At 72.0% G+C, this 115,343-nt stretch carries 87 protein-coding genes and 2 tRNA genes (1 of these 89 only partly in view); 32 read left to right on the top strand and 57 right to left on the bottom strand.

All coding sequences use genetic code 11. The annotated features are described in order from the left end of the window. Positions 1–423, top strand: partial view of a class I SAM-dependent methyltransferase gene (locus RBJ77_RS11210; RefSeq protein WP_372344857.1) — the 3' end only. Its footprint begins 663 nt before the window's first position; 423 of the gene's 1,086 nt are visible here — the last part of the coding sequence; its start codon lies off the left edge, out of view; its stop codon occupies positions 421–423. 12 nt (positions 424–435) lie between these two features. Here RBJ77_RS11210 and RBJ77_RS11205 read toward each other — a convergent pair whose 3' ends face one another. Both RBJ77_RS11205 and RBJ77_RS11200 read right to left on the bottom strand, forming a co-directional pair. Further along, positions 436–960 carry a hypothetical protein gene (locus RBJ77_RS11205; RefSeq protein ID WP_372344856.1) on the bottom strand — a complete coding sequence of 175 codons (525 nt, stop codon included), beginning with the start codon at positions 958–960 and terminating at the stop codon, positions 436–438. Positions 961–1,040: 80 nt separating this feature from the next. Beyond that, positions 1,041–1,637 carry an MBL fold metallo-hydrolase gene (locus tag RBJ77_RS11200; protein WP_372344855.1) on the bottom strand — a complete coding sequence of 199 codons (597 nt, stop codon included), beginning with the start codon at positions 1,635–1,637 and terminating at the stop codon, positions 1,041–1,043. 137 nt (positions 1,638–1,774) lie between these two features. On the opposite strand from RBJ77_RS11200, the gene RBJ77_RS11195 reads away from it, so the two are divergent. Then, a complete protein-coding gene (locus RBJ77_RS11195) occupies positions 1,775–3,802 on the top strand; it encodes an ATP-binding protein (RefSeq protein WP_372344854.1) in 2,028 nt (675 codons plus the stop codon). Further along, complete coding sequence (locus RBJ77_RS11190) at positions 3,793–5,340, top strand: hypothetical protein (protein ID WP_372344853.1); 1,548 nt, start codon at positions 3,793–3,795, stop codon at positions 5,338–5,340. The genes RBJ77_RS11195 and RBJ77_RS11190 overlap by 10 nt, the downstream gene beginning before the upstream one ends. A 56-nt stretch (positions 5,341–5,396) precedes the next feature. On the opposite strand, the gene RBJ77_RS11185 is transcribed toward RBJ77_RS11190, so the two are convergent. Then, a complete protein-coding gene (locus tag RBJ77_RS11185) occupies positions 5,397–6,146 on the bottom strand; it encodes a Mut7-C RNAse domain-containing protein (protein WP_372344852.1) in 750 nt (249 codons plus the stop codon). A gap of 136 nt (positions 6,147–6,282) precedes the next feature. Here RBJ77_RS11185 and prcB point away from each other — a divergent pair, with 136 nt between their 5' ends. Further along, positions 6,283–7,116 (top strand): proteasome subunit beta, encoded by an 834-nt coding sequence (gene prcB, locus RBJ77_RS11180; RefSeq protein WP_372344851.1) that lies wholly within the window; start codon positions 6,283–6,285, stop codon positions 7,114–7,116. 171 nt (positions 7,117–7,287) lie between these two features. Next, on the top strand, positions 7,288–9,513 hold the full coding sequence (locus RBJ77_RS11175; RefSeq protein ID WP_372344850.1) for a family 43 glycosylhydrolase: 2,226 nt from the start codon (positions 7,288–7,290) through the stop codon (positions 9,511–9,513). 61 nt (positions 9,514–9,574) lie between these two features. Here the strand turns inward: RBJ77_RS11175 and RBJ77_RS11170 are convergent, their stop codons facing one another. Together RBJ77_RS11170 and RBJ77_RS11165 are read right to left on the bottom strand one after the other, a co-directional pair. Further along, complete coding sequence (locus RBJ77_RS11170) at positions 9,575–12,391, bottom strand: beta-L-arabinofuranosidase domain-containing protein (RefSeq protein ID WP_372344849.1); 2,817 nt, start codon at positions 12,389–12,391, stop codon at positions 9,575–9,577. Between the two features lie 99 nt (positions 12,392–12,490). Continuing rightward, positions 12,491–14,596, bottom strand: coding sequence for a pectinesterase family protein (locus RBJ77_RS11165; protein ID WP_372344848.1), 2,106 nt, complete (start codon positions 14,594–14,596; stop codon positions 12,491–12,493). 142 nt (positions 14,597–14,738) lie between these two features. On the opposite strand from RBJ77_RS11165, the gene RBJ77_RS11160 reads away from it, so the two are divergent. Next, complete coding sequence (locus tag RBJ77_RS11160) at positions 14,739–16,964, top strand: DEAD/DEAH box helicase (RefSeq protein WP_372344847.1); 2,226 nt, start codon at positions 14,739–14,741, stop codon at positions 16,962–16,964. Between the two features lie 174 nt (positions 16,965–17,138). Continuing rightward, positions 17,139–17,918, top strand: coding sequence for a helix-turn-helix domain-containing protein (locus RBJ77_RS11155; RefSeq protein WP_372344846.1), 780 nt, complete (start codon positions 17,139–17,141; stop codon positions 17,916–17,918). Positions 17,919–17,942: 24 nt separating this feature from the next. Here RBJ77_RS11155 and RBJ77_RS11150 read toward each other — a convergent pair whose 3' ends face one another. The 7 genes from RBJ77_RS11150 to RBJ77_RS11120 all read right to left on the bottom strand — a co-directional run bounded on the left by RBJ77_RS11150 (position 17,943) and on the right by RBJ77_RS11120 (position 26,975). Continuing rightward, positions 17,943–19,043, bottom strand: coding sequence for an endo-1,4-beta-xylanase (locus tag RBJ77_RS11150; RefSeq protein WP_372344845.1), 1,101 nt, complete (start codon positions 19,041–19,043; stop codon positions 17,943–17,945). A 164-nt stretch (positions 19,044–19,207) separates the two neighbouring features. After that, positions 19,208–21,436 (bottom strand): glycoside hydrolase family 3 N-terminal domain-containing protein, encoded by a 2,229-nt coding sequence (locus tag RBJ77_RS11145; protein WP_372344844.1) that lies wholly within the window; start codon positions 21,434–21,436, stop codon positions 19,208–19,210. A gap of 56 nt (positions 21,437–21,492) precedes the next feature. Further along, entirely contained in the window at positions 21,493–22,257 is a 765-nt protein-coding gene (locus RBJ77_RS11140) for a carbohydrate ABC transporter permease (RefSeq protein WP_372344935.1), read from the bottom strand. Positions 22,258–22,334: 77 nt separating this feature from the next. Beyond that, positions 22,335–23,324 (bottom strand): carbohydrate ABC transporter permease, encoded by a 990-nt coding sequence (locus tag RBJ77_RS11135; protein ID WP_372344843.1) that lies wholly within the window; start codon positions 23,322–23,324, stop codon positions 22,335–22,337. Positions 23,325–23,330: 6 nt separating this feature from the next. Then, the gene (locus tag RBJ77_RS11130) at positions 23,331–24,638 is read right to left on the bottom strand and encodes an extracellular solute-binding protein (RefSeq protein ID WP_372344842.1); all 1,308 of its coding nucleotides are present in this window, start codon (positions 24,636–24,638) and stop codon (positions 23,331–23,333) included. A 147-nt stretch (positions 24,639–24,785) separates the two neighbouring features. Further along, positions 24,786–25,844, bottom strand: a complete 1,059-nt coding sequence (locus tag RBJ77_RS11125) for a LacI family DNA-binding transcriptional regulator (protein ID WP_255970147.1) — start codon at positions 25,842–25,844, stop codon at positions 24,786–24,788. A 132-nt stretch (positions 25,845–25,976) separates the two neighbouring features. Further along, a complete protein-coding gene (locus RBJ77_RS11120) occupies positions 25,977–26,975 on the bottom strand; it encodes an acetylxylan esterase (protein ID WP_372344841.1) in 999 nt (332 codons plus the stop codon). Positions 26,976–27,159: 184 nt separating this feature from the next. Here RBJ77_RS11120 and RBJ77_RS11115 point away from each other — a divergent pair, with 184 nt between their 5' ends. The 6 genes from RBJ77_RS11115 to RBJ77_RS11090 all read left to right on the top strand — a co-directional run bounded on the left by RBJ77_RS11115 (position 27,160) and on the right by RBJ77_RS11090 (position 35,022). After that, a complete protein-coding gene (locus tag RBJ77_RS11115; RefSeq protein WP_372344840.1) occupies positions 27,160–28,146 on the top strand; it encodes an ABC transporter permease in 987 nt (328 codons plus the stop codon). Between the two features lie 44 nt (positions 28,147–28,190). Further along, complete coding sequence (locus tag RBJ77_RS11110) at positions 28,191–29,063, top strand: carbohydrate ABC transporter permease (RefSeq protein ID WP_372344839.1); 873 nt, start codon at positions 28,191–28,193, stop codon at positions 29,061–29,063. Positions 29,064–29,136: 73 nt separating this feature from the next. Next, on the top strand, positions 29,137–30,792 hold the full coding sequence (locus tag RBJ77_RS11105; RefSeq protein WP_372344838.1) for an extracellular solute-binding protein: 1,656 nt from the start codon (positions 29,137–29,139) through the stop codon (positions 30,790–30,792). Between the two features lie 17 nt (positions 30,793–30,809). Then, positions 30,810–32,300 carry a xylan 1,4-beta-xylosidase gene (locus RBJ77_RS11100; RefSeq protein ID WP_372344934.1) on the top strand — a complete coding sequence of 497 codons (1,491 nt, stop codon included), beginning with the start codon at positions 30,810–30,812 and terminating at the stop codon, positions 32,298–32,300. Beyond that, positions 32,297–32,983 carry a hypothetical protein gene (locus RBJ77_RS11095; protein ID WP_372344837.1) on the top strand — a complete coding sequence of 229 codons (687 nt, stop codon included), beginning with the start codon at positions 32,297–32,299 and terminating at the stop codon, positions 32,981–32,983. The genes RBJ77_RS11100 and RBJ77_RS11095 overlap by 4 nt, the downstream gene beginning before the upstream one ends. Continuing rightward, positions 32,980–35,022: a beta-galactosidase gene (locus tag RBJ77_RS11090; protein WP_372344836.1), complete on the top strand. Its 2,043-nt coding sequence runs from the start codon at positions 32,980–32,982 to the stop codon at positions 35,020–35,022. The genes RBJ77_RS11095 and RBJ77_RS11090 overlap by 4 nt, the downstream gene beginning before the upstream one ends. Before the next feature lie 24 nt (positions 35,023–35,046). Here RBJ77_RS11090 and RBJ77_RS11085 read toward each other — a convergent pair whose 3' ends face one another. Both RBJ77_RS11085 and RBJ77_RS11080 read right to left on the bottom strand, forming a co-directional pair. Further along, the gene (locus RBJ77_RS11085; RefSeq protein ID WP_372344835.1) at positions 35,047–37,014 is read right to left on the bottom strand and encodes an alpha-glucuronidase; all 1,968 of its coding nucleotides are present in this window, start codon (positions 37,012–37,014) and stop codon (positions 35,047–35,049) included. Beyond that, the gene (locus RBJ77_RS11080) at positions 37,011–40,127 is read right to left on the bottom strand and encodes a glycoside hydrolase family 2 TIM barrel-domain containing protein (RefSeq protein WP_372344834.1); all 3,117 of its coding nucleotides are present in this window, start codon (positions 40,125–40,127) and stop codon (positions 37,011–37,013) included. Before RBJ77_RS11080 ends, RBJ77_RS11085 begins: the two co-directional genes overlap by 4 nt. Before the next feature lie 265 nt (positions 40,128–40,392). On the opposite strand from RBJ77_RS11080, the gene RBJ77_RS11075 reads away from it, so the two are divergent. Next, positions 40,393–41,448: a biotin/lipoate A/B protein ligase family protein gene (locus tag RBJ77_RS11075; protein ID WP_372344833.1), complete on the top strand. Its 1,056-nt coding sequence runs from the start codon at positions 40,393–40,395 to the stop codon at positions 41,446–41,448. A gap of 129 nt (positions 41,449–41,577) precedes the next feature. Here the strand turns inward: RBJ77_RS11075 and RBJ77_RS11070 are convergent, their stop codons facing one another. From RBJ77_RS11070 to RBJ77_RS11040, 7 genes are all read right to left on the bottom strand, one after another. Continuing rightward, positions 41,578–42,261, bottom strand: a complete 684-nt coding sequence (locus RBJ77_RS11070; RefSeq protein ID WP_372344832.1) for a GntR family transcriptional regulator — start codon at positions 42,259–42,261, stop codon at positions 41,578–41,580. 86 nt (positions 42,262–42,347) lie between these two features. Beyond that, complete coding sequence (locus tag RBJ77_RS11065; protein ID WP_372344831.1) at positions 42,348–43,349, bottom strand: proline racemase family protein; 1,002 nt, start codon at positions 43,347–43,349, stop codon at positions 42,348–42,350. A gap of 89 nt (positions 43,350–43,438) precedes the next feature. Then, positions 43,439–44,344 (bottom strand): dihydrodipicolinate synthase family protein, encoded by a 906-nt coding sequence (locus RBJ77_RS11060; protein ID WP_372344830.1) that lies wholly within the window; start codon positions 44,342–44,344, stop codon positions 43,439–43,441. Next, entirely contained in the window at positions 44,341–45,849 is a 1,509-nt protein-coding gene (locus tag RBJ77_RS11055; protein WP_372344829.1) for an FAD-dependent oxidoreductase, read from the bottom strand. Before RBJ77_RS11055 ends, RBJ77_RS11060 begins: the two co-directional genes overlap by 4 nt. Next, complete coding sequence (locus tag RBJ77_RS11050; protein ID WP_372344828.1) at positions 45,833–46,147, bottom strand: (2Fe-2S)-binding protein; 315 nt, start codon at positions 46,145–46,147, stop codon at positions 45,833–45,835. Before RBJ77_RS11050 ends, RBJ77_RS11055 begins: the two co-directional genes overlap by 17 nt. Beyond that, a complete protein-coding gene (locus tag RBJ77_RS11045; RefSeq protein ID WP_372344827.1) occupies positions 46,144–47,319 on the bottom strand; it encodes an NAD(P)/FAD-dependent oxidoreductase in 1,176 nt (391 codons plus the stop codon). Before RBJ77_RS11045 ends, RBJ77_RS11050 begins: the two co-directional genes overlap by 4 nt. Before the next feature lie 76 nt (positions 47,320–47,395). Beyond that, the gene (locus RBJ77_RS11040; protein WP_372344826.1) at positions 47,396–48,277 is read right to left on the bottom strand and encodes a hypothetical protein; all 882 of its coding nucleotides are present in this window, start codon (positions 48,275–48,277) and stop codon (positions 47,396–47,398) included. Positions 48,278–48,941: 664 nt separating this feature from the next. On the opposite strand from RBJ77_RS11040, the gene RBJ77_RS11035 reads away from it, so the two are divergent. From RBJ77_RS11035 to RBJ77_RS11025, 3 genes are all read left to right on the top strand, one after another. Further along, positions 48,942–49,445: a hypothetical protein gene (locus RBJ77_RS11035; RefSeq protein ID WP_372344825.1), complete on the top strand. Its 504-nt coding sequence runs from the start codon at positions 48,942–48,944 to the stop codon at positions 49,443–49,445. A 66-nt stretch (positions 49,446–49,511) separates the two neighbouring features. Then, positions 49,512–50,846, top strand: coding sequence for a beta-xylosidase (locus RBJ77_RS11030; RefSeq protein ID WP_372344824.1), 1,335 nt, complete (start codon positions 49,512–49,514; stop codon positions 50,844–50,846). 129 nt (positions 50,847–50,975) lie between these two features. Beyond that, the gene (locus RBJ77_RS11025; RefSeq protein ID WP_372344823.1) at positions 50,976–51,977 is read left to right on the top strand and encodes a DUF916 domain-containing protein; all 1,002 of its coding nucleotides are present in this window, start codon (positions 50,976–50,978) and stop codon (positions 51,975–51,977) included. Here the strand turns inward: RBJ77_RS11025 and RBJ77_RS11020 are convergent. Next, a complete protein-coding gene (locus RBJ77_RS11020) occupies positions 51,958–52,809 on the bottom strand; it encodes a YwqG family protein (RefSeq protein WP_372344822.1) in 852 nt (283 codons plus the stop codon). The genes RBJ77_RS11025 and RBJ77_RS11020 overlap by 20 nt on opposite strands. 203 nt (positions 52,810–53,012) lie before the next feature. On the opposite strand from RBJ77_RS11020, the gene RBJ77_RS11015 reads away from it, so the two are divergent. Further along, entirely contained in the window at positions 53,013–54,473 is a 1,461-nt protein-coding gene (locus RBJ77_RS11015; RefSeq protein WP_372344821.1) for a glycoside hydrolase, read from the top strand. Positions 54,474–54,583: 110 nt separating this feature from the next. Beyond that, positions 54,584–55,450 (top strand): SIS domain-containing protein, encoded by an 867-nt coding sequence (locus RBJ77_RS11010; RefSeq protein WP_372344820.1) that lies wholly within the window; start codon positions 54,584–54,586, stop codon positions 55,448–55,450. 79 nt (positions 55,451–55,529) lie between these two features. Here the strand turns inward: RBJ77_RS11010 and RBJ77_RS11005 are convergent. From RBJ77_RS11005 to oxc, 3 genes are all read right to left on the bottom strand, one after another. Then, positions 55,530–55,617, bottom strand: a tRNA-Leu gene (locus RBJ77_RS11005). Between the two features lie 157 nt (positions 55,618–55,774). Next, a tRNA-Leu gene (locus RBJ77_RS11000) sits at positions 55,775–55,859 on the bottom strand. Between the two features lie 99 nt (positions 55,860–55,958). Beyond that, a complete protein-coding gene (gene oxc, locus RBJ77_RS10995; RefSeq protein ID WP_372344819.1) occupies positions 55,959–57,677 on the bottom strand; it encodes an oxalyl-CoA decarboxylase in 1,719 nt (572 codons plus the stop codon). Between the two features lie 254 nt (positions 57,678–57,931). Between oxc and RBJ77_RS10990 the strand changes: the two genes are divergently transcribed. Continuing rightward, on the top strand, positions 57,932–59,482 hold the full coding sequence (locus RBJ77_RS10990) for a FadD7 family fatty acid--CoA ligase (protein ID WP_372344818.1): 1,551 nt from the start codon (positions 57,932–57,934) through the stop codon (positions 59,480–59,482). A gap of 2 nt (positions 59,483–59,484) precedes the next feature. Here the strand turns inward: RBJ77_RS10990 and RBJ77_RS10985 are convergent, their stop codons facing one another. From RBJ77_RS10985 to RBJ77_RS10955, 7 genes are all read right to left on the bottom strand, one after another. After that, on the bottom strand, positions 59,485–60,420 hold the full coding sequence (locus RBJ77_RS10985; RefSeq protein ID WP_255970075.1) for a LysR family transcriptional regulator: 936 nt from the start codon (positions 60,418–60,420) through the stop codon (positions 59,485–59,487). Between the two features lie 73 nt (positions 60,421–60,493). Beyond that, a complete protein-coding gene (locus RBJ77_RS10980) occupies positions 60,494–61,465 on the bottom strand; it encodes a 2-dehydropantoate 2-reductase (RefSeq protein WP_372344817.1) in 972 nt (323 codons plus the stop codon). 124 nt (positions 61,466–61,589) lie between these two features. Continuing rightward, a complete protein-coding gene (locus tag RBJ77_RS10975) occupies positions 61,590–61,832 on the bottom strand; it encodes a formate dehydrogenase subunit delta (protein WP_372344816.1) in 243 nt (80 codons plus the stop codon). Between the two features lies 1 nt (position 61,833). Continuing rightward, positions 61,834–64,608, bottom strand: a complete 2,775-nt coding sequence (fdhF, locus tag RBJ77_RS10970) for a formate dehydrogenase subunit alpha (RefSeq protein ID WP_372344815.1) — start codon at positions 64,606–64,608, stop codon at positions 61,834–61,836. Then, positions 64,605–66,218: a formate dehydrogenase beta subunit gene (locus RBJ77_RS10965; RefSeq protein ID WP_372344814.1), complete on the bottom strand. Its 1,614-nt coding sequence runs from the start codon at positions 66,216–66,218 to the stop codon at positions 64,605–64,607. Before RBJ77_RS10965 ends, fdhF begins: the two co-directional genes overlap by 4 nt. Before the next feature lie 2 nt (positions 66,219–66,220). Beyond that, positions 66,221–66,694: an NAD(P)H-dependent oxidoreductase subunit E gene (locus RBJ77_RS10960; RefSeq protein WP_372344813.1), complete on the bottom strand. Its 474-nt coding sequence runs from the start codon at positions 66,692–66,694 to the stop codon at positions 66,221–66,223. Between the two features lie 145 nt (positions 66,695–66,839). Then, positions 66,840–67,625 (bottom strand): acyl-CoA dehydrogenase family protein, encoded by a 786-nt coding sequence (locus RBJ77_RS10955; protein WP_372344812.1) that lies wholly within the window; start codon positions 67,623–67,625, stop codon positions 66,840–66,842. 244 nt (positions 67,626–67,869) lie between these two features. On the opposite strand from RBJ77_RS10955, the gene RBJ77_RS10950 reads away from it, so the two are divergent. Next, entirely contained in the window at positions 67,870–68,565 is a 696-nt protein-coding gene (locus RBJ77_RS10950; RefSeq protein ID WP_305127514.1) for a GntR family transcriptional regulator, read from the top strand. Positions 68,566–68,788: 223 nt separating this feature from the next. On the opposite strand, the gene RBJ77_RS10945 is transcribed toward RBJ77_RS10950, so the two are convergent. From RBJ77_RS10945 to sucC, 3 genes are all read right to left on the bottom strand, one after another. After that, positions 68,789–70,330 carry an aldehyde dehydrogenase family protein gene (locus RBJ77_RS10945; RefSeq protein ID WP_372344811.1) on the bottom strand — a complete coding sequence of 514 codons (1,542 nt, stop codon included), beginning with the start codon at positions 70,328–70,330 and terminating at the stop codon, positions 68,789–68,791. 134 nt (positions 70,331–70,464) lie between these two features. Then, complete coding sequence (gene sucD / locus RBJ77_RS10940) at positions 70,465–71,349, bottom strand: succinate--CoA ligase subunit alpha (RefSeq protein ID WP_372344810.1); 885 nt, start codon at positions 71,347–71,349, stop codon at positions 70,465–70,467. 11 nt (positions 71,350–71,360) lie between these two features. Further along, positions 71,361–72,494, bottom strand: coding sequence for an ADP-forming succinate--CoA ligase subunit beta (sucC, locus tag RBJ77_RS10935; RefSeq protein WP_372344809.1), 1,134 nt, complete (start codon positions 72,492–72,494; stop codon positions 71,361–71,363). Between the two features lie 199 nt (positions 72,495–72,693). Here sucC and frc point away from each other — a divergent pair, with 199 nt between their 5' ends. The 4 genes from frc to RBJ77_RS10915 all read left to right on the top strand — a co-directional run bounded on the left by frc (position 72,694) and on the right by RBJ77_RS10915 (position 78,963). Next, complete coding sequence (gene frc, locus RBJ77_RS10930; RefSeq protein ID WP_255970045.1) at positions 72,694–73,923, top strand: formyl-CoA transferase; 1,230 nt, start codon at positions 72,694–72,696, stop codon at positions 73,921–73,923. Between the two features lie 3 nt (positions 73,924–73,926). Beyond that, positions 73,927–76,080: an acetate--CoA ligase family protein gene (locus RBJ77_RS10925; RefSeq protein WP_372344808.1), complete on the top strand. Its 2,154-nt coding sequence runs from the start codon at positions 73,927–73,929 to the stop codon at positions 76,078–76,080. Positions 76,081–76,202: 122 nt separating this feature from the next. After that, positions 76,203–77,588 carry an OFA family MFS transporter gene (locus RBJ77_RS10920; RefSeq protein ID WP_372344807.1) on the top strand — a complete coding sequence of 462 codons (1,386 nt, stop codon included), beginning with the start codon at positions 76,203–76,205 and terminating at the stop codon, positions 77,586–77,588. Position 77,589: 1 nt separating this feature from the next. Continuing rightward, positions 77,590–78,963: an OFA family MFS transporter gene (locus tag RBJ77_RS10915; RefSeq protein WP_372344806.1), complete on the top strand. Its 1,374-nt coding sequence runs from the start codon at positions 77,590–77,592 to the stop codon at positions 78,961–78,963. Positions 78,964–79,093: 130 nt separating this feature from the next. Here RBJ77_RS10915 and RBJ77_RS10910 read toward each other — a convergent pair whose 3' ends face one another. The 15 genes from RBJ77_RS10910 to RBJ77_RS10840 form a co-directional block, all read right to left on the bottom strand. Next, on the bottom strand, positions 79,094–80,263 hold the full coding sequence (locus RBJ77_RS10910; RefSeq protein ID WP_372344805.1) for a sugar phosphate isomerase/epimerase family protein: 1,170 nt from the start codon (positions 80,261–80,263) through the stop codon (positions 79,094–79,096). 120 nt (positions 80,264–80,383) lie between these two features. Continuing rightward, complete coding sequence (locus RBJ77_RS10905; protein WP_372344804.1) at positions 80,384–81,778, bottom strand: alkaline phosphatase family protein; 1,395 nt, start codon at positions 81,776–81,778, stop codon at positions 80,384–80,386. Further along, positions 81,775–82,947: a metabolite traffic protein EboE gene (eboE, locus tag RBJ77_RS10900; protein ID WP_372344803.1), complete on the bottom strand. Its 1,173-nt coding sequence runs from the start codon at positions 82,945–82,947 to the stop codon at positions 81,775–81,777. The genes RBJ77_RS10905 and eboE overlap by 4 nt, the downstream gene beginning before the upstream one ends. A gap of 3 nt (positions 82,948–82,950) precedes the next feature. Next, positions 82,951–83,802, bottom strand: a complete 852-nt coding sequence (locus RBJ77_RS10895; RefSeq protein WP_372344802.1) for a TatD family hydrolase — start codon at positions 83,800–83,802, stop codon at positions 82,951–82,953. Further along, complete coding sequence (locus RBJ77_RS10890; RefSeq protein WP_372344801.1) at positions 83,802–84,440, bottom strand: EboA domain-containing protein; 639 nt, start codon at positions 84,438–84,440, stop codon at positions 83,802–83,804. The genes RBJ77_RS10895 and RBJ77_RS10890 overlap by 1 nt, the downstream gene beginning before the upstream one ends. Next, positions 84,437–85,321: a sugar phosphate isomerase/epimerase family protein gene (locus RBJ77_RS10885; RefSeq protein ID WP_372344800.1), complete on the bottom strand. Its 885-nt coding sequence runs from the start codon at positions 85,319–85,321 to the stop codon at positions 84,437–84,439. Before RBJ77_RS10885 ends, RBJ77_RS10890 begins: the two co-directional genes overlap by 4 nt. After that, positions 85,318–86,274, bottom strand: a complete 957-nt coding sequence (locus RBJ77_RS10880) for an SCO3242 family prenyltransferase (RefSeq protein WP_372344799.1) — start codon at positions 86,272–86,274, stop codon at positions 85,318–85,320. The genes RBJ77_RS10885 and RBJ77_RS10880 overlap by 4 nt, the downstream gene beginning before the upstream one ends. Next, positions 86,271–87,416: an inositol-3-phosphate synthase gene (locus tag RBJ77_RS10875; RefSeq protein WP_372344798.1), complete on the bottom strand. Its 1,146-nt coding sequence runs from the start codon at positions 87,414–87,416 to the stop codon at positions 86,271–86,273. The genes RBJ77_RS10880 and RBJ77_RS10875 overlap by 4 nt, the downstream gene beginning before the upstream one ends. 124 nt (positions 87,417–87,540) lie before the next feature. Beyond that, positions 87,541–91,260 (bottom strand): ThuA domain-containing protein, encoded by a 3,720-nt coding sequence (locus tag RBJ77_RS10870; RefSeq protein ID WP_372344797.1) that lies wholly within the window; start codon positions 91,258–91,260, stop codon positions 87,541–87,543. Positions 91,261–91,522: 262 nt separating this feature from the next. Next, positions 91,523–92,521: a sugar phosphate isomerase/epimerase family protein gene (locus tag RBJ77_RS10865; protein WP_372344796.1), complete on the bottom strand. Its 999-nt coding sequence runs from the start codon at positions 92,519–92,521 to the stop codon at positions 91,523–91,525. Positions 92,522–92,534: 13 nt separating this feature from the next. After that, positions 92,535–93,785, bottom strand: a complete 1,251-nt coding sequence (locus tag RBJ77_RS10860; RefSeq protein ID WP_372344795.1) for a Gfo/Idh/MocA family protein — start codon at positions 93,783–93,785, stop codon at positions 92,535–92,537. Between the two features lie 58 nt (positions 93,786–93,843). Then, on the bottom strand, positions 93,844–94,905 hold the full coding sequence (locus RBJ77_RS10855) for a substrate-binding domain-containing protein (protein ID WP_255972436.1): 1,062 nt from the start codon (positions 94,903–94,905) through the stop codon (positions 93,844–93,846). Between the two features lie 20 nt (positions 94,906–94,925). Beyond that, positions 94,926–95,942 (bottom strand): ABC transporter permease, encoded by a 1,017-nt coding sequence (locus tag RBJ77_RS10850; protein ID WP_255972438.1) that lies wholly within the window; start codon positions 95,940–95,942, stop codon positions 94,926–94,928. A 337-nt stretch (positions 95,943–96,279) separates the two neighbouring features. After that, on the bottom strand, positions 96,280–97,767 hold the full coding sequence (locus RBJ77_RS10845; RefSeq protein WP_372344794.1) for a sugar ABC transporter ATP-binding protein: 1,488 nt from the start codon (positions 97,765–97,767) through the stop codon (positions 96,280–96,282). Positions 97,768–98,040: 273 nt separating this feature from the next. Then, positions 98,041–99,222, bottom strand: coding sequence for an ROK family protein (locus RBJ77_RS10840; RefSeq protein ID WP_372344933.1), 1,182 nt, complete (start codon positions 99,220–99,222; stop codon positions 98,041–98,043). Between the two features lie 264 nt (positions 99,223–99,486). Between RBJ77_RS10840 and RBJ77_RS10835 the strand changes: the two genes are divergently transcribed. Next, positions 99,487–100,725, top strand: coding sequence for a low temperature requirement protein A (locus tag RBJ77_RS10835; RefSeq protein WP_372344793.1), 1,239 nt, complete (start codon positions 99,487–99,489; stop codon positions 100,723–100,725). Further along, complete coding sequence (locus tag RBJ77_RS10830; RefSeq protein WP_372344792.1) at positions 100,722–101,561, top strand: NAD(P)H-binding protein; 840 nt, start codon at positions 100,722–100,724, stop codon at positions 101,559–101,561. The genes RBJ77_RS10835 and RBJ77_RS10830 overlap by 4 nt, the downstream gene beginning before the upstream one ends. Positions 101,562–101,830: 269 nt before the next feature. On the opposite strand, the gene RBJ77_RS10825 is transcribed toward RBJ77_RS10830, so the two are convergent. The 3 genes from RBJ77_RS10825 to RBJ77_RS10815 all read right to left on the bottom strand — a co-directional run bounded on the left by RBJ77_RS10825 (position 101,831) and on the right by RBJ77_RS10815 (position 105,233). Next, entirely contained in the window at positions 101,831–102,514 is a 684-nt protein-coding gene (locus RBJ77_RS10825) for a GntR family transcriptional regulator (RefSeq protein ID WP_255972448.1), read from the bottom strand. Between the two features lie 177 nt (positions 102,515–102,691). Further along, positions 102,692–103,639, bottom strand: a complete 948-nt coding sequence (locus tag RBJ77_RS10820; RefSeq protein ID WP_372344791.1) for a beta-ketoacyl-ACP synthase III — start codon at positions 103,637–103,639, stop codon at positions 102,692–102,694. A gap of 244 nt (positions 103,640–103,883) precedes the next feature. Beyond that, on the bottom strand, positions 103,884–105,233 hold the full coding sequence (locus RBJ77_RS10815) for an OFA family MFS transporter (protein ID WP_372344790.1): 1,350 nt from the start codon (positions 105,231–105,233) through the stop codon (positions 103,884–103,886). Positions 105,234–105,550: 317 nt separating this feature from the next. On the opposite strand from RBJ77_RS10815, the gene fdhD reads away from it, so the two are divergent. Continuing rightward, positions 105,551–106,399 carry a formate dehydrogenase accessory sulfurtransferase FdhD gene (fdhD, locus tag RBJ77_RS10810; RefSeq protein WP_372344789.1) on the top strand — a complete coding sequence of 283 codons (849 nt, stop codon included), beginning with the start codon at positions 105,551–105,553 and terminating at the stop codon, positions 106,397–106,399. Between the two features lie 119 nt (positions 106,400–106,518). Here the strand turns inward: fdhD and RBJ77_RS10805 are convergent, their stop codons facing one another. Both RBJ77_RS10805 and RBJ77_RS10800 read right to left on the bottom strand, forming a co-directional pair. Next, the gene (locus tag RBJ77_RS10805) at positions 106,519–107,415 is read right to left on the bottom strand and encodes a sulfotransferase (RefSeq protein ID WP_372344788.1); all 897 of its coding nucleotides are present in this window, start codon (positions 107,413–107,415) and stop codon (positions 106,519–106,521) included. A gap of 134 nt (positions 107,416–107,549) precedes the next feature. Continuing rightward, positions 107,550–108,023, bottom strand: coding sequence for a MarR family winged helix-turn-helix transcriptional regulator (locus RBJ77_RS10800; protein ID WP_372344787.1), 474 nt, complete (start codon positions 108,021–108,023; stop codon positions 107,550–107,552). Positions 108,024–108,148: 125 nt separating this feature from the next. On the opposite strand from RBJ77_RS10800, the gene RBJ77_RS10795 reads away from it, so the two are divergent. From RBJ77_RS10795 to RBJ77_RS10785, 3 genes are all read left to right on the top strand, one after another. Next, a complete protein-coding gene (locus tag RBJ77_RS10795; protein WP_372344786.1) occupies positions 108,149–109,072 on the top strand; it encodes a zinc-binding alcohol dehydrogenase family protein in 924 nt (307 codons plus the stop codon). Positions 109,073–109,186: 114 nt separating this feature from the next. Continuing rightward, positions 109,187–111,022: an exo-alpha-sialidase gene (locus RBJ77_RS10790; RefSeq protein ID WP_372344785.1), complete on the top strand. Its 1,836-nt coding sequence runs from the start codon at positions 109,187–109,189 to the stop codon at positions 111,020–111,022. 11 nt (positions 111,023–111,033) lie between these two features. Then, positions 111,034–112,290 (top strand): DUF4185 domain-containing protein, encoded by a 1,257-nt coding sequence (locus RBJ77_RS10785; protein WP_372344784.1) that lies wholly within the window; start codon positions 111,034–111,036, stop codon positions 112,288–112,290. Here RBJ77_RS10785 and RBJ77_RS10780 read toward each other — a convergent pair. Continuing rightward, a complete protein-coding gene (locus RBJ77_RS10780) occupies positions 112,226–113,278 on the bottom strand; it encodes a bile acid:sodium symporter family protein (protein WP_372344783.1) in 1,053 nt (350 codons plus the stop codon). The two genes, RBJ77_RS10785 and RBJ77_RS10780, sit on opposite strands and share 65 nt — an antisense overlap. A gap of 190 nt (positions 113,279–113,468) precedes the next feature. Between RBJ77_RS10780 and RBJ77_RS10775 the strand changes: the two genes are divergently transcribed. Further along, positions 113,469–114,323, top strand: coding sequence for a LysR substrate-binding domain-containing protein (locus RBJ77_RS10775; protein ID WP_372344782.1), 855 nt, complete (start codon positions 113,469–113,471; stop codon positions 114,321–114,323). 9 nt (positions 114,324–114,332) lie between these two features. Here RBJ77_RS10775 and RBJ77_RS10770 read toward each other — a convergent pair whose 3' ends face one another. Beyond that, on the bottom strand, positions 114,333–115,304 hold the full coding sequence (locus tag RBJ77_RS10770; protein ID WP_372344932.1) for an Lrp/AsnC family transcriptional regulator: 972 nt from the start codon (positions 115,302–115,304) through the stop codon (positions 114,333–114,335). Positions 115,305–115,343: the final 39 nt, after the last annotated feature.

Below are 115,343 nucleotides of genomic sequence, written 5' to 3'. Positions count from 1 at the left end.
TGGCACCACGTCAGGGACCGGCCGCGGGCCGTCCGGGAGCTGGCCAGGGTGCTCAAGCCCGGCGGGCGGCTGCTCCTGCGCACGAACTTCAGCGACCACCACCCGCGGCCGTGGTGGCTGGAGCACTTCCCGCGCGGCTACGAGGCGGACGCGGCGATCTTCCAGCCGCTGCACGAGGTCATCGAGGGGTTCACGTCGGCCGGCTGGCGGGTCGCCGGCTTCGGCACGGTCACCGAGCCGTCGGCGGGCACCCGCGCCGCCATGCTGGAGCGGCTGCGGCTGCGCACCCTCTCGTTCTTCGCGCAGCTCGACCCGGCGGAGCTGGAGACCGGGTTCGAGCGCCTGGAGAAGGCGGTCGCACAGGACCCCGACGCGCCGGCCCCGGTCTTCGCCGAGCCGCTGCTCACGCTCGAACTGCCCTGAGCCGGTCCGGGCTCAGCAGCCCTTGGAGATCGGCTCGAACGTCACGCGGGCCCGGTCGTCCGCCCCGTTGACCTTGCTGTAGACCGCGGGTGCGACGCGGAACCAGACGTCGTCCCTGGCCTTCTTGCCGTTGAGGTCGTCGAGGCGGACGCACCAGCGTTCCTGGCGGACGACACGGGTGTACGTCTCGGTGCCCTTGCGCACCTTGTCGCAGTCCCGGTACCGGTCGGTGGTGTACCAGGTCCTGGTGCGGCCCTTCTTGCGCTGGGTGTGCTTGACCTTGCGGGTCTCGGTCCCGCACTTCTTCACGTAGTGCGGGCGGGTGCCCTTGGCGGTCTTCCGGGTGGTGTGCCGGACGGCGTCGCGCACCCCGCTGACCTCGTCGTCCCTGTCCTGCCCGTCCTGGTGCTGTCCGGCGTAGGAGCTGCCGGCCTTGCCGCCGTGCGACGACGACGCCTTGTCCGTGCCGCCGCCGCACGCCGCGAGCGCGGCCACGAGCATCATCGTCAGTCCGGCGAGTGCCGGGCGCCGCTTCACGGGCATAGCTCCTCTTGGTGTACATGCCATCAGGGACGGGAAGCGTAGCCGATCATGAGCGGTCGCCCGGTGGGCGGGGGTCACAGCGACTCGCCTGGCCGCACGTAGCGGTAGCGCGTCCCGGACTCCTCGGCCAGCCACCCGTTGACGCTCGCCAGGCCCCGCTCGTTGAGCTGCCCGTCGTGGATGGCGAAGGCCCGCTCGGGGCGGACCGCCCGGACGAAGTCGATCGCCTCGCCCGTCTTCAGCCAGGAGCCCTGGGCCGGGACGAGGAGCGTCTCGACCGGTCCCTCGGGGACGTGCAGCGCGTCGCCCGGGTGGTAGAGCGCGCCGTCGACGAGGTAGCCGAGGTTCGGGCAGTCCGGCAGCCCGCCGTGGATCGGGGCGTGCCGGCCGCCGACCGCGCGTACCCGGAAGCCCGCGGCGTCGAACTCCTCGCCCGGCGCCACCCGGCGCACCGCGAGCCGGGGCACGTCCGCGCCCGCCGGGGCGAAGACGGGCACGCCCAGGGCGGCGAGCCGCAGCACGTCGACGTGGTCGGCGTGCTCGTGCGTCACCAGCACGGCGTCGGCGCCGTCGAGGGCGGCCGGTTCGCTCCAGACGCCCGGGTCGACGACCAGGGTGCGGCCGTCGTGCTCGATCCGAACGCACGCGTGGGTGTACTTGGTGATCCGCATGGCGCCCCACCGTACGCACCACCCGCCGCGCGCATTGCGAAACTCGCCTTACAGCCCACGGATCGTCCGAATACCCTTACGAGGAACGGGAATTGATACGGTCCCGGGATTCCGGTGCGCCCAGTGGGGGGAGTGGGGTGGCTGCCGTCACCGACGACAGAGCCGGCCGAACGGAGCGGGACGCCGCGGTGCGCCGCCGCATGGCCGAGGGCCTGAACCGGCCGCAGGGACCGCTGCGCCCGCTGCCCGCCGTGGTGGTCCTGGGCGGGCGCGGCAGCGGCAAGTCGACGCTCACCGCACACCTGCGCACCTGGGCCGAGCGCATTCCGCTCGCCGCCCTCGATCTGGAGCCGATCAGCGAGCGCGGCGGCACCCGGATCGACGTGCTCACCGAGCTGGCCTTCCAACTCAGCGCACACCACGACGAGTTGCCGCAGTTGTCGTTCCCCGCGCTCGGTTCACTGCTGGCCGCCGTCGGTACCGCCGTGGACGCCCGCAGCCGGGAGCGGGCCGTGCGCGAGATGGCCGAGGCGCTGCGCCAGGGGCGGGCCCGCGAGCACAGCTACGAGGAACTGCTCGGCATCGCCGACACCGCGGCGCAGGCGGCCGGGCTGCCCGGCTGGGCGTCCGCGGTCGTGCCGCTGGTGCAGGGCGGGCTGCGGTCCTGGCGCGGACTGCGGCTGCGCCGCCGGTTCGCCGAGACGTCCGCGGCGGGCCCGGGCAGGGGCGCCACCGCGGACTTCCTGGTCGGCGTGAACCGGCTGTACCACGGCTATCCCGCGCAGCGCGAGGAGGCCGAGCGGGTGCTGCTCGACGCGTTCCTGGCGGACCTGCGCGGCGCGTACGCCTCGGCCCACGCGGACCGCAAGCGGACCACGAACTGTCTGGCGCTGCTCGACAACGCCGACTCTCCGGTCGGCGAGGCCTTCCTGCACCTGCTGCTCGACTCCCGCGAGCGGTCCGGGCGCCCTGATCCGCTGCTCGTCGTCGCGACGGCCCGGCGCCGCCCGGAGGCGCTGGTGCGCGCGGAGACGGGCAGCGGCCGGCGTCCCGACTACCGCGAGAGCTGGCCGCAGCAGGGCGAGTTCGTCCCGCTGGCCGCGGGGCCGCTGCGGGCGGGCCGGCTGCGCGACCTGAACCGCCGCGAGGTCGAGGAGCAGGCCGCGGCCGCCGTGGACGCGCTGCCGGTCGGCTCGGTGCTGCCGAAGGCGGACAACGCGGTGCAGTGGCTCGGCTGGATCGTCTACGAGATCACGCGCGGCCATCCGGCCGGTACCGCCCAGGTCCTGGAGGTGCTGCGCCGGATGCCGGCCGACCTGCCGTGGGACCAGCGGGTGCGGCAGTGCCTCGCGCCGGTCGACGGCAGCGTCCGGCCCGCGCCCGTCCTGACGGCGGCCCCCGCCCTGACGGAGTGGCTGCTGCGGGACTGCTCGGCGCAGCTGGCCCGCGTCCTGCCGCGGGCCGCCGCCCCGCTCACCCTGGGCCGCGCCGAGACCTGTGACGCGCTGTGGGAGGGGCAGGAGTCGGTCCTGCGCGAGTTCGTGAACCTCAGCGCCGACGACCTGCGCTCGGTGTCCGAGCCCGACGAGGGGCTGCCCGCGCTGCCCCGGCTCAGCCGCTTCCTGCTGCTGCGGCTGCTCGACGGCGCGCCCGGCTCCCCCGACCACGCCGGGACGTGGACGGGCGCGCACCGGGCGCTGCGGGCGGCTGCCCGGGCCCGCGGCGATCTGCGCGCGGCCGCCTACCACGATCTGGCGCTCGGTGAACTCCCGGCCGCCGTCGACTACTTGAGGGAGCGCTTCGACGAGGTGGGCGCCGACACGTGGTGCGCGGACCTGGCCTGGATCCAGCGCGCCCCGGCCCGCTGGAGCGGCGCCCTGCCCGAGCCCGCCCGGGACCGGTACGAGCGGCTGGTCGGGGTGGCCGAGGGCGACGCGACCCGGCAGGCCGTCACCCGGCTCCTGACGGCGGGCTGGATCACGGCGCACCCGCGTGCGGACGGGGCGCCGCTGCCCTACGCGGATCCGCTGGGCGACCCGTACGCGGAGCTGTACCCGGACATCGCCGAGGAGTTCCTCACCCTGCGCCGCCCCATCGGCAACGAGCACGACCGCCATGTGCTGCTGCGCATGGCCCAGCGGTACGAGAGGAAACCGTGGTGGTAGACCCTGACGGCGGCCTGCGGTTCCAGCCGCGCCGGCCGCGGCGCCTGAAGTGGCCCTGGCAGGTCGCGGGCATCCTGGCGATCGCGGCGCTGACGTGGGCCGTGATCGGCCCGCTCACACCGGCCGACGACGGCAAGGGCGCGCAGTGCGCGCCGGGCATCCACCAGACGGGACCGCGCAAGGAGTGCATCGGCGTCTCCGACGGCTCGTTCGTCTTCGACGACTCGCTCAAGGACGTGATGGGCAAGATCGCGACGGAGAACGGGCGGGTCGAGACGTCCGGCAAGAAGTACGTCTCCGTCGTCTACGCGGAGCCGCTGACGACGGTGCCGGGCGAGGAGGAGGCCAAGTACGGGCTGCGCGGCGAGCTGATGGGCGCGTATCTCGCCCAGCGCGAGCTCAACGACCCGGAGCTCGGCGCGGGCCGCGGGGACCTGCCCCAGATCCGGCTCCTGGTCGGCAACCTGGGCCTGCGCTCCGAGCAGTGGAAGGAGCTGACCGACGATCTGATCGACCGCTCCGAGGGCAAGGACAAGGTCGTCGCCGTCGCCGGGTTCGGGCAGAGCAGGGGCGGCACCCGGCACGCGGTCGACGCGCTGCGCGAGGCGGGCATCCCGATGATGGGGGCCACGGTCACCGCGGACGGGCTCGCGGACGCGGCGCACACCGGCTTCTTCCGGGTCTCCGCGCCCAACCGCGACCAGGCCGCGGGCGCCGTCAACTACCTCAAGGAGCAGCAGCGCAAGCACCCGGGCTACAAGGTCGCCGTCATCCGGGACCGGAACACGGACGACATCTACAACACGTCGCTGTCCACGTCCTTCGAGAAGGCGGCGAAGGCGAAGGGGCTCCGGCTGGAGGGCGCGCCGCTGGAGTACCTGTCGGGCGTGGACGGGGTGACGAACGCGTTCTCGTCGGTCGCGGACAAGGTGTGCGACGTAGCTCCCGACGCGGTGTTCTTCGCGGGCCGCGGTCTGAACATCCGCAACTTCATCAACTCCATGTCGGCGCCCGACCGCCGCTGCACCGTGACGCTGGTGACGGGTGACGACGCGCTCGGCGCGTACTACGGCACGAAGGAGAGCGAGCAGCGCCGCGAGAAGCTGCGCACGGAGTGGCGGGACAGCCGGGTGACCGTCCTCTACACGGCGCTCGGCCATCCCGCGCTCGCGGGCGCCCTGTACGAGAAGCCGAACGATCCGCTGCCCGACTTCGTCGACCTGTACAGCGGCGAGTTCGGCGGCAGTGACGACGCGGTCGCCAAGGCCCTGGAGGACGGCCAGTCGATCCTCGGCCACGACGCGGTGTGGACGCTGGGCGTCGCGGTGCGCAACGCGGCGGGCCCCGACGGCAAGGGCCCGGTCAATCCGGGCGCGACGCTGCAGATGCTGCTCCAGCTCGGCGGCAGCAAGGCCGTGGCGGGGCTCAGCGGCCCGATCGCGTTCGCCTCGGACGGCAATCCGGACGGCAAGCCGATGGCCCTGGTCCGGATGGAGCCGAGCGGCACCTACACGTTCCGGCAGGTGCTGCGCCCCTAGGGCCGGTCCGGCCAGGGCCGGTCCGGCTAGGTCCGGTCCGGCTAGGTCCGCTCCGGCTAGGTCCGGTCCGGCGCGGGTGCCGGGCCGAACTCCTCCATCGCCGCGCCCACCATCGCCTCCAGGCGGTCGTGGTGGGCGCCGCGCCAGTACACGCGGGCGCAGTCCGTGCACTGGGCGAACACGTCGTAGGTGGCGCGGGTGCCGCCCTCGACGCGGTCGGCGACGTCCTCCTTGCGGGCCTCGGCGAGCGGGCCGTTGCACGCCGTGCAGCGGGTCCAGGGGGCCAGGGCGGGGGCGAACCGGCCGAGGACGTCGCGGAGCTGGTCGTCCGGCTTGTCGCTGTAGACGTAGCCGCCCGCCCACAGTTCGCGGCGCCGCAGCAGCCCCCGGTCCCGGCTGAGCAGGACGCGCCGTTCGGTGGCGGAGCGGGTGGCGAGCGCCGGGTCGCCGATGTCGGTCGACTCGTAGGCGGTGTCGACGCCGAGGAGCCTGAGGCGGCGGGCGAGGGTGCCGAGGTGGACGTCGAGGAGGAAGCGCAGGGGTGCGCCGGGGACGGCCTGGGGGCGGGTGACCGGGCGCACCTCGACGTGTTCGCCGGCGGCGGGGACGTGCCCGGTGGGCACGGCCGCGCCGTCCACGACGAGTTCACCGACCTCCGTCAGCGGCACCCCGAGCGACTCGACGGCATGGCCGAGCGTGGACACGCCGTCGGTGACGAGCGGGGCGGCGGCGCCCGAGCGCCAGGACTGCGGGACGAACAGCCCCAGTTCGGGGGCTACTTGGACGAGGATCTCCGGACCGTTCATCGGGCCAGAATGCCACGATGCGGCGGCCGGACGGTTCCGCGCGGCACGGACGGGACAGGAAGCCGTACGGGGGACCACCACCCGGGCACCGAAGGACCCGAGGCACCCGAGGACCACCGACAGAAGGCGAGAGCACATGACCGAGCACACCCGGGGGCTGCCGCCCGTGTTCCTGGACAGCGCCACCTCGTCGTTCACCCACCTCGTCGAGCGGGTCGCCCCGCACGCCCTGCCGTGGCACCGGGCCGCCGGTGCGGGACCGGCGCCCGGGCTGCCGCACGGCACGACGGTGCTCGCGCTCACCTTCGACGGGGGCGTCCTGATGGCCGGTGACCGCCGCGCCACCCTGGGGAACGTGATCGCGCAGCGCGACCTGGAGAAGGTGAACTACGCGGACGGGCACACGGCGGTGGCGTTCGCGGGGACCGTGGGGCTCGCCAAGGAGCTCGTGCGCCTCTACCAGCTGGAGCTGGAGCACTACGAGAAGGTGGAGCGCCGGACGCTCTCCCTCAACGGCAAGGCGCAGCGGCTCGCCGCGATGATCCGCGACCATCTGGCGCAGGCGATGCAGGGGCTCGCCGTCGTGCCGCTGCTCGCCGGGTTCGACACCGCGCGCGGCGTCGGCCGGATCTTCAGCTTCGACGTCACCGGGGGCCCGTACGAGGCGGTGGGCTTCCACGCCGACGGGTCCGGATCGCCGTACGCGCGGGGGGCGTTGAAGAAGCTGTACCGGCCGGGGATGCCGGCGGCGGACGCGACGACGGTGGCCGTGCAGGCGCTGTACGACGCGGCCGACGACGACTCGGCGACGGGCGGTCCCGACCTCGCCCGGCGGATCTACCCGTCCGTCGCGCTGGTCACCGCGGACGGCTACCGGCAGGTCCCGGAGGACGAGGTGCGGGCGGTCGCGGAGTCGGTGGTGTCGGCGCGGCGGTCCTCCCCGGAGGGGCCCACGGCGCCGCTCCTGTAGGACGCGGACGCCGCGGCGGGCGCATACCCGCGGGACCGAAAGTTTCGGTCCCGCGGGTATGCGCCCGTTTCTGTTGACACTCCGTTCCCTACTGATGACACTCCGAGGGCAGTTCAGCAGACTCCGACAGAAAGCACCATCACAACCACACTCACTGCCACAGGATGTGTCATGCGACGCCGCACCGTACGCAGGCTCCTGCTCCCCCTGATCACCCTGGTCCTGCTCGCCCTCGGTGCCCCGCCCGGCACCGCGCAGGCCCCGCACGCGAAGGCCCCCGTGAAGCACTCCCCGTACGCCGGCTACCTGTTCGCCTACTTCACCGGTGAGGGGACGGCGGACGGCGAGCAGATCCGCTACGCCCTCAGCAGGGGCAACGACCCTTTGCACTGGCGGGAGTTGAACGCCGGGAAGCCGGTGCTCACCTCCACGCTCGGCGAGCAGGGGCTGCGCGATCCGTTCGTGATCCGCTCCCCGAAGGGCGACAGGTTCTACATGATCGCGACCGATCTGCGGATGTACCGCAACAGCAGCGGGAGCTGGGACGACGTGCAGCGGCACGGCAGCCGGTCGATCATGATCTGGGAGTCGACCGACCTGGTGCACTGGACCGACCAGCGGCTGGCCGAGGTCGCCCCGGAGAACGCGGGCAACACCTGGGCGCCCGAGGCCTATTGGGACGACGCCCGGGGCGAGTACGTCGTCTTCTGGGCGTCGAAGCTGTACGCGGACGACGACCCGGACCACACGGGATCGACGTACAACAAGATGCTGTACGCGACGACGAAGGACTTCCGCTCGTTCAGCGAGCCGAAGGTCTGGGACGACCCGGGTTACTCCGTGATCGACTCGACCGTCATCAAGGACGGGGGCACCTACCACCGCTTCACGAAGGACGAGCGCGACCCGTCCTCGTCGTCGCCGTGCTCGAAGTTCATCACCGCGGAGAAGTCCACGGACCTCACCGACACCTCGTACGACTTCGTGTCCGACTGCATCGGCAGCGGGGAGCTGACCCGCGGCGAGGGGCCGACGGTGTTCAGGTCCAACACCGAGAAGAAGTGGTACCTGTTCATCGACGAGTACGGCGGCCGGGGCTACGTCCCCTTCGAGACGACCGATCTCGACTCCGGGACGTGGACGCCGTCCACGGACTACCAGCTTCCGGCGAGTCCGCGGCACGGCACGGTGATGCCGGTGACCCGGGCGGAGTACGACCGGCTGCTCCGGGCGTTCCCGGAGACCGGGGCCTCCCTGACCGATGTCACCGCGGCCGGCCAGAAGGGGTACGCGATCGTCACGGAGTCGGCGGGCAAGGTCGTGCTGCCGATGCGGCCGAAGGCACACCTCGCCGCCCTGGCACCGGAGTTGTGGGCGTCGGAGGGCGCCGAGGTGAGCCCGCCGTCCGGGACGCGCCGTGACTTCCGCACCCCGCAGAAGTACCGCGTGACGGCCGCCGACGGCACCGTGCGCACCTGGACCGTGGAGGCGGTGCCCACCCGCAGCCCGGTCCTGCCGGGTCTCAACGCCGACCCGGACGTGGAGTACTTCGACGGCCGGTACTGGATCTATCCGACGACCGACGGCTTCAAGAACTGGGGCGGCACCCGGTTCGGCGCCTGGTCGTCCGAGGACCTCGCGCACTGGACGCCGCACGGCGTCGCGCTCGACCTCGGCCCGGACGTGAGCTGGGCGGACGCCAACGCGTGGGCGCCCGCGGCGACCGAGAAGGACGGCAAGTACTACCTGTACTTCTGCGCGGAGCAGCAGATCGGCGTCGCCGTGGCCGACAGCCCGGCAGGCCCGTTCAAGGACGCCCTCGGCAAACCCCTCGTCGCCAAGGGCCAGTTCACGGGCCAGATGATCGACCCGGCCGTGTTCACCGACACCGACGGGCAGAAGTACCTGTACTGGGGCAACGGCCACGCGTACGTGGTACCGCTCGGCGACGACATGGTGTCCTTCGACCCGGCGCGGGTGCGGGACATCACCCAACCCGGCTTCCGCGAGGGCTCGTTCGTCGTCGAACGCGCGGGCACGTACTACTTCATGTGGTCCGAGGACGACACCCGCTCGCCGGACTACCAGGTGGCCTACGCCACCGGTCCGTCGCCGACCGGGCCGTGGACGAAGCGCGGCACGATCCTGTCGAAGCGCCCCGAGTACGGCATCAAGGGCACCGGTCACCACTCGGTGGTGCGGGCGCCGGGCACCGACGACTGGTACGTCGTGTACCACCGGTTCGCGCTCGACGGGCCCGGCAGGCCGGGCGGTGACGGCACGCACCGGGAGACCACCGTCGACCGCATGAGGTTCGCGGCCGACGGCACGATCGAGCCGGTGGTGCCGACGCTGGAGTCGGTCGCCCCGGTGCGCCGGAGCGCCGCGGGCGGCTGATGCGACGGCGGGCGCGTGCCCGATCGGGGGGCCGGGCGTCCGACGACGCCCGGCCCGCCGTTCACTTCTCGTACGAGGCCCCCCGCGCCACCCGCACGATCTCGGCCGCCTGCGCCGCCGTGAGCAGTCCGTCGGCGGCCCACGCGGCGGCGGTCTCGCGGACGTGGGCGACCAGCGCGTTCCTGCCGGGGAACGGGGCGGCGGCCCAGACCGCGTCGAGGAACGAACTCCCGTCCTCCCGCACGGGGTTGGCGACGCCCGAGTCGGTGCCGCCGAACACGACGGCCGGTTCGGAGCGGTGGAAGTACGCGTGGGTGGGGTCCTGCGTGCCCTCCAGGAACGGGGCGAACTCGACGCCGTCGAGCGTGAAGTGCAGCGGTTTCCCGGCGACGGGGGTGAGGGCGGGGCGCAGGTCGCCGGAGAGCGCGGCGCCGCCGTACAGGCCGAACTCCAGGGCGGTGGTGCGGGCGTCGCGGGCGACCAGGTTCACCGGGCCGTAGAAGAGGGCCTGGGTGCGGTGCGGGTCGTCGGGGGTCCGCTCCACCCGGACCCGGAACGGCATGGCGATCCGCACGGTGTCGCCGTCCCGCCAGGTGCGCGACACCGTGGTGTACGTGCCCGGCTTCGCCGAACCGCCCTGCACCGCGCGCCCGTTGACCGTGACGCGGAAGCCGTCGACGGCCCAGGCCGGCACGCGCAGCCGGAGCGCGAAGGCGGCCGTGCGGCCGTGGACGGTGAGCGTGCTGCCCTGCTCGCGCGGGAAGTCCGTGGTCTGGGTGACGGTGACGCCCCGCCCGGCCCAGGTCAGCGTCGAGGCGGTGTAGAGGTTCACGTAGAGGGCGCTGTCGTCGGCCGCCCTGAAGTACACGGTGTCCTGGTACTTGGTGGCGCTCTCCATCCCGGTGCCCTCGCAGCAGGTGGTGCCCGCCTTCGGCGTGTAGTCGCGGACGTGGCCGGGCTGGAGTCCGATGAAGTAGGTGACGAGCGGCTTCTCCGCGTCGGCCGCGTCCTGCTTGGAGCCGAGCACCTGGTTGAGCAGGGCCCGTTCGTAGAAGTCCAGGTACTTGGGGTCCTGGTCGTGCAGGAACAGCAGCCTGCTGAGCTTGAGCATGTTGTACGCGCAGCAGGTCTCGGCGTTGACGTCGCCGAGCGTCGAGGCGATGACGCCGGGGTCGCCCCAGAACTCGCGGTTGCTGGTGCCGCCGATGGCGTACGTCCGGGACGGCACGACCATGTCCCAGAACCTGCGGGCGGCGTCCAGGTAGCGGTCCTCGCCGGTCGCGTCGTGGAGGCGGAGCACCCCGGTGAGGACGGGGATGTGCTGGTTGGCGTGGAGGCCGCTCAGCGTGTCCTGTCCCGCGGCGCACGAGTCGATGAGCCTGTCGAGGTCGAAGAGGCGGGCCAGGGCGAGGTGGCGGGGGTCGCCGCTGATCGCGTACAGGTCGACGATCGCCTCGACGATGCCGCCGAACTCGCCGCTGGAGAAGATGCCCCACATGCGCTGGAGGGTGGCCGCGGGCAGCACGGAGAGCCGGGAGTGCATCCAGTCGCACAGGCCCTCCGCGAGGTCGAGGGCCTTGGCGTCGTCGGTGGCGAGGTGGGCGTCGACGAGACCGCGCAGGATCTTGTGGGCCGTGTAGTAGGGCGCCCAGACCTTGGTGTAGTCGCCGCTGGTCATGGACTCCAGGGCGATGAACTGGGTCTCGGGGTAGGCGGCGAGGAATCCCGGGTGGCTCGGGCCGCCCCACGTGCGGCGCAGGGTCGCGGTGCGGGCGTTGCCCGAGGCGTCGGCGAAGGTGGAGCCGCCGGTCTCGTCGAAGCCGTACGCGGCCAGGTCGCCGGCGCCCCGGTACGTGCCGTCGTGCAGAGCCGCGATGTCGTCCGCGCCCAACACCCGTGAGAACAGGTGGACTTCGTCGAGGGCGCCGGCGAACACGGGGTCGCCCGCGTAGTGGGAGCGGCCGAGCCAGTGGTCCTTCAGCGTGCCGAGCGCGGCGGGGGTGAGGGTGAGGGCGGGGTTGCGCGCGACCTCGCGGCCGTCGACGTACAGGATGCCGGTGCCGCCGCCGAGCGCGACGGCGACGTGGCTCCACTCGCCGACGGGCAGCGGCGCCGTGCCGTCGATGCCCTGCTCGCCGCCCGCGCCCGACGTGGTGACGGCGAACCGGGGGTGGCCCTGGGCGTTCCGCGCGGCCAGGTACAGGTACCGGCCGGTGTCGTCGCCGAAGTCGGCGATGCGGGCCCAGGCGTCGGCGTGCTCGGGCCGCACCCGGGCGGCGAGCGTCAGCGCGTCGCCCGCACCGTCGAGGACGCTTCCGGGCAGGTCGACGTACTGGTAGGAGCCGCGGATGTTCGAGACGGCGCGACCGCCGGAGCGGCCCTCGACGCTGAGCACGGTGGGGTCGGCGCGCAGCGCGGCCCGCACCCCGTACAACTCCCCCACGACCCTGCGGATCTTGTCGGCGTACACCTGCTCGCCCGTGCTCGCCCACGCCTGCGCCAGCATGGTCAGGAAGTGGCCGGTGGTGTGCCCGCGGAGGTTCCCGTTGGCCTCGCCGTCCAGCCCCTCCCAGCCGCCGGGCGCGACGGCCCCCGGGGTCGGCAGCCCCACGTTCGCGCGGAAGACCTGCACGAGCCGCATCTCGTCGTAGCCGCGCCCGAAGTCCAGCATCAGTCGCCGCTTGTCCGCGAACACGCCCTTGCCGAGCGCGACTTCACCCAGTTCGAAGGGGTGCACGCCCCATGCGGCGGGCGCGGCCGCCCCTGCGGGCGTGGCGGCGCGGGGTGCGGCGGCCGCGCGGCCGGGAGTGAGGGAGAGCGCCGCCGCACCGAGTGCGGCGGCGCCCATGAGGGATCTTCTGGTGGGGCCGGGTGCCATGTCCGTACGACCTCTCCTGTTCGAAATACCGACAGCGGTTCGGTAAGCCGAGCAGAAGCTAGACGCCCCGCCCCTACCCGTCAATGCCCTCTCGGCGCCTCACCGGGCGGCCGGCGTCCAGCCGCCCAGCCAGTCCGCGACCTCCTGGTCCGCGGCCTGCGCATCGGTCAGCTGTGGCCGGTCCCCGCTCGCCGCGCCCGCTCCGGCGCCGGTGTTCCGGTACTCGGCGAAGCGGTCGTCCTTCCACGAGAAGCCGCCCATGTCGGTCCAGGGCGTCGGCTTGATCGCGGCGCTCAGCGTCGAGTCGCGGACGGTGGTCTGCGGGTCGAGGGCGGCGTTGCCGCCCGCGTGCCAGTTGCGGCCCAGATAGAAGCTCCCGGCGGTGACGTCGCCGCTCACGGTCGAGCGGCTGACGAGGATCCCCTTGTTGCCCGCCGCGGTGCTCGGCGCCGTGACGTACCCGGCCGAGGTGCCGTTCCACCGCTTCTTCAGGGTGATCACCGACTTGTCGACGACGGCGGTGGCTCCGCCGAAGATGAAGTCGACGTTGCCGACGACGTACGAATTGGCCAGGTAGACCCGCTTGCCCGCGCCGTCGAGCAGCAGGGTGTCCTGGTCACCGCTGACGATGATGCCGTCCAGGAACACCTTGTCGGCGCCGGTGCGCAGGGCGACGGCCTGCGCGGCGACGGACTGGTCCTTGCTCTCGTCGAAGTCGTTGCTGACGCTGAGGTTGCGCAGCTGGGTGTCGTCGGCGAGCACGGCGACGGTGGCGCTGCCCGAGGTGCCGTACGTCGACCCGTCCGGCCTGGTCGACCCCGCCGCGTGCCCCTCGACGATGACGGTGTCCTTGCGGCTGCCGCCGGTGCCCTGGATCGTGACGTGCGGTTTGTTCGCGGGCACGGTCACGGTCTCCCGGTAGGTGCCGGGGGCGACGGTGATGACGACGCGCTGGGAGTTGTTCGCCGGCACGGCGTCGACGGCGGCCTGCACCGTGGTGTAGCTGCCGGTGCCGTCCTTGGCCACGGTGGGCGCGGCGGCGGCCGCCTTCGTGGTGGCGCCCGCGGTGGCCGCGGTGGTGCCGATCGAACTCCTCGGCCCCGCACCGGACTTGAGGAGCGCCGGGACGTCGGCGGCCGTGTCGAGCGTGTAGGCGTAGAAGTCCTTCGGTTCGAAGGCGGTGCCGCCGCTCTGGTTCTTGCCGGTGGTGCCGGAGAAGATGCTGCCGCGCTGCACGAGCGAGGCGGTGTCGTCCTTGGTGACCGGGTTGTTCATGCCCTGGAAGTAGCTGTTCTCCAGGACCATCTTCGTCCGGCCGCGCGCGTAGTTGCCGTACGACGAGGTGATGTCGGTGCCCGGGTCGTCCTGGAGGTAGTTGTTGTAGAGGTGGGCGTGGGCGGCGTTGTCGGTGGACGGGTTGCGCTGTTCCGTCTCGCGGATCCAGTTGTGGTGGATGGTGATGTCGGTGACGACGTTCTCGGTCCAGCCGATGCCGAAGGCCTTGTTGTCCTGGCTGAGCCTGTTCCAGGAGACGGTGACGTCCGTGGAGTCCTTGCGGACGTCGATCAGGCCGTCGGCCATGTGCCGCAGGTCGTTGTGGTCGATCCAGACGTGGTGCGCGCCGTCCATCTGGACGGCGTCGAAGTCGTGTTCCTTGTCGTTCCACGTGCCCTGGTAGGCGTCGCGGATCGTCAGGTTGCGGATGATGACGTTGTGCACGCCGGTGCCGAGGAAGAAGCCGCCGCCGACGATGTGTCCCGAGGTGCCGGAACCGACGATGGTCTTGTCGGAGGCGACCTTGATCTCCTTGCCGACGGGGTCCATCTGGATCGCCGCGCCGACGACGATGACGTACGGCTCACTGGCGGTGGCGTACTTCTCCAGGTCGGCGAGGGTCTTCACGGTGACCGTCCGGCCGCCGCGGCCGCCGTACGTGCCGTTCTGGCCCTGCGCGTTCACCGACGCGAAGCCGTCGGCGACGTCGTCGGCCCAGGCGGCACCGGCCGTGGCGGCCTCGGCGGTCGCCGGGGCAGCCGAGCTCGCCGGGGTCGCGGCGGCGGGCCGGTCGCCGTCGGCGCCGAGCAGGCCGCCGCCGTACGCGAGGGCGGCCGCGGCGGCCACCGCGAGCGGCGCCCCCGCGACGAGGACGGTGCTGCGCCTGCGGTGCCGGGCCGTGCCGGGGGTCTCTTGGGGTGTGTCGCTCATCTGCGCCTGCACTCCGTAGGAGGTGGGGGTGTCCCCGTGCCGGACGGCACGGGCCGATGAGCGGTCGTCGCCGGGAGGCCGGAAGGTTGCCGCCTTACGGTGGGAAGATGCCGGGCCGGGATCCGGGGACGCGGGAGGACGGATGGGACGCAGCGAACGGGAGGCGGTCGCCCGGGGTGCCCGGCTGCACACGGCGGCGCGGTCGCTGCTGTCGGACCACGAGCGGGCCGTGCGGGCGGCGCGCGACGCGCTCGCGCCGATCCTCGACGAGGCGGTGGCCGGGACGCTCGACGTGATGCCGGTGGCCCGGCTCCAGGAGGCCACCGAGGGGCGGCTCCGGCTCGACGCCGTGGAGCGCGCCGGGCTCACGACCGTGCGCCAGGTGCTGGAGGCCGGGCCGGGACGGCTGCAGCAGATCCCGGGCGTCGGACGCGTGACATCGACCCAACTCCTGGGCGCCGCACGGCGGTTGGCGGACGCCGTGCACGACAGCGTCGCCGTGCACATCGACGTGGACCGGCCCGAACCGCGCACGACGGAGCTGGTGCGGGCGCTGCACGTCCTGGTGGAGGCGGGCCCGGACGCGCGGCGGGCCGTGGAGGCGGCGGGCGCGCTCGACCGGCGGCTCGGGCCGCTCCTCGGCGCGGCCGGGCCGGCCGCCGGGCGGCTGCGGATGCTGGTGACCGGGCGAGCGGGGCGGGCGCGGGCGCTGGCCGCCGTCGACGGGGTGCGCGAGGTCGTCGGGGAGGCCGAGCGGGCCGGCACCGAGGGGCTGCTCGCCCAGGCGTCCGTGGACCTGCTGCGCGGGCCGGCGCCGGACGTCGCCGCGTGGGTGGACTTCGAGCTGCGTTCGGCCGAGTACTACGGCCTGCTCGGCGAGATCAGCGGGCGGGCGCCCGACACGGCGGCCGTCGAGGGGTTCCTGCCCGAGGGGATCGCCGGGCAGGTCCACGGCCAGCACCTGGTGGACGACCGGCTGAAGGTGTCGCTGCGCGGCTACCAGGCGTTCGGGGCACGGTTCGCGCTCGCCCGGCGGCGGGTCGTCCTCGGCGACGAGATGGGCCTCGGCAAGACGGTGCAGGCGATCGCCGTGCTGACGCACCTGGTGGCCGAGGGGCAGAGCCACTTCATGGTCGTCTGCCCGGCGAGCGTCCTCGTCAACTGGACCCGGGAGATCGAGGCGCGCAGCGCCCTGCGCGCCGTCCCGCTGCACGGGCCCGGCCGGGCGGACGCGTTCGCCGACTGGAAGGGGCGGGGCGGGGTCGCCGTCACGACGTTCGACGCGCTGCGCGGGTTCCCGGTGCCGGGGGGCGGCGAGCTGGGGATGCTCGTCGTCGACGAGGCGCACTCCGTGAAGAACCCGCTGACCCTGCGCGCCCGGGCCGTCGCCGAGTGGGCGGCGCGCTGCGAGCGGGTGCTCCTCATGACGGGTACGCCGATGGAGAACCGGGTCGCCGAGTTCCGCAGCCTGGTCCGGCTCCTGGACCCCGGTCTCGCGGACCGGCTCGACGGCGACGCGGGGCTCGCGGGCTCGGTGGCCTTCCGCAAGGCGGTCGCGCCGGTCTATCTGCGGCGCAACCAGGAGGACGTGCTGACCGAGCTGCCCAGCCTCCAGCACACCGACGAGTGGGAGGAGCCGAGCGAGCGGGACGAGTCGGCGTACCGGGACGCGGTGCGCGCGGGGAACTTCATGGCGATGCGCCGCGCCGCGTACGCGCACCCGGAGGGGTCGGCGAAGCTGCGGCGGCTGCGCGACCTGGTCAGGGAGGCCGCCGAGAACGGGCTGAAGGTGGTGGTGTTCTCGTATTTCCGGGACGTCCTCGACGCGGTGCACGGGGCTCTCGGAGCCGGCGCGGACGGCCCGGTGTTCGGCCCGCTCACCGGCGCGGTGCCGCCCGCCCGCCGGCAGGCGCTCGTCGACGCGTTCTCCGCGGCGGCCGGGCCCGCGGTCCTGGTGGCCCAGATCCAGGCGGCCGGGCTCGGCCTCAACATCCAGGCGGCGTCCGTCGTGATCCTGTGCGAGCCGCAGATCAAGCCGACCCTGGAGCACCAGGCCGTGGCCCGGGCCCACCGCATCGGCCAGCTCCGCCCGGTGCGCGTGCACCGGCTGCTCGCCCCCGGGGGCGTGGACGAGCGCATGGTCCGGATCCTGACGGACAAGGCCCGCCTCTTCGACGCGTACGCCCGCCGCAGCGCCGTGGCCGAGGCGACCCCGGACGCCCTCGACGTCTCCGACACGGACCTGGCCCGCCGCATCGTCGAGGAGGAACAGGCCCGCCTGGGCCTGGCCGACGGACCGCCCGGCCCGGCCACCGGACACGCTCCGCAGTCACCGCCCGCCCCGGCGCACGAACAGCCGCCCTCGTAGCCGCAGTTCACACCCCCGGACTCGAACGCCCGCGCAAGGAAAGCCACTTACGGGTGATAACCACCCGTGACGGTGAACCGTTCCCCCGCCGCTCCGCATCATCACCCATGTCCGCATCCGCACCAGCCGCCCGCACCATCCGCCCGTACGGGCAGCGCAGACGAGGGGGAACCCATGACGGCCGACGACCTCGACGGTGACGACGGGCGTCGGTGGGCGCTGATGGAGCTGATGGCCGAGCGGCGGCTGGCCCTCGGGCTGAGCGTGGCGCAGGCCGCCCGCGCCGTGGGCCTCGCGCCGCGCCCGTACGCCGACCTGGAGCGCGGCGTCCCGCCCGGTCTGGGGCTCGACCGGCTCAAGACGGTGGCGGACGTCCTGGGCCTGACGGGTGCGCCGCGCGAGACGTTCCTGCTGCTCGCGGCGGAGCCGGGCGTGACCCCGTACGACCTGGTCGAGCGGCGCGCGCCGACCGTCGAGGAGGTCGCGCACATCGACCTGATGGACCCGAACTCGGCCCTGATCACGGACCACGCGTGGAACGTGCTGGCGGCGAACGCCGCGGTGGCCCGGCTCTTCACCGACCCCGCGCGGACGCCGCGCAGCGACCGCAACCTGGTCCTGTGGCTGTTCACCCGGGACGCGGCGGAACGGTTCACCGACATCGACGAGGTGCGCGCCGACGCCGTCGCCCGGGTCCGTGCGGCCCTCGGTCACCTCCCGGCCGACCCGGCGCTGCGCACCCTGGCCGGCCGGCTCACCGCGGACCCGGCCGGCGCCCGGCTGTGGCGCCGGCGCGCGCCGCGGCTGCCCGCGGAGGCGTACCCGCGCAGGCTGCGGCACCCGCTGTACGGCGAGGCGTCGATCCTGGTGACGACGTCCCGGCTGCCCGGCGGACTGCAGCTGGTCGTGCACCACGCCGCCCATCTGATCGGCGGCACGGCGCACGCCCACTGACGCCGCCCTTCGGGTGCCGCGCGGTCAGTGCTTCTTCGCGCCGGCGACGAGGGCGGCCCGGATCGCGTCGTAGGCGGGCTTGTGCCGCAGGTCCTCGTCCCAGGGCAGGGCGGCGCCCTCGCCGTCGAAGACGGCGGGGATCCACGAGTGCCGGTCGGAGTAGCCCCACACCGTGATGCCGACGCACCGCTGCACGGCGAGGCAGGCGCTCGTGACCTGGCCGTACCAGTCGGCCTGCTGGGCCAGCTTCGCCTCGTCCGCGGGCAGGATCATGCGGATGTCGAGCTCGGTGAAGGCGACGTCGACGCCGAGGTCGGCGAAGCGCCGGAGGTTCTCCTCGATGCCGCCGGGCAGCCCGTACTGGAGCGCCAGGTGGCCTTGCAGGCCGAAGCCGTCGATCGGGACGCGGTCCGCCTTGAGCTGCTTGATCAGCGCGTAGTACGCGTCCGACTTCGCGCCGAGCCCGTCGACGTTGTAGTCGTTGAGGTACAGCTTGACCTTGGGGTCGGCGGCGCGGGCCCAGCGCAGCGCGTCGGCGATGTAGCCGGGGCCGATGGTCTTGTAGAAGATGTTCTCGCGGTAGGTGCCGTCCTCGTTCATGATCTCGTTGGCGACGTCCCAGGCGAAGACCTTGCCGCGGTAGTGCTTGACCACCTGGGTGATGTGGTTCTTCAGGATCGAGCGCAGTTCGTCGGCGGTCCAGGTGCCCTGGGACAGCCAGTCCGGCAGCTGGCTGTGCCACAGCAGGGTGTGACCGCGCACCTTCAGTCCGTTGGCGCGGGCGTAGTCGACGATCTCGTCGCCCGGGGCGAAGTCGAAGACGCCGCGCTGGGGTTCGGTGGCGTACCACTTCATGGCGTTGCCGGGGGTGGTGGCGCCGAACTCGCGGCCGAGCAGATCGGCGTACGCGGTGTCGGCGAGCTCCGGGTTGTCGACGGCGGAGCCGAAGTAGCGACCGCTCTCCCTGGCCAGGTCGTCGAGCGTCCGTGCCGGGCGCTTCGCGTCGGCGTCCGCCTGGGCGGACGGTGCCGCGGCGAGACCGAGCAGCAGTGCCGTCGCCGCGAGGGCGGCGCCGGCGGCGGATCTGGTGCGGGTGCTGCGGGCGGATCGGGTGGACGTGCGCATGGTGCGGCTCCTCAGCTCGATGAGATCCCGGCTCGCGGGGAGGGGCGGGTCGTTGTCCTTGCGCGGCACGGCGCACCGCACCGGTGCGCCGTGCGTTCGTGAGCCGGGCGCCACAGGGACGTCGTGACGCCCGGCGGTTCGGGGTCCCTCAGGGAGGGGGCGGGCTACTTGACGCGCAGTTCGCAGCGCAGCCGCCGCTCGTGCCCGACCTCCCGCTCCGCCCCGGTGAGGGTGAGGGGGACGGTGTGGTGGACGCGTTCGCTGGACGCGGCGACCCGCAGTTCCAGGGCGCCCGGTTCGACGACCCGGCGGCCGTCGGCGCCGGTGTACGCGGCGAGGTCCGCCGGGAACGTGGCGTGCACCTCGGCGCTCGCCCCCGCGTCGAGCGGGACGCGGGCGTAGCCGACGAGCCGGACTTCGGGCCGGGCGACGGTGCCGACCGGGTCGTGGAGGTAGAGCTGGACGACCTCGGTGCCGGGGCGGTCGCCGGTGTTGCGGACGGTGAGGCGCACGGTGGTCTCGCCGTCGGTGGGCAGTTCGGGGGTGTCGCACTGCGGCGCGTCCCAGGCGAACGTGGTGTACGACAGGCCGTGGCCGAACGGGTAGAGGGCGGTCGGGTCGACGTTGCTGGGGTCGCCGCGGCGGCCGAGCGGCGGCGCGAGGTACGGCGCGGGCTGGCCGCCGGGAGTGCGCGGCACACCGATCGGCAGCCGCCCGGAGGGCTCGACGCGTCCGGACAGGACTCCGGCGACGGCGGGGCCGCCCTCCTGTCCCGGGAAGAACGCCTGGACGACGGCGGCGGCGCGGTCGGCCCAGCGGCCGAGCGCGTAGGGCCGCCCGCTGAGGACGACCAGGACCACGGGTACGCCCGAGCGGAACACTTGGTCCAGCATCTCGGCCTGCCCGTACGGCAGTTGGAGGTCCTCGGCGTCGCAGCCCTCGCCGGAGGAGCCGCGCCCGAACAGGCCCGAGCGGTCACCGACGACGGCCAGGCACACGTCGGCGTCCGCCACGTCGTCGAGGAGGACGGCGCCGGGCAGCTCCGCGCGGAGCGCCTCGGCGAACGTCGGCACCTCGACCCCGGCGGGGAGCTCGGGGTGGTTGACGCCGACGTGCCGCGGGAACGTGTAGCAGCCGAGCATCGCGGCCTGTTCGTCGGCGAGCGGCCCGGCCACGGCGATGCGCGCCCCGTCGGCCAGCGGCAGCACGCCGCCGTCGTTCGCGAGCAGCACGACGGACTCCTGCGCCACCGCCCGGGCCAGTTCGCGCATCTGCGGCGGGTTCAGGTCGACGGGCGTCTCTCCGGCGACCGGCTCCCAGCCCGGGTCGAGCAGGCCGAGTTCGCACTTCTGCGTGAGGACGCGCAGCGCCGCGCGGTCGAGCAGGTCCTCGGGGATGCGGTCGGCGGCGGGCAGGCAGCGTGCGGCGGGCAGTTCGACGTCGACGCCGGCGGCGAGGGCGAGCCGGGCGGCGTCCCCCTCGGAGGCGGCGATCTTGTGGGCGGATTCCAGGAACGCGATGCCGAAGTAGTCGGCGACGACCGTGCCGGTGAACCCCCAGTCGTCCCGCAGGAGTTGGGTGAGGTGGCCGGTGTGGGCGTGGCCGGGAAGACCGTCGATGTCGTTGTAGGCGGCCATCACGGAACGGGCCCCGCCCTCGCGCAGCGCCATCTCGAACGGGGGCAGGATGACGTCGGCGAGCTCGCGCGGGCCGAGCGAGGCGGGCGCGTGGTTGCGGGCGCCGCGCGAGGCCGAGTACCCGGCGAAGTGCTTGAGCGTGGCGACGATGCCGGCGGCCTCCAGACCGCGCACGTAGGCGGTGCCGACGGTGCCGACCAGGTACGGGTCCTCGCCGATGGACTCCTCCGTGCGGCCCCAGCGCGGGTCCCGTACGACGTCGAGGACGGGGGCGAGACCCTGGTGGATGCCGACCGCGCGCATGGACGTGCCGATGGCCTCGGCCATCTCGGTGATCAGGGCCGGGTCGAAGGTGGCGCCCCAGGCGAGCGGTGTCGGGAAGACGGTGGCCTGCCAGGCGGCGAAGCCGGTGAGGCACTCCTCGTGGGCGAGCGCGGGCACGGCGAACCGGTTGCCCTCGCGGATCCGGTGCTGCAGTTCGGCGAGCCGGGCCGCGCCTTCGGCCGGTTCGACGGGGACGGTGCCGAAGGGCCGGGTCAGCTGGCCGAGGCCGTGCGGGAGCAGGGCGTCGAGGACCGCGCTCTCGGCGACGTACGCGTGCTGTCCTGGCGCCACGGCGGCGGTGTCGGTGTCGATGTCGGCGCCCAGCCACACACTGCAGAGCTGGGCCTTCTTCTCCTCGCTGGTCATCCGGGCGAGCAGGTCGGCCGCCCGGGCCTTCGCGGGCAGGCTGGTGTCCTGCCAGGGCTGGACCATGGAACTCCTCAAGTGCGGTACGTGCAGGGGTGGTGGCGAATCCGCGACGCTGCGGCTCAGCCCTTGGTGGCGCCCATCGTGATGCCGCCGATGAGCTGCCGTTCGGCCACCGCGTAGAACGCGAGGGCGGGCACCATGGCGAGGACGAGGTAGGCGAAGACACGGGCGATGTCGGCGGCGTACTGCCCCTGGAACTGCTGGACGCCGACCGGGATCGTCCACCAGGTCTCGTTGCTGAACACCAGGAGTGGCAGCAGGAAGTTGTTCCAGCTGCTCACCACGGCGAGGACAGACACGGTGCCGAGCGCCGGGCGGGCCATCGGCAGCAGGATCCGCCAGAAGAAGCCGAACGGGGAGCAGCCGTCGAGGGTGGCCGCCTCCTCCAGTTCGCCGGGGATCTGCCGGAAGAAGCCGCGCAGGATGACGATGGTGATGGGAAGGCCGAACGCGGCCTGCGGCAGGATCACCCCCCACGGATTGTCGAGGAGCCCGAAGGTGCGCAGCAGGATGAACAGCGGCAGGATCGCCACCGCGAACGGGAACATCAGGCCCATGGTGAAGAGCGTGAACAGCAGCTCGCGCCCCCGGTAGGCGAACCGGGCCAGGGAGAAGGCGGCGAGGGCCGCCGCCCCCACGGTGAGGACGGTCGTGCCGATGGCGACGAGGGTGGACGAGCCGAGCATCCGCCAGAAGGAGCCGGAGGCGAGGATGTCGGTGTAGTTCGACGTCACCCAGGGCGAGGGCAGGCCGAAGGGGTTGCTGGAGAGCTGGTCGGTGGACTTGAAGCCGGACACGAGGGCGTAGAGCAGCGGGGTCACCATGACGATGCCGACCAGCCACACGATCAGGTACAGGGGCACCTTGCCGAAGCGCCGGCGGCCCACCGTGTCGGGGGCGCTCATCGGGTGGCTCGCATGTTCGTGAGGGCTCCTTCGGTGTCGCGACGCAGCACGAAGCGCTGGTAGGCGATGGCGAAGACGAGGCTGATGAGGAACAGCGCGATGCTGAGCGCGCTGGCATAGCCGATCTGGTAGCGCTTGAACCCGTACTGGAACAGGGTGATGGCCATCGTCTCGGACGCGTGGTCGGGGCCGCCCGCCGAGGTCACCCACACCAGGTCGAAGAGCTGGATGGCGCCGATGACCGAGAGGAACGCGCTGATCCGCACGGTCGGTCCGAGCAGCGGCAGGGTGATGTACCGGAAGCGCTCCCAGGCGTTCGCGCCGTCGATGCGGGCGGCTTCGTGCAGTTCGGCCGGGATGCCCTGGAGCCCGGCCAGGTAGAGCATCATGTGGAAGCCGAAGTACTTCCAGGTCATGACGAGGAACAGGGTCGGCATGACGGTCGACTGGTCGGCGAACCAGAGGCCGCCGAGCCCGTCGAGGCCGACGGCGCCGAGCACCTTGTCGGCGAGCCCGTCGTCCGGCGCGAAGATCATGGAGAACAGGACGCCGGTGATCACCTCGGACAGCACGTACGGGGCGAAGAACAGCATTCGGTAGACGGCACGCCCGCGCAGCTTCTGGTTGAGCAGGACCGCCATGGCGAGCGCGAAGGGCAGCTGGACCAGAACCGAGAAGCCGACCAGGAGCAGACCGCGCCACAGGTCGCCGAGGAAGACCGGGTCCTTGATCAGACGGCTGTAGTTGTCGAGTCCCGTGTAGTCCGTGGGAGACCCGAATCCGCCCCAGTTGAAGAGGCTGACGTACAGCGCGTACATGATCGGGGCGAGGACCAGCGCGCCGAACAGGATCAGGGCGGGCAGGGTGAAGGAGACGGCGGTCAGCCAGTCGGTGACGCGCCGGACGAGCGGGCGCCGGTTGCCGGGGTCGCCGGCCGGCGCCTCGACGGTGGCGTCCCGCGCGTCCTTTACGTAGGTCGAAGTCATCGTCTCTTACTGGCTCTTGGCGACCTGGGTGACCGAACGGGCCACCTGCTCGGGCGACTTGGATCCGGCGATGAGGGCGGCGGTGGAGTCGTTGATCTCCTGGCCGACGGCCGGCGGGTACGCCTGGTCGAGGTAGAGCTGGAAGCCGGTGGACTTGCCGAGCATGTCCGAGACGGCCGTGAGGTTCGGGTCGGTCAGGGCGCTGGTGGCGTCCTTGACGACCGGGATCATGTTGGCCTTGGAGACGAGGATGCGGTCGGACTCGGCCGTCATGAAGAAGTTCAGGAAGTCGACGGCGGCCTTCGGCGCGCCCTTGCGGACCGCGTAGCCGCCGCCCCCGCCGAACACGTCCGTGACGGCGCCCTGCCCGCCGGCCACCGAGGGGAAGGAGAAGAAGCCGAGGTCCTTGCCGATGCCCTTGCCCGCGTCGGCCTGCACGACGGGCGCCCACTGGCCCATCAGCTCCATGGCGGCCTTGCCGTTGCCCATGGTGGCGGCCTCGCCGTTCGGGGTGGAGTAGGCGGCGCCGAGGAACCCCTTCTGGAACGGCTTGAGCGCGACGAGCTCCTTGAGGTGCTCGCCCGCCTTGACGAAGTCGTCGCCGGTGAAGTCCTTGGCGTCGGCGGCCTTCTGCATGCCGTCGACCCCGGCGATCCGCATCGACAGGTACGACCAGAAGTACATGCCGGGCCACTTCTCCTTGCCCGCGAGGGCGATCGGGGTGATGCCCGCGGACTTCAGCTTCTTGACCGTGTCGAGGTAGTCGTCCCAGGTGGTCGGCGGCGCGCTGATGCCGGCCTTCTTGAAGAGCGCCTTGTTGTACCAGAAGCCGACGGCGCCGATGTCGAAGGGCATCGCGTACGTCTTGCCGTCGAACTGGTAGGGCTTGACCGAGGCGGGCACCATCGTGTCCAGCGTGGTCTTGACGGGCTCGCTGAGGTCCTCGACGAGGCCCGCGTCGATCTGCTGCTTGAGGACTCCGCCGCCCCAGGTGTGGTAGATGTCCGGAAGCTTCCCCGAGCTGGTCAGCGCCGTCATCTTCGACTTGTAGGCGTCGTTCTCCAGCGTGACGAGCTTGATGCGCACCTTGGGATTCTTGGCCTCGAACGCCTTCGCACGCTCGGGCCAGATGCTCTTCGACGGCTCCGTGGTCTGGATGTTCCACCATTCGACGACGGTCCGGCCCGAACTGTCCTTCCCGCCGTCGGAGTCGGAGCCGCCGCACGCGGTGAGCGCGGCGGCCCCGAGACCGGCCGCCGAGGCGGTACCGAGGAAACGACGGCGGGAGAACGTGGACGGAGCAGTGGCTCGCATGGCGCACCTTCCGGAAGCGATCCGATAATTATCGGGAGACGGCCACGGAAGCTACGGAAATGCCAACGGGGTGTCAACGCCCTTGACAAAAAAGGCAGTTGACACCCCGAGACGGAATTCCTGGTTCTGCTCGGATCACCGTCGGCGCTACACCTCGCGCGGCGCCGCCGTACTGGCCCTGACCACCAGTTCCGTCGCCAGTTCGACGCGCGGCGATGCGGGCGCGACGGACCGGGCGAGGTCGAGGACGGAGCGGGCCGCCAACTTGCCCATTTCCGCGAGTGGTTGGCGGACCGTGGTGAGCGGCGGCGCCGACCAGCGCACCTCGGGCAGGTCGTCGAAGCCGACGACGCTCATGTCCTCGGGCACCCGCAGACCCCGCCGGCGCAGCGCCTCGATCGCGCCCAGGGCCATCTGGTCGCTGGAGGCGAAGACGGCGGTGGGCGGCGCGGCCAGGTCCAACAGCGCGTTGCAGCCGGTGAATCCGGACTCGTGGTAGAAGTCGCCGGGCACGATCAGCCCGTCCTCGACCGGCACGCCCGCCACGTCGAGCGCGGCCCGGTAGCCGTCGAGCCTGGCCCGCGAGCACAGCAGCCGGGGCGGGCCCTCGATGAACCCGATCCGGCGATGGCCGAGCCCGAGGAGGTGCTCCGTCGCCGCCATCCCGCCCGCCCAGTTGGTGGCGCCCACGGTCGCCGCGTCCGTCGCGGGCGACCCCGCGGGATCGATCACCACCAACGGCACGCCGAGGCGCCGCAGTTCCTCGTGCAGACCCGGTTCGAGCACCGACGTCACCAGGATCACGCCGTCGGACGCACGGGCCCGCAGATTGGTCATCCACTGCCGCGCGGCACCCGCCCGGTCGTGGATCGCGGAGACCACGGTGCCTACGCCCGCCTCGTGCGCGACCTCCTCGACACCGCGGATGATCTCCACGGCCCAGGGGCTGTCCAGATCGTTGAAGACCAGGTCGAGCAGGGCCGCCCGGTCGCCGGGCGCGGGCGGGCGCCGTCGGTATCCGTGCCGGTTCAGCAGGTCCTCCACCCGGGCCCGGGTGGCCGGTGACACGTCGGAGCGTCCGTTCACGACCCGGGAGACCGTCGGGACCGAGACACCGGCCTCCCGCGCGATCTCGGTGATCGTCACCTTGCCCGGCCCGTCCGCGCTCTGCGTGGCTGCCTTGCCCTTGCCGCCGTCGCGGGCCACGTACCCCACCTCCATCACGCCGTGCGCCCGAAAGATCTCCGGACGCCTTCCGGAAAACCGTAGGTCATGCCGTCAACCGCACGCCGGACGCGTCGGCACTCTGTCCGACCCGCCGAACGTCCGGCCTCGAACTTACGCGCTCCGCGCCGCCAGCACCCCACGCAGCCAGGCGAGTTGACGTCGTACGTGCACGGCGTCGCCGCCCTCGTGGCCGTTGAACGGGTAGGCGTGGATCTCCCGCTCGGGGGCCTGGCCGGTCAGCTCGCCGTAGCGGTGGTACGCGGCATACGCGCCGCTCGGCGGGCACACCGTGTCGCGCAGGCCGACGCCGAGGTGCAGCGGCGGGCGGGCACGGCGGGCGAACGAGACGCCCTCGACGTACGAGAGCGTCCGGTAGGCGGCCTCCTCCGCGCCGCGGTGCACGGCGAGGTAGGCGGCGATCTCTCCGTAGGGCCCGTCGTCCGTGAGGTCGAGGGCGCGCCGGATGCCGCACAGCAACGGCGCCGTGACCAGCGCGGCCGCGAGATCCGGGACGAGTCCGGCGACCGCGAGGGCCACTCCCCCGCCCTGGCTGTTGCCGACGGCGGCGACCCGCTCCGGGTCGGCACCGGGCAGGGCGCGCAGCGCGGCGACCGCGCCCACCGCGTCGGCGATCAGGCGCCGGTAGTGGTAGTCGTGCGGGTCGAGCAGCCCGCGCACGGCGGGCCCGGGGCCGCCGGCGGCGTGCGCGTGCGGGTCGGGGGTCGCGCCGCCGTTGCCGTACTGGTCGCCCTGCCCGCGATTGTCCATGAGCAGATGCGCATATCCGGCGTTCACCCAGGTGAGGCGCTCGTGCGGCAGGCCGCGGCCGCGCCCGTACCCGGCGAACTCCACTATGCCCGGCAGGAGTTCGGCTGTGTCCGCGGGCCGGGTGTACCAGGCGTGGACGGGGTCGCCGCCGAAGCCGCGGAAGGTGACGTCCCAGCTCTCGACGAGGGTCAGGCCGGTGTCGATCCGCTCGGCGCGGATCAGTGGTTCGGGATGCACCGCGGACTTCAGCGTCGCCTGCCAGAAGGCGTCGAAGTCGGCGGGTTCGTCCGGCTCGGGGCGGTGGCGTTCCAGCTGGTCGAGCGGCAGGTCGAAGGCGGGCACGGGCACCTCACAGCGCGTCGGGGGTCCAACTCCCGTAGCGGCAGCCCCCATTGACAGGGGTCGGGAGCGGCTTTAGGTTGCGGCGACGTTACCGGAAGATTCCTGAAAGTTCTCGGTTCGCCTTTCCCTGCCCTTGAGCGCCACAGCGCGCTCCCGAGCATGCCCGTGTGACGAAAGGCCCTGCATGAGTACGTCCGCCATGACGGGCAGCCCGCCCCGTACCGAACCCGCCCAGGACCCGCCACCGCCGCGCCGCACCCCCTCGGGAAAGCGCACCTGGCGCCAAGCAGTGCGCCGCGACTGGCAGTTGTACTCCCTGGCGGTCCTGCCGCTCCTGTTCTTCCTGGTGTTCCGCTATCTGCCGATGATCGGCAACGTCATCGCCTTCCGCCGTTTCGAGCCGGGCGGCTCGATCCTCGGCGAGGACTGGGTGGGCCTGCGCTACGTGGACATGTTCCTCAGCGACCCCGCCTTCTGGCAGGTCTTCCGGAACACGCTCTGGATGGGGCTGCTGACCCTGCTGTTCTGCTTCCCCGTGCCGATCGTCCTGGCGCTGCTGCTCAACGAGGTCCGCCGTACCGCGTTGAAACGTTTCGTTCAGTCGGTCTCGTACCTGCCGCACTTCCTGTCGATCGTGATCGTCGCCGGCATCACGATGCAGATGCTGGCCACGGACGGCCCGGTCAACCACGCCCTGACGACGTTCGGGCACGACCCGATCCGGTTCATCCAGGAACCCGACTGGTTCCGGACGATCTACGTCGGTTCCGAGGTCTGGCAGACGGCCGGCTGGGGCACGATCCTCTATCTCGCCGCGCTGAGCACCATCGACGACGACCTGTACGAGGCCGCCCGCATCGACGGCGCGAACCGCTGGCAGCAGACCTGGCACGTGACGCTGCCCGGCATCCGCCCGACCATGATGACGCTGCTGATCCTGAACACCGGCACGTTCATGGCGGTCGGCTTCGAGAAGATCATGCTGCTCTACAACCCGCTGACGTACCCGACGGCCGACGTCATCTCGACGTATCTGTACCGCACGGGCATCGAGTCGAACTCCTTCAGCTACGCCGCGGCGATCGGCCTGTTCGAGGCGGTCATCGGCCTCGTCCTGATCACGTCGGCGAACCAGATGTCGCGCAAGACGGTGGGGACGAGCCTGTGGTGAACGCACGCGTACCGGCGAACCGTGCCTCCGTGAACCATTCCTCGGTGAACCGGCCGACCCGCGGCTACCGCGTCTTCCAGGGCGTCAACGGCATCGTCCTGACCCTGGTCGTGGTCGTCACCCTGTATCCCTTCCTCAACATCATCGCCCGCTCCTTCAGCGGCGAGCGGCAGATCAGGGCGGGCGAGGTCACGCTGTGGCCGAAGGGCGTCAACCTCACCACGTACCGGATCGTCTTCGGTGACGGCACGTTCTGGCGCTCGTACGGGAACACCGTTCTCTACACGGTCGTCTCCACCGTCGTCGCCATGACGCTCACGACGGTCTACGCGTACGTCCTGTCGAAGAAGGACCTGCGCGGGCGCGGGGCGCTCATCGGGATCGCCGTGTTCACGATGTTCTTCTCCGGCGGCCTGATCCCCAACTACGTGCTGATCACCAGCCTCGGCCTGAAGAACTCGATCTGGGCGATCGCCCTGCCGAACGCGATCAGCGTCTTCAACCTCCTCGTGATGAAGGCGTTCTTCGAGAACATGCCGGGCGAGCTGGAGGAGGCCGCCCAGATCGACGGCCTGAGCACGTACGGGATCCTGTGGCGGATCGTGCTGCCGCTGTCGAAGGCCGTCATCGCGACGATGCTGCTCTTCTACACGGTGTCGTTCTGGAACTCCTGGTTCTCGGCGTTCCTCTACATGGACCGGACCGAGCTGATGCCGGCCACCGTCTATCTGCGCAACCTCATCGCGGGCGCCACGACCGGCGGCAACGCGGGGGCCGGGACCGATCAGCTGTCGCAGGCCGCCGCGAACATCCAGTCGGTGACCATCGTGCTGACGGCGCTGCCGATCCTCGCGGTCTACCCGTTCGTGCAGCGGTACTTCGTCTCCGGCGTGATGCTCGGCGCGGTCAAGGGCTGACCCCTCGCACACCTCCTTTCCCCCACCTCACCCTCCCCCACCACCACCGGGCTTACCCACCAAGGGAGTTCACGTGACGAACCATGGTCAGCTGTCCAGAAGGTCGCTCCTGGCCGCGGCCGGCTTCGCGGGTCTCGCGGCCCTCACCGGCTGCGGCAGCGGCGACGACGGCGGCGACTCCAAGGACCTGTCGAAGAAGCAGGACGGAGCGATGAAGAACTACCGCGCCGGTGAGCAGTTCAAGGCCACCAAGGCGCTGTCGATCTCCCTGCTGCACAACAACAACCCGGTGTACCCGACGAAGCAGGACTGGCTCTTCTGGCAGGAGCTCACCAAGCGCACCGGTGTCACGCTGAAGCCCGTCGACGTGCCCCTGAGCGACTACGAGAAGAAGCGCAGCCTGCTGATCGGTTCGGGTGACGCGCCGTTCCTGATCCCCAAGACGTACCACCCCTCCGAGGTCGCGTTCGTGTCGTCGGGCGCGATCCTGCCCGTCAGCGAGTACGTGCACCTGATGCCGAACTTCCGCGACAAGGTCAAGAGGTGGAAGCTGGAGCCGGAGCTGGACTCCATCCGCCAGTCCGACGGCAAGTACTACCTGCTGCCGGGACTGCACGAGAAGCCGAAGTCCGGCTACTCGATGGCCTTCCGCACGGACGTCCTGGAGAAGATCGGCGTCTCCCTGCCGACCTCCTGGGACGAGGTGTACGACACCTTGAAGGCGCTGAAGGACGAGTACCCCGACCGCTATCCGCTCACGGACCGCTGGAGCACGAACACGGTCTACCCCGCGGCCGCGCTGGTCAGTTATCTCGGCCAGGCCCACGGCATTCACGCCGGCTGGACCTACGAGAACGTCACCTTCGACCGGAAGGCGAAGAAGTTCGTCTACACCGGCACGACGGACCAGTTCCGCCAGGTCGTCGAGTACCTGCGCAAGCTGGTCGCCGAGAAGCTCATGGACCCGGAGAGCTTCACGCAGACCGATGACGACGCGGTGAAGAAGCTCCTCGGCGAGAAGTCGTTCGCGATCAGCGCGAATCCGCAGGAGCTCGTGCAGAACTACCGCTTCAACCTGGAGAAGCAGGTCAAGGGCGCGAAGATCGAGATGATCCCGGTGCCGGTGGGCCCCGCGGGTCCGGTGGTCCTGGACGGGATCCGCCTGGAGAACGGGGTGATGGTCTCCAGCAAGGCGCTCAAGAGCGACAACTTCGTCGCGATGATGCAGTTCCTTGACTGGCTCTGGTACTCGGACGCGGGACAGGCCTTCTGCAAGTGGGGCGTCGAAGGCGTCACGTACACCAAGTCCGGCGACTCGTACGCGCTGAAGTCCGGCATCTCCCTGATGGGTTCCGACCCCAAGGCGCCGAAGGACCTGCAGAAGGACTTCGGCTTCTTCAACGGCGTGTTCACGTACGGCGGCAGCTGGGAGCTGGTGTCGTCGTCGTTCAGCCCGGACGAGAAGAAGTTCCAGGACGCCATGGCCGAGCGGAAGCAGCTGCCGATCGCTCCACCGCACCCGCTGGGATCGGCGGAGCAGGAGCAGGTGACGCTCTGGGAGACGCCGCTCAAGGACCACATGAACCAGAACATGCTGAAGTTCGTGCTCGGCAAGCGCCCGATGTCCCAGTGGGAGGCGTACGTCGCCGAGGCGAAGGCGAAGAACAGCGACCGCCTCGCCGATCTGCACACCAAGGCCTACGAGCGCTACCGGAAGGACAACGGGTGACCTCCCCCTCCTCCGCGGTGATCCGCGTCCCGGCCGAGCCGGTCGGCCGCCTCGGCGACGCCTGGCGCGCCTGCGTGGGCACGGGCCGCTTCGACCTGGCCCTGCGCCGCGACTACCAGGACTCCCTCGCCCTGGTCCGGCGTGACATCGGGTTCCGGCACATCCGCGGGCACGGCCTGCTGAGCGACAACGTGGGCGTGTACCGGCCGTACGAGTGGCAGGGCGAGCGACGCGTGCACCACTCGTTCACGTACGTCGACCAGATCGTGGACGCGTATCTGGAGATCGGCATCCGCCCCTTCCTCGAACTCGGCTTCATGCCAAGTGAGTTGGCGTCGGGCGAGCAGACCGTCTTCTGGTGGGGCGGCAATGTGACGCCGCCGTCCTCGCACCGGGAGTGGGCGGACCTGGTGCGGGCGACCGTGGCGCACCTGGTCGACCGGTACGGCCTGGACGAGGTGCGGACCTGGCCGATCGAGGTGTGGAACGAACCGGATCTGCCGATCTTCTGGCAGGACGCGGACCAGGCGGCCTACCACCGTCTGTACGAGACGACGGCCCTCGCCGTGAAGGACGTCGACGCCTCGCTCCAGGTGGGCGGGCCCGGGGTCTCGCCGGGTGCGGACGACGGATGGCTGGCGCGGTTCGCCGACTTCGTGGCGGAGCGGGACCTGCCGGTCGACTTCGTGTCCCGGCACGCGTACACCTCGGGCCCCGCTCAGCACGTGCCGTTCGGCTCCCACCAGACGCTCGCGCCGGCCGAACGGCTCCTGGAGCAGTTCGCGGCGCCGCGACAGGAGCTGAAGGGCACGGGCCTCGGCGAACTCCCGGTGCACATCACGGAGTTCAACTCGTCGTACTGCCCGGACAACCTCATCCACGACACGGCGTACAACGCGGCCTACCTGGCACCGGTCCTGGCCGCGGGCGGCGATCTCGTGGACTCCTTCTCGTACTGGACGTTCAGCGACGTGTTCGAGGAGGCCGGGGTGCCGACGGCGCTGTTCCACGGCGGCTTCGGGCTGCTGACGCACCGGCAGGTCAAGAAGCCGACGTACCACCTGTACGCGTTCATGGCCCGCCTCGGCGACGAGGTGCTCGCGCGCGGCGACGACCACCTCGTCACGCGGCACCCGGACGGCCGGATCGCGGTCCTGGCGTGGGCGGCGGCCGGCGCGGACGGTCACACGGTGCGCCTGTCGGTGCCGGCCGACGGGGACGAGGTCTTCGTGCACCGCTCGCACGTGGACGAGGAGCGCGGCAACGCGTACACGGCATGGCGTCGGATGGGCAGCCCGCGCTCGCCCCGCCCGCGCCAGCTGGACCTGCTGCACGAGGCCGCCGAACCCGGCCGCTCCCACCTCCGGCTCCCCGTACGGGAGTCGCGGGCGACCCTCGACATCAGCCTGCGGCGCGACGAGGTGACGCTGGTGGAGGTCGAGCCGGTCGTGGAGGAGGCGCCGCCCTGGTGGGACGAGGGGCGCCTGCTCGGCGGCGGACCCCGGTGAGCACCGGCACCGCCGCCGCGCACTTCGGCGCGGGCCCGCTGTCGCGGGCCTGCGCCCTGGTCCACACCCTCCTGACGGTCGAGGTGCTGCTCCTCGTGACGGTGGCGCCCGGCGGTCTCGGCCTGCTGCTGCTCGGTGGCGCCCCGGGCACGCTGCCGCTGGCGGCGCTGTGCCTGGTCCCGCTCGGCCCCGCCCTCGCCGCCGCGCTGTACGCGCTGCACCATCGCAGTCACGACCTGACGGAGCTGCGCCCGGCCCGCGCGTACCTGCGCGGGCTGCGTCTCAACTCCGCTGCGGCGCTGCGCCTCTGGGTACCGCTGCTGGGCTGGCTGACGGTCATCGCCTACACCCTCACCCACTTCGCGGCCACGGGACTACCCGGCTGGTGGGCGGGCCTGCTCGCACTGACCGGGGTGGGCGCCGTGCTGTGGGGCGCCAACTGCCTGGTGCTGCTCGCCCTCTTCCGCTTCCGTACGGCGGACACGGCGCGCCTCGCCGCGTACTTCATGCTGCGCCGGGGCGGGGCGACGGTCGGGGCGCTGAGCGCCCTGGTCGTCGCGGGCGCGGCGACGCTCTGGTTCACGGAGGTCCTCGCCCTGCTGCTCGTCCCGCTGCTGCTCCTGTCCCTGCTGCGCACCAGCCGCCCGATGATCACCGAGACCGCGGAGGAGTTCACCGCATGAGCGGCGCACCCGGCACCCCGAAGATCCCGTACGGCGGGGACTACAACCCGGAGCAGTGGCCCGCGGAGGTGGCGGACGCGGACCACCGGCTGTTCACGAAGGCCGGGGTCGACACGCTCACGGTGGGCGTGTTCGCGTGGTCGCTGCTCCAACCCGCCGAGGACGTCTACGACTTCGAGGTCCTGGACCGGATCCTGGACCGGGCGGCGGCGGAGGGCCGCCGGGTCGTCCTCGCCACCGGCACGGCCGCCGTGCCGCCCTGGCTGGCACGCCGGTACCCGGAGGTGAACCGCACCGACTTCGAGGGCAGGCGGCACGGCTACGGCCAGCGCCACAACTTCTGCCCCGGCTCACCCGCGTACCGCCGGCTCTCCACCGCGCTCGCGGACCGCGTCGCGGAACGCTACGCCGGTCACCCGGCACTGCTCGCCTGGCACATCAACAACGAGTACGGCGGCGCCTGTTACTGCGGGCTGTGCGCGGACGCGTTCCGGGACTGGCTGCGCGACAAGTACGGCACGCTCGACGCCCTCAACGACGCCTGGTGGACGACGTTCTGGTCGCACCGCTACACGGACTGGGCCGAGATCGAGCCGCCGAGCGCGCTCACCGAGCACTGGCGCGGCCCCGACCACACCGCGTTCCAGGGCATCACGCTCGACTACCACCGGTTCATGACGGACGCGCTCCTCGGCTGCTTCCTCGCCGAGAAGGAAGCGATCCGCGCCCACAGCGCGAGCACTCCGGTGACCACCAACTTCATGGGCCTGTTCCGGCCGCTGGACTACCACCGCTGGGCGCCGCACCTCGACTTCGCGTCGTGGGACAGCTATCCGCCGCTGGACGCGCCGCCGACCGTGCCCGCGCTCGCGCACGACCTGATGCGCGGCCTCAAGGACGGCGCGCCGTTCTGGCTGATGGAGCAGACGCCGTCGACGACCGCGTGCCGCGACGTCAACCCGCTGCGCAGGCCGGGCGAGCTGCGGCTGGCGAGCTGGCAGGCGGTGGCGCACGGCGCGGACGCCGTCCTCTACTTCCAGATGCGGGCGTCGCGGGGCGCGTGCGAGAAGTACCACGGGGCGGTCATCGGCCATGCGGGCCGCGACGACACCCGGGTCTTCCGCGAAGTGGCCGCACTGGGGCGGGAGTTGGCGGAGCTCGGTCCCGCCACGCTGGGCGCCCGCACCCCGGCCCGCACCGCGCTGCTCTTCGACTGGGACAGCTGGTGGGCGCTGGAGATCTCGGACGGCCCGTCGCGGCTCGTGAAGTACCCGGACGTCGTGCACGCCTACTACCGCGCCGCGCGGGCGGCGGGCGCGGACGTCGACGTCGTCCCGGTGACCGCGGACCTGTCGGCGTACGACGTGGTGCTCGCGCCGGTGCTGCATCTGGTGAAGGGTGACCTCGCGGAGCGCCTGGAGGCGGTGGCGGAGCGCGGCGGCACCGTCGTGACGAGTTTCCTGTCGGGGCGTGGCGACGAGCACGACCGGGCGTTCCTCACGGACGTCCCCGGCCCGCTCGGCGCGCTGACCGGCGTCCGCGTCGACGAGTGGGACTCCCGCCCGGCGGACGTCACCAACCCGGTCCGGCTCGGTGAAGGGGAGTCGGGCCTGGAAGCCGCGGGCCGCCTCGTCTTCGAGATCGTCACGCCCCTGGGCGTCGCGGAACCGGTCGGCACCTACACGTCCGACTTCTACGCGGGCTCCCCCGCCGTCACCCGCAACCGGTTCGGCAGGCGCGGCGGCGAGGGCTGGTACGTGGCGACCCGGCTGGACGACGCGGGCACCGAGTGGGTGGTGCGCCGGGTCCTGGACCGGCACGGCCTGGTCGGCCCGTACGCGGAGCACGCCGGCGTCGAGACCGCGCACCGGGTCGCCCCGGACGGCCGGACCCTCCTCTTCCTCCTCAACCACACCACGGATCCGGTGGAGTTGACGGCGCACGCCACCGGCACGGACCTGCTCACCGGCAAACGGACCGGCCGCGGCGACCCGCTCGCGCTCGATCCGCTCGGAGTGGCGGTGCTGCGCCTGGAGTGACGGGCACCAGCCCCCGGACAGGCCCTAGTGGATGCGGCGCCCGTGCGCGTCCGGCACCCCGGACGCGCGCAGGAAGTAGCTGTTGATCTGGTCGCGCCACTCGCGCGCGCAGCGTTCCTGCTCCGCGTACCGCTCGCTGACGCGTTCGTGCACGTCGGGGCGGACCAGTCCGGCGAGCGACGCCCACACCTCGCGGGCCGCCGCCACCTCCGCCACGCCCTCGAAGTGGGTGTCGTAGATGTGCTGGATCACGGTCGTGCCGCTGTGCAGCACGTGCCCGTACGGCACGTGGTGGAAGAAGAGCAGCAGGTCGTCGGGGCAGGTGTCGGCGCTCTCGTACGTCTCCCGCCAGGGCTTGGCGTACTGCGCCGCGTAGCCGGTGCCGGTGGCCGCGCTGCGGTCGACGCCGACGCCGTCGCGGTCCGCGAAGTGGTACGTCCCCCAGGGGCTGTACTCGTAGCCGTCGACGCTCGGCCCGTAGTGGTGTCCCGGTTGCACCATGAAGCCGACGCCGAGGGGCGCGGTGTACTTCTCGTACGTCGCCCACGACCCGGCAAGCACCGCGCGCAGTCCGGCGCGGAGCCGCTCGGGTTCGGCGGACCGGTCCGGGGTGAACGTCAACTCCAGCCATTCGGTGAGAAGTTGGTCGGGGTCCGCGTCGGGGTTCCAGGCCAGGCGGCCGAACGCGTACAGGTTGAACTGGGCGAGCGGGTGGCCGGTCCAGTAGGGGTCGTCGCCGACGTTCGACACGGCGACGAGGCTGTCCGCGATGGTGCCGACGGTCGGCCCTTCGGCGCCCTCCGGCCGGAAGCGCAGCACCTGCGACCACAGGGGGGCGAGCGCGCACACGTGCCGCTGCTGCCCGGTGTACTCCTGGGTGACCTGCAGTTCGACGGCGACCTCGGTGTGCGGCAGGGCGCCGATGACCGGGGAGACGGGCTCGCGGACCTGGAAGTCCATCGGCCCGTGCTTGACCTGGAGGACGGCGTTGTCGGCGAACTGCCCGTCGAGCGGGGCGAAGTGGTCGTACGCGGCGCGGGCCCGGTCCGTGGTCCGGTCGCGCCAGTCCTGGGTGTGGTCGTAGACGAAGGCCCGCCAGTGGACGGTGCCGCCGTGCGGGGCGAGGGCGCCGGCGAGCAGCCCGGCGCCGTCGGCGTGGCTGCGGCCGTACGCGAACGGGCCCGGCTGCCCCTCGGAGTCGGCCTTGACGACGAAGCCGCCGAAGTCGGGGATGTGCGCGTACACGTGGTCGGCGGCCGCCCGCCACCACTGCCGGACGTCCTCGTCGAGCGGGTCGGCGGTGTCGAGGCCGCCGAGGAGGACGGGTGCGGCGAAGCTGACGGAGAGGTGGGTGCGGATGCCGTAGGCCCGCAACTCGTCGGCGATGGCGGCGACTTCGGTGATGCGGTCGGTGAGGAGGCGGGCCTCGGCCGGGTGCACGTTGACGTTGTTGACGCTGAGCGCGTTGATTCCGCAGGCCGCGAGGAGCCGCCCGTAGGCGCGCACCCGGGCCAGGTCGCCGCGGGCCTGTCCGTCCTGCCAGAAGAGGGAGCCGCCCGCGTAGCCGCGCTCGACCTGGCCCATCACGGGGTGGACGTCGACGTTGTCCCAGTGGTTCAGCATGCGTTCGGCGACGGCGGGGCGGTGGGTGCGCGCGGGCGCCTCGACGAAGGCGTCCTCGCCGAGCCTGACCACCTCGAAGAAGCCGTACAGCAGGCCGGCGGGGGCGGCGGCCGTGACGGTGGTCCGCCCGGCCGTCCGCTCCAGGGTGAAGCCCTCGGGCCCTTCGTCGCCGCTGCCGTCGAGGCACAGCACCAGGTCGGCGGGCCCGTCCGCCGCGCCGCCGAACCGCGCGCGGGCCCGGGCGGCCTCGGCCCGGACGGTGTCGACGAGCGGACCCTCGCCCCGCACCTGGACGCGCCGGGAGCCGACCGCGCGGAACGCCTCGTCGGGGAGCCAGGCCGGGTCGGTCCCGGCCGGTGGGCCGCTCACGACTCCGCCACGTCGAGCGCGCTGATGCCGAACGCGCCCTGGACGTCGCCGGGCCGGGCGCTGGTCAGGGTCAGGCGCAGGCGGCTGCCGCGTACGGCGTCGAAGGTGAGGACGGTGGGCTCGCCGGACGCGGCGGCCCAGTCGATGGCGACGTCCGGCACGGGGACGTACCGTGCGCCGTCCCAGACCGCGACGTCCACGGACCGCGGCAGGGAGTGCTTGGCGTCGACGGTGAAGGACGCCTCGACGCGGCCGAGTGGCCGCTCGTCCGCCCACTCCACGGAGATCCAGTCGCCGGGCCGTGCGCCGTTGAAGGCGGGCAGCAGGGCGGTGGCGGACTTCTGGAAGGCGTTCGACCACTGGGTGGCCGGGTCGCCGTCGAGCATCGCGGCGGGCAGGGTGGTCGGCGCGCCCGAGTAACTGGCGTCCGCCGACGGGTACTTCGGGGCCCCGGGGCCGGGGTCGGGTGCGAAGGGCTCGGTGGGCGTGACGGGCGCGCCCGCGGGGCCGGTCACCCGTACGGACACCTTGCCCTGCTTCAGGCCGGCCGAGCGGGCGGTGACGGTGAGCGTGCCGGGTTTCGTGCCCGCGCGGACGATCGCGAGGGCGAGTCCGTGGAACGCGGTGCGGGTGGCGGCCTGATAGCGCTCGGCGCTCTCCTGCCGCCCGTTGTCCACGCCGGCCAACTGCCCGCCGGTCACGTCGAATTCCAGGAGGTGCTCGGCGTCGGGCACGACGACGCCCTTCGCGTCGACGACCTCGGCCGTCACGAACACGAGGGACCGCCCGTCCGCGCCGGCCGACCTGCGGTCGGCGGTCAGCCGCACCGCGTGCGGCCGGCCCGCCGTGCGCAGCACGTCCGTGGCCACGACCTTGCCGCCGCGCCGGGCCACGGCCTTCAGCTCACCGGCGGCGAACGGCACCTTCCACGTCAGGTGCAGCTTGCCGGCGCTGCCGTTCGGCGAGGTGTAGCTGCCCGGGTAGGGGCCGCCGGTGACGGTCTTGTCGTCGTGCGTGGCCTCCGTGGTCTCCAGGTAGGTCCGTCCGTCGACGGTCTTCTTCTCGTCGAAGGACCGCACGCCCAGGGAACGGCCGTCGAGGAACAGTTCGACGTCGGCGACGTTCGCGTACGCCCACACCTCGACCTCCGCCCCGTCCTCGTGCGTCGTCCAGTCCATGGGCAGCAGGTGCACCATCGGCTCGTCCGACCACTGGCTGCGGAAGAGGTGGTACATGTCCTTCGGGAACCCGGCCGTGTCGACCGCGCCGAAGAACGACGCCTTCACCGGGAACACGTCGTAGGGCGTCGGCTCGCCGATGTAGTCGATGCCGGACCAGAGGAACTCGCCGGTGAAGAAGCGCCGGTCGCGGTCCTTCTTCAGGCCGTACTCGCCGCTCATCGTCCAGGAGGCGAGGTTGTTGTCGTACGAGGAGGTGGCCCGCCTGCCGGGGGTGTGGTTCTCGCCGGTGTTGAGGTGCTCGGGCTCCTGGTAGGTGCCGCGGGACGACGTCTCGGACGACGACTCGGACTCGAAGAGGAACAGGTGCGGGTAGCGGGCGTGCAGGGCGTCGACGGAGGCCGCGGTGTTGTAGTTGAGGCCGAGGCCGTCGAGTCCCGCGAGGATCTGGTCGGCGGGCGAGCCGGCGGCGGGCAGCGAGCGGTACTTGTCGGAGCCGATGACGACGGGCCGGGTCGGGTCGAGCGCCTTGACGTCGCCGATGAGGCGCTGCGCCATGGCGATGCCCTCGGTGCGGGTGGAGTCGGGGATCTCGTTGCCGATCGACCACATGAGGACGGCGGGCGAGTTGCGGGCGGCGCGCACCATCTCGGCGATGTCCGCGTCGGAGTGGGCGTCGAAGAAGCGCCCGTAGTCGTAGCGGTTCTTGCCGGTGCGCCAGCAGTCGAAGGCCTCCACCAGCATGACGATGCCGAGGTCCTCGCACGCCTCGATCACCTCGGGCGCGGGCGGGTTGTGGGAGGTGCGCAGCGCGTTGACGCCCATGCTCTTCATGATGGTCAGCTGGCGGCGCACGGCGTCGGGCTGGACGGCGGCGCCGAGCGCGCCGAGGTCGTGGTGCAGGTCGACGCCCTTGAGCTTGGCGTAGCGGCCGTTGAGGGTGAATCCGGTGTCCGGGTCGAAGGCGGCGTACCGGATGCCGAAGCGGGTGCGGTACGTGTCGACGGTGCGGCCGTCCACGCGCAGGTCGGTGATGAGCGTGTAGCGATGACCGGGAGTCTGGATGGACCACAACTGCGGGTCCCGTACGGTCAGTTGGTCGTGGGCGGTCTTCGACTCGGCGCCGACTCCCGTGAGGACGGACTCGGTGCGGGCGACGCGGCGCCCCTTGGGGTCGCGGACGGTGGAGACGACGGTGACGTCCCGCGCGGCCCCCGACGCGTTCGCGACGGCGGTGCGGACGTCGACCGTGGCGTACCCCCGGTCGACGGTGGCCGCGAGGTCGGGCGTGGTCACGAAGGTGCCCCAGCGCTCGACGTGCACCGGTTCGGTGACGACGAGGCGGACGTTGCGGTAGATGCCGCTGCCCGAGTACCAGCGGCTGCTGGGCAGCCGGTTGCGGACCTCGACCGCGAGGACGTCGGCGGTGCGGCCGTCGCTGTGCACCAGGTCGGTGACGTCGAGGGCGAAGCCCGTGTAGCCGTAGGGGTGGTTGCCGACGAGTTCGCCGTTGAGGTAGACGTTCGCGTCCATGTACACGCCGTCGAACTCGACGGAGATCCGCTTGCCCGCGTACGCGCTCGGCACCGTGAACGTCGTGCGGTACCAGCCGAGTCCGCCCGGCAGGAAGCCGGTGCCGCTCGTGGTGTTGTGCTCGGGGGTGGGGGTCTGCTCGATGCTCCAGTCGTGCGGCACGGCGACCCGGCGCCAGTCCCCGTCGTCGTACCCGGGCCGCTCGGCGCCGGCGTACGCGCCGGTCGGGTCGGCGATGCCGTCGGGGCTGACCAGTGCGAAGCGCCAGCCGTCGGTGAGGGGGACGGTGTGCCGGCCGGTGCTCCCGGCGCGGTCGGCGGCGCGGGCCGCGGGCGCGGCGAGCGCTCCGGCCACGGGGGTGGCCGCGCCCGCGGCCAGCACGGATCTGCGGGTGACGGACATGGGCGGTCCCCTCGGAGCGGCGCGGCAGGGTCAACACGTTCCACCAGAAGGCAACTTGACGGAACAGGAGGATTCTTCCGGTCCGCCACCGGCATTCGTCAAGGGCCTTACTGAATTCGACTCGTGGGGCGCCCGGTCCCCCTGAGGCGTTCCGTCGTCGCGTGGGTGATCAGGGCGTGCCGGGACGCCACCGGCACCCGGAATGTCCGGCTTCCGGTTAGCGTTGTCGGAGGATACGGACAACAGCGGTGGAAGGCGGCACACGGTGCACGGCGAGTACAAGATTCCCGGCGGCAAGCTGGTCGTCGTCGATGTGGACGTGGTGGACGGGGTCCTGCGGGACGTGCGGGTCGCGGGCGACTTCTTCCTCGAACCGGACGACGCGCTCCCGGCGATCAACGCCGCGCTCGAAGGCGCCCCGGCCGACGCGGACACGGCCGACCTGACCGCCCGGATCGACGCCGCGCTGCCGGCCGGCACCACCATGCTCGGCCTCACCACCGAGGGCGTCGCCACGGCGGTGCGCCGCGCCCTCGCCCAGGCCACGGACTGGCGCGACTACGACTGGCAGCTCATCCACGACGCGCCCCAGTCCCCCGTGCTGCACATGGCGCTCGACGAGGTGATGACGGAGCAGGTCGCGCTCGGGCACCGGCCGCCGACGCTGCGCGTGTGGGAGTGGGACCGGCCCGCGGTGATCATCGGCAGCTTCCAGTCGCTGCGCAACGAGGTCGACCCCGAGGGCGTCGAACGGCACGGCGTCACCGTCGTGCGCCGGATCTCGGGCGGCGGCGCGATGTTCGCGGAGCCGAGGTCCACGATCACGTACTCCCTCGCGGTCCCCGAGTCGCTGGTCTCCGGCCTCTCCTTCCAGGACTCGTACGCCTATCTCGACGACTGGGTGCTCGACGCCCTCGGCGACATGGGGATCAAGGCGTGGTACCAGCCGCTGAACGACATCGCCACCGACGTCGGCAAGGTCGCGGGCGCCGCGCAGAAGCGGGTCGCGGCCGGGCAGGGCGCGGTGCTGCACCACGTGACGATGTCGTACGACATCGACGCCGACAAGATGGTGGAAGTGCTCCGCATCGGTCGCGAGAAGCTCTCCGACAAGGGCACCAAGAGCGCCAAGAAGCGCGTGGACCCACTGCGCCGGCAGACCGGGCTGCCCCGCGAGGAGGTCATCGCCCGCATGATCGAATCGTTCCGGGGGCGGTACGGGCTGAGCGAGGACAAGGTGACCGAGGCGGAGATGGCTGCCGCCGAGGAGCTGGTGCGGACGAAGTTCGGGACCGATGCGTGGACGGCTCGGGTGCCGTGAGCCGTCCGGCGCGCTTGGCCGTGCGAGGGTGGCGCGGGGGCGTCTGCCGGGTTTCTGTGGGGCGCGACTGTCGGTTGTGGTGGGTTGCTCGCGCAGTTCCCCGCGCCCCTTTCGGGGCGGCTGCGCGAGCTACGGGTGGGTGGGGGACGCCCAGAGGCCTCTTACGTGGGAGAGGTGGCGGGTCATGACCGTGTGGGTGGCCTGCGCGTCGCGGGACAGCAGGGCGTCGAGCAGTTCCAGGTGTTCCTCCGCGGACGCGGCCAGGCGGTCCGCGCGGACCAGGGCGTCGAGGCCGTAGAGGCGGGCGCGTTTGCGCAGGTCGCCGACGACCGCGACGAGGTGGTCGTTCCCGGCGAGGGCGAGCAGTCCCAGGTGGAAGCGGCTGTCCGCCTCGACGTACGCGATGAGGTCGCCGGCCGCCGCCGCGTCGACGATCTCCCGGGCGACGGGGCGCAGCGCCGCCAGGTCCGCCGGGTCCGCGGTGGTCGCGAGGCCGACGGTGGTGGGGATCTCGATGAGGGCGCGGACGTGCGTGTACTCGTCGAGCTGTTTCGCCGAGACCGCGGTGACCCGGAACCCCTTGTTGGGCACGACGTCGACCAGACCCTCCTTGGCGAGGTCGAGCATCGCCTCGCGCACCGGGGTGGCCGAGACCCCGAACCGGCCGGCGAGACCGGGGGCGGAGTAGACCTCGCCCTCCCGCAGCTCCCCCGCGATCAGCGCGGCCCGCAGCGCGTCGGCGACCCGCTCGCGGTGGCTCCGTTTCTCGGCGCCGACGCGGGGCAGGGCGGGAGCGGGGCGGTGGGCGGTCATCGGAACTCCCGGGTGTGTCTCATCGGTTCTCATCGGTTCTCGGCGGTCTTGACGGTTCTCGGCGGCCCTATCGGTTATCGGCGGTCTCAGAGGACGAATCCCGCGGGGAACGGGTCCGTGGGGTCGAGCAGGTACTGGGCGGTGCCGGTGATCCAGGCGCGGCCGGTGAAGCTGGGCAGCACGGCGGGGGTCCCGGCGACGTCGGTGGTGCCGAGGAGGCGTCCGGCGAACCGGGTGCCGATGAACGACTCGTTCACGAACTCGGTGTGCAGCGGGAGTTCGCCGCGCGCGTGCAGCTGCGCCATCCGTGCGCTGGTGCCCGTGCCGCAGGGCGAGCGGTCGAACCAGCCGGGATGGATCGCCATGGCGTGCCGCGAGTGCCGGGCGTCGGATCCCGGCGCGTACAGGTGGACGTGGTGGCAGCCGCGGATCGACGGGTCCTCCGGGTGGACCGGCTCCGCCTCGGCGTTGACGGCGTCCATGAGGGCCAGCCCGGCCTTGAGGATGTCTTCCTTGCGGGCCCGGTCGAAGGGCAGCTCGAACTGGTCGAGCGGCAGGATCGCGTAGAAGTTGCCGCCGTAGGCCAGGTCGTACGTGACCGTGCGGCCGTCGGCGAGGGTGGCCTTGCGGTCGAGGGCGACGGAGAACGACGGCACGTTCCGCAGCGTGACGTGGCGTGCGGCGCCCTCCGTGACGGCGACCTCGGCGACGACGAGTCCGGCCGGGGTGTCGAGGCGGATCGTGGTGACCGGCTCGACGACCTCGACCATGCCGGTCTCGACGAGGACGGTGGCGACGCCGATGGTGCCGTGCCCGCACATCGGCAGGTAGCCGGAGACCTCGATGAAGACGACGCCCCAGTCGCAGTCGGGGCGGGTCGGCGGCTGCAGGATCGCACCGCTCATCGCGGCGTGTCCGCGCGGCTCGTTCATCAGCAACTGCTTGATGTCGTCCCGGTGTTCACGGAGGTACAGGCGTCGCTCGTTCATCGTCGCGCCGGGCAGGGTGCCGACGCCTCCGGTGACGACGCGGGTCGGCATGCCCTCGGTGTGCGAGTCGACGGCGTGCAGGACGAGGGTGCTGCGCATGGCCGGGCCTTCCTTGGGTGACGGGCGGCGTCGGTGGCGGGCGGAGTCAATGGCGTAGGTCGGGGTGGCGGATGGCGGAGTGGCGGAGGTCAGGCGAGGCCTTCGGCGACGGCCTTCTGGGTCGCTGCGCGGACGGCCGCCGCCTGCTCGGGCAGGAGCGGGACGCGCGGCGGGCGGCAGGGGCCGCCGTACCGTCCGACGACGTCCATGGACTCCTTGATGGCCTGGACGAACTCGACCTTGGAGTCCCAGCGGTAGAGCGCGTGCAGGGTGCGGTAGAGCGGCATCGCGCTGGTCAGGTCGCCCCGGGCGGCCGCGCGGTACAGGGTGACACCGGCCTTCGGCAGGGCGTTGGGGAATCCGGCGATCCAGCCCTTCGCCCCGGCCGCGGCGAGTTCGAGCACGACGTCGTCGGCGCCCACCAACAGGTCGAGTTCCGGGGCGAGTTCGGCGATGCGGTAGGCGCGGCGGACGTCTCCGGAGAACTCCTTGACGGCCCGGACGAACCCTTCGCCGTGCAGTTTCGCGAGGAGCTCGGGGACGAGGTCGACCTTGGTGTCGATCGGGTTGTTGTACGCCACGACCGGCAGACCGGCCCGGGCGACCTCCTCGTAGTGGGCGAGGACGGAACGCTCGTCGGCGCGATAGGAGTTGGGCGGCAGCAGCATCACCGCGCGGCAGCCGGCGTCCTTGGCCTGCTCGGCCCAGCGCCGGGACTCCGCGGAGCCGTACGCGGCGACGCCCGGCATCACCCGGTCCCCGCCGACCGCGGCGACGGCGGTCTCGACGACCGCGGTCCGCTCGTCCGGGGTGAGCACCTGGTACTCGCCGAGCGAGCCGTTGGGCACGACGCCGTCGCAGCCGTTCTCGACGAGCCATGCGCAGTGCTCGGCGTACCGGGCGAGGTCGACGGTCAGGTCGGCGCGGAACGGCAGCGCGGTGGCGACCAGGACGCCGTGCCAGGGTTGGCGGGGGCCGGGCTCGGGGTGCGTCATGCGTTCTCCTCCTCGGGTCGTGCGGGCTGCGGATCTTCGGTGGGATCTTCGGTGGGGTCTTCCGTGCGGTCCTCCGTGGGGCCGGCACGGCCCTCCGTGGCGCCGGCGAGGACGCCGAGCGGTACGGGGCGGGCGAACGGTCGCCGGGACACCGGGAGTTCGCGCCCTAGGAGTCCGGCTACCGCCGGTCCGCACATACGGCCCTGGCACCAGCCCATGCCGGCGCGCGTGAGCAGCTTCACGGTGCGCAGGTCACCGGCACCGAGTCCGCCGACGGCCGCGCGGACGTCGGCCGCGGGCACCTCCTCGCAGCGGCACACGACGGTGTCGTCGGTGACCTGGTCGGTCCAGTGCGCGGGCGGCCGGTACACGGCGTCGACGGCGGAGGCGAAGCGCCGGAGCCGGGACCGCGCCGCGGCGGCGGACCGCCACGAACTCCGTTCAGGCGTACGAAAGTTGAGGCGTGCTGCGGCGGACAGCCCGGCGATCCGCCCCTCGGCGAGGGCGAGGTCGGCGCCGCCGATGCCGGTCGTCTCGCCCGCCGCCCAGACACCGGGCACATCGGTGCGCTGCTCGTCGTCGACCCGGACCCGGCGTCCGTCGACGGCGCAGCCGAGGGTCTCGGCGAGGTCGGTGTGCGGCAGCATGCCGTGGCCGACGGCGAGGGTGTCGCAGGGGACGCGGTGCTCGGTGCCCGTCCTGACCCGCCCGTCGGGGTCGAGCGCGGCGACGGTGACGGCGTCGAGGCGGTCGGTGCCGTGGGCGGCGACGACGGCGTGCCGGCTCCTGACGGGTACGCGATGGCGCAGCAGCTCCGCGGCGTACCGGGCGCCTTCCGCGAGTTTGCCGGGGTGGGCGGCGAGGGCGGGGGCGCTGCGCGCGACGTCCCGGACCCCCGCCGCCTCCACGAGCGCGGCGACGCGCGCCCCGGCCGCCGCGAGTCCGGCGGCGACGGGCATCAGGAGCGGTCCGGTGCCGGCGACGACGGCGGTGCGGCCCGGCAGTACGAGGCCGCCCTTGAGCATGGCCTGGGCGCCGCCCGCCGTGACCACGCCGGGCAGGGTCCAGCCGGGGAACGGCAGCACCGTCTCGTAGCCACCGGTGGCGATGACCAGTCCGTCGGCGCGCACGGTGGCGGGCTCCTCCTGCGCGGGTCCGCGCAGGGCGTGCACGACGAGGGTCCCGTCCGAATCCCGTCCCGCGCCCTTCTCCCGCTCCACGCACCACACATGATGGTCGGTCAGATGGGTGACGCGGCCTGCCGCGACGTGCCGTGCGAGGCCGTCGCGCAGCCGTTCCCAGGTGCGCCACCGGTGGTGCAGTGCCCGCGCCCGGCGCGCCCCGAGCCCTTCGGCGGGCTGCCGGTGGAACTGGCCGCCGGCCTGCGGTGCCGCGTCGACGAGGGTGACGGCCAGGCCCTGCCGTGCGGCGGCGAGGGCGGCGGCGAGTCCGGCCGGGCCCGCGCCGACGACGGCGAGCCGGGGACGCTCACCGTGCGCCGTCATGGCCGGTGCCCTCCTGGGTGGTGATCACGTCGCCGGGTTCGGCGCGGACGAGGCAGGCGCGTTGGTTCGGGCGGCCGTTGACGGTGACCAGGCAGTCGAAGCAGACGCCGATGCCGCAGAAGACGCCGCGTGCCGTGCCGCCGTGCCGGGTGGTGCGCCAGGAGGTGATGCCCGCCGCCCAGAGCGCGGCGGCGACGGTGCGGCCGGGCAGCACGTCGAGGTCCCGGCCGTCGAAGGTGACGGTGAAGGCGGGTTCGGGCCGGGCCCGCGTCAGCCGCAGGGGCGTTCGGTCTCTCACGCGGTGTCCTCCTGGCGGCGCTCGAAGCGGTCGGGGCGGAACGGTGCGAGGTCGAGGTCCGGGGTCCGTCCGGCGAGCGCCTGGGCGACGAGGTGTCCGGTCCCGGTGGACAGGCCGATGCCCGCGCCCTCGTGGCCGCAGGCGTGGAAGAGGCCGGGGACCCGGGCGTCGGGACCGATGGCGGGCAGGTGGTCCGGCATGTAGGGGCGGAATCCCAAGTAGCCGCGGATGGCGCGCACGTGGGCCAGGAAGGGGAAGAGCCGGGTCGCGCCGACGGCGAGGGCGCGGGCCACCGGGAGCGAGAACTCCCGGTCGAACCTGACCCGCTCGCGGCTCGCTCCGATCAGGACAGGACCGGCCGCCGTCCCCTCCACCACGGGTGAGGTCTGCAGGGCCGCCGAGTCGCTGGCCACGTCGGCGACGTAGTCCGCCGCGTACACCTTGTGGTGGACCATGCGGGGCAGTGGTTCGGTGACCAGGACGAAACCGCGGCGCGGCAGGACGGGGAGCTCCACCCCGGCCAGCGCGGCCAGTTCGCCGCCCCAGGTACCTGCCGCGTTCACCACGGCCGGGGCGTGGATCTCCGCCCCGTCCGTGCGGACGCCGCGCACGGCACCGGCCGCCGTGCGCAGGATGCCGGTGACGGTCGAGCCGGTGCGCAGCCGGGCGCCCCCGGTGCGGGCCAGCCGGATCAGGTGGGCGGCGGCGAGCGTCGGCATGACCTGCGCGTCCTGCGGGTAGTGGACGCCGCCCGGCAGGCCGGGGGCGAGGTGGGGCTCCAGGTCGTACAGGGCGTGGGCGTCGACCGGGTCGGCGGTGACGCCCGCGGCCCGCTGGCCGACGGCGAGGTCCGCCAGGCCGGTGAGACCGTCCGGCGTCGAGGCGACGACGACGCCGCCCTTCGCCTCGTACTCGATGGAGGCGGCGACTCCGGGTTCGGCGGCGAGCGCCGACCACAACCGGCCGGACAGCAGAGCGAGTTCGAGCTCGGGTCCGGGTTCCTTGTCGGAGACCAGGAGGTTGCCCTCACCGGATCCGGTCGTGCCGCCGGCCACCGGACCACGGTCCACCAGCACGACGTCCAGACCCTCCCGGGTGGCGTAGAGGGCGCTCGCCGCCCCCACCATCCCGGCCCCGACTACCACGACATCACAGGTCAGCGGCTTGGCCACGCCAGTACTATGTCACACGCCACCGTACGGGCCAAGGGGTCGTGCACCGCTTAACTCCCGTACGGCCTAAGGGACTTCAGGCACAGGCAACGGGCTCCGTAACCCCTGGCCAGCGCTCCACCCGGCCGTCGGTGCGCACGTACGCCGCCGCACCGTCGGCCGCCAGCCACAGCTCCCTGCCGTGGTGGCGGTAGCCCGTGTCGACGGCGTCGGCCGGCATCGGCACGTCCTCGGCGTACGACGAGCGCAGCGTCTTCAGGCCGGTCAACTGCCCCTCAGGGTCGCGGAGATACTGGCGTCCCTGGCCGCGCCGGTCCTTCGCGCTGTCGAGGTGCAGGAACTCGACCGTCTGCCAGTCGCAGTGCTCGGGCCCCATCGAACTGTCGATCTTCGTCGTGGACACGGGGCGGCCCCGCCGGTCCTCCCACACCTTGATGTCGAGCCGCTCGCGGTCCGCCCGCCGGAACTCCGACGGATCGCAGCTCGCCCGCGTCTCGCCACGCCAACCGGCCTTGTCCGCACGGCCCTTGGCGACGATCACGGCGGCCCGGGTGCGGCCCCCGACGTCGTAGGAGAACAGCACCCGGGACCCGGTGCGGCGCTCCACGCGATAGTCGCGGTCCGGCATGTCGTGCCAGAACTGGTCGCCGACCTGTGCGGCCAGCGCCTCCTCCGGCGAGTCCGCCGGGTCGTCGTCGTAGTCGGAGCCCGATCCGCCGCTGCCGGGCTTCCCCTCGCACTCCAGCGTCAGCAGGGCGGCGCCACCGCCCTCCAGCGGGCTGTCCTCGCCGACCCAGGACGGCGTCTTCGCCTTGAGCGGCCCCGCGTACGGGGACGCGGGCGCCCCGGCCCCCTTCGACTCCTTGAGGACGAGCCCCTCGGGCACCTCGCTCCCGCAGCCGGCCACCGCCAGCAAGGCCACGAGCCCTGCCACGACCCGCCCCGCACCGATCCGCATACCCGCACCACCCTCCGCGCGCAGCCGCTGCGCGCTCCGTCCCCTGGACGCCGGGTGGCCCGGAAACGTTCGGCAGGCCGTCCGCCCGGCGGGCGCTTTCCTCGGAAGTTCCTCCGAATATCTCTTGCGCCTCCACGCTTCCTGCGCATCAATGGACGGCGCACCACAGTTTGACGGGCCGTCAGAAACTCTCCGCGCCGCGTGCCGCACCCCGCTCGCGAACGGTCCGCCGCACCTCCCCCACTCGCGCCACAGGCAACCCTGCGGCGTGCCCGCACGAGCAGGCCCGCGCCCACCCGGCGCGCGCGGCACCACGGGAACAGCACGGGAAGGGACTTCGATGAGACCCACGGGCTCCACGAGACGCGCGAGACCCAAGAGATCCGAGAGATCCGAGAGATCCGGGAGATCCGAGAGGGCCGAGAGGGCCGAGAGGGCCGAGAGATCCGCGGCATCCGCGGCATCCGCGAGACACACGACATCCGCGAGACCCGCGAGATCCGCAAGCGCCGAGAGATCCGCGAAATCCGAGAGGGCTGAGAGATCCACAAGGGCCGCGAGGGCCGCGAGGTTCACGGGATCCATGAGGTCCACGGGATCCACAGTGCCCATGAGATCCACGGGCCCCACGGTGCCCATGAGATCCACGGGCCCCACGGTGCCCATGAGATCCGCGGGATCCGCGGGATCCGCGCCGCGCCGACGCGCCATGACGTGCGCGGCGCTGGCCGCGGGCACCCTTGCCGCCGCGGGCCTGGCGTTCGCCCCGTCCGCCGCGGCCGTCACTCCGCAGTCGGCCACCGTCATCGCGGACTGCGGTCTCTACGGCGGCGGCGAGGCCACGCTCACCGCCGCCCAGGCCGGCACCGCCGCGACCATGACCCTCAGCTCCTCGGAGATCACCACACCGGTCGGCGTGGCCGCGGACACCATCGCCTCCACCCTCACCCTGACGAAGGCGGGCGGCGGCACCACCGTCTTCAGCGGCACCAGGAACCCGGCCATGAGCGCGGGCAGCGGCGTCCAGGTCGGCCCGCTCGACGGCGTCGTGGCACCCGGCGACACCCTGGAGGCGTACGGCGGTTCGCTGCGCATGGTGATCTTCGGCATCGCCGTCACCTGCACCTTCGAGGGTCCGCAGGCGCCCGGCCCGTTCGTCTTCGACTGACGGCTCACCTCCCCCCACACGCACTGCCCGGAACCCGCACACGTATGAGGAGAGGACAGGACACGCATGGATTCCACCGGACGAAGACGGCGTCGCCACTGGGCGGCCCTGCTCGGGGCGGCCGCGCTCGTGGCCACCGGGGCGAGCGCCACCACCGCGGCGGCGACCGCTGCGGCGGCCGACGCCGTGGACTTCGCCACGCACTGCATCCCACCCGCCATCGCGGGCATCCCGCCGATCGACGGCACCACCACCGCGCAGATCGCGGTGGACAACGCCGCCCCGAAGGTCGGGGACACGGTCACCGTCACGTACACCGTGGTCAAACCGGCCGCGAGCAACCCCGTCGACCTGGCGCTGCCCGCCGACATCATGACGCCCACCGGAAAGGTCACGCTGTCCGGTGCGCAGAGCGGGGAACTGACGGTCGCCGGGCCCAAGAAGAACGACCCGGTGCCCGGCAAGGGCGCCTTCCCGTCGTTCTCCATGACGGGCACGTTCACGGTCACCGCACCGGGCGCGATCAAGCTCTCGCCCGGCGACTACAACATCCACACCAGCTACATCATGGAGCTGGACACCCCCTGCACGGTGACGAACCCGCCCGCCCCGGTCTCCGAGACGGTGACCGCGACGGACGGCGGGGGCACCACCAACCCCCGTACCGTCCAGCTCGGTTCGGCCTCCGGCAAGCCGGGTGACGCGGTCACCGTCACCGGCGCCAAGTTCACCCCGGGCGCCACCGTCACGCTGGCCGGCCGCAACGGTGCCGCGGAGACCGCCGACAAGGCGAGCGCCACCGCCGACGCGCAAGGCTCCTTCACCGGGTCCCTGACCGTCACCGACAAGGCGACGACCGGTGTCGTCGCGTACGAAGGGAGTTCCTGGAGCACCGAGAAGGGCGCGGGCCCCGCGGCGTACGTCGTCATCGACGACACCCCGCTGCCCGCGGACAGCCAGAAGGTCAACACGTCCGTGAAGGCGGGCACGCTGTCGATGTCGCAGGCCGGTGACACCGTCGACCTGGCGGGCGTCGACTTCGGCAAGGGCGGCTTCTCGCGCGGCGATCTGCGGACGGTGACGGTCAAGGACTTCCGCGGCGGGCCCGCGGGCTGGTCCCTGACCGGCAAGGTCACCGACTTCGCCGGTCCCGGCGGGGCGAGCGTCAGCGGGGACAAGCTCGGCTGGACCCCGGTCTGCGTCACCAAGCAGGGCAGCCCGAGCACCTGCAAGGCCGGTTCCCCCGGATCGGTCGGCAGCGCGGGAGCGACGCTCGCCTCCGCACCCGACGGCGCCCTGACCGGCGGCGAGTTCACGGTCGACGCGCGGCTCTCGCTGAACGTGCCGGCGTACACCCCGCCCGGCGCGTACTCGGCGGTCCTCACGCTCACGCTGAGCTGAGCGGCCCACCCGTCGAACACCTCGGTCCGGGCGCGCACCCGCCCGGACCACCTCTCTTTCCTCCTCTCTTTCCACCTGTCTTTCCGCCGCGCCGTCCGTCTCGCCTGTCCGCCCCGGGGGTCCGCACCCATGCGCAAGCCGTCGTACGCCACCGCCCTGCTCGTCCTGCTCCTCAGCGCCCTGAACCTGCTGGGCGGCACACCCGCCCACGCCGCCGACAACGGCAGCTGGTCCGTCTTCCCCTACGCCACCGAGCTCGCCCAGCGCCCCTACTTCTACCTCTCCGCCGACCCCGGCGACGCGCTCCGCGACAAGGTCGTCGTCGCCAACAAGACCGCGCAGCCGCTCACCTTCCGGCTGTACGCCGCCGACGCCTACAACACGGCGAGGGACGGCGGGTTCGCCGTGCGCACCCGCACCGAGCGGCAGCGCGGCGTCGGCGTCTGGGCCCGCCCCGCCCGCACCCGCGTCACCGTGCCCGGCCACGGCAAGGTCACCGTGCCGGTGACGATCCGGGTGCCGCGGGGCGCCGAGCCCGGCGACCATCCCGGCGCGATCGTCGCCCTCGACGAGCGGGTCGCCGCGTCGGACGGCTCCCTCGCCCTCGGCGTGCGGCAGGCCGTCGCCGCCCGGGTCTATCTGCGGGTCAGCGGTCCGACGATGCCCGCCATCGCCGTCGAGGACGTCCGCGTGGACCAGCACCGTCCGGTGGTGCCCGGCACGGGCGACAGCACGGCCGTCATCTCGTACACGCTGCACAACCGCGGCAACGTCACCCTCGACCCGGCGGTCCGGCTGCGCGCGGACGGTCTGTTCGGCCGCACCCTCGTGTCGCGGGGGCTGACCGGTCTGCCGTCGGAGCTGCTGCCGCGCCAGCGGGTGCGGCTGACCGCGCGCTGGTCGGGGGCGCCGCAGTTCGACTGGGGCGACGTCACACTGACGGCGAGCGCCCGGCAGACCCGCGAGTCGGCGAGCACCTCCTTCGTGGCGATGCCGTGGCTGGTCGTGGCGGTCCTCGCCGGCGTGCTGGTGGTCGGCGCGGTGCTGCTGCGGGTGCGCCAGGTGCGCGGCCGCGACCGGGTCGGGCACGTGGACGCGCCGCGGGTGGTGGTCAGGAGCACTGCCAGGTGAACATGGCCCGGTCGAAGCGGCGAGCGGCGAGGTCCTCGGGGCGGATGAGCCAGTAGAGGGAGCCGCCGTCGCCCCACATCATCCCGGCGTCGTCGTCCGAGTCGAACTGGGCGAGGGGAAGCCAGCGCAGCGCCTCCTCCTCGATCCGCGGATCGTTCCACGGCGGACAGCCGAGCGCGCCGTGGGCCACCTCCGTCTCCACCTCGTCCTGCACCGGGTCGGCGTGCCCGCCGATCCGGTGCCGGCTCTCCCCCAGGTCCCACAGCGCTTCCTTGAAGTCCTCGTCCCACAGCGGATGTTCGTCGTCCATCGGCGCGAACTCCCGGTACACCAGCGGATGCCACAGGTACGGGGCCGTGGTCTCGGCCCACGCCACGAGCGGCACCTCGGCGTAGGCGGTGAGCCCCGGCGGCGTCGGCCGCTCGGCGACGACCGCATCCGCCGGCACGTACACCACCCGGGCGCCCGCCCGGCTCTCCGGCCGGTCCGCGTACACCTGCGCCGCCCCGTCGTCGGCCTGACCGTCGAAGAAGAAGAAGGCGAGCGTGCCGTCCGCCGGCAGGTCGATGTCCAGGCTCCCGTGCGGCAGTTCGCCCAGGTCGACGGAGGCGATGAAGGAGAGCGGGCCGTGCCCCTCCCAGACGGGCCACTCCACCTCACCGGGCAGCTCCGGCAGCCCGCCGAGGCGCCCCACCACGCGCGCCGCCCCCGAGCCGTCCACGCTCCCCAGCCCGATCCCCGGTCTGAAGAGGCCGATCCACCGCTCGGCGATGTCGGCGGGCAGCTGGGCGCGGGCCAGCACGTGCAGCGCGTCCTCGTTGTTCGACGTCATGCCCCCGATCATGCACGGCACCACTGACAGTCGGCCGGGGAGACCGGGGACCACCCCCTTCCGCAATTTGTTAAGCGCCTTGACAGACTGGTCGGCGCTCGCGACCGTACCTGCAGCACGACCGGCTCGGCCCGCCCCGTCCTGCCCCAACCCCCTTACCGGGGCGGCTACTCACCCATGCCTGGATTCACGGGAGTACACGGATGCCGTCGCAGCACAGACCTCAGCGCCGCCGTCTCGGCCTGTTCGCCGCCACCCTGGCCCTGACCTCCGCCGCCCTCGCCCTGCCGGGCACCCCGGCCGGCGCCGACACCGCCCCGGGACGGATCGACTTCTCGCAACGCCACCAGCGCATCGACGGGTTCGGCGTCTCCGAGGCGTTCCAGCGCGCGGCCGTCATCCACGGCCTGAAGGGTCTGTCCGCCGAGAAGGGCGACGAGATCGTCAAGCTCCTCTTCTCGCGCGGGGACGGCGCGGGCCTGAGCATGCTGCGCCTCGGCATCGGCTCGTCCACGGACGAGGTCTACGACCACATGCGGACCATCGCCCCGACCGCGCCCGCGAGCCCCGACGAACCCCTGGCGTACGAGTGGGACGGCAACGACGGCGGTCAGGTCTGGCTCGCCAAGGAGGCCGGGAAGTACGGGGTGAAGCGGTTCATCGCGGACGCGTGGAGCGCTCCGGGCTACATGAAGACCACCGGTTCCGACGCGAACGGCGGCACGTTGTGCGGCGTCGTCGGCACGGACTGCGCGAGCGGCGACTGGCGCACCGCGTACGGCAAGTACCTCGCCCAGTACGTGAAGTTCTACAAGAAGGAAGGCATCCGGATCACGGACCTGAACTTCACCAACGAGCCGGACTGGAAGGCGACGTACGCCTCGATGCTCTTCACTCCGGAGCAGGCGGCGGACGCGGTGAAGTCGATCGGTCCCGTGCTGCGCGCCGAGGCCCCCGGCACGAAGCTGTACTGCTGCGACAGCTTCGGCTGGGACCAGGGCAAGGCGTACGCCGCGGCCGTCGCGGCGGACCCGGCGGCGGAGAAGGAGGTGTCCGCGTACAGCGCCCACGGCTACGCATCCGCCCCCACCAGCCCGCTGACCGACAGCAAGAAGCCCGCGTGGATGACGGAGTGGGCGGGCAGCGGGGTGTGGCCGAGCAAGTGGGACGACGGCACGAACGCGTCCGGCCTCTACGTGGCCGAGCACATCCACGACGCCCTCGCCCGCGCCGACTCCTCCGCCTACCTCTTCTGGCTGGGCGCCTCGATCGGCGACACCGGCGCGCTCGTCCGGATGGACGGCGACAGCTACGAACCGTCCACGCGGCTGCGCGCGATCGCGGCGTTCAGCAAGTTCGTCCGCCCCGGCGCGGTCCGCGTCGACGCCACGTCCGGTGACGCGGCGGTGCTCACCTCGGCCTACCGCAACACGGACGGCAGCGACGTCGCCGTCCTCATCAACACCGGGTCCGAGGCCACGTCCGCCGATCTGTCCCTGCGGGCGGCGAAGGGCCACCGGCCCACCGCCTACCTGACGGACGGCGACCACGCGACGACGGCGACGCCCGGCCTCGCCCGCGTCTTGGCCGGCCACCTGACGGCGAAGCTGCCGGCCCGCTCGGTGGTCACCGTCGTCCTGGACCAGGGCCGGGCGCAGGACTGACGCCCGGGCAGTCCCGGCCGTCCCCCGGCTCCACCGGCCCTCCGGCGTCGAGTACCGTCGTCGCACGAACACGCAGGTGAGCCACGCGTGCTGAACAGCCCGGGGGGGCCATGAGCAGGACGAGCGCGAGACGTACGCCCGAGATACCGACGGCACACGGCACGGCGGACCAGGGCCTCGCGGGCCAGCCCGACTGCTGGACCCGGGCCGCCGAACTCGCCGTCAGTCCCCGGGCGCCGCTGCCCCGGCGCGGCGAGCGCGTCGCCGTCGTCGGGTCGGGCCCCTCGTACGCGATGGCGCGGGCCTACGCGGCGTTGCGCGAGTCGTCCGGGCACGGCGAGACGGACGCGTTCAGCGCGTCGGCGTTCCTCCACGGCCGGGAGTACGACCGCATCGTGGCCCTCACCCGCACGGGCACGACGCCCGTGATGCTGCGGCTGCTCGGCAAGGTGCACGGCAGCGTGCCCAGCGTCGCGATCACCGCGTCGCCCGACTCCCCCGGCATCGCCGACCACACCCTGCGCCTCGACTTCGCCGACGAGCCGCAGGCGGCGGTGGCCACCCTGTTCCCCACCACGGCCCTCGCCCTGCTCCGCGCCCACCTGGGCGAGAACCTGGACGACGCGACGGACGACGCCTACGAGGCGATCAAGGAGACCCTGCCCCCTGCGCTGCTCGCGGCACGGCGGTTCACGTTCCTCGGCACCGGCTGGACGTACGGCATCGCGGAGGCCGCGGCCCAGCTGATGCGCGACAACGCGGACACCTGGGCCCAGGCCTACCCGGAACCCGAGTACCACCTCGGCCCCTCCGCCCCGGACCAGGTGACCTGGGTCTTCGGCGACGTCCCCGACCGCTTGTCCCAGGCGATCCGCGACAGCGGCGGCACACTGATCGCATCGGCCCGCGATCCGCTCGCGGACCTTGTACGGGTCCAGCGACTGGCGACGGCGGGACTGGCGCAGGGCACGGCCTGAGCGTGGGCCCCGGGCTCATCGCCGGGCATGCCCGCTCAGCAAAAAAGTGCCGATCGAGAGATCTCGATCGGCACTTCGCTGGTGTCCGAGGGGGGACTTGAACCCCCACGCCCGATAAAGGGCACTAGCACCTCAAGCTAGCGCGTCTGCCATTCCGCCACCCGGACAGGGTGTGCACCGCTGTGCGCGGGTGTTCCCCGCAGCGGTAAGGCCAACAATACCAAGCTTTCGGAGCGGCTCTCACCTGCATAAACCTCGTGCGGGCGGACAAACGGAAGTGCCGGTCGGGATCACTCCCGACCGGCACTGTCCGATCACGCTCTGTGTCCGAGGGGGGACTTGAACCCCCACGCCCGATAAAGGGCACTAGCACCTCAAGCTAGCGCGTCTGCCATTCCGCCACCCGGACCGGGTGCTGTCGGCCGTGGGTGTTCCCCGCGGCGACACGCACAACAATACCAAGGTTTGGGGGTGCCCTTCACCTGCGTATCCGCCCGCTCGGCGGCGGTCAGCTCTTGGCGGGTCCGATGTTGCCGACGCCCTTCGGGTTCAGGTGGGCGATGTGGCCACTCTCCGTGCCCGCCGACGGGTCGATCACGCAGTCGATCAGCGCCGGGCCGCCGGACTCCAGGGCCTCGGTGAGGGCCGCGGTCACCTCCGCGGGGGTGGTCGCGCGGTAGCCCTTGCCGCCGAAGGCCTCGATCATCAGGTCGTGGCGGGCGGCGCTCATCAGCGTGGTCGGGGCCGGGTCGTCGGAGCGGCCGCTGGCCTCGTCGCCCCGGTACACCCCGCCGTTGTTCATGATCACGGTGACGACCGGGAGGTTGTAGCGGCAGATCGTCTCCAGTTCCATGCCGGAGAAGCCGAAGGCACTGTCGCCCTCCACCGCGACCACCGGCTGCCCGGTCTCGACGGCGGCGGCGATCGCGTAGCCCATGCCGATGCCCATGACGCCCCACGTGCCGCTGTCCAGGCGGTGCCGCGGGACGGACATGTCGATCACGTTGCGTGCCATGTCGAGTGCGTTCGCGCCCTCGTTGACCAGGTACGTCTCCGGGCGCGGGCGCAGTACGTCGCGCACCGCCCGGAGCGCGCCCATGAACTGCATGGGGTGCGGGTCGGCCTCCAGGCGCTTGGCCATCTTGGCGACGTTCTGGGCGGAACGGGCCGCCAGTTCTTCCTTCCATGCGGCGGGCGTCGCGATCTGGCCGGGCTTGGCGCGCTCCGCTATCGCGTCGAGCACCGACTCGATGTCGCCGACGAGCGGGGCGGCGATCGGCTGGTTGCTGTCGATCTCCCTGGGCTCGATGTCGACCTGGATGAACTTGGCGTCGGGGTTCCAGCCGCGCTCGCCGTGGTTGAGCAGCCAGTTCAGCCGGGCGCCGACCAGCATGACCACGTCGGCCCGCTTGAGGGCGAGGGAGCGGGCCGTCGCCGCGGACTGCGGGTGGTCGTCGGGGAGCAGGCCCTTGGCCATGGACATCGGTACGTAGGGGATGCCGGTCGACTCGACGAAGTCGCGGATCTTGGTGTCGGCCTGCGCGTAGGCCGCGCCCTTGCCGAGGACGACGAGCGGGCGCTCGGCCGAGGCGAGCAGCTCGATCGCGCGGTCCACCGACTCGGGGGCGGGCAGCTGGCGCGGGGCCGGGTCGACCAGGCGGCTCAGCGTCTTCGCGCCCTCCTCCTTGTCCATGATCGAGCCGAGCACGGCGGCGGGGATGTCGAGGTAGACGCCGCCGGGGCGGCCGGAGATCGCGGTGCGCAGGGCGCGGGCGATGCCGCGGCCGATGTCCTCGACACGGCTGACCCGGTAGGCGGCCTTCACGAACGGCTGGGCCGCGGCGAGCTGGTCCATCTCCTCGTAGTCGCCCTGCTTGAGGTCGACGAGGTGGCGCTCGCTGGAACCGGAGATCTGGACCATGGGGAAGCAGTTGGTGGTGGCGTTGGCGAGCGCCACCAGGCCGTTGAGGAAGCCGGGGGCGGAGACGGTGAGACAGATGCCCGGCTGCTTGGTGAGGTAGCCGGCGATCGCGGCGGCGTGTCCGGCGTTGGACTCGTGGCGGAAGCCCACGTAGCGGATGCCCTCGGCCTGCGCGAGACGGGCGAGGTCGGTGATGGGGATGCCGACCACGCCGTAGACGGTCTCGACCCCGTTCATCTTCAGCGCGTCGACGACGAGGTGGTACCCGTCGGTGGGCTCGGCCGGCGTGTTCGAGGCGGCGGTCATGGTCCGGATCCTCCTTGGGCAGGTCCTGCCGGAGCGGCTTCTGACCCCACCTTCGACAGCGGGTGGGCCCGCGTCCAAGACCCATCGGCTTCCAGCCGATAAACGGTGTCTATCGACCGGCCGGGAACGGCTGTGAGCTGCGCGGACACCCTCCATAAGCAGGTGTTATCGACTGTTCGTGACTGCGTATTGGACGCGGGGCGCGCGGCCTCGCAGGCTCGCTGGGTACTGCTTCGTGACGGGAGGAGGAGGGCATGGCCACGTCGGCCGCGGCGTCCGTGCGCGATGCCCACCGGTACCGGCCGCCCGCGCTCACGGGTCTGGCCGGTCTCGTCGAGCGGCAGGCCCGGGAGCGTCCCGAGGCCCGCGCGCTGGTCGTCGGCCGGGACCGGCTGCCGCTCTCCTACCGTGATCTCGCGGCGCTGGCCGGGCGGACGGCGGACCGGTTGCGCGGGGCGGGGCTGCGGCGCGGCGACGTGGTCGCCCTGGTCTCGTCGAACACCGTCGAGTTCGTGGTCGCCCTGCTGGGCGCGGCCCGCGCGGGCCTGGTGACCGCCCCGCTCGATCCCGCCCTCCCGGCCTCCGAACTGGCTTCCCGCGTAAGGGAGTTGGGGGCGCGGGCCGTGCTGGCGGCGGAGGACGGGGTGGGCTGGACCGTGCGCGTGGCGCTGCGGCGTGGCAAGGCGGCGTCGGTCGGGCTGCGGCCCGGTCCGCTCGTCCCGGGCCCGCCGCCCGGTCTCGCCCCGCAGGACACCGTGGTGCTGTGCACGGCGGGCACGATGGGGCGGGCCCGGATGGTGCCGCTGAGCCACGCGAACGTGGCCGCTTCGGTGCGGGGGATCTGCGCCACGTACGAACTGGGGCCCCGGGACGCGACGGTGGCCGTGATGCCGTTCTTCCACGGGCACGGCCTGTTCGCCGCGCTCCTCGCGCCGCTGGCGACCGGCGGGTGCGTGCTGCTGCCCGCGTGCGGGCGCTTTCGCGCGGAGACCCTCTGGGACGACCTGCGGGCGGTCGGGGCGACCTGGTTCACCGCGGTGCCGAGCCTGCACGAGGCGCTGCTGGCCCGGTCCGAGACCCAGGACCCGGGGCCGCATCCGCCGCCGCTGCGGTTCGTCCGCAGTTGCGGCGGGCCCCTGAACGCGGCCACGCAGCGCGCTCTGGAGCGGATGTTCGCGGCGCCGTTGCTGTCCGCGTACGGGACGACGGAGTCCACGCACCAGATCGCCGGCGAGCCGCTGCCGCAGCGCGGGCCGCTGAAGCAGGGCACGGTGGGCCGGGCGACGACCGGGGTGCGGCTGCGCGTCGTGGGCCCGGACGGGCGGGACCGGCCGGCCGGGGTGCGCGGCGAGGTGTGGGTGCAGGGGCCGACGGTCGCGCGCGGCCGGCTCGCCGAACCGGCCGGTGGCGCCCGGGTGTTCACCGCCGACGGCTGGCTGCGCACCGGCGATCTGGGGTCCCTGGACGAGGACGGGTACCTGTCGCTGGCCGGGCGGATCGGCACTCTCATCGAGCGCGGCGGCCGGACGGTCTCGCCCGAGTACGTGGAGGACGTGCTGGCCGGCTGCCCGTCCGTCGTCGAGGCGGCCGTGTTCGGGGTGGCCGACGGCGCGGGCGGGCAGCGGGTGGCGGCCGCCGTGGTGGTGCGGGGCGAGGAGTGCGCGGGCCCGGCGGAGATCCTGCGCTACTGCCGCGACCGGCTCGCCGCCTTCGCGGTGCCGGAGCGGATCGTGCTGGTCGGGGCGCTGCCGCGGACCGCGCAGGGCGGACTCGACCGGATCGCGGTGCGGGACCGGTACGCGTGAGGTCAGCGGACCCGGTCGGGCACGGGCCGCGGCGGCTGGGCGAAGACCTCGTCGAGGCCCAGGCCGGTGGCCGCGCTGACGAAGGCACGGGCGGCGATCGAGCCGGGCGTGCCGGCGTGGATGGCGACCGAGACCTGCGCGCCGGCCGCCGGGTCGACCAGCGGCAGTGCCCGCGCCCGGCCGACCACGGGCATCGCCCGCAGCCAGGTGTGCGGGACGATGCTCGCCCAGTCGCCGCCGCCCACGTGCGCGTACAGGGAGGCGATCGAGTCGGTCTCGACCTGCGGGGTCACCTCCAGGCCCTTGTCGGCGAAGACCTTGTCGACGATCTGCCGGATCCGCATGTCGGGGGTGAGCAGCGCGAGGGGGAGCTGCGCCGCGTCCGCCCAGCTGACGCTGCCCTGGACCGAGGTGAACTGTTCGTCGGGGACCAGCAGCATGTACCGCTCCTCGTAGAGCGGGACGATCTGCAGGCCCTCCTGGTCGCAGGGGTCGAAGTGGGCGATGGCGACGTCGAGTTCGAAGTCGCGCAGCTGGCGGTGGAGTTCCCTGGTGGACAGGCGCGAGCGGACCTGCACCTTGGCCAGCGGGTGCGCCGAGCAGAAGGCGGCGACGGGGAGGGCGAGCGTGGTGGACGCCGTGGGGTCGGTGCCCAGGCGCAGTGTCCCGGTGATGCCCGACTGCACGGCGGCCACCTCGGCCTTGAACGCCTCCTGTTCGGCGAGGATCCGCTTGGCCCAGACGACCAGCCGCTCCCCCTCCGCGGTCAGGCCCTGGTAGGTGTGGCCGCGGTTGATCAGCGTGACGTTGAGTTCGCGCTCCAGTTTGGCGATGGCCGCGGAGAGCGCCGGCTGGGAGACGTAGCAGGACTCCGCGGCGCGCGCGAAGTGTCGTTCGCGCGCCACCGCCACGAAGTACTCCAGCTGCCGGAACAGCATGTACGGCTCCCTTCCGGGGCTGTCACGTGATCGTTCGAAGCCTCGCCCACCGGCTCCCGTACGACAAGACCCGCTACGCGGCCACGGTGCGGGCCAGCAGATCGGTCGCGGCGTGCACCGTGCGCAGCGTCGGTGCCTCGGCGCCGGTGATGTCGGCCATCTCCACGACGGCCGTGACGATGGCGTCCAGTTCCAGTTGCTTGCCCGCTTCGAGGTCCTGGAGCATGGACGTCTTGTGGTGGCCGACGCCCTCGGCGCCGCGCAGCCGCTTCTCGATGGAGATGTCGGGCCGGGAGCCGACGCGGGCCGCGACGTCGAGGATCTCCTCCATGACGCGGGTGACCATGGTGCGGGTCGACGGGTGCCGGCAGATGTCGACCATGGTGGCCCGGGTGAGGGCGCTGATCGGGTTGAAGGCGGCGTTGCCCATCAGCTTGATCCAGATGTCGTCGCGGAGGTTCTCCTCGACGGGACACTTCAGACCGCCCGCGATCATGGCTTCGCTGAGCGCCGTGCACCGGTCGGAGAGTTCGCCGCCGGGCTCGCCGATGGAGAACCGGGTGCCTTCCAGGTGCCGGATGACGCCCGGGGACTCGATGACGGTGGCCGGGTAGACGACGCAGCCGATGGCGCGCTGCGGGGGCAGCACCTCGCTGGTGGCGCCGCCCGGGTCGACGGCTTCGATGCGGCGGCCCTCGTAGGGGCCCTTCAGCTGGTGGAAGTACCACCAGGGGATGCCGTTCTGTCCGGCGACGACCGCGGTGTGCTCGCCGAGCAGCGGGGTGATCAGGGCGCCGCTGGTGGCGTACGAGTGGGCCTTCAGACCGAGGAAGACGTAGTCGACCGGGCCGATCTCGTTCGGGTCGTCGGTGGCGTGCGGGTGGGCGGTGAAGTCGCCGCGGGGGCTGAGCACCCGGACGCCGTTCTGCTGGATGGCCCGCAGGTGGTCGCGGCGGGCGATGAGGTGGACCTCGGCGCCGCCGCGGTGCAGGGCGGCTCCGACATAGGCGCCGATGGCTCCGGCGCCGACAACTGCGATCTTCATCGTGACTCCTCCGGGCATTCGAGGGTGTGGGGAGTTACAGGGAGGGACGTGAGGTCGTGCGGGTGAAACGGGTGGGGCGACGCGGTTGCACGGCCGCGTCGCCCCACCGTCTGCGGGAAGCGCGTCAGCGCATGAGCTTCACCGCGGCGAGGACGAGCGGGTCGAATCCGTCCGCGCCGTCGGCACCGTCGGCGCCCTCGGCGCCCTCCTCAACGGAGGCGAGGAGCCGCTGGCGCATCCGCGGGTCCCAGAACTTGGTGAGGTGGCCGGCGACGGCCTCGGCGGCCTGGTCGGCCGGGAGGTGGGCGTGGTGCTTGGCGATGTCGTTGGCCATCCGGCGTTCGGCCGGTACGGCGGTGTGGGTCATGTCAGTCCCCCGCCGTGACGCGGGCGCGCCGCACCTGGACAGCGGTCACCTTGTACTCGGGGCAGTTGGTGGCCCAGTCCGAGTTCTCGGTGGTCACCACGTTCGCCCCGGTGACCGGGTGGTGGAACGTCGTGTAGACGACGCCGGTCGGCATCCGGTCGGAGATCTGTGCCTTGAGCGTGGTGGTGCCGACGCGGCTGGCGAGGGTGACGGTGTCGCCGTCGGTGATGCCGCGTTCCTCGGCGTCGTGCGGGTGCAGTTCGAGGATGTCCTCGGGGTGCCAGGCGACGTTGCCGGTGCGCCGGGTCTGCGCGCCGACGTTGTACTGGCTGAGGATGCGGCCGGTGGTGAGGACCAGCGGGTAGCGGCGGGTGCTGCGTTCGTTGGTCGGGACGTACGAGGTGACGACGAACCGGCCCTTGCCGCGGGTGAATTCGTCCACGTGCATGGTCGGGGTGCCCTCGGGGGCCTCTTCGTTGCACGGCCACTGGACGCTGCCGAGCTTGTCGATGAGGTTGAAGGAGACGCCCTCGAAGGTCGGGGTGACCTGGGCGATCTCGTCCATGATCTGCGACGGGTGGTCGTATTCCATGGGATACCCCATGGCGGTGGCGATCTCGCAGACGATCTGCCACTCGTGCTTGCCCGCCTTGGGGGCCATCACCTGGCGGACCAGGTTGATGCGCCGCTCGGCGTTGGTGAACGTGCCGTCCTTCTCCAGGAAGGAGGCGCCGGGCAGGAAGACGTGGGCGAACTTGGCGGTCTCGTTGAGGAACAGGTCCTGGACGACGACCAGTTCCATGGCTTCGAGCGCGCTGGTGACGTGCTGCAGGTTGGGGTCGGACTGGGCGATGTCCTCGCCGTGCACGAACAGGCCGCGGAAGCTGCCGTCGATCGCCGCGTCGAACATGTTGGGGATGCGCAGTCCCGGCTCGGCGAGGAGCGTCTCGCCCCACAGGTCCTCGAAGACGGAGCGCACAGCGTCGTCGGAGACGTGCCGGTAGCCGGGCAGTTCGTGCGGGAAGGAGCCCATGTCGCAGGAGCCCTGGACGTTGTTCTGCCCGCGCAGCGGGTTCACGCCGACGCCGTCGCGGCCGATGTTGCCGCAGGCCATCGCCAGGTTGGCCATGCCCATGACCATGGTGGAGCCCTGGCTGTGCTCGGTGACGCCGAGGCCGTAGTAGATGGCGCCGTTGGGTGCCGACGCGTAGAGGCGGGCGGCGGCGCGCAGCTCGGCGGCGGGGACGCCGGTGACCTCCTCGGTGGCCTCGGGGCTGTTCTCCGGGCGGGCCACGAACTCGGCCCAGTCCTCGTAGCCCTCGCAGCGCTGCGCGACGAAGCCCTTGTCGACGAGGCCCTCGGTGACGACGACGTGCGCCATCGCGTTGACCACGGCCACGTTGGTGGAGGGCCGCAGCTGGAGGTGGTGGCTGGCCTCGATGTGCGGGGAGCGGACCAGGTCGATGCGGCGCGGGTCGACCACGATGAGCCGGGCGCCCTCGCGCAGCCTGCGCTTCATCCGGGAGGCGAACACCGGGTGGCCGTCGGTCGGGTTGGCGCCGATGACCATGATGACGTCGGCCTCGGCGACCGAGCGGAAGTCCTGGGTGCCGGCCGATTCGCCGAAGGTCTGCTTCAGCCCGTAGCCGGTGGGCGAGTGGCAGACGCGGGCGCAGGTGTCGACGTTGTTGTTGCCGAAGGCGGCGCGGACCATCTTCTGGACGACGTACACCTCCTCGTTGGTGCACCGCGAGGAGGAGATGGCGCCGATCGCGCCCTTGCCGTGCCGGTCCTGGATCTCGCGCATCCGGCGGGCGACGGTGCCGATCGCCTCGTCCCACTCGACCTCGCGCCAGGGGTCGGTGATCCGGTCGCGGACCATCGGCTTGAGCTTGCGGTCGGGGTGGGTGGCGTAGCCGAAGGCGAAGCGGCCCTTCACGCAGGAGTGGCCCTCGTTGGCCCCGCCGTCCTTGTACGGGACCATGCGCACGAGTTCGTCGCCGCGCAGCTCGGCCTTGAAGGAGCAGCCGACACCGCAGTACGCGCAGGTGGTGACGACGGAGCGGGTCGGCATGCCGAGGTCGACGACCGAGCGCTCCTGGAGGGTCGAGGTCGGGCAGGCCTGGACGCAGGCGCCGCAGGAGACGCACTCGGAGTCCATGAACGACTCGCCCGCGCCCGCCGCCACCTTGGACTCGAAACCGCGCCCCTCGATGGTCAGCGCGAACGTGCCCTGCACCTCGCCGCAGGCCCGTACGCAGCGCGAGCAGGCGATGCACTTGGACGGGTCGAAGTCGAAGTAGGGGTTGGAGGTGTCCTTCTCGGCGTCGAGGTGGTTCTCGCCCTCGTAGCCGTAGCGGACCTGGCGCAGGCCCACCACGCCCGCCATGTCCTGCAGTTCGCAGTCGCCGTTGGCGGGGCAGGTCAGACAGTCCAGGGGGTGGTCGGAGATGTAGAGCTCCATGACGCCCTGGCGCAGCTTCTCCACCTTGGGGGTCTGGGTGCGCACCGACATGCCCTCGCTGCACGGGGTGGTGCAGGAGGCGGGGGTGCCGCGGCGGCCGTCGATCTCCACGACGCACAGCCGGCACGAGCCGAACGCGTCCAGGCTGTCGGTGGCGCACAGCTTCGGGATGTCGACGCCGGCCTCGGCGGCGGCGCGCATCACCGACGTGCCCTCGGGCACGGTCACCGGCATCCCGTCGATCTCCACGGACACCGTGGCCGGGCCCGGCCGCTCGGGTGTGCCGAAGTCGGGTTCCTTGAGGAGCGTCATGACGCCCCCTCCGTCCTCTGTACGGGAGTGGGTACGGGTGTGTCCACGGGCGTGATGTCCAGAGGCTTGCGCCCGCCGAGGAAGTCGTCGGGGAAGTGGGCGAGGGCGCTGCGCACCGGCATGGGGGTCAGTCCGCCCATCGCGCACAGCGAGCCGTCGGTCATCAGGTCGCAGAGGTCTTCGAGCAGGGCCAGGTTCTCGTCCCGGTGCGTGCCGGCGACGATGCGGTCGATCACCTCGACGCCGCGGACGGCGCCGACCCGGCAGGGCGTGCACTTGCCGCAGGACTCCTCGGCGCAGAACTCCATGGCGAACCGGGCCTGTGCGGCCATGTCCACGGAGTCGTCGAAGACCACGACGCCGCCGTGCCCGAGCATCGCGCCGGCCTCGGCGAACGCCTCGTAGTCCATCGGCAGGTCGAACTGTTCCACCGGGAGGTACGCGCCGAGCGGTCCGCCGACCTGGGCGGTGCGGACGGGGCGGCCGCTGAGGGTGCCGCCGCCGTACTCCTCGATCAGCTCGCGCAGGGTGATGCCGAAGGCGGTCTCGACGATGCCGCCGCGCTTGACGTTGCCGCCGAGCTGGAAGACCTGGGTGCCGCGGGAGCGGCCGACGCCGAGGTCCTGGTAGGCCTTCGGCCCGTCGGCGAGGACGACGGGGACGGTGGTGAGGGTGAGGACGTTGTTGACGACGGTCGGTTTGCCGAAGAGGCCCTCGATCGCGGGGATCGGCGGTTTCGCGCGGACCATGCCGCGCTTGCCCTCCAGGCTGTCCAGCATGGAGGTCTCCTCGCCGCAGATGTACGCGCCTGCGCCGACCCGGACGGTCAGGTCGAAGTCGAGCGACGAGCCGAGGACGCCCTTGCCGAGCCAGCCCTGGCCGTGGGCGATCTCGATGGCCGCGTTCATGGTGGCGATGGCGTCGGGGTACTCGGAGCGCAGGTAGATGTAGCCCTCGCTCGCGCCGACGGCGTGTGCGGCGATCGCCATGCCCTCGATGAGCAGGAACGGGTCGCCCTCCATGACCATGCGGTCGGCGAAGGTGCCGCTGTCGCCCTCGTCGGCGTTGCAGCAGATGAACTTGAGGCCATCGGGGCAGTCGAGGACGGTCTTCCACTTGATGCCGGCCGGGAATCCGGCGCCGCCGCGGCCGCGCAGGCCGGACTCGGTGACCTGGGCGACGACGTCGGCCGGGTCGAGGGCGAGGGCGGCGCGCAGGCCGCGCAGGCCGCCGTGGGCGACGTAGTCCTCGGGCGAGAGCGGGTCGATGACGCCGACGCGGGCGAAGGTGACCCTGTTCTGCCTTGCCAGCCAAGGGAGTTGATCGATGCGGCCGAGGCGCAGCGGGTGGTCGCCGCCGGTGAGCAGACCGGCGGCGAGCAGTCCTGGTACGTCGTCGGGGGTCACCGGGCCGTAGCCGATGCGGCCCTGCTCGGTGACGACCTCGACGAGCGGTTCGAGCCAGAGTGCGCCGCGCGATCCGTTGCGCACCACCTCGATGGCGAACTCGCCTTGCTCACTGGCCTGTTGGAGTGCGGCGGCGACCTCGTCGGCGCCGACAGAGCGGGCCGCCGAGTCGCGCGGGACGTACACGATGGTCGGGTTCTGCATCGTCACACCGTTCCGTTGAGGAGCGCGCCGAGCCGTTCGGGGCTGACCCGGCCGTGCAGCCGGCCGTCGACCTCCACCGACGGGCCGAGGGCGCAGTTGCCGAGGCAGAAGACCTGTTCGACGGTGACCGCGCCGTCGGCGGAGGTCTCCCCGATCGGGGTTCCGGCCTCGCGTGCGTAGCTGACCAGGCGGTTCGCGCCGAGTGCCTGGCAGGCTTCGGCGCGGCAGATGCGGACCGTGCTGCGGCCCGCGGGTTCGCGGCGGAAGTCGTGGTAGAAGGTCACCACTCCGTGGACGTCGGCGCGGGAGAGGTTGAACTCGTCGGCGAGGACCGGGATGGCCTCCTGCGGTACGCAGCCCAACTCGGCCTGCACCGCGTGGAGTACGGGCAGCAGCGCGCCGCGTTCGGCGCGGTGTGCGGCCGCGGCTCTCCTGACCACGCTCTCGACCGACACGTCCGTACCGCTGGTCGTCATGATCGCTTCGCCTCCGTCATGCGGGTCTCCGGCGAGAGGCGCTGGAGACAGTGGCACTACCCCATACAGGTTTCTGTATACAGAAGCCGAAAGTAAAGGGCCTGGACCGGATCCGGGCCCCAACACCCGCGTTCCTGCAGCTCGTTCACGATGCGGCGAGCGAGACTCCGGCCTCGGGTGCGCTCTCCGCGTCCCCGACCGCTTCGTCCGGACCGCAGGCCGCCCGCAGCTCGATGAGCCAGGGCAGCACGGTGCGCAGCAGGATGTCGAGCCCTCCGCCGTCCTCGCCGAGCAGTGCCTCCGCGGGGACGAACGCGGGGTCCGCGAGCACCGTGGAGGTGGCGCTGCCGGGCGGGCCGGAGCGGCCGGGACGGGCCGGGACGAACAGGTCGGGGGCGTGCGCCGGGACCGCCCACAGGCTCAGCCCGTCACGCGCCGCGACCGGCCGCGACGACCAGAGGTAGAGGTCGGCCTCCCCCGCCGCCACGACCTGGTGCTTGCGGGCGCACAGGGCCACGACCCCGCCGCCCTGCTCGGCGGTGCCGTGCGGCGACAGGAGCGAGGTGCCGACGCCCGGCTCCCCGTCGTCGTCCTCGGCCAGCGCGAGGCTGCACAGGTGCCGGCCGGCGGCGATCTCGCCGCGCAGCCAGGGATCGCCGTGCTCCTCGACGACGGCTACGGCGGCGTAGTGCGCCTGCAGCACGGCGGCGGTCGCGGGACAGACCCCGGCGGTGCGTTCGACCACGGCGGCGGCTTCCGTCAACCCCCTCCCCCCGCCGCCGAGTTCGGCGGCGACGGTGAGCCCGAGGAGTCCGGCGCCGCCGAGCGCCGTCACGGCGTGGCGCGGGAAGGCGCCCCGCGCTCGGGTCACTTCCGCGCGCGGCGCGACGACGTCGGACAGGACGTGCGTGAGAGCGGTGCGGTACGACACGGGGCGACCCCCTCGTGAGCGGCATCTGATGCGGTACGTTGATTGCATACAGTATTTCGGATGCACTTCTGGGCGCCAGGGGTACGACGGAGCCCTTTGGATTTCCTTTACGACGCCCGCTCCGGGCGCTCCGGGCACGCCCTCCACCGCGAGACACCCCCGCCCCGCGACTGTCTACTGCATACTAAAGTCGGTATCCCGAGATCTGACGGCACGTCAGAACCCAATGAGGGAGGGGCTCTTCATGCCCGAGACGCCCATGGCCATGGCCGCCCGCGGCCCGATCTCCCGGCCGGTCCCGCTCCGCCAGGCCGTCTACGACGCCCTGATCGAGATGATCATCAATGGCACCCTCACCCCCGGCCAGCACCTGGTCGAGGCGGACCTCGCCGAGCACCTCGGGGTGAGCCGGCAGCCGGTGCGCGAGGCACTGCAACGACTCCAGGCGGCCGGATGGGTCGACCTGCGTCCCGCCCAGGGCGCGTACGTGCACGCGCCGACCGTCGAGGAGTGCACCCAACTGCTCGGCGTACGGGCCGTGTTGGAGACCTACTCGGCGCGCGGTGCGGCCCAGCACGCGTCGGCGCAGGACGTCGCCCGGCTCTGGGAGCTGCAGGAGGCGGGCATCGCCGCGCTCGCCGCCGACGACGCCCGGGCGATCGTCGAGGCCAACGCCGCGCTGCACACCCACATCACGCACCTCTCGCGCAACGCCGTCCTCGCCGAGCTGATCCCACAGGTCGACCAGCGGGTGCGCTGGTACTACACGCCGATCGCCAAGCCCCGCGGCAAGGACGCCTGGAGCGAGCACGCGCTGATCATCGAGGCCATCGCCGAGGGCGACCCCGACCGCTCCGAGGCCCTGATGCGCCAACACACCCAGCGCACCACGGACTTCTACTGCCGGCAGATCGCCGCCGCCATCGGCCTGAGCGACTGACGACGGCAGGCTGCCCCGACTGCTGTGACAGCCCTTGCCGCTACCAGACCCATCCTGTACACAGTATCCAGTCGACGCGATCCGGCCGTGTCCGAAAGCCGTCGATCTTGAATCCCCCGAAGCGTGTACGCAGGCGACCACGGCGTCGCCCCGCGGCACGGCGACGGGGTCCGCAGCGGCGGGGAGCGCCCCCTGCGTCGCACGGACCCCGTCGCAGCCGCTGTCAGACCTCCGGTGTCGTCGTGTAGGCGGGGAAGTTGCCGGGCAGCCGTTCCCCCGCGGGTCCCTGGGTGACCGCGCGGACGAGCAGCTCGCCGCCCACGAACGCACCGCGCCACGAGGCGCCGAACCCGCCGAACAGCTCCTCGCGGTCACCCCGCGAACGCGGCCCGCCCTGACCGACCTTGAAGGCCCGGATCTGCGGGGCCAGCCGCGCGAACGTCGCCTCGTCGTCCGTCGACAACGACGCCACCAGCGCGCCGTTCGAGGCGTTCATCGCCGCGAGCAGCTCCGCCTCCGTGTCCACCAGCACGATCGTGTCCACCGGTCCGAACGGCTCCGCGTGGTGCAGCGGCGACGACGCCGGCGGCCCGAGCAGCGTGACGGGATGGACGTACGCGCTCGTGTCCTGTCCCGGCAGGAACCGGTCGGGGTCGGGCGCGGAGCGGTGCAGCGGGACGGCGCCCCGGCCGATGGCCTCGCTCACCTGGTCGGTGAGCTCCTTCGCCTTCGCCGCGTTGATCAGCGGCCCGAAGTCCAGCTGGGGGTAGGGGTCTTGAGGGTCTTCCACGGCGAGCGGGTGGCCGATCCGCAGGCCGCGGACGGCCGGCAGGTAGGCGTCGAGGAAGGCGTCGAAGGAGTCGCGCTGCACGACGAACCGCGGGTAGGCGGTGCAGCGCTGCTTGCCGTAGTCGAACAGCTTCGGGACCGTCGCCGTCAGCTTGTCCCAGTCGCTGAAGTTCCAGAAGCCCCAGGTGTTCAGCCCCTCCTGCTCCAGGATGTGCCGCTTGCCCAGGTCCGCGACCGCGGTCGCCACCGCGGCGCCGGTGTCCCGCCCGCCCACGAAGGAGACGCAGCCGATCTCCGGCGCCCGCACCAGCGCCTGCGACAGCTCTCCCCCGCTGCCGCTGACCAGCGTGAACGGCAGTCCCTCGCGGGCCGCGATGGCGCTCGCCAGGGTCAGGCAGGCGACCCCGCCGTCCGTCGGGGTCTTGGCGATGACCGCGTTGCCGGCGAGGGCCTGCACCAGCATCGCGTGCACCAGCACGCTCATCGGGTAGTTCCAGCTCGCGATGTTCGACACCGGGCCCTCCAGTGGCGCCCGGTCGCCCAGCATGTCGTCGATGTTGTCGACGTACCAGCGCACGCCGTCGATCGCCCGGTCCACGTCCGCCGTCGCCAGCCGCCAGGGCTTGCCGATCTCCCAGACGAGCAACAGGGCGAGCAGTTCGCGGTGTTGGCTGAGGCCGTCCAGGGTGGCGGCGACGCGGGCGCGGCGCTCGGGCAGGGCGATGTGGCGCCACGCGCGGTGCTGGTCGAGGGCGGCGCGCACGGCGCGGTGCGCGGTGTCGGCGTCGAGCCGCGGCGGACCCGCGATCGGGCTGCCGTCGACCGGACTGGTCGCGGGCAGGGCACGGCCGTCGGCGTGCCAGGTGCCGTTCCAGAGGTTGAGGACGCGGTCCTCCCGGAACGCCTCGGGGGCGACGGTGAGACAGCGCTGCCAGGCGTCGTCCCAGGATGTACCGGACTTGAGGGTGGTGACCATGGTTCTCTCCGCTCTCGGTGCACAGTCGGGGGCGGTGCTTGCATGATTTCCCTGGTGGACGGGAGGTGCCCAGGGGACACCTCCCGTACGCCAACTCCCTTACAGATATGGGGCGTTGGTGACTATGAAAAGCGTCACTGATCGGCCGCGAGCCGGTCGAGGACCAGCCGTGCCGTCTCCGTCGGCGTGGCGCCGACACGAACGCCGACGGCCTCCAGGGCCGCCTTCTTCGCCTGCGCCGTGCCCGACGAACCCGAGACGATGGCGCCGGCGTGGCCCATGGTCTTGCCCTCGGGCGCGGTGAACCCGGCGATGTAGGCGACGACGGGCTTGCTGACGTGGTCGCGGATGTGGGCGGCGGCGCGCTCCTCGGCGTCGCCGCCGATCTCGCCGATCAGGACGATGAGTTCGGTCTCGGGGTCGTTCTCGAAGGCTTCCAGGCAGTCGATGTGCGTGGTCCCGATGACGGGGTCGCCGCCGATGCCGACGCACGAGGTGAAGCCGATGTCCCGCAGTTCGTACATGAGTTGGTAGGTGAGGGTGCCCGACTTGGAGACGAGGCCGATCCGGCCCTGCTTGGTGATGTCGGCGGGGATGATGCCCGCGTTGGACTGGCCGGGCGAGATCAGTCCCGGGCAGTTGGGGCCGATGATCCGGGTGCCCTTGCCCCGCGCGTACGCGGTGAAGGCGACGGAGTCGTGGACCGGGATGCCCTCGGTGATGACGACGGCGAGCGGGATGCCCGCGTCGGCCGCCTCGACGACGGCCGCCTTGGCGAACGCGGGCGGCACGAAGACGACGGTGACGTCGGCGCCGGTGGCCCGCATGCCGTCGGCGACGCTGCCGAAGACCGGGACCGCCCGGTCGTCGAAGTCGACGCTGGTGCCGGCCTTGCGGGGGTTGACGCCGCCGACCACGTTCGTCCCTGCGGCGATCATGCGGCGGGTGTGCTTGGTGCCCTCGGCCCCGGTCATGCCCTGGACGAGGACCTTGCTCTCCTTGGTGAGATAGATGGCCATGTCCGGGCTCCTCAGGCGGTCGCGGTGGCGAGGTCGGCGGCGCGGCGCGCGGCGCCGTCCATGGTGGTGGCCTGCTCGATCAGCGGATGCGCGGCCGCGTCGAGGATGGCGCGCCCGCGCTCGGCGTTGTTCCCGTCGAGCCGGACCACCAGCGGCTTGCTCAGCCGCACGCTGTCCAGGGCCTTGACGATGCCGTCGGCGACCGCGTCGCAGGCGGTGATGCCGCCGAAGACGTTGACGAAGACGGACCGGACGGCCGGGTCGGAGAGGATGACGTTCAGTCCGTCGGCCATCGTCGAGGCGGAGGCACCGCCCCCGATGTCGAGGAAGTTGGCGGGCCTGGCGCCGCAGCCGGCGACCACGTCGAGGGTGGACATCACTAGTCCCGCGCCGTTGCCGATGATGCCCACCTCGCCGTCGAGCTTGACGTAGTTGAGTCCCTTGGCGGTCGCCTCGGCCTCCAGCGGGTCCGGGTGCTCGACGTCCGCCGCACCCCAACGGGCCTGACGGAAACGGGCGTTGTCGTCGAGCGTGACCTTTCCGTCGAGCGCGAGGATCTGCCCCTGCCGGGTGCGCACGAGCGGGTTCACCTCCACGAGGACGGCGTCCTGGCGGGTCAGCACCTCCCACAGGCGGACGAGGACGTCGACGGTCTGCGGCGGCAGGCCGGCCGCCTCGGCGATCAGTGCGGCCTTGGCGCTGGTGACGCCCTTGGCCGGATCGACGGCGACCCGGGCCACGGCCTCGGGCCGGGTGGCCGCGACCTCCTCGATGTCCATGCCGCCCTCGGCGGAGGCGATGGCGAGAAAGGTGCCGGCCGCCCGGTCGAGCACGTACGAGACGTAGAACTCGCTCTCGATGTCGACGGGTTGGGCCACCATCACCGTGTGGACGGTGTGGCCCTTGATGTCCATGCCGAGGATCTGACGCGCCGTGATCTCGGTGGCGGCCGGGTCGGCGGCGAGCTTGACGCCCCCGGCCTTTCCACGGCCGCCGGTCTTCACCTGTGCCTTGACGACGACCTTGCCGCCGAGCCTGCGCGCGATCTCCCTGGCTTCCTTCGCCGAGGCGGTGACCTCGGCCTGCGGCACCAAGATGCCGTGTTCCGCGAAGAGTTCCCTTGCCTGGTGTTCGTACAGGTCCATTCTCGGCTCCTGAAAGAAGTGCCGCACGCCCCCTGGACACCACCATCGGATGCGGGATACCAAGTTCATACAGTATTCGAGCACTGTATGCAATGTACGAACGACCGGCCAGGCATGGTGGGCCGCGGTCCGCCGCGCCCTCTCCCGACGCGTACGTCCCCGAACCATGAACCCGTACAAGTAGTGAGGTGAGTCGGCAGTGACCAAGGCTCTTGAAGGTGTGCGTGTCCTGGACATGACCCATGTCCAGTCGGGTCCGTCCGCCACGCAGCTGTTGGCGTGGCTGGGCGCGGACGTGATCAAGCTGGAGGCGCCGTCAGGGGACATCACGCGCAAGCAACTGCGCGACCTCCCCGACGTCGACTCCCTCTACTTCACGATGCTCAACTGCAACAAGCGGAGCATCACCCTCAACACCAAGTCCGAGCGCGGCAAGGAGATCCTGACCGAGCTGATCCGCCGCTCGGACATCCTCGTCGAGAACTTCGGCCCGGGCGCGATCGACCGGATGGGGTTCACCTGGGACCACATCCAGTCCATCAACCCGCGGATCATCTACGCCTCCATCAAGGGCTTCGGTGACGGCCCCTACACCAACTTCAAGGCGTACGAGGTCGTCGCCCAGGCCATGGGCGGCTCGATGTCGACCACCGGCTTCGAGGACGGGCCACCGCTCGCCACGGGCGCCCAGATCGGTGACTCAGGCACCGGCGTCCACACCGTCGCCGGCATCCTCGCCGCCCTCTTCCAGCGCGAGAACACCGGCCGCGGCCAGCGGGTCAACGTCGCCATGCAGCACGCCGTCCTCAACCTCTGCCGCGTCAAGCTCCGCGACCAGCAGCGGCTGGCCCACGGCCCCCTCGCCGAGTACCCCAACGACGACTTCGGGACCGAGGTCCCCCGCTCCGGCAACGCCTCGGGCGGCGGCCAGCCCGGCTGGGCGGTGCAGTGCGCGCCCGGCGGGCCCAACGACTACGTCTACGTCATCGTCCAGCCCATCGGCTGGCAGCCCATCACCGACCTGATCGGCCGCCCCGAACTCGCCGACGACCCCGAGTGGGCCACCCCCGAGGCACGGCTGCCCAAGCTCAACAAGATGTTCCAGCTCATCGAGGAGTGGACCTCCACCCTCCCCAAGTGGGAGGTCCTGGAGAAGCTCAACGCCCACAACATCCCCTGCGGCCCCATCCTCTCCACCGAGGAGATCATCGAGGACGCCTCCCTCATCGCCAACGAGATGGTCGTCGACGTCCCGCATCCCCAGCGCGGCACCTTCAAGACCGTCGGCTCCCCCCTCAAACTCTCCGACTCCCCCGTCGAGATCACCAGCTCGCCGCTCCTCGGCGAGCACAACGAAGAGGTCTTCGTCGGTGAACTCGGCCTGGGCGACGAGGAGTTGCGCCTTCTGAAGTCGAACGGAGTGATCTGATTGATGGCACAAGACCGGACCGCGACGGTGCGGGCCCTGCTCGATGCCGTACGCACCGAGGGGCGCACCGCGCTCACCGCGCCCGAGGGCAAGGTGATCGCCGACGCGTACGGGATCGCCGTCCCGGGCGAGGAGCTCGCGCCCGACGCCGACGCGGCCGTGGCAGCGGCGGCCCGCTTCGGCAAGCCCGTGGTACTGAAGATCGTCTCCCCCGACATCCTGCACAAGACGGATGCCGGCGGCGTGATCGTCGGGGTGCAGGGCGACGCCGACGTGCGCGCCGCGTTCGACCGGATCATCGCGAACGCCAAGGCCTACGCGCCCGACGCCCGCATCGAGGGCATACAGGTGCAGGAGCTGCTGCCCACCGGCGCGGACTCCCAGGAAGTGATCGTCGGAGCGGTCACGGATCCGACCTTCGGCAAGGTCGTCGCCTTCGGGCTCGGCGGGGTCCTCGTGGAGGTCCTCAAGGACGTCACCTTCCGGCTCGCGCCGCTCGACGCCGACGAGTCCCTCAGCATGCTCGACTCCATCAAGGCCGCCGAGGTGCTGCGCGGGGTGCGCGGTGCCCGCGGCGTGGACCGGGCGGCGCTCTCCGAGCAGATCCAGCGGGTCTCCCAACTCGTCGCGGACTTCCCGGAGATCGCGGAGATCGACCTCAACCCGGTCATCGCGACGCCCGAGGGCGCCGTCGCCGCCGACATCCGCGTGATCCTCGCCGACGGGGCTCCCAAGCAGCGCCGCACCTACTCCCGCGAGGAGATCCTCACCACCATGAAGCGGCTGATGCAGCCGCGCTCGGTGGCCGTGATCGGCGCCTCCAACGAGCAGGGCAAGATCGGCAATTCGGTCATGCGCAACCTCATCGACGGCGGCTTCTCCGGAGAGATCCACCCGGTGAACCCCAAGGCCGATGACATTCTGGGCCGCAAGGCGTACAAGAGTGTCACGGACGTGCCCGGTGAGGTGGATGTGGCGATCTTCGCGATCCCCGCCAAGTTCGTGGCCTCGGCCCTGGACGAGGTGGGCCGCAAGCGCATCCCCAACGCCGTGCTGATCCCCTCCGGGTTCGCGGAGACCGGTGAACAGGCCCTCCAGGACGAGATCGTGGCGATCGGCGAGCGGCACGGGGTACGGCTGCTCGGGCCGAACATCTACGGCTACTACTCGACGTGGCAGGACCTGTGCGCCACGTTCTGCACGCCGTACGACGTGAAGGGCGGCGTGGCCCTGACCTCGCAGTCCGGCGGCATCGGGATGGCGATCCTGGGCTTCGCGCGGACGACGAAGACGGGCGTCTCGGCGATCGTCGGGCTCGGCAACAAGTCGGACCTGGACGAGGACGACCTGCTCACCTGGTTCGGCGAGGACCCCAACACCCAGTGCATCGCGATGCACCTGGAGGACCTCAAGGACGGGCGGGCCTTCGTGGAGGCCGCGCGCGCGACGGTGCCGAAGAAGCCGGTCGTCGTCCTCAAGGCGGGCCGTACCGCAGCGGGTGCCAAGGCCGCCGGGTCGCACACGGGCGCGCTGGCCGGTGACGACGCCGTGTACGACGACATCCTCAAGCAGGCCGGAGTCATCCGGGCCCCCGGCCTGAACGACATGCTGGAGTACGCGCGGGCACTGCCCGTGCTGCCGACTCCCCAGGGCGACAACGTCGTGATCATCACGGGTGCGGGCGGCTCCGGCGTGCTGCTCTCGGACGCGGTGACGGACAACGGCCTGCAGCTGATGGAGATCCCGGCCGACCTGGACGCCGCCTTCCGGAAGTTCATCCCGCCCTACGGGGCCGCGGGCAACCCCGTCGACATCACGGGCGGCGAGCCCCCGTCGACGTACGAGGCGACGATCCGCCTCGGCCTGGAGGATTCGCGCATCCACTCGCTCGTGCTCGGCTACTGGCACACCATCGTCACGCCTCCCATGGTCTTCGCGGAGGTGACGGCCCGCGTGGTCCAGGAGTTCAGGGAGCGCGGCATCGAGAAGCCCGTGGTCGCTTCGCTGGCCGGGGACGTCGAGGTCGAGGAGGCGTGCCAGTACCTCTTCGAGCGGGGTGTGGTCGCGTACCCGTACACGACCGAGAAGCCCGTCGCCGTGCTGGGCGCGAAGTACAAGTGGGCCCGTGCGGCCGGTCTGTTGGGGGGCGGTCGATGAGGTGACCTCAGGGTGGTCCGGCCGGCGGTGCGCGCCGGCCGGGCCCGGAACCCGTGCGCACACGAAAGCAATTTGGACAGGGGGCGCTGGCCAGATCTTTCGACGCAAGGGGTACGTCAGTCATGACCACCACGGATCTCCCCAGTTCAGTCCCGTACAGGGAACTGACCGACAGGAACGGACGCGTCTATCGCGTCGGTGAATCCGACATCGACATCATGGGCCGCAAGCGGAAGTGGATGGTCATCCTTCCGTGGGTCGGCATGATGGGCATCAGCTCGGCGGAGTATGCGTTCGCGTCCGCCGAGGACGCACTGCACGACGCGCACCACTGGTCCTCGGGAAGCATCTACTGGATGCTGACCACCTGGGTGTTCTTCCAGGCTGCGGTGGCCTTCCCGGCCGGTCGGCTGCGGGAGAGCGGTCGGCTCCCGGCCCGGCAGGCGATGGTCATCGGAGCGTTCGGAACGCTCTGCGGCTATCTCTCCCTGGCCTACGCACCGCATCCCGTACTCGCCTTCATCGGGTTCGGCATGTTCAGCGGCATGGGCGCGGGCATGGTGTACGCCACCTGCGTCAACATGGTCGGCAAGTGGTATCCGGAGCGCAAGGGCGGCAAGACCGGCTTCGTCAACGGCGGTTTCGCCTACGGCTCGGTGCCCTTCGTCTTCCTGTTCACGACCGTGATGGACGTGTCCAACTACGCGGTCATCCTGGTCTCGGTCGGCATCTTCCTGGCCGGCATGGTCGCGGTGGCCGGGTACTTCTTCAAGGACCCGCCGAAGAACTGGTGGCCGGCCGCGGTCGACCCGCTGAACCCGCCGGAGGACCCGCGCGCGCGTCGCGCACTGGAGAAGAACCCGCCGGCCGTGCACCAGTACAGCCCTTTGGAGGCCTGGCGCACCGGCCGGGTGGCGCTGATGTGGTTCTGTCTCGCCTGCACCTCGGGCGTGAACATCTTCGGCATCTCGTTCCAGGTCGACATCGGTGAGCACGCCGGTTTCGCCGGCGGGATCGTGGCCACCGCCATGTCGCTCAAGGCCGTGGTCAACGGCACCGGACGCGGCGTGATCGGCTGGCTGTCCGATCTCTACGGCCGCAAGCAGTGCCTCCTCGCGGTCTGTGTGATCCTCGGCCTCGCACAGTTCGGCATCCTCTGGTCGGCCGAGCAGAAGATCCTCTCGCTGTTCCTGATCTTCTCCGCGATCTCCGGCTTCGGAGGCGGCGCCATCTTCCCGATGTTCGCCGCGATGACCGCTGACTACTTCGGCGAGAACAACAACGCGACCAACTACGGAATGGTCTACAGCTCGAAGCTGGTCTCCGGACTCGGCGCGGGCATGGGTTCCCTGGTCGTCGGCGCCTGGGGCCTCAGTGGTGCGTTCATCCTGGCCGGCTGCATCTCGTTCTTCGCCGGAATCGTCGCTCTCTTCCTGTCCCCTCCGGGCAGGCCGAAATCCGGCGCGATCAAACCCAACCCGCAACCGCTCGGTGAGGAGATGGCCTGATATGACGGCGGAGCCCATCGCCGCAGGAAGCAATGCGCCGGCCACCGGCGCGAAGTACCGAGAGATCACCGACGAGCACGGCCGCGTCTATCGCGTAGGCGAGACGGACCGCGACATCCTCGGCCACTCCCGCAAGTTCATGGTGTACCTGCCGTGGATAGCGATGATGGCCATCAGCGTCTCCGAATACGCGTACGGCTCGGCGGAGGACACCCTGTCCCACGCACACGGCTGGACGCAGTCCAACACCTTCTGGATCCTGAGCATCTGGGTCTTCTTCCAGGCAGGTATCGCGTTCCCCGCGGGCTGGCTACGAGAGAAAGGCATCCTGTCGGCCCGGCGTGCCATGTACATCGGCTCGTTCATGTGTCTCATCGGATTTCTGGCCCTGTCCCATCTGAGCAACGTCTGGCTGGCGATCCTCGGTTTCGGTGTGATCGGCGGCCTGGGCTCCGGCTTCGTCTACTCGACCTGCATCAACATGGTCGGCAAGTGGTTCCCGGAACGTAAGGGCGGCAAGACGGGATTCGTCAACGGCGGCTTCGCCTACGGATCCCTGCCGTTCATCTTCATCTTCAACTACGCCTTCGACACGGGGAACTACCACCGTGTGCTCGACATGATCGGGGCCTACGTCCTGGTCGTGGTGCTGGCGTGCGCGTTCTTCTTCAAGGACCCGCCGAAGAACTGGTGGCCCGCCGAGGTCGACCCGATCGCCAGGGCGGGCGCGGGCAAGGGAGCGGCGAGCCTCGCCAAGAACCCGCCGGCGGTGCGCCAGTTCACGCCCAAGGAGGCGATCAGGACCGGCATGCTGCCCCTGATGTGGCTGAGCCTCGTGCTCACCGCCGGGGTGTCGATCTTCGGCATCTCCTTCCAGGTCGACTTCGCCAAGGAAGTGGGCTTCGGGCCGCTGGTCGCGGCGTCCTCGATGGGCGTCATGGCCGTCATCAACGGCGTGGGGCGCGGTGTCGTCGGCTGGCTGTCCGACATCTGGGGCCGCAAGCTGAGCCTGGTCTTCGTGATCGTGGTGCTGGGCCTCGCCCAGTTCGGCGTGATCTGGGCGGGCAAGATCCACAGCGAGTGGCTGTTCCTCGCCTTCGCGTTCCTGTCGGGATTCGGCGGCGGCGCGTTCTACCCGATGTTCGCGGCGCTGACCCCGGACTACTTCGGCGAGAACTACAACGCCACCAACTACGGCCTGGTGTACAGCGGCAAGCTGGTCAGCGGCCTGTTCGGCGGTGGCCTCGGCTCGATGGTGGTCGCCGCGTGGGGCTACAACGGGGCGTACGCCCTGGCGGGCGGGATCTCGATGCTGGCGGCGGTCGTGGCGCTCCTGCTGCGGCAGCCGGGGCGGGAGGCGGCCGCGGCCACGTAGTGCGGCCGGTGCGTCAGACATGCTGAGAGGGGCCCGGTCGTGGAGACCGGGCCCCTCTCATGTGCGGTTCACGTGCGGTGGGTCAGTGCTTCTGACGGTCAGTGCTTCTGGCGGTCGGTGCTTCCTGCGGTCAGTGCTTCTTGCGCAGGGCCGCCATGTTGTTGTAGCCGATCTTCGCGTACTTCAGGGACTGGCCGAGGTCGGTGTCGCTGGGCGCGTTGTCCTGCTCGACCATCGGGTTGTGGTAGTTCTTCTCGCCGACGCGGCTGAAGAACGTCGTGTAGTCGATGACGCCCTCGCCGAACGGCACCATGTCGTAGCCCATGCCGTTGGTGTCGTTGCGCGTGCCGTCCTTGGCGTGGAACAGCGGGTAGCGCTTGTTGTGCGCGCGGACCAGCGCGGCCGGGTCGAAGACGTTCTCCCGCGTGGAGCCGTCGTGCGCGGTGTACGTGTGGAACTTGTACTGCGCGACGTGCGCCCAGAAGATGTCCATCTCCAGCCACACGGTGCGCGGGTCGGTGCCCTTGAGGAAGTACTCCAGCTTGCGGATGCCGGAGCTGCGGGTGGGCCTGCCCTGCGCGTCCAGCGGACCGCCGTCGAGCAGGAAGCCGTACGCCGCGTCGTGGTTGTGGGTGTAGAGCTTGAGGCCCGCGCGGCGGGCGATCTCGCCGAGTGCGTTCCACTTGTCGGCGGCGACGTCCCAGTCCGCCCTGTACGAGCTGCCGGTGGGGTCGCCGCCGGTGCCCATGTGGTCCATGCCGAGGATGTTGGCGATCTCCAGGTGCTTCTTGAACGTGTCGAGGTCGGCCTGGCTGAGCGGCCACGACGACGGGATGAAGCCGTGGTTGCCCTGGGCGCGCAGCCCGTACGCGTCGAGCCAGGAGCGCAGCAGCTTGGCGCCCTGGACCGATTCGAGGTTGGCGCCGCCGGGGGCGTTCGCGTGCTGGCCGTAGCCGGCGAACTCGACCTGCTTGTACCCATAGCGGGCCAGCTCCTTGAACACCTCGCGGAAGCCGGAGGGCAGGTCGGTGGAGAGCGGGTCGCGGCCGGTCGCGTCGCGCACGGTGTACAGGATGATGCCGCGCTTGTCGGCGGGGACGAGGTCGTGGCCCCGGCCGTGGCCGTGGCCGCCGCCGCTCTCGACCTGCGACTGGGCGAAGGACGGGGCCGCGCCGAACACGGGCGCGGCGATCGCCCCGGCGGCGACGGCCGAGCAGGTGCTGAGGAAACGGCGGCGGTCGATGCCCAGACGGTGTCTGAGGGCCTCGTCGGCGGCGGGGGTGTCGTGGAAGTCGGTCACGGGTGCGTTTCCCTTCGGTGTGGCGGGTGCCGAGGTGCCGGTGCGGTGGCCGAACCCGCTGATCAGAGCGGTGCGGGCCGCATTGTCAGTGGCGCGTGCTTCACTCTCTGTAACTGCTTCTCAGGGGGTCCGGCCGAGGCCGGCCAGTCCGAGGAGCAGCGATTTCACGTCGGTCGCGGCGACGCGACCGGGGAACGCATGGGGGGTGGAGCTGATGATGAGCGGACCGTCGTCCTGGCTCATGGGCAGGCGGCCGTGGCTGCCGCGAATAGGTGAGGGGTCGAGGGGCACGACCGCCATGCGGTAGCGCATGCCGAGCTTCTTGCGGGCGAGCGCGGCCCCGGCCTTGACCTTGACGTAGGGGTCCTGCGGGTCCATGAAGAGCTCGACCGGGTCGTAGCCGGGTTTGCGGTGGATCTCGACGAGCTGAGCGAAGTCGGGCGCGCGGGCGTCGTCGAGCCAGTAGTAGTACGTGAACCAGGCGTCGGGTTCCGCGACGGCGACGAGCTCGCCGGAGCGCGGGTGGTCGAGGTGGTGGGCCTTCTTGCCCTCGTCGTCGAGGAGTTGCTCCAGGCCGGGCAGTCCGTCGAGGGCTGCGCGGGTGGCGTCGAGGTCCTCGGGGCGGCGCACGTAGACGTGGGCGATCTGGTGGTCGGCGACGGCGAAGGCCCGGGAGGACATCGGGTCGAGGTACTCCATGCCGTCCTGGGTGTGCACCTCCAGGAGCCCGGCCCGGCGCAGCGCGCGGTTGATGTCGACGGGCCGGTCGGCGCGGGTGATGCCGTACTCGGACAGGGCGACGACGGTGCGGCCCTCGGTGCGGGCGTCGTCGAGGAGCGGGGCGAGGGCCCGGTCGAGTTCGGTGGCGGCCCGGTGGGAGCGGGGGTCGTCGGGGCCGAAGCGTTGCAGGTCGTAGTCGAGGTGCGGGAGGTAGCACAGGGTCAGGTCGGGGTGCCGGGTCGCCATGACGTGGCGGGTGGCGTCGATGATCCACTGGCTGGACACCAGGTCGGCGCCCGGGCCCCAGAAGTGGAAGAGGGGGAACGTGCCGAGTTTCTCGGTGAGTTCGTCGTGCAGCGCCGGGGGCCGGGTGTAGCAGTCGGGTTCCTTGCGGCCGTCGGCGTAGTAGACGGGACGGGGGGTGATGGTGATGTCGGTGTCGGCGCCCATGGCGTACCACCAGCAGATGTTGGCGACCGTGTAGCCGGGGTGGGCGCGGCGGGCGGCGTCCCAGAGCTTGTCGCCGGCGACGAGCCCGTTGTGCTGGCGCCACAGGAGGACGTCGCCGAGTTCGCGGAAGTACCAGCCGTTGCCGACGATGCCGTGCTCGGACGGCATGGTGCCGGTCAGGAACGTGGACTGGGCGGCGCAGGTGACGGCGGGCAGCACCGTCTCCAGGGGTGCGCGGGAGCCGGACTGTCCGAGGGACTTGAGGTGCGGCATGTGGTCCAGGAGGCGCGGGGTGAGGCCGACGACGTCCAGGACGAGGAGCGGAGTGGGGCGGGTGTCCGTCATGGCAGCTCCTTGAGTCCGAGGTCCGTCAACAGGTCGCGGGCGAGGGTGAGTTCGGCGGCGATGCCGTCGGCGAGCTGGGTGCGGGCGCGGGGCCGCAGCTCGGGCGGGAGGGCCTGCCAGGTGTACGTCTCGACCTCCAGGTGCCGGGTGAGCGGGTGCGGTCCGCCGACGAGGCGGGTCAGCGTGTCCATGAGGACGGGGAGCGTGGAGGTGAGGGGGGCCGCGGGGGCGGCGTGCAGGGGGACGTGGAAGTGGGCGCGCCAGGGCGTGCCGTCCGGCAGGCCCGCGCCGTTCAGGGCGGGTCCCAGGTCGTCGGTGCCGTGCAGGCCGTCGGCGGTCACGGTGCGGGTCTGGTGCAGGAAGCGGGGTTCGTCGAAGGCGGCGAGTGCCTCGCGCACGGAGGGGAGGCGGGGGTGTTCGGCGTGCAGGGCGGCGGAGAGCTGCGACTTGACGACGGGGATGCGGGCGGCGGCCAGACCGTCGAGCGCGGTGGCGGGGTCCTCGAAGGAGGTGGCGAGGTGGCAGGTGTCGAGGCAGAGGCCGATGCGGTCGGGGCGGGCGACGGCGGTGAGCTGGGCGATGGCGTCGGCGGTCGTCTCGACGGTGCAGCCGGGTTCGGGCTCCAGGCCGACGCGGACGGAGTTGCCGGTCAGTTCCTCCAGCGCGTCGAGGCGCTCGGCGAGGGTGACCAGGGCGGCGCGGGCGGCGTCGGCGCGCTGCTCGTCGTAGGCGGTGCGCCAGGCCAGCGGGAGCGTGGAGACGGTGCCCTCGGTGACATCGGCGGGCAGCAGCGCGGCGAGCAGCCGGGCCAGGTCGGTGGTGTGGGCGAGGCGCTCCGGGTCGGCCCAGTCCGGCTGGTACACGCGGTACTTGACCTCTTCGGCGCCGAAGCCCTCGTACGGGAAGCCGTTGAGGGTGACGACCTCCAGGCCGCGCCGGTCGAGTTCGGTGCGCAGGCCGCGCAGGGCCGCGGGGTCGGTGATCAGGGAGCGGGCGGCGTCCTTGGCGAGCCACAGGCCGATGCCGAGGCGGTCGCGGCCGAGGCGTTTGCGGACGGGTTCGCAGTGGTCGCGGAGTTGGGCGAGGACGCCGTCGAGGGTCTCCGCGGGGTGCACGTTCGTGCAGTACGCGAGGTGGACGGTCGAGCCGTCGGGGTGCCGGAAGCGCATGGGTCACGCTCCCCCGCGCAGGATGGAGTTGCCTTCGTGGGTGGCGGACTCCGGTGCGGGGACGTCGAGTTGGAGGCGGCCGCTGAGTCCGTAGAAGGCGACCGGGTTGCGCCACAGGACGCGGTCGACGTCGTCCTCGGTGAAGCCGCCGGCGAGCATCGCGTCGGCGACCAGGCGGGTCTTGAGCGGGTCGCTCCTGCCCCAGTCGGCGGCGGAGTTGACCAGGACCTTCTCGGGGCCGTAGGCGCGCAGGATCTCGACCATCCGGTCCTCGTCCATCTTGGTGTCCGGATAGACGGAGAAGCCGAGCCAGCTCCCGGCGTCCTTGGCCTCCTTGACGGTGGTCTCGTTGAGGTGGTCGATCAGCACCCGGTCCACGGGCAGCGCGGACTCGCGGACCACGTCGAGGGTGCGGCGCAGCCCGGCGAGCTTGTCGCGGTGCGGGGTGTGCACGAGGGCGGGCAGTTCGTGGTCGGCGGCCAGTTGGAGCTGGGCGGCGAGCGCGGTGTCCTCGGCGGGGGTCATGGAGTCGTAGCCGATCTCGCCGACGGCGACGACGTTGTCCTTGACGAGGTAGCGGGGCAGCGCGTCGATCACCGGCGTGCAGCGCGGATCGTTGGCCTCTTTGGGGTTGAGGGCGATCGTGCAGTGGTGGGCGATGCCGTACTGGGCGGCGCGGAAGGGCTCCCAGCCCAGGAGGGCGTCGAAGTAGTCGAAGAAGGAGGCGGGCGAGGTGCGGGGCTGGCCCAGCCAGAAGGCGGGTTCGACGAGGGCGCGCACTCCGGCCGCGTACATGGCCTGGTAGTCGTCGGTGGTGCGCGACGTCATGTGGATGTGCGGGTCGAAGATGCGCATCAGGACTCCTTCACCGTGGGGGGCGCGGGGGCGGTCAGGGCCAGGACGCGCTGCAGGTCGTCGGGGACGGGCCGGCCGGCGGCGGTGCGTTCCTGCGCGAAGTCGCCGAGCATGCGGGCGAGTTCGGTGTTGCCGTGGGCGCGTCGCCACAGTTCGGCGACGGCGTCGACGGGGACGCCTGTGAACAGGCACTTCAGGACGGAGTGCCGCCAGGCGTGGGCGGGCAGGTGCTCGGCCGCGTACGGGCCGACGGCGGCGGCGACCAGCCGGGTGTCGTTGGTGCGCAGCGCGTCCTCGACGAGCGGGAGCCCTTCGGGTCCTGGGACGAGGTGGGGCAGGGCGTGCAGGACGGCGCGGCGTTCGGCCGCGGTGCCCTCGGCGTACAGGCGGGCGAGGGTCGCGGTGTCGGCGCGGGCGGCGTGCAGGAGGACGACGCGGGCGGCGTCGGCGTGCTCCTGGCCGGTGCGGCGGCCGGCTTCGGCGAACCGCAGCTCCCAGACGGGCGGGTTCTTCTCGTCGCCGCGCCCGGTGGCGGCGGCCGCCTCGGCGAGGGCCTGGTCGAGCCAGGCGCGGGCGGCTCCGGAGAGGACCGAGTCGAGGTGGGCGCGGACGGCGGTGAGACTGGTGGGCTGGTTCATGCGCTGCCTCCTCGTGCTGCTGCTCGTGCCGCCTCGCGGAGGAACGGGAGGGAGGCGGCGGCCAGTTGGGGTCCGGCGTGGGAGTGGCGGGGCAGCTCGACGACGGTCAGGCCCTGGTAGCCGGTGGCGGCGAGCGCGTCCAGGACGGGCGGGAAGTCGATCTCGCCGTCGCCGAACGGCAGGTGCTCGTGGACTCCGCGGCGCATGTCCTCGATCTGGACGTGCCGCAGCCAGGGCGCCGCCGCGCGCACGCAGTCGGCGGGCGGGTCGGGTTCCAGGCACTGGCAGTGGCCGATGTCGAGGGTGAGGCCGAGCGCGTCGGGGCTGCCGAGGGTGCGGCGCAGCCGGTGGAAGTCGGCGAGCGTGGCGAGGAGGTGGCCGGGCTCGGGCTCGATGGCCAGCGGGACTCCGGCGCCGGCCGCCACGTCCAGGACGGGGCCCAGTGCGTCGGCGAGGCGCTTCCAGGCGGTGTCCTCGTCGGTGCCGTCGGGGGTGATGCCGCTGAAGCAGTGCACCGCGTGGGCGTTCAGGTCGGCGGCGACCTGGACGGCGCGGATCAGCAGCCGGGTGCGGGCGGCGCGGGCGTCCGGGTCGGGGTCGAGGAGGGAGGGGCCGTGTTTGCGGCGCGGGTCGAGGACGTAGCGGGCGCCGGTCTCGACGGTGGCGGTGAGGCCGCGCCGGTCCAGGGTGCGGGCGACCTGCCGGGTGCGGGCCGCGAGGTCCGGGGCCAGCGGGTCGAGGTGCATGTGGTCGAGGGTGAGGCCGACGCCGTCGTAGCCGAGGTCGGCGAGGAGGGCGAGGGCGTCGTCGAGGCGGAGGTCGGTGAGGCCGTTGGTGCCGTAGCCCCAGCGCGGGGTGGCGCGCGGCGGGTCCGCGGTCATGTGACGCTCACCTTCTTCGCGAAGCGGCGGGCCAGCGGGGCGAGGGCGGCGGTGATCAGCGCGGTGCCCGGGGCGCCGGACTTCGCGGCGAGGGCGGCCTGGAGCGGGATCATCGCCCGGATCCCGGCGCCGACGGCCCGTTGGGTCAGGGGCGGGGACGGGTTGAGCGTGGCGTGCAGGAGGGGGCGGGCCGTGGTGACGGCGTACGCCGTGGGACCCGGCAGGCCGAGGGGGGCTGCGGCGCCTCGGCCTGCCGGGGGTTTGAGGAGGGCCGTGGTCAGGGCGGCCGTGGTGAGCAGCGCGGCGGCGGCCGCGCCCGCGCCGCCTCCGGTGGTCTCGTTGCGGGAGACCGTGGTGACCGCCGTCGTGTGCGCGGCGAGGGTGAGGGCGTGGGGTGCGGCCGCGCGCAGCGGCCTCGGTCCGTGGAAGCGGGTGCCTTCGCCTGCGGCGGGGGCTGTGCGCGACCGGTCCGCCGTGCGGGCCGTCCGCCCACCGCGGGCCTGGCCGGCCGTCGCTCCCATGAGCAGGTCGAGGCCCCGTGCCGCGCCCATCGCCACGGGACCGGCCACCGTGTGCTTGAGCCGCAGGTCGTACGCCCAGACCGTGGCGGCGAGCGCCGTGCCGATGAGGCCCGTCGTGCGGTTCGCCCGGAAGGCGAGGGCCACGCCCGCCGCGGTGGTCGCGCCGGCCGCCGCCAGGGCCGCGGCCGGGCGGACGCGGCCGGACGGGATGGGGCGGTGGGGGCGGTCGACGGCGTCCTCGGCGCGGTCCGCCCAGTCGTTGAGCGCCATGCCCGCCTCGTACAGGCACAGCGAGGAGCCGATGGCGAGGAAGGTGCCGCGGCCGGGGCGGGCGCCCACGGCGGCGGCGCCCGCGAGGGCGTCGCCGGGCACGGTGAACAGGGCGGGCAGGCGCAGGAGTTCGGCCCACGCCCGCAGCTGTCCTGCGCTCATGCGTCACCGCGCAGCAGGGCCGCGAAGTCCACCAGGGTCGCGAACTGGTCGCCGAGCGCCGAGGACGCGCCGCTGTCCGGGTCCTTGAAGTAGAAGCCCAGCTCCGGGCGGGGGCCGGTCAGTCCGACGGCGTGGGCGCGCAGCAGGAGGCGGGCCAGGTCGAGGACGAGGGGGGCGGCGAGCGCCGAGTCGCAGCCCTGCCAGGTGGTCTGGAGGACCATGCGGGCGCCGAGGAAGCCGTCGAACGCGATGTGGTCCCAGGCCGTCTTCCAGTCGCCGAGCGCGGGCACGTCGTCGATGTGGACCTCGCCCTGGGGGGCGGCGCCGAGGGTGTCGGCGAGGACGCGTTCCTTGCCCGCGTTCTTGGCGGCGGCCGCGGCCGGGTCGGCGAGGGCGGCGCCGTCGCCGCCGCCGAGGAGGTTGGTGCCGGACCAGGCGCGAACGGCGAGGGCGCGCTGCAGGAACATCGGGCCGAGGACGGAGCGCAGCAGGGTCTGGCCGGTCTTGCCGTCGCGGCCCGCGTGCGGGACGCCGGCGGTCGCGGCGGGTTCCGCGAGGGCGGGGTGGTGCAGGCCCGTGGAGGGGGTGAAGTTGACGTAGGGGCAGTCGGCGCGCAGGGCGGCGGCCGCGTAGAGCGAGCTGGGCGGGAGGGTGCCGTCGGCGGGGGCGGGCTCGGTGGAGGCGACGTTGACGACGACGGCGCCGGCGAGGTCGTGGGCGCGGACGAAGGCGCGGATGTCGGCGGCGAACCGGTCGATCAGTTCGTCCTGGGTGCGTCCGTCGTCGCGGCCGGGCAGCGGGCCGCCGGGCTTGATCTCCCGGTCGGCGGCGGCCAGTTCGGCGTGCACGGCCGAGGGCAGGCCGTGCGGCAGCACGCCGCCCGCGGCAAGGTGTTCGGCGCGCTTGGGCAGCGGGCAGTCGACGGTGTCGTGGCCGCCGAAGACGAACGACGACAACGTTGGCAGACCGGATGCGGCGAAGGGGGCGGTCTCGGTGACCATGCCGGTCGGCGGGTGGAGTCCGGCGGCGACGGCGGCGCAGCCGGCGACGGCCGTCGTGGCGACGGAGCCGCGTGCGCCGATCAGCCAGACGCCGAAGCGGGGGGCCGGGGAGGGGGCGGGGAGGGACGGTTCGGCGGACATGGGCAGCCTCCTTGTCGTACGCGAACCGGGAGTGAGCAGCGCCGGTGGGGGGCGTGCGGGGTCCCGGGCCCGGGGGCCCGGGAGACGGCGGGCGGAGGTCCGGCGTCCTCCGCCCGCCGCCGTTCTAGTCGCCCGTGGTGGGCAGTTCCTTCAGCTGGACGTCGCGGAAGGAGACCTGGTCGGCGTCGCCGTGGTTCTGGAGGCCGATGTAGCCGTCCTTGAGGCTCCGCTCGGGGTCCGTGTTGGTGAAGTCGTTGATCTTGACTCCGTTGAGGAACACCTGGAGGCGTTCGCCCTGGACCTTGATCTCGTAGGAGTTCCACTGGCCGGGCGGCCGCAGGACCTGGTCACGGGCCTTGATGTTGGCCGACTTGAAGGAGTAGACCGAGCCGGTGGTGCGGTCCGATGCGTCCGTCGCGTCGATCTGGATCTCGTAGCCCTTGTTCACCGCGGACCAGGGGTCGTCGGAGACCGGGAAGCCCACGAAGATCCCGGAGTTGTCGTCGCCCTGCATCTTCCAGTCGAGCTTCAGGGAGTACGACTTGAGCTCCTTGGCCTGGTACCAGAGCAGGCCCATGCCGCCCTCGGACTCCAGCGTGCCGTCCTTGACGTTGAACTTGCCGGGACCGGCCTGCTTCCAGCCCTCCAGGGTCTTGCCGTTGAAGATCGGCCGGTAGTCCTTGCCGGGCTTGCAGTCGGCCTTGACCTGGCCGGTGGCGTACTGCAGGCCGCCGAGCAGGTGGGTGCGGAAGGCCTGGTCCGCGTAGGACTCCTTGGTGTGGCCGCCCCCGGTGTAGAAGGACCGGCCGCCGCCGTAGCTCTGGCACCAGGCGATCGGGTGGTCGCCCTTCATGGTGCCGCCCTGGTACGTGGTCTCGTCGAGGGTGGCGAGGACCTTGGCCTGCTCACGGGGGTTGGTGCGGTAGTTGTACCACTCGTCGGTGCGCTCCCAGGCGTCGTCCAGGTGCGCGGTGGCCGGGTGGTCGTGGTCCTCGACGCGCACGGTGGCCTTCTGGATGGCCGGGTGCGAGTCGAAGTAGGCGCCGACGAGTCCGCCGTAGAACTTCCAGTCGTACTCGGTGTCGGCGGCGGCGTGGATGCCCATGTAGCCGCCGCCGTTCGCGACGTAGTTCTCGAACGCCTTCTGCTGGGCGTCGTTGAGGACGTCACCGGTGGTCGACAGGAAGGCGACCGCGTCGTACTTGGCGAGGTTCGTCGTGGTGAACTGGCCCGCCTCCTCGGTGGCGTCGACCGTGATGCCGGCCGGGGCGCCGAGCTCCTTCAGTGCGGCGATGCCCTCGGGGATCGAGTCGTGCCGGAACCCGGCGGTCTTGGAGAACACCAGGACCTTCTTGCCGCCCGTGAACGGCTGGGTGGAGAACTCGAAGTCGTCGACGTCGAACAGTGCGCCGTCGCCGCCCTTGAAGACCAGGTAGAGGTCGGTCGTGCGGTTCGGGAGGGCCCGCAGCGGCACGTCGACGTTCTGGAAGGTCTCCCAGCTGCCGGTCGGCGGGATGTAGGCGGAGCCGTGCAGCGGTCCGGTGGGCGAGCCGGTGCGGACCTCGACGTAGCCGCCCGCGCCGCCGGAGGAGGCGCGTACGGTCACCTTCTTCTGTCCGGCGAGCCGGTAGGGCGTGAAGGAGATCCAGTCGCCGTCGTTGATGTCGCCGACGGTCTTGCCGCCGTTGGCACCGGTCTTGTCGTACGTCTGGATGCCCGACTGGGTGGAGAAGTGCTCGGCCTGGCGGTGCAGCGGCTGGACGACGGCGCGTGCGGTGCCGGTCAGGGCCTCCTGGCCGTTGGCCCCGCCATCGGTGTAGCTGGCGCCGACGACGCCGTAGATGTTGGCGTTGGGGTCGTGGCCGCCGTCACCGGCGGGCGGCTTCAGGGTGCCTTCGCAGCCCATCTCGCTGGTCAGCTCGTGGGCGTGGGAGTCGTGGCCCAGGCTGTAGGCGACCTTGACCTTGGAGCAGTCGACCGTCTCCTCGGGGTCGGTGACGGTCACCTTGAAGGGGACGGGCTGACCGAAGGCGGCCAGCGCGCCGTTGCCCGGGAGCTCGATCTTCACGGTGGGCTCGGTGTTGCCGACCACGATGCGGGTGCTGGCGTTGCCGGTGTTGCCCTCGGGGTCCTTGGCGGTGAAGGTCGCGGTGTAGGTGCCGACCTTCTTGTACTGGTGGGTGGGGGTCAGGCCCTCGCCCTTGGTGCCGTCGCCGAAGTCCCAGCTGTAGGTGAGGTCCGGGGAGTCGGCGTCCTTGGCGGAGCCGGTGAAGGTGACCTTCATGCCGGCCGCGCCCGAGGTCTTGTTCGCCTTGACCTCGGCGATCGGCGAGAAGCCGTCCTCGGCGTTCTCGATGCGGTAGAGCGCGGAGTTCTCGTCGCCCTGGAACCAGGAGACGCCGTAGTCGAGGACGTAGAGGGCGCCGTCGGGGCCGAACTCCATGTCCATGATCTGGGTGCCGGTCCACGGGAAGTCGTTGATCTTCGCGACCGTGCCGTCCGCGTTCTGCTCGATCCGCTTGATCCAGCGGCGGCCGAACTCGCCGGCGAAGAAGTCGCCGTCGTACTCCTCGGGGAACTTCACCTTGGAGTCGAGGTTCGGGTCGTAGTGGTAGACCGGGCCGCCCATCGGGGACTCGGAGCCGGTGCCGAACTCGGGCACGGAACCGTCGTCGTAGGGGATCCAGGCGGCCTGCGCGGGCGGCAGGTCGACCAGGCCCGTGTTGTGCGGCGAGGTGTTCTTGGGCGCGGCGCAGTCGAACTTCTCGCCGGACTCCTTGGTGGCGAAGTCGTAGTCGACGTAGGCGTCGTTGTTGCCCGTGCAGAACGGCCAGCCGAAGTTGGCGGCCTTGGTCACCTTGGCGAACTCGACCTGGCCCGCCGGACCGCGCTTCGGGTCGGCGGCGCCGGCGTCGGGGCCGTAGTCACCGACGTAGACGGTGCCGGTCTTGTCGTCGACGCTCATCCGGAACGGGTTGCGGAAGCCCATCGCGTAGATCTCGGGGCGGGTCTTCTCGGTGCCCGGGGCGAAGAGGTTGCCGTCGGGGACGGTGTACGAGCCGTCCGCGGCGACCTTGATGCGGAGGATCTTGCCGCGCAGGTCGTTGGTGTTGCCGGCCGAGCGGCGGGCGTCGAACGCCGGGTTGCGGTCGGCCCGCTCGTCGATCGGGGTGAACCCGTCGGAGGCGAAGGGATTGCTGTCGTCGCCGGTCGACAGGTACAGGTTGCCCTGCGCGTCGAAGTCGATGTCGCCGCCGACGTGGCAGCAGATGCCGCGGGACGCCGCGACGTCGATGACCTTCTTCTCGCTGGCCATGTCCAGCGTGCCGTTGCCGTTGAGGACGAAGCGGGAGAGGCGGTTGACGCCGTCGAACTTCTTGAAGTCCTCGGCGGAGCCGTTCTCCGGCGCGTCACCGGCCGGGGTGTCGAGCGGCGGGGCGTAGTACAGGTAGATCGCCCGGTTGTTCTTGAAGTCCGGGTCGATGCCGACGCCCTGGAGGCCTTCCTCGTCGTGGTTGTAGACGGGGATCTTGCCGGCGACCTTGGTGACGCCGCCCTGGTCGGTGAGGCGCAGTGTGCCGTCGCGTGCGGTGTGCAGGACGCTGCGGTCCGGCAGGACGGCGAGCGACATCGGCTCGCCCATCTCGGGCTCGCCCTTGGCGAGCGGCACCTGCTGGAACTGCCCTTCGGCGGCGGCCTTGGGGGCGCTGTCCGCGGGCTCGTCCGCGCCGGCCACGGCCGTCGGGGTGCCCACGGCGAGCAGTGCGCCGGTGAACAGGGCGAGAGCGGTGCGGACTCTCGGACGTCTGGCGGCTCGGGTGCTTCTGAGTCTGGTTCTGTGCACGAAGTCCCTCCGGGAACGGGGTGGGCCGTACGGAACGGGTGCGAAGACGTGCGGTGCGGGCGCCGGGGTGCGCCGTCACCCCGGAGACGTGTGTGTCCTGAACACTTCAGGGACGTTAGCCGCGTTTGTCCGGAGCGAACACCCCTTGCGTCACTACTAGTTGAGCTTTTTCCCATCGCAGGACAAAGCAGCGTCCGGGCAGGCCGGACCGGGAGCCGGCACCCTCGTCCGGCTCCCTGCCCCCGGCCTCACGCCGGACGGTTCAGCTGTTGAACGCGGCGTCGAACGACGCGGTCGGCGGCTCGAAGTCGAACGCCTTGAGGCTCTTCAGCGCCTCGGGGGCGCCCTGCAGGCGGTCCATGCCCGCGTCCTCCCACTCCACCGAGACCGGTCCCGTGTACTCGATCGAGCGGAGCATGCGGAAGACGTCCTCCCAGGGCACGTCGCCGTGACCGGCCGAGACGAAGTCCCAGCCGCGCCGCGGATCGCCCCACGGGAGGTGGGAGCCGAGGCGGCCGTTGCGGCCGTCGAGGCGGCGCCTGGCCTCCTTGCAGTCGACGTGGTAGATGCGGTCCCTGAAGTCCCACAGGAAGCCCACGGGGTCCAGGTCCTGCCACACGAAGTGCGACGGGTCGAAGTTCAGGCCGAAGGCCGGGCGGTGGTCGACGGCCGCCAGGGCCTTGTGCGTCGTCCAGTAGTCGTACGCGATCTCGCTCGGGTGGACCTCGTGCGCGAAGCGGACGCCCTCGGCGTCGAAGACGTCGAGGATCGGGTTCCAGCGCGTCGCGAAGTCCTCGTAGCCGCGCTCGATCATGGACTCCGGGGCGGGCGGGAACATCGCGACCAGGTGCCAGATCGACGATCCGGTGAACCCGATGACGGTGTCGACGCCGAAGGCGGCGGCCGCGCGGGCGGTGTCGGCGATCTCGGCGGCGGCCCGCTGCCGCACCCCTTCGGCCTCGCCGTCGCCCCAGATCCGGGCCGGCAGGATCGCCTCGTGGCGCTCGTCGATGATGGCGTCGCAGACGGCCTGGCCGACCAGGTGGTTCGAGATCGCCCAGCACTTGAGGCCGTACTTGTCGAGCAGCTCGTGGCGGCCCTTCACGTACGAGGGGTCCGCGAGGGCCTTGTCGACCTCGAAGTGGTCGCCCCAGCAGGCGAGTTCCAGCCCGTCGTAGCCGAAGTCACGGGCGTGGCGGCAGACCTCCTCCAGGGGCAGGTCCGCCCATTGACCGGTGAAGAGAGTGAAGTTGCGGGGCACGGTGGAGACCTCCTCAGGCCGGGACGGGGCTCGGGACGGGGGTGAAGACGGAGTTCTTCGCCGCGCTCTCCTCGACCGCCGCGAGGACGCGCTGCACCTGGAGGCCGTCGGCGAACGACGGGGCGGGCGTGGTGTGTTCGGCGATGGCGTGGACCAGGTCGCGGGCCTGGTGCACGAAGGTGTGCTCGTAGCCGAGGCCGTGGCCCGGCGGCCACCACGCCTCCAGGTAAGGGTGGCCGGGCTCGGTGACGAGGATGCGGCGGAAGCCCGCGCTGTCGCCGGGTTCGGTCTGGTCGTGGAAGAAGAGCTCGTTGAGCCGCTCCAGGTCGAACGCCAACGAGCCGCGCTCACCGTTGAGTTCGACCTTGAGTGCGTTCTTGCGGCCGGTCGCGAACCGGGTCGCCTCGAAGGAGGCCAGCGCTCCGGAGGCGAAGCGCGCGGTGAACAGGGCCGCGTCGTCGACGGTGACCTGACCGAAGCCCGTCTCGCCCCCGCCGGCCGCCGAGAGGCCGGACGAGGCGCCGTCGAGCAGCGGACGTTCCCGCACGAAGGTCTCGGTGAGCGCCGAGACGCCCGCGATCGGCTCGCCCACCAGGAACTGGGCGAGGTCGACGGCGTGCGCGCCCAGGTCGCCGAGCGCGCCCGAGCCCGCGTACGGCTTCTGCAGCCGCCAGGTCAGCGGGAACGACGGGTCGACGAGCCAGTCCTGGAGATAGCTGACCCGCACGTGCCGCAGTGTGCCGATCCGCCCCTCGTCGACCATCCGGCGGGCCAGTGCCATCGCGGGCACCCGCCGGTAGTTGAACCCGGTCATCGCCAACTGGCCTCGTTCAGCGGCCAGTTGCGCGGCCACCGTCATGGCCTCCGCCTCCTCGACGGAGTTGGCGAGGGGCTTCTCGCACAGCACGTGCTTGCCGGCCTCCAGGGCGGCGACGGCGATCTCGGCGTGGCTGTCGCCCGGGGTGCAGATGTCGACGAGGTCGACGTCGTCACGGGCGATCAGCGCGCGCCAGTCCGTCTCCGCGGCCGCCCAGCCGAGCTTGTCGGCCGCGGCGCGCACGGCCTGCCCGTCGCGGCCGCAGACCGCGGCGAGCCGGGGGGTCAGCGGCAGGTCGAAGACCCGGCCCGCGGTGCGCCAGCCCTGGGAGTGGGCCGCGCCCATGAAGGCGTAGCCGACCATGCCCACCCCCAGGACGGGCTTGGCCTCCGGATCGTTTCCTTCGCCCGGTTCCCGAGCCGTCGTGCCGGTGCTGCTGCCTGCCATGCGGAAGTCCTCCTCGTCCACGCCGTGTTCGCCTCGTGCGCCGTGCCGACGGCGTGCATCACTTGAAGCCGGTCGGCATGTACTGGTCGACGTTGTCCTTGTCGACGACGGCCGAGTACAGCGTCACGTGCGCGGGGATCTCGAACTCGGCCATGCCGCTGATCCCCTTGCCCTGGCCGAGGGCGCGGGCCAGGTCGATGGCGGAGGCGGCCATGGTCGGCGGGTAGAGGACCGTGGCCTTCAGGACGCTGTTGCCCGCCTCGATGGCCTGCATGGCGGAGAGCGCGCCCGCGCCGCCGACCATCAGGAAGTCGTCGCGGCCGGCCTGCTTGATGGCGCGCAGGGCGCCGACGCCCTGGTCGTCGTCGTGGTTCCACAGCGCGTCGAAGCTCTTCTGCGCCTGGAGGAGCTGCGACATCTTCGCCTGGCCCGACTCGACGGTGAAGTCGGCGGCCTGCCGGGCCACCTTCTTGATGTTGGGGAAGTTCTTGAGCGCGTCGTCGAAGCCCTTGGTGCGCTGCTGGGTGAGTTCGAGGTTGTCGATGCCGGCGAGCTCGATGACCTTCGCGTTCTTCTTGTCCTTGAGCTTCTCGCCGATGTAGTTGCCGGCGGACAGGCCCATGCCGTAGTTGTCGCCGCCGATCCAGCAGCGGTACGCCTGCGGGGTGTTGAAGATCCGGTCGAGGTTCACGACGGGGATGCCGGCCCGCATCGCCTTCAGGCCGACCTGGGTCAGGGCCTTGCCGTCGGCGGGCAGGATGACGAGGACGTCGACCTTCTTGTTGATGAGGGTCTCGACCTGGCCGATCTGCGCGGCCGTGTCGTTCGACCCCTCGGTCGCCTCCAGGGTGACGTCGGCGTACTTCTTCGCCCGTTCCTTGGCGTTGTCGTTGATGGCGTTGAGCCAGCCGTGGTCGGCCTGCGGACCGGCGAAGCCGATGGTGACCTGCTTGCCCTTCTTGTCGTCCGCGACCGGCTGGTCGGCGGCCTTGCTGCTGTCGTTGCCCTTGTCGCTGGGCTCGTTGCTGGTGCAGGCCGTGAGCAGGCCGCCCGTGGTGACGGCGGCGGCCGCGCCGAACAGGAGGCTTCTGCGGCTCGACACGCTTGTCGACTCTGGCATGGCGTCGTCCCTTCCCGAACTTACGAGGTGGTGTTGGCCGTACGTCGCTGGACCAGGACCGCCGCGACGATGATCGCGCCCTTGGCGATCTGCTGTGTCGCGGTCTCCAGGTTGTTCAGCGCGAAGATGTTCTGGATCGTGATGAAGATCAGGACGCCGAGCACGGAGCCGACGACGGTGCCGCGACCTCCGGTCAGGAGGGTGCCGCCGATGATCGCGGCGGCGATGGCGTCGAGCTCGTACAGGTTGCCGTTGGTGTTCTGGCCGGAGCCGGAGAGCACGATCAGCAGGAAGGCCGCGATGCCGCAGCACAGGCCGGAGAGCAGGTACAGGTACAGCCGCTGGCGGCGCACGTCGATGCCGGCGAGCCGGGCCGCCTCCGCGTTGCCGCCGACGGCGACCGAGCGGCGGCCGAACGTGGTGCGGTTCAGGACGAGCCAGCCGAGCACCGTGACCGCGGCGAAGACGAGGACGAGCGGCGGGATGCCGAGCAGGTACGAGTCCCGTTCGCCGAGCTTGAGGACGCTGTCGACGGTGACCATCTGTGTGTTGCCGTCGGTGATCTGGAGGGCGAGGCCGCGGCCCGACGCGAGCATCGCGAGGGTGGCGATGAAGGGGACCACGCCGCCGTAGGCGATGAGGAGGCCGTTCACCAGGCCGCACGCGAGGCCGACGAGGATCGCGGTGAACAGGATGCCCGCGAAGCCGTACTCCTGGGTGGCGACCGTGGTCGCCCAGACGCTGGCCAGCGCGACGATGGCCCCTACGGAGAGGTCGATGCCGCCGGAGATGATCACGAAGGTCATGCCGACGGTGACGACACCGATGACGCTCGCCTGGGTGAGGACGAGTTGGAGGTTGTCCGTGTCCAGGAAGGAGTCGGGCTGGGTGATGCCGCCGATGACGACCAGGACGGCGAGGACGCCGAGCAGCGAGAGCGTGCGGACGTCGACGCGGAGGGTGCGGAGTGCGCTGGGGCGCTGGGCCGGCGCGCTCTTGGGCTCCGCCGGGCGGGCGGGTGAGGCGGGCTGCGTCATGGCGCCGGGGTCCCTTCTGGGCGATGGGTTCTGTGGGCTGTGTGCGACGGGGGCGGGGCCACTCGCCGTGGCGGGTGCGGGGCCACTCGCCGTGGCGGGTGCGGGGCCACTCGCCGTGGCGGGTGCGGGGCCACTCGCCGTGGCGGGTGCTGTCGAGCGCGGGTGCGGGTGCGTCGTGGCTGGTCGCGCAGTTCCCCGCGCCCCTGAAGGGCGCACTCCGTGCGCCCCCATGGGGCTGCGGCGAAGCCGCATGCATCAGGGGCGCGGGGAACTGCGCGAGCGGCCCCCACCGGCCGGTGGTCCCAAACGATGCTCGACGTGGCTCGATCGGAGGGGATCACGTCGGGGCGCCTTCCATCACCAGGTCCAGGACCCGGTGCTCGTCCAACTCCCCGGCAGGGGCTTCGTGCACGACGACGCCCTCCCGCAGGACCAGGACCCGGTCGGCCAGACCGAGCACCTCCGGGACCTCGCTGGAGACCAGGAGAACGGCGAGGCCCTCGTCGGCGAGGCGGCGGATGACCGCGTAGAGCTCGGCCCGCGCGCCGACGTCGACGCCACGGGTCGGCTCGTCCAGGAGCAGCACCTTGCAGCCGCGCAGCAGCCAGCGCGCGAGGACCGCCTTCTGCTGGTTGCCGCCGGAGAGGGTGCGCACGGGCGCGGACGGGTTGTCAGGGCGCAGCGAGAGATCGCGGGTTGCCTGCCGCGCCGCCTCCCGTTCGGCCGACCGGTTCAGCCAACCCCCGTACGAGAAGCGGGACATGGAGGAGACGGAGACGTTGCGGGTGACCGACTCCAGCATCAGGAGGGCCTGCGCCTTGCGCTCCTCGGGGGCCAGGCCGAGGCCCGCGCGGACCGCGGAGCGGACGCTGCCCGGACGCAACGCCTGCCCCTCCACTGCTACTTGGCCGGTCGTCGGCTTGCGGGCGCCGTAGATCGTCTCCAGGATCTCGGAGCGGCCCGAGCCGACCAGACCGGCGAGGCCGACGATCTCGCCGGGGCGCACCTCCAGGTCCAGTGGCTCGAACTCGCCCTCGCGGGACAGGTTCTGGACGCGCAGGACGGGTTCCGCCGACGGCCTGCCGGACGGGCGTTCCGGGAAGACGTACTCGACGTTGCGGCCGGTCATCAGCGCGACGACGTCACGCGTCGGGGTGTCCTTCGCCGGGAGGCCGCCGGCCACCGCCCGGCCGTCCTTGAGGACGGTGACGCGGTCGCCGATGCGGCGGATCTCCTCCAGGCGGTGGGAGATGTAGACGACGGCGACGCCGTCGGCGGTGAGGTTCGCGACGATCCGGAAGAGGTTGTCGACCTCGTCGGGGTCGAGCGCGGCGGACGGCTCGTCCATGACGATCAGGCGTACGTCGTGGGAGAGGGCGCGAGCCATCGAGACGATCTGCTGTCCGGCCGCGGAGAGCTCGCCGACCAGCGTGGCCGGGTCGATCTCGCCGTGCCCGAGCCGCTCCAGGAGCGCGGCGGTCGCCGTCTTCGCGTCCCTGCCCCGTACGACGAAGCCCGCCGTGGTCGGCTCGTGGCCGAGGAAGACGTTCTCGGCCACCGACAGGTGCTCCACCAGGTCGAGTTCCTGGTAGATGGTGGCGATGCCGAGGCGCATCGCGGCGATCGGCGAGCGCAGGGTGACCCGCTGTCCGCGCCAGGTGATGGTGCCGTCGTCGGGCTGGTGGGCGCCCGCGAGGACCTTGATGAGGGTGGACTTGCCCGCACCGTTCTGGCCGAGCAGACAGTGCACCTCGCCCGCCAGGACGTCGAGGTCCACGCCGTCGAGGGCGCGCACGCCGGGGAACGCCTTGGTGATGCCGGACATGGTGAGCAGCGGTGGTTCCGCCGCCGATGGCAGCGACGAGTCCGAAGGTGGTGAAGAGTCCGATGGTGCCGAAGATGCCATGGCGGGTCCCCTAGCAACGGGTGCGGGCCGGGTTCAGGGCAGTTCAGAGCAGATGCAGAGCAGTTTCGGAGCAGGGTGAAGCGGATCAGGACGGAGCAGGGGCAGGTCAGGACGGAGGCGGATCAGGGCAGGGCAGGGCTGAGCGCTGTGCGTGGTGCCTGGTGTGCGGGACGCGCGGGACGCGCGGGCGTGCTACGCGGGTGAGAACAAGTGGTCGCTGATCAGGCGGGCGCCACCGATGACTCCGGCGGTGGGGCCCAACTCGCCCAGGACGATGGGGAGGTTGCCGGTCGCGAGGGGCAGCGACTGGCGGTAGACCTGGGTGCGCAGGGCGGCCAGGAGCGTGTGGCCGAGGCCGGTGACACCGCCGCCGATGACGACGAGGCCGGGGTTGAAGAAGCTGACGAGGGACGCGATGACCTGGCCCGTGCGGTTGCCGCCGTCGCGGATCAGGTCGAGGGACGTGCCGTCACCGGTGGCCGCGGCCACGGCGACGTCGGCGGCGCTGAGCTTGCCGGCCGCCTCCAGCCGGGTGGCGAGTTCCGGTGAGCGTCCGTCGCGGGCGGCCTCCTCGGCGTCGCGGGCGAGTGCCGCGCCGCTGAAGTAGGCCTCCAGGCAGCCCCGGTTGCCGCAGGCGCACTGCCGGCCGTCCGGTTCGACCTGGATGTGGCCGATGTCGCCCGCGGAGCCGGTCGTGCCGCGGTAGACCTCGCCGCCGACGACGATGCCGCAGCCGATGCCGGTGCCGATCTTGACGCAGAGGAAGTCGCGCGCCTGGCGTGCGACGCCGGCGTGCTGCTCCCCCATCGCCATCAGGTTCACGTCGTTGTCGACCATGACCGGGCAGCCGAGGTCCTGGCTGAGCGCCTCGCGGACCGGGAAGCCGTCCCAGCCGGGCATGATCGGCGGGGCGACCGGTACGCCTTCGGGGAAGCGGACGGGGCCGGGGACGCCGATCCCCGCTCCGTCGAACCCTTCGGCGAGGCCGGAAGCCTTCAACTTGGCGGCCATGGCGAGGACTTGCTCAAAGACCGCGACCGGGCCCTCGCGCACGTCCATGGGCTGGGTGATGTGCCCGAGCACTTCGAGTTCCGCGTTGGTGACGGCGACGTCGACCGAGGTCGCGCCGATGTCGACGCCGAGGAACCGGAGTTCGGGCGCGAGCCGGATGTTGTGGGAGCGGCGGCCGCCGCGCGAGGCGGCGAGTCCGTCGGCGACCACGAGTCCGGTCTCCAGCAGGCGGTCCACCTCGACCGCCAGCTTGGACCGCGACAGATCGATCTGGTCTCCCAGCTGGGCGCGGGAGTTGGGCCCTCCGTCGCGCAGCAGTCGCAGCAAGCGCGCCTGGTGCGCGTTCGCGGGTCGAGCCGTCATGCGTCTCACGTGCCCCTCCCCGCCTCATCGGGCCCCGTCGGTCACCTGCGGTCGTTCCGGCGCCGTCACTATTGCGCCGTCTTGCTTTCGATGGGGAACGTAGCAGCGCCTGCCGGGACTGGGAAGAAGTTGCGCAGGAATTACCCATGACTTTCTCCAGTCACAGGACAAAGACGCTCCCCCGGCCGTCCCCCGGCGCCCCCGGGCCGTCACGCCGTAGGCTGTCGGCGGTCACAACGCGCCATGTCACAGGGGGAATTGGGGATGACGCCGGAGACGGCACCACCACGACCGACGGCACCACCACGACCGAAGGACCTGCCGGGCGAAGCAGTCGCCCAGCGGGTCACCACGCTGGAGCTCTTCTTCGACCTGGTCTTCGTCTACACGCTGACCCAGCTGACCGTGCTCATCGCGCACGACCTGTCCTGGACCACCGCGGGCCGGGCCGTGCTCATCTTCATGATCCTCTACTGGATGTACAGCGCGTACGCGTACCTCACCAACCAGGTGCCGCCCGACCGCCCGTCGCGCCGGCTGCTGATGCTGCTCGGCATGGCGGCGTTCCTGGTCTGCGCGCTGTCCATCCCGCACGTCTTCGACCCCGACTCGAACGCGGGCGTGGTCTTCGGGCTCGGCTTCCTGCTGGTCGTCGTCGTGCACAGCGTGCTCTACACACGCAGCCACGGCCGCGACGTCATCTGGTACGCGGTGCCGAACGCCCTCGCCGCGCTCGCGGTGACCGGGGCGGGCCTGGCCACCGGACTGGCCTCGGACGCCCTGTGGGCGCTGGCGATCGCCCTCCAGGTGGTGACGCCCCGGCTGGCGGAGTACGGGCCGTCCCGGCGCGGCGACCGGCCCGCCGCCGAACTCCGTGCCCAGATGGGCGAGTTGCATCCCGGGCACTTCGTGGAGCGGCACGGGCTGCTGCTCATCGTGTCGTTCGGCGAGTCCGTCATCGCGATCGGCGTCGGCATCGGCGAACTGCCCTTCACCGCGAGCGTGTTCACGGGCGTCTTCCTCGCGCTGACCCTGGCGGGCGCCCTGTGGTGGACGTACTTCGTCCGGGACGAGGGCGGCGCCGAGCGGACGTTCGCGGCGACACCGCCCGCGGACCGCTGGCGGCTGGCCATGACCGCGTACTACTACGCGTTCCTGCCGATGCTGCTCGGCGTCGCGTTCCTGGCCGCCGGGATCAAGAAGGCCCTCGGTCACATGGGCGACCACCTGCACACCGGTCCCGCGCTGGCGCTCGCGGGCGGCGTGGCGCTGTTCCTGGCGGGCGACGTGGCGTTCCGGGCGGCGATGCGGCTCTTCCCGCTGGGGTACCGGGCGGTGGCCGTGCCGGTGATACTGGCCACCGCGCTGCTCGGTGTGCGGGTGTCGGCGCTGGCCCAACTCCTGGTCATGGTGGTCGCGTTGGTGGTCATGCTGGCCGCCGAGGCACGCTGGTCACCGTGCGCGGCCGACACGGCCGAAGCCACCACAGGGGAGCTCACATGATTCTGGTGACGGGTGCCACGGGGAACGTGGGCGCGCAGGTCGTGCGCGCCGTGACCGCGGCCGGGGCGCCGGTGCGGGCGCTCAGCCGCTCCGGTACGGCGGACGGACTGCCGCCGGGTGCCGAGGCCGCGGCGGGCGACCTCGAACGGCCCGAGACGGTGCGTCCGGCGCTCACCGGCGTGACGGCCCTGTTCCTGCTGCCCGGCTACACGGGGCAGCGGCAGATACTCGCCGACGCGCGGGCGGCGGGCGTGGAGCGGGCCGTCCTGCTGTCGAGCAGCTCGGTGCCGGGCGGCGAGGAGTCCAACGCGGTCACCCGCTACATGATGGAGGCGGAGGCCGCGGTCCGGGACAGCGGGCTCGCGTGGACCTTCCTGCGGCCGTGTGCCTTCATGTCCAACGCACTTGAGTGGACGGACCAGTTGAGGAAGGGCGACGTGGTGCGGGCCGCGTTCCCCGACGTCCGGGCCGCGGTGCTCGACCCGTACGACATCGGGGAGGTCGCGGCGCGGGTGCTGCTCGCGGAGTCGGGGCGGTACGACGGGGAGGCGCTCGCGCTGAGTGGGCCGGAGGCGTTGACGGTCGGGGAGCGGGTGCGGATGCTCGGCGAGGCGATCGGGAGGTCGTTGCGGTTCGAGGGGCTGACGGACGAGGAGGCCTGGGCGGACTTCTCGGCGCGGATGCCGGAGGCTTACGTGAAGGCGTTCTTCCGGTTCTACGTGGACGGGACGTTGGACGAGTCTCCCGTGCGGGACACCGTGGAGAAGGTCACGGGGCGGGGGCCCCGGACCTTCTCGGAGTGGGCTGTCGCGCATGCGGCGGCGTTCGGCGGGTGAGGGGGCGGGGGTCTGTGGTGCGTTGCCGGGTGCGGGTTCGTGGGGGCTGGTCGCGCAGTTCCCCGCGCCCCTGGGTGGTCCGTCCGCCGGCCCCCGAAATCGCGGCGGGGCCCCGCGCTCCTGGGTGGTCCGTTCGCCGGTCGCCGGGATCGTGACGGAGCCCTGCGCCCACGGGTGGTCCGTCCGGTGGCCCCGGAGATCGTGGCGGAGACCCTGGGCGAGCCGGGCCGCGGTCCCGGAAGAGCGGCAGAGCCGCTGCCCTCGCGCGGTCAGGGTGTTGTGCGGTCGCGGTGGTGGTAGGTCTCTCGGGTGTGTTCCGTGTGGGCGCGCATGACCGCCGTGGCCTGGGCCTCGTCGCGGGCCGAGATCGCCGCGATGAGTTCGCGGTGCTCGATCCAGGACTGCTTGCCGCGCTGGCGGGCCACCGGCTGGTAGTACCAGCGGACCCGGCGGTCGACCTGGCCCGCGAGTTCGGCCAGGACCACGTTGCCCGCGAGTTCCATGACCTTGGCGTGGAACTCGGCGTTCGTCGCGACGACCAGCTCGACGTCGCCGTCGGTCACCGCTTGTTCGCCCCGCGCGCAGAGCTCCTCGAGGGCCGCGATGCCGGTCTTGCCCGCGTTGGCCGCGGCGAGCCGGGCTGCCTCCGCCTCCAACAGCGTACGGACGGTGAGGAGTTGGTCCGCCTCCTCCTCCGTCGGCTCGTGCACGAACGCGCCCTGCGCGGGGCGCAGATCCACCCAGCCCTCGGTGTTCAGCCGCTGCAGCGCCTCGCGCACCGGCTGGCGCGAGACCCCGAGGTGACCGGCGAGCTCGCTCTCCACCAGGTGCTGGCCGGGCTGGAGGGCACGCGTCGTGATCAGTTCGAGCAGCGCCTCGTAGACCCGCTCGCGCAGCGGTCCGGGGCGCTCGAGCTTGGGCACCGCCCCCTGCGGCAGTCCTGTGGACAACATCGCGGTCCCCCTCCTGGGCTTCGGAGCATCCGGCAAGCCGTATCCGGATCCGGGTCGGCCGGATCCCCTCCAGTATCCGGCATCGGAACACTGGATTGTCTTTGGAATACAGTTTACCGAGCACAATCACCACAGCCAGGGCGAGTTGGGCTCGTCACATTCCGGCGACCGCCCAGGTCACGGGATGCGCACGACCTGACCCGCGTACGAAAGGTTTCCGCCGAAACCGAAGAGCAGCGCGGGCTCCCCGCTCTCGATCTCGCCGCGCTCGACCAGTTTGGACAGCGCCATGGGCACGCTCGCGGCCGAGGTGTTGCCGGACTCGACGACGTCCTTGGCGACCACCGCGTTCACGGCGCCGATCTTCTCGGCGAGCGGCTCGATGATCCGCAGGTTGGCCTGGTGCAGCACGACCGCGGCGAGGTCGGCCGGGTCGAGGCCCGCCTTCTCGCAGGCCGCCCGGGCCAGCGGCGGCAGCTGCCGGGTCGCCCAGCGGTAGACGGACTGTCCCTCCTGCGCGAAGCGGGCGGGCTCGCCCTCGATCCGCACGGCGTTGCCCATCTCGGGGACCGAGCCCCACAGGACGGGGCCGATGCCGGGCGCCTCGTCGCCGGGGACCGGTTCGACCACGACGGCGCCCGCGCCGTCGCCGGTCAGCACGCAGGTGGAGCGGTCCGTCCAGTCGGTGACGGCGGACATCTTGTCGGCGCCGACGACCAGGGCGCGGGTGGCGGCGCCCGCGCGCAGGGTGTGGTCGGCGGTGGCGAGGGCGTGCGTGAAGCCCGCGCACACGACGTTCAGGTCGAGGGCCGCGGGCGACGGGACGCCGAGGCGGTGGGCGACGCGGGCCGCGGTGTTCGGCGAGCGGTCCACCGCCGTGGAGGTGGCGACGACGACCAGGTCGATGGCGTCGGCCGTCAGCCCGGCCGCCGCCAGCGCCTTGGCGGCGGCGTGCGCGGCGAGTTCGTCGACCGGCTCGTCGGGACCCGCCACGTGCCGGGTGCGGATGCCGACGCGGGAGCGGATCCACTCGTCGCTGGTGTCGACCATGCCCGCCAGGTCCTCGTTGGTGAGGATCCCGGCAGGCTGATAGTGGCCGATGCCGACGATGCGCGAACCGGTCATGGGGGTCCCCTCGTTTGCCTGGCTCGCGGGCCGTGTGCACCCTCACGAGCTGCGGATCCTCCAGTCTGGTCAGCGACTCACGAGTACGGCGTGACGTAAAGCGACAGGAATGCCGCCCCTTGGTTGGAGACTTCCAACCGATCACCTGGTAAACAGCTGTGTCGCCTTTTGCACCAGTTCGTACAGTCCGTAGGCGAGGGGTGCGCCCACCCACAACCAGGCGACGGCGATGAGGCCGCGGCGCCTAGGCGGGCTGCTGGCGGTCACGGGCGTGGGCTGCGTCATCGGTGGACTCCCTGGGGGCGGGGACGTGGTGGCGGGCGTGGACGGGGCGGACCAGTTCGTTGGCGACGAAGCCGACGACCAGCAGGCCGATCATGATCGTGAGCGACAGGCCGTAGAGGGACGAGCCGTGTTTGCCCGCTTCCTCCTGGCTGTCGGCGACCCGGTTGACGATGAGCGGGCCGAGGACGCCGGCGGTCGACCAGGCGGTGAGCAGCCGGCCGTGGATGGCGCCCACCTGATAGGTGCCGAAGAGGTCCTTCAAGTAGGCGGGGACCGTCGCGAAACCGCCGCCGTAGAAGGAGAGGATCACCAGCGCGCACACGACGAAGAGGGGCTTCGACGCGTCTCCGTAGAGGGATATGAGGAGGTACATCAGCGCGCCGACGCCGAGGTAGAGGCGGTAGACGTTCTTGCGGCCGATCAGGTCCGAGGTGGAGGACCAGCCGATGCGGCCCGCCATGTTCGCGGCGGAGAGCAGCGCGACGAAACCGGCCGCGGCGGAGGCGGACACCGGGGTGCTGGTGTCGGCGAAGAAGTCCGTGATCATGGGCGCGGCCTTCTCCAGGATGCCGATGCCCGCCGTCACGTTCATGCACAGGACGACCCACAGGCACCAGAACTGCGGGGTACGGATGGCCTGTTTCGCCGACACCTGCGGACCCGCGGGAGCGGCGCTCGCCGGGTCCGGCGACTGCGCCCGCACTTCCTGCCGCGGCACCCGGACGAGCAGGACCCCCAGCGTCATGAACACCGCGTAGGCCAGGCCGTGCACCAGGAACGCGAGGGCGATGCCGTCACTGTCCGTGCCGAACGAGTCCAGCATCTGCGCGCTCCACGGCGACGCGATCAGGGCGCCGCCGCCGAAGCCCATGATGGCGATGCCCGTGGCCATGCCGGGCCGGTCGGGGAACCACTTGATCAGGGTGGAGACCGGCGAGATGTAGCCGATGCCCAGGCCGATGCCCCCGACGAAGCCGTAGCCGAGCACGATGAGCCAGTACTGCTCCGTGGCGGCGCCGAGCGCGGAGAGCAGGAAGCCGGACGAGAAGCAGACGAGGGCGACGGTCATCGCCCAGCGCGGGCCGTTGCGCTCGACGAGGGTGCCGCCGAACGCGGCGGACAGGCCGAGCATGACGATGCCGAGCTGGAACGGCAGGGCGCTCTGCGTCCCGCTGAGGCCCAGGGCCGATTCGAGCGGCGGCTTGAAGACGCTCCAGGCGTAGGCCTGGCCGATGGAGAGGTGGACCGAGAGGGCGGCTGGGGGAACGAGCCAGCGGCTCCAGCCGGTTGGCGCGACGGGGGGTTTCATGATCCCGAACGGTAGGCAGCCGCGGAGGAGTTGGGAAGGGCCCGGACACCACTCAATACAGAATCCGTCGACCGTATGCAAGAGGCCGCTGCGCGGCGCCGACGCAAGGGCCGGCACATAGGGCCGGCGCACGGGGGCGGCCGGCCGGTGCGCGAGGGCTTGTCGGCCCCACGTCCATACTGTAGACAATATTCCATCGGTAGAACGGGGAGCCACGGCCGCACACTCCGTGTGCAGGACAATGAGAAGGCCGGGCCAGCTCGGCACCAAGGGCCGCTTCGGCCGACGGCACGGACAGAACCGGGACTGATCACGACATGGGACGAGTCACTGAGCGGCGCAAGGTGATCCGGATCAGGGGCGAGCGCGTCTCCGAGCGGCCGGACACGCTCGTCGCCGAGGAACCCCTGGAGATCCGGCTGAACGGCAAGCCGCTGGCGATCACCATGCGCACCCCGGGCGACGACTTCGCGCTCGCGGCGGGCTTCCTGGTCAGCGAGGGCGTGCTCGGCGGCGCGGCGGACCTGCAGAACATCGTGTACTGCGCCGGCGCCACCCAGGACGGCTCGAACACGTACAACGTGGTGGACGTGCGGACGACCCCCGGGATCGTGCTGCCCGACATCACCCTGGAGCGCAACGTGTACACGACCTCGTCGTGCGGGCTGTGCGGCAAGGCCAGCCTCGACGCGGTGCGCACCACGGCCCGGTTCCCGATCGCCGACACTCCCCCGGTCCGGCTCGAGCCCGAGCTGCTCGCCTCGCTCCCCGACCGGCTGCGAGAGGCCCAGCGCGTGTTCGACCGGACCGGGGGCCTGCACGCCGCGGCGCTCTTCGACGAGGAAGGTCACCTCGTCGACATAAGGGAGGACGTCGGGCGGCACAACGCGGTCGACAAGCTGGTCGGGCGGGCCCTGCAGAGCGGCGGTCTGCCGCTGTCCCGGTCGGTGCTGCTGGTCTCCGGACGCGCCTCGTTCGAGCTCGCGCAGAAGGCCGTCATGGCGGGCATCCCGGTGCTCGCCGCGGTCTCCGCGCCGTCCTCGCTCGCCGTCGACCTGGCGGCGGAGACCGGCCTCACGCTGGTCGGCTTCCTGCGCGGCGCCAACATGAACGTGTACGCGGGCGAGCACCGGATCGCCCTGCGGGCCGCGGCCACGCAGGACTGACCGGTTCCGCCGCGGCACGGGGCGGGGTTCCGGCCTGGCGGGGAGCGCCCCCTGCGTCGGCCGGACCCCGTCCTTCCGCCGCTTTCCACCGCCTCCCACCGGCTTCCGCCGCCTCTGCGCTACCGATAGCCCCAGCTCGCGGCCAGTTCCCGGAGGCGGGGAGGGAGGGCCGTCGTGTCCTTCGGGGCGCGGGCCGGCTGGATGCGGCCGGAGCGGATCGTCTCGCTCCAGTCGCCGATGTGCGGGCGGAACGTGCCGTGGTCGCCCGCGCCGTAGTCGAGCATCGCGGGGGTCCAGTCGATGCCCAGGTGGGCGCAGATGCGGCGGGTCTCCCGCTCCGGGGACGCCGTCAGGTCCTCGTACCTGACCGTGACGCCGGTCAGCGCGGCCATCGCCCGCTCCAACTCCTCGGCGTAGCCCAGGACTTCGTGGTGGATCTCCGCGACGTCGGGGTCGGTGCGGCGGGCGGTCAGGGACTCGACGACGGCCGCCGGGTGGCGCAGCAGGAAGATGTAGCGGGCCTGGGGCCAGGCGCGGTGCAGCCGGGGCCACATGAGGGTGTTGGCCGGGGTCTTGTCGACCACGACCGGAGGACCGCCGTAGCCGTCGCCGTCGCCGCGACATCGCGCGTGGTGCAGCACCCTGTCCCACAGCATGTGCTCCAATTCCTCCCGGTCCAGGCCGAGTTCGCGCATCGCCTGGTACGAGAAGTCGCGGTCGAGGCGGACGTGCAGGGTGCGCAGGTGCATTTCGTGCGGGGCCCTGACCTCGGGGTGGCTGTTGAGCAGGACGCGCAGCAGCGTGGAGCCGGAGCGCACCGAGGAGAGCAGGAAGACCGGGTCGGGGACGAGGCGCGGGGCCGGTTCGAGGGGCGGGCCCTCGTCGCGGGGGCCGGGCTGTGCGGGGATCGCGGGCAGTGTCTCCGCGCGGGGCACGGGCGGCCTGAGCGCCTGGGCGAGCAGCCTCCGCCTGCGTCGCATCCCTTTGCGTACCGCGTCCCAGCGGGCGTCCGGCACGTCACGTCACCTCTTTCGAATCGGCCCTTCCGCTTGCACCGTCCAGCTGAGGGGGTCGAGGCGAACACCAAGTGACCTGCGAGGAACGGGAGTACGGCACATGGCGCGCACAGCCGCCCCACATCGGCGCCGCCTCAGCCGTCCTGGGCCGAGCCGGCGGCGACACCGGCGACGCGCCTGAGCAGGTCGGTGAACAGCTCCCGCTCGGCCGCCGAGAGCGCGGCGAGGAGCTCGTCGTTGGCGGCGCGGGCCGCCGCGGCGCAGGTCCCGACGAGCGTGCGGCCGGCCTCGGTGATGGTGACCGCGTTCTTGCGCCGGTCCCCGGGGTCGGGCGAGCGCTCGACCAGGCCCGCCTCCTGCAGGTCGTTGAGGACGCCGACCATGTCCTTGGGGTCGAGCCGGACGCTCCGCACGAGGTCGGCCTGGGCGACCGGCTCCAGGTCGGACACCGCGCACAGGACCACGTGGTGCCACATCTTCAGGCCCTGCTCGGCGAGGGCGTCGGCGACGAGGGCGCGGCCGCGGGCGGCGGCCCGGCCGAGGAGCCAGCTGGGCAGGTCCCGGATGGCGCTCGGTGCGGCGGGGGACGGTGGAGTCGCTGCGGTCATGGGAGCAGCGTAACCGTATTTCATTGGACTCCCCAACGATATATCCCTACCGTTGGGACCTCCAACGATTCCCGGCGCGCCAGGTGGGTGCCGCCCACCCGCGCCCGAAGGCGGTGATGACGACCATGCGTCGTGTCCGGTACACCCGTGGCGGCGGACCCGAGGTGTTCTTCACGGAGGAGGTCGCGGTGCCCGAGCCGGGCCCGGGTGAACTCCTCGTGCGCGCCGAGGCGATCGGCGTCACCCTGCCCGTCGTCCGCAAGGTGCGCGAGGCCCGGGACCCGATCCCGCTCGGCGGCGAGGTCGCCGGGGAGGTCGTCGCCCTCGGCGCGGGCGTGACGGGATTCGCGGTGGGCGACCGGGTGACCGGTCTCGTCCTCGGCCACGGTTACGCCGACCACGTCCTGCTGCACGTCACGATGGCCTCGCCCGTGCCGGACGGCGCGAGCGCGGTGGACGCGGTGGCCCTGGTGCGCAGCGGACTGGTCGCGCACGGGGCGCTGCGGGCGGCGCGGCCCGGGCCCGGAGAGAGCGCGCTCGTCACGGCGGCGGCCAGCGGGGTGGGCCAACTCGCGCTGCAACTCGCCAGGTTGCAGGGGGCCTCCCGGGTGACGGCCGCGGTCTCCGACCGCCGCAAGGCGGACTTCGTGCGCGCTCTCGGGGCCGACTCCGTGGTGACGTACGACGAGGAGTCCTGGGGCGAGCCGGTGGACTACGTCCTGGACGCGGTCGGCGGCGACCTCCTGACGCCCGCGATGGCGGCGCTCGCACCGCACGGCCGGCTCGTGGCGTACAGCTCGGGCGGCGGGACCGTGTCGGCGTACGACCTGCTGGTGGGCGCCAGATCGGTGATCGGGTTCCAGATGGCACTGATCGCGCGGGAGCAGCCGCAGACGTACGAGGCGTGGCGCCGGGAGCTGTGGGAGCTGTTCCTGACCGGTGCTCTGAAACCGCGTGTGCACGGCGAGTTCGCCCTGGAGGACGCGGCGGACGCGCACGCGGTGATCGAGCGGCGGGCCAATCTCGGCAAGGTGGTCCTGATCCCGTGACGGGGTTCGTGCACGGTCCTTGTGGGGTGGCGAGCGTCCCAAGTAGCGTCTGTGGCGCATACGTTGGACGTGGGATGTCCGGTTGTCCGGATGACCTGAAGGGTGGGCCGCGCCATGCACCGAAGATCCTTCCGAGTCCGTCTGAGATCGCTGCTGGTGGCGCTGGCCGTCGCCGCGGCGCTCCCCGCCCCGGCCGCCGTGGGGGCGGCCGGGCCGGACACACAAACCCCTTTTGACCAGCAGGTGTTGTTCAAGGCGTCCCAGGATCCCGGGTACGCCTGCTATCGCATCCCCGCCGTCGTGAAGACGGTCAGGGGCACGCTCCTGGCCTTCGCCGAGGGCCGGACGAACGACTGCTCGGACGCCGGTGACATCGACATCGTCGTCAAACGCTCCGAGGACGGCGGCCGCACCTGGTCACCGCTCCAGGTCGTCAACGAGGGCGCGGGCGACACGCACGGCAACCCCGCGCCGATCGTGGACCGCAGGACCGGCCGCATCGTGCTCGCGGAGACGTACAACACGGGCGTGCCCGGCGGTGGCAACTGCCCGGTGCCGTGCGACCGGACGCCGCACCTCCAGTACAGCGACGACGACGGCCGCAGCTGGTCGGCGCCGCGGGACCTCAGCGACCAGCTGCTGCCCGCCGACTTCAACTCCTGGTACGCGACCGGCCCCGTGCACGGCATCCAGCTCACCAAGGGACGCCACCGGGGCCGCCTCGTGTTCAGCGTCAACGCCGAGACCTGGAACGGCAGTCGGGTCACCGCGAACCACGCCGCCCTGATGATCAGCGACGACGGCGGCGACAACTGGCGGGTCGGCGCGAAGGACTCGTGGCCGATCGCCGACGACGGCACCTTCCGCCAGAAGCCGTCCGAGATGACGCTCGCGGAACGGCCGGACGGCACGATCTACGTCAGCGGCCGGGAACAGGACGGCACCGACCTCGGCCACCGCACGGACGCCGTGAGTCGCGACGGCGGGGAGTCGTTCGCCGGCCCGTTCGCGGCGATCCCCGACCTGTACGCGCCGCAGGTGCAGGCGTCGGTGCTGCCGGTCGGCAAGGGCGGCAAGCGCCTGCTGCTCGCCTGCCCCGGCGACCCCGACCGGCGGCGCACCATGACGATCCGCTCCTCGTACGACGGCGGGCGCACCTGGGAGAGCTTCGACCGGGGCACCGTCGTGACGACGGACTGGTCCGGCTACTCGGACCTGGTGCAGGCCGACCCGGAGTACGTGGGCCTGATGTACGAGGGCGGGGCCGTGGACGCCCGGGACGAGATCCGGTTCGCCCGGTTCACGCTCGACTGGCTGAAGGAGCGGCGCGGGCCCGACCCGACGACGGACGACCGGGCGCCCGGCGCGCGGGGGGCGGCCGTGCTCGGCGGGGCCGCGGCGACGGACGGGCGGTTCGGCCGGGCACTGGCCTTCGACGGCGTCGACGACGCGGTCCGGCTGCCCTACCGCAAGGAACTCGCCCTGGGGACAAGGGACTTCACGGCGTCGCTGTGGTTCAGGTACACCGCCACGACCGGCGAGCAGCCGTTGCTGTGGATGGGCGGGATCGGCACGACGCAGCCGCAGGTCTGGCTCAGGGGTGAACCCGCGTCGAACCGGATCACCGGGCTCATCACCGCGCGGGACGGCTCGGCCGCACCGCGGACGGTGTCCGTGCGGAGCACCGCCGCGTACAACGACGGGGCCTGGCACCACCTCGAACTGCGGCGCGGCGGCGGCGCGTTGACGATGTCCGTGGACGGCGCCGCGGTCGGCAGCGCGGCGGACGTGCCGGGTTCCGTGAGCCGGAACTCGCCGTTCGGGGTGCACGTCGGGCAGCGGATGGACAGCCGGGCGTTCTTCACCGGAGCGATCGACGACGTCCGGGTCACCTCCGGCGACGCCGATGTGCTGTGGCTGCCCATGGACCGTGTGCACGGGAGGAGTTAGCGTCGCGTCGCGTGACGGGACGTGAGCGTGCGGAGGCGGCCGCGGGCCGGCGGAGGCCGGTCACGCCGCTGATCGGGCTGCTGCTCGCCCTCGGCTGCGTCGCCGTCGTGGTGATCGCCCTCCCGGACCGGGAGGGCGATCGTCCGTGTTCCGCCCGCACCGTCTCCTCCTGGGCCCCGGACACCGCCCGCACCGACTCCTTCGCCCGCTACGGCGACGACGGCACCCGGACCGACGACTGGACCGGCGGCGACGGGACGCACTCCGTGCGGCTGCCGGACGGGCGCGTGCTCTGGCTGTTCTCCGACACCTATCTGGGGGCCGTGCACCCGCCGCCCAACCCGGTCGGGCAGCCCCACTCCTGGCGGGACGGCAGCGCCCCCTTCGTCCGCAACTCGGCCGTGGTGGCGGACCGCTCGGGAGAACCGGAGCGGACCGTCGCCGCTCCCCTCTTCCCCGACACCGGGGTCGGCGAGTGGCGGTGGCCGGTCGCCGCGCGGGTCGAGGCGCGCTCCCCCGGGTCCGCCGAGCAGGTCGTGCGCGTCCTGCTGTGGACGCGGACGGCGGGCGGCGGCCCGTACATCTACGGGGTGCCCACGTCGACCGAGGTGGCCACCCTGTCGCTGCCGGACCTCCGGCTGGAGGGCATCAGGCAGGTGCTCGACCAGCGGCAGGTCGGGGACCCGGCGCGGCGCGTCCTGTTCGGGACGACCGCCGTCACGGGCGGCGACGGGCGGACCTACGTCTTCGGCGGGGACGACGGGCAGCGCCCGGTCCACCGGGCCTACGTCGCCCGGGTGCCGGACGGGCGGCTCGGCGATCCGGGGGCGTGGGAGTACTGGGACGGGAAGCGGTGGCGGGCCGGGGCGCGGCCTGCCCCGGTGCTCGGCGACGGGCAGCGGCGCGGGGTGGGCAGCGCGTTCAGCGTGGTGCGGGACGCGGGGACGTACGTGCTGTTCACGATGGCGGCGGGGGCCTCCGGTCTGACGTCCGTGACGAGCTACTGGGCATGCTCGCCGAGCGGGCCCTGGCACGGACCCGCGAAGGCGTTCACGCCACCGCTGCCGCGGGACGGCGCCGCCGGGCAGGACACCGCCGCGTACAACCCGCAGGTGCATCCGGAGCTCGGCGGCGACGGCCGGCTCGTGCTGTCCTACGACGTCAACTGGCTGGACGCGACGGCCGCCACCGCGCAGGCGCACATCAGCCGGAACGTGTCGCTGTACCGGCCGCGGTTCGTGTCCCTTCGACTGGCGCGGCCGGGGTGAGCAGCGGCTCCGGCGCCACCTCGGGGTCGTTGGCGCGGCGCTTGGCGATGACCGCGCACACCATCAGCTGCATCTGGTGGAAGAGCATCAGCGGCAGCACGGCGAGCGAGGCGTGGGCGCCGAACAGGACGCTCGCCATGGGGAGTCCGGAGGCCAGGGACTTCTTCGACCCGGCGAACTGGATCGCGACGCGGTCCGCGCGGCCGAACCCGAGGGCCTTGGCCCCGTACCAGGTGGCCAGCAGCATCACGGCGAGCAGCACGGCCTCGACGACCAGCAGGCCCGCGAGGCGGACGGCGCTGACCTGGTGCCAGATGCCCTGCACCATGCCCTCGCTGAACGCCGCGTAGACGACGAGCAGGATCGAGCCGCGGTCCACGTACCCGAGGATCTTCTTGTGCCGGGCGATGAACCCACCGACCCAGCGGCGCAGCAACTGGCCCGCCACGAACGGCACGAGCAGCTGCAGCACGATCTTGACGACCGAGTCGGTGTTGAAACCGCCGCCGCTGTTGCCGAGCAGGGCCGCCGCGAGCAGCGGGGTCAGCACGATGCCGGCGAGCGAGGAGAAGGAGCCCGCGCAGATCGCCGCCGGGACGTTGCCGCGGGCGATCGAGGTGAACGCGATCGACGACTGGATGGTGGACGGCACGAGGGTCAGGAAGAGCAGGCCCTCGTAGAGGTTCTGCGGCAGCAGCACGGGCACGAGGCCGCGGGCCGCCAGGCCGAGCAGGGGGAACAGGACGAAGGTGCAGACGAGGACCGTGACGTGGAGCCGCCAGTGGCGCACTCCGTCCATGGCCTCCCGGGTGGACAGGCGGGCGCCGTACAGGAAGAAGAGGAAGGCGACGGCGGCGGTCGAGGCCCCGGAGGCGACGTCGGCGGCGGCGCCGCGGGCCGGCAGGAGCGCGGCGACACCGACTGTCCCGATCAACGCCAGGATGTACGGGTCGATCGGCATCCAGGACGGCCAGCTCAGGCGTTTCATTGGTTCCTTGTTCTGTGGCGTGCTGTGACGTGCTGTGCGTGCTGCATGTGCTGCGTGTGCTGTGCGATCTTCGGTGCTGTCGTTCAGGTCGTGCCCTCTCCATCGTCCTCCTGATCACCGTGATCGGGAATCCGGCATACCGTTCTGACTGTGATCGTGTTCCGTGATGACCGGGGGTAGGGTCGGGCCCATGTACGACCCCGGGCAGTTGAGGACGTTCCTCGCCGTGGCGCAGACGCTGAGCTTCACGCAGGCCGCGCGGCGGCTCGGCCTGCGGCAGTCGACGGTGAGCCAGCACGTGCGGCGCCTGGAGGAGGCGACCGGGCGCACGCTGTTCACCCGGGACACCCACTCCGTGGAGCTGACGGAGGACGGGGAGGCGATGCTCGGGTTCGCGCGCCGGATGCTGGCGGTGCACGAGCAGGCGACCGCGTTCTTCACGGGGACCCGGCTGCGGGGGCGGCTGCGGTTCGGGGCGTCGGAGGACTTCGTGCTGACCCGGCTGCCGGAGATCCTGGAGTCGTTCCGGGTCGAACACCCCGAAGTGGACCTGGAACTGACCGTCGAGCTGTCCGGGACGCTGCACGAGCAGCTGGACGCGGGCAAGCTCGACCTGGTGCTGGCCAAGCGGCGTCCCGAGGATCCGCGCGGTGAATCGGTGTGGCACGACCGGCTGGTGTGGATCGGCTCGGAGCGGCTGCGGATCGATCCGGAGCGGCCGGTGCCGCTGATCGTCTATCCCCCGCCGGGGATCTCGCGGGCGCTGGCGCTCGAGGCGCTCGAACGGCACGGGCGGGCGTGGCGCATCGCCTGTACGAGCGGGTCGCTGAACGGGCTGATCGCGGCGGCCCGGGCGGGTCTGGGCGTGATGGCCCACTCGCGGGGGCTGCTGCCGCCCGGTCTGGTCCGGGTGCCCGAGCGGGTGGGCCTGCCGGAGCTGGGCGAGGTCGACTTCGTGCTGCGGGGGGCCACGGGCCGGGCGGAGGGCGGGCCGGCGCGGGCCCTCGCCCAGTCGATCCTGGCGGGCGGCGACCGGCTGCGCTGAGCCCCGCCCTCAGCGGGCCGGCGGCCGGTACGTCAGCTGCTTCACCCGGCGCATGAAGGGCGCGGTCTCCACGTGCTCGACGCCTTCCAGGTGTCCCAGCTTCCCGGAGACGTACGCGTACAGGCCCGCCGTGTCGCGGGCGATCGCCATGGCCACGATGTTGGACGGTCCTGCGGTCGCGGCGGCGTAGGCGATCTCCTCGTGGTCGGCGAGGGCGCGGCCGACCGCGTCGAGCCGGCGGGGTGACGCCGTGATCCACAGGACCGCGGCGACGCCGAAGCCGACCCGCGAGGTGTCGTACTCGATGTCGATGTAGAGCGCGCCCGAGGCGAGCAGCGCGGCCAGCCGTCGTTTGACCGCCGACTCGGAGCGGCCCGTGGCCCGCTGGAGTTCGGGGTGGGTGGCGCGGCCGTCGCGCTTGAGGACGGCGAGGAGCGGGGCGTCGTCCGCGGTGACGACCGCCGGTCCGGCCGGTCCGTGCCGCGGGCGCAGGGCGGCGATCTGGTCCGGGGTCAGCGGCCCGTACTTGTGCAGCCAGCCCTCCGGCCCGCCGTAGAACCGGTGGAGCATCTGGAAGGCGCGGATCTCGACGATGTGCGGGGTGCGCGGCAGCTTGCCCAGGAGCAGGTCCTCGTGGTCGCCCGCGGTGCGCGGCACGGTCGCGCAGACCACTTCGGTGCCGCCGGACGTCAGCCCGATCCACGCGGTGTCCGGGCGGCGGGCGAGCGCCGCCGCGATGGTCTCCGCGCCGTCGGGCGCGCAGCGCAGCCGCAGCATCCAGTTCTCGCGTCCGAGGAGCTGGGTGTCCTTCAGTCCGACGACCCGCAGGCCGCCCTCCGCGACGAGTCTGCGGTAGCGGCGGGCCACGGTCTGGTCGGAGACGCCGATGACCTCGGCGATCCGGCTGAAGGGCGCCCGCCCGTCGATCTCCAGGGCGTGGAGGATGCTCAGCTCCACCGCGTCGAACGGGGTGGATTCCATCGCCAGGCCCTCTCGTCTGTCGGATTCCGTCGATCCGTC

It is taken from the genome of Streptomyces sp. KL116D, from assembly GCF_030766975.1.
Taxonomy (GTDB): Bacteria; Actinomycetota; Actinomycetes; order Streptomycetales; family Streptomycetaceae; genus Streptomyces; species Streptomyces longispororuber_A.
The sequence above is the reverse complement of the archived record's forward strand: the minus strand, read 5'-3'. Positions and strand labels throughout refer to the sequence as shown.

Bases quoted from the DNA above. Each gene is read 5' to 3' on its own strand.
- RBJ77_RS11200 (WP_372344855.1), bottom strand. From the start codon at position 1,637: ATGCGGATCACCAAGTACACCCACGCGTGCGTTCGGATCGAGCACGAC.
- RBJ77_RS11185 (WP_372344852.1), bottom strand. From the start codon at position 6,146: ATGAACGGTCCGGAGATCCTCGTCCAAGTAGCCCCCGAACTGGGGCTG.
- prcB (WP_372344851.1), top strand. From the start codon at position 6,283: ATGACCGAGCACACCCGGGGGCTGCCGCCCGTGTTCCTGGACAGCGCC.
- RBJ77_RS11175 (WP_372344850.1), top strand. From the start codon at position 7,288: ATGCGACGCCGCACCGTACGCAGGCTCCTGCTCCCCCTGATCACCCTG.
- RBJ77_RS11170 (WP_372344849.1), bottom strand. From the start codon at position 12,391: ATGGCACCCGGCCCCACCAGAAGATCCCTCATGGGCGCCGCCGCACTC.
- RBJ77_RS11165 (WP_372344848.1), bottom strand. From the start codon at position 14,596: ATGAGCGACACACCCCAAGAGACCCCCGGCACGGCCCGGCACCGCAGG.
- RBJ77_RS11160 (WP_372344847.1), top strand. From the start codon at position 14,739: ATGGGACGCAGCGAACGGGAGGCGGTCGCCCGGGGTGCCCGGCTGCAC.
- RBJ77_RS11155 (WP_372344846.1), top strand. From the start codon at position 17,139: ATGACGGCCGACGACCTCGACGGTGACGACGGGCGTCGGTGGGCGCTG.
- RBJ77_RS11150 (WP_372344845.1), bottom strand. From the start codon at position 19,043: ATGCGCACGTCCACCCGATCCGCCCGCAGCACCCGCACCAGATCCGCC.
- RBJ77_RS11145 (WP_372344844.1), bottom strand. From the start codon at position 21,436: ATGGTCCAGCCCTGGCAGGACACCAGCCTGCCCGCGAAGGCCCGGGCG.
- RBJ77_RS11140 (WP_372344935.1), bottom strand. From the start codon at position 22,257: ATGGTGACCCCGCTGCTCTACGCCCTCGTGTCCGGCTTCAAGTCCACC.
- RBJ77_RS11135 (WP_372344843.1), bottom strand. From the start codon at position 23,324: ATGACTTCGACCTACGTAAAGGACGCGCGGGACGCCACCGTCGAGGCG.
- RBJ77_RS11130 (WP_372344842.1), bottom strand. From the start codon at position 24,638: ATGCGAGCCACTGCTCCGTCCACGTTCTCCCGCCGTCGTTTCCTCGGT.
- RBJ77_RS11115 (WP_372344840.1), top strand. From the start codon at position 27,160: ATGAGTACGTCCGCCATGACGGGCAGCCCGCCCCGTACCGAACCCGCC.
- RBJ77_RS11090 (WP_372344836.1), top strand. From the start codon at position 32,980: ATGAGCGGCGCACCCGGCACCCCGAAGATCCCGTACGGCGGGGACTAC.
- RBJ77_RS11080 (WP_372344834.1), bottom strand. From the start codon at position 40,127: ATGTCCGTCACCCGCAGATCCGTGCTGGCCGCGGGCGCGGCCACCCCC.
- RBJ77_RS11070 (WP_372344832.1), bottom strand. From the start codon at position 42,261: ATGACCGCCCACCGCCCCGCTCCCGCCCTGCCCCGCGTCGGCGCCGAG.
- RBJ77_RS11065 (WP_372344831.1), bottom strand. From the start codon at position 43,349: ATGCGCAGCACCCTCGTCCTGCACGCCGTCGACTCGCACACCGAGGGC.
- RBJ77_RS11060 (WP_372344830.1), bottom strand. From the start codon at position 44,344: ATGACGCACCCCGAGCCCGGCCCCCGCCAACCCTGGCACGGCGTCCTG.
- RBJ77_RS11055 (WP_372344829.1), bottom strand. From the start codon at position 45,849: ATGACGGCGCACGGTGAGCGTCCCCGGCTCGCCGTCGTCGGCGCGGGC.
- RBJ77_RS11040 (WP_372344826.1), bottom strand. From the start codon at position 48,277: ATGCGGATCGGTGCGGGGCGGGTCGTGGCAGGGCTCGTGGCCTTGCTG.
- RBJ77_RS11035 (WP_372344825.1), top strand. From the start codon at position 48,942: ATGAGATCCGCGGGATCCGCGGGATCCGCGCCGCGCCGACGCGCCATG.
- RBJ77_RS11030 (WP_372344824.1), top strand. From the start codon at position 49,512: ATGGATTCCACCGGACGAAGACGGCGTCGCCACTGGGCGGCCCTGCTC.
- RBJ77_RS11025 (WP_372344823.1), top strand. From the start codon at position 50,976: ATGCGCAAGCCGTCGTACGCCACCGCCCTGCTCGTCCTGCTCCTCAGC.
- RBJ77_RS11020 (WP_372344822.1), bottom strand. From the start codon at position 52,809: ATGACGTCGAACAACGAGGACGCGCTGCACGTGCTGGCCCGCGCCCAG.
- RBJ77_RS11015 (WP_372344821.1), top strand. From the start codon at position 53,013: ATGCCGTCGCAGCACAGACCTCAGCGCCGCCGTCTCGGCCTGTTCGCC.
- RBJ77_RS11010 (WP_372344820.1), top strand. From the start codon at position 54,584: ATGAGCAGGACGAGCGCGAGACGTACGCCCGAGATACCGACGGCACAC.
- oxc (WP_372344819.1), bottom strand. From the start codon at position 57,677: ATGACCGCCGCCTCGAACACGCCGGCCGAGCCCACCGACGGGTACCAC.
- RBJ77_RS10990 (WP_372344818.1), top strand. From the start codon at position 57,932: ATGGCCACGTCGGCCGCGGCGTCCGTGCGCGATGCCCACCGGTACCGG.
- RBJ77_RS10985 (WP_255970075.1), bottom strand. From the start codon at position 60,420: ATGCTGTTCCGGCAGCTGGAGTACTTCGTGGCGGTGGCGCGCGAACGA.
- RBJ77_RS10980 (WP_372344817.1), bottom strand. From the start codon at position 61,465: ATGAAGATCGCAGTTGTCGGCGCCGGAGCCATCGGCGCCTATGTCGGA.
- RBJ77_RS10975 (WP_372344816.1), bottom strand. From the start codon at position 61,832: ATGACCCACACCGCCGTACCGGCCGAACGCCGGATGGCCAACGACATC.
- fdhF (WP_372344815.1), bottom strand. From the start codon at position 64,608: ATGACGCTCCTCAAGGAACCCGACTTCGGCACACCCGAGCGGCCGGGC.
- RBJ77_RS10965 (WP_372344814.1), bottom strand. From the start codon at position 66,218: ATGCAGAACCCGACCATCGTGTACGTCCCGCGCGACTCGGCGGCCCGC.
- RBJ77_RS10960 (WP_372344813.1), bottom strand. From the start codon at position 66,694: ATGACGACCAGCGGTACGGACGTGTCGGTCGAGAGCGTGGTCAGGAGA.
- RBJ77_RS10950 (WP_305127514.1), top strand. From the start codon at position 67,870: ATGCCCGAGACGCCCATGGCCATGGCCGCCCGCGGCCCGATCTCCCGG.
- RBJ77_RS10945 (WP_372344811.1), bottom strand. From the start codon at position 70,330: ATGGTCACCACCCTCAAGTCCGGTACATCCTGGGACGACGCCTGGCAG.
- sucD (WP_372344810.1), bottom strand. From the start codon at position 71,349: ATGGCCATCTATCTCACCAAGGAGAGCAAGGTCCTCGTCCAGGGCATG.
- sucC (WP_372344809.1), bottom strand. From the start codon at position 72,494: ATGGACCTGTACGAACACCAGGCAAGGGAACTCTTCGCGGAACACGGC.
- RBJ77_RS10925 (WP_372344808.1), top strand. From the start codon at position 73,927: ATGGCACAAGACCGGACCGCGACGGTGCGGGCCCTGCTCGATGCCGTA.
- RBJ77_RS10920 (WP_372344807.1), top strand. From the start codon at position 76,203: ATGACCACCACGGATCTCCCCAGTTCAGTCCCGTACAGGGAACTGACC.
- RBJ77_RS10915 (WP_372344806.1), top strand. From the start codon at position 77,590: ATGACGGCGGAGCCCATCGCCGCAGGAAGCAATGCGCCGGCCACCGGC.
- RBJ77_RS10905 (WP_372344804.1), bottom strand. From the start codon at position 81,778: ATGACGGACACCCGCCCCACTCCGCTCCTCGTCCTGGACGTCGTCGGC.
- eboE (WP_372344803.1), bottom strand. From the start codon at position 82,947: ATGCGCTTCCGGCACCCCGACGGCTCGACCGTCCACCTCGCGTACTGC.
- RBJ77_RS10895 (WP_372344802.1), bottom strand. From the start codon at position 83,802: ATGCGCATCTTCGACCCGCACATCCACATGACGTCGCGCACCACCGAC.
- RBJ77_RS10890 (WP_372344801.1), bottom strand. From the start codon at position 84,440: ATGAACCAGCCCACCAGTCTCACCGCCGTCCGCGCCCACCTCGACTCG.
- RBJ77_RS10885 (WP_372344800.1), bottom strand. From the start codon at position 85,321: ATGACCGCGGACCCGCCGCGCGCCACCCCGCGCTGGGGCTACGGCACC.
- RBJ77_RS10880 (WP_372344799.1), bottom strand. From the start codon at position 86,274: ATGAGCGCAGGACAGCTGCGGGCGTGGGCCGAACTCCTGCGCCTGCCC.
- RBJ77_RS10875 (WP_372344798.1), bottom strand. From the start codon at position 87,416: ATGTCCGCCGAACCGTCCCTCCCCGCCCCCTCCCCGGCCCCCCGCTTC.
- RBJ77_RS10860 (WP_372344795.1), bottom strand. From the start codon at position 93,785: ATGGCAGGCAGCAGCACCGGCACGACGGCTCGGGAACCGGGCGAAGGA.
- RBJ77_RS10855 (WP_255972436.1), bottom strand. From the start codon at position 94,905: ATGCCAGAGTCGACAAGCGTGTCGAGCCGCAGAAGCCTCCTGTTCGGC.
- RBJ77_RS10850 (WP_255972438.1), bottom strand. From the start codon at position 95,942: ATGACGCAGCCCGCCTCACCCGCCCGCCCGGCGGAGCCCAAGAGCGCG.
- RBJ77_RS10845 (WP_372344794.1), bottom strand. From the start codon at position 97,767: ATGTCCGGCATCACCAAGGCGTTCCCCGGCGTGCGCGCCCTCGACGGC.
- RBJ77_RS10840 (WP_372344933.1), bottom strand. From the start codon at position 99,222: ATGACGGCTCGACCCGCGAACGCGCACCAGGCGCGCTTGCTGCGACTG.
- RBJ77_RS10835 (WP_372344793.1), top strand. From the start codon at position 99,487: ATGACGCCGGAGACGGCACCACCACGACCGACGGCACCACCACGACCG.
- RBJ77_RS10830 (WP_372344792.1), top strand. From the start codon at position 100,722: ATGATTCTGGTGACGGGTGCCACGGGGAACGTGGGCGCGCAGGTCGTG.
- RBJ77_RS10825 (WP_255972448.1), bottom strand. From the start codon at position 102,514: ATGTTGTCCACAGGACTGCCGCAGGGGGCGGTGCCCAAGCTCGAGCGC.
- RBJ77_RS10820 (WP_372344791.1), bottom strand. From the start codon at position 103,639: ATGACCGGTTCGCGCATCGTCGGCATCGGCCACTATCAGCCTGCCGGG.
- RBJ77_RS10815 (WP_372344790.1), bottom strand. From the start codon at position 105,233: ATGAAACCCCCCGTCGCGCCAACCGGCTGGAGCCGCTGGCTCGTTCCC.
- fdhD (WP_372344789.1), top strand. From the start codon at position 105,551: ATGGGACGAGTCACTGAGCGGCGCAAGGTGATCCGGATCAGGGGCGAG.
- RBJ77_RS10800 (WP_372344787.1), bottom strand. From the start codon at position 108,023: ATGACCGCAGCGACTCCACCGTCCCCCGCCGCACCGAGCGCCATCCGG.
- RBJ77_RS10795 (WP_372344786.1), top strand. From the start codon at position 108,149: ATGCGTCGTGTCCGGTACACCCGTGGCGGCGGACCCGAGGTGTTCTTC.
- RBJ77_RS10790 (WP_372344785.1), top strand. From the start codon at position 109,187: ATGCACCGAAGATCCTTCCGAGTCCGTCTGAGATCGCTGCTGGTGGCG.
- RBJ77_RS10780 (WP_372344783.1), bottom strand. From the start codon at position 113,278: ATGAAACGCCTGAGCTGGCCGTCCTGGATGCCGATCGACCCGTACATC.
- RBJ77_RS10775 (WP_372344782.1), top strand. From the start codon at position 113,469: ATGTACGACCCCGGGCAGTTGAGGACGTTCCTCGCCGTGGCGCAGACG.
- RBJ77_RS10770 (WP_372344932.1), bottom strand. From the start codon at position 115,304: ATGGAATCCACCCCGTTCGACGCGGTGGAGCTGAGCATCCTCCACGCC.